At 67.2% G+C, this 112,033-nt stretch carries 106 protein-coding genes, 5 tRNA genes and 1 pseudogene (2 of these 112 only partly in view); 31 read left to right on the top strand and 81 right to left on the bottom strand.

Annotated features, from left to right (window positions below; translation table 11 throughout):
* The 5 genes from pstS to MKD38_RS17950 form a co-directional block, all read right to left on the bottom strand.
* On the bottom strand, positions 1 to 750 hold the 5' portion of the coding sequence (gene pstS, locus MKD38_RS17970) for a phosphate ABC transporter substrate-binding protein PstS (RefSeq protein ID WP_252678684.1). It extends 282 nt beyond the left edge of the window; only the first 750 of its 1,032 coding nucleotides appear in the window; its start codon is at positions 748 to 750; its stop codon lies beyond the left edge, outside the window.
* A 231-nt stretch (positions 751 to 981) separates the two neighbouring features.
* Positions 982 to 2,325: a phosphoglucosamine mutase gene (gene glmM, locus MKD38_RS17965; RefSeq protein ID WP_252678683.1), complete on the bottom strand. Its 1,344-nt coding sequence runs from the start codon at positions 2,323 to 2,325 to the stop codon at positions 982 to 984.
* A gap of 63 nt (positions 2,326 to 2,388) precedes the next feature.
* Positions 2,389 to 3,180, bottom strand: coding sequence for a dihydropteroate synthase (folP, locus tag MKD38_RS17960; RefSeq protein WP_252678759.1), 792 nt, complete (start codon positions 3,178 to 3,180; stop codon positions 2,389 to 2,391).
* A gap of 205 nt (positions 3,181 to 3,385) precedes the next feature.
* Positions 3,386 to 5,269, bottom strand: coding sequence for an ATP-dependent zinc metalloprotease FtsH (gene ftsH / locus MKD38_RS17955; protein ID WP_012353229.1), 1,884 nt, complete (start codon positions 5,267 to 5,269; stop codon positions 3,386 to 3,388).
* Between the two features lie 157 nt (positions 5,270 to 5,426).
* Positions 5,427 to 6,092, bottom strand: a complete 666-nt coding sequence (locus MKD38_RS17950; RefSeq protein WP_092309409.1) for an RlmE family RNA methyltransferase — start codon at positions 6,090 to 6,092, stop codon at positions 5,427 to 5,429.
* A gap of 262 nt (positions 6,093 to 6,354) precedes the next feature.
* Here MKD38_RS17950 and MKD38_RS17945 point away from each other — a divergent pair, with 262 nt between their 5' ends.
* Positions 6,355 to 6,858, top strand: coding sequence for a YhbY family RNA-binding protein (locus MKD38_RS17945; RefSeq protein ID WP_018007828.1), 504 nt, complete (start codon positions 6,355 to 6,357; stop codon positions 6,856 to 6,858).
* A gap of 90 nt (positions 6,859 to 6,948) precedes the next feature.
* Here MKD38_RS17945 and MKD38_RS17940 read toward each other — a convergent pair whose 3' ends face one another.
* The 15 genes from MKD38_RS17940 to gloB all read right to left on the bottom strand — a co-directional run bounded on the left by MKD38_RS17940 (position 6,949) and on the right by gloB (position 26,477).
* The gene (locus MKD38_RS17940; protein WP_252678682.1) at positions 6,949 to 7,452 is read right to left on the bottom strand and encodes a DUF4149 domain-containing protein; all 504 of its coding nucleotides are present in this window, start codon (positions 7,450 to 7,452) and stop codon (positions 6,949 to 6,951) included.
* 54 nt (positions 7,453 to 7,506) lie between these two features.
* Positions 7,507 to 7,983 carry a transcription elongation factor GreA gene (gene greA / locus MKD38_RS17935; protein WP_252678681.1) on the bottom strand — a complete coding sequence of 159 codons (477 nt, stop codon included), beginning with the start codon at positions 7,981 to 7,983 and terminating at the stop codon, positions 7,507 to 7,509.
* Positions 7,984 to 8,231: 248 nt separating this feature from the next.
* Positions 8,232 to 11,480 (bottom strand): carbamoyl-phosphate synthase large subunit, encoded by a 3,249-nt coding sequence (gene carB / locus MKD38_RS17930; protein WP_252678679.1) that lies wholly within the window; start codon positions 11,478 to 11,480, stop codon positions 8,232 to 8,234.
* Positions 11,481 to 11,568: 88 nt separating this feature from the next.
* Complete coding sequence (gene leuE / locus MKD38_RS17925) at positions 11,569 to 12,246, bottom strand: leucine efflux protein LeuE (protein WP_252678677.1); 678 nt, start codon at positions 12,244 to 12,246, stop codon at positions 11,569 to 11,571.
* Positions 12,247 to 12,281: 35 nt separating this feature from the next.
* Positions 12,282 to 13,418 (bottom strand): glutamine-hydrolyzing carbamoyl-phosphate synthase small subunit, encoded by a 1,137-nt coding sequence (gene carA / locus MKD38_RS17920; RefSeq protein ID WP_252678675.1) that lies wholly within the window; start codon positions 13,416 to 13,418, stop codon positions 12,282 to 12,284.
* A 357-nt stretch (positions 13,419 to 13,775) separates the two neighbouring features.
* Positions 13,776 to 14,186: a RidA family protein gene (locus MKD38_RS17915; RefSeq protein ID WP_116356842.1), complete on the bottom strand. Its 411-nt coding sequence runs from the start codon at positions 14,184 to 14,186 to the stop codon at positions 13,776 to 13,778.
* A 60-nt stretch (positions 14,187 to 14,246) separates the two neighbouring features.
* Positions 14,247 to 14,672 carry an acyl-CoA thioesterase gene (locus tag MKD38_RS17910; RefSeq protein WP_252678673.1) on the bottom strand — a complete coding sequence of 142 codons (426 nt, stop codon included), beginning with the start codon at positions 14,670 to 14,672 and terminating at the stop codon, positions 14,247 to 14,249.
* Positions 14,669 to 16,366, bottom strand: coding sequence for an AMP-binding protein (locus MKD38_RS17905; RefSeq protein WP_252678671.1), 1,698 nt, complete (start codon positions 16,364 to 16,366; stop codon positions 14,669 to 14,671). Before MKD38_RS17905 ends, MKD38_RS17910 begins: the two co-directional genes overlap by 4 nt.
* A 69-nt stretch (positions 16,367 to 16,435) precedes the next feature.
* A complete protein-coding gene (locus MKD38_RS17900; protein WP_252678669.1) occupies positions 16,436 to 17,605 on the bottom strand; it encodes an acyl-CoA dehydrogenase family protein in 1,170 nt (389 codons plus the stop codon).
* Between the two features lie 5 nt (positions 17,606 to 17,610).
* Positions 17,611 to 18,462: an enoyl-CoA hydratase family protein gene (locus MKD38_RS17895; protein ID WP_252678668.1), complete on the bottom strand. Its 852-nt coding sequence runs from the start codon at positions 18,460 to 18,462 to the stop codon at positions 17,611 to 17,613.
* Positions 18,463 to 18,496: 34 nt separating this feature from the next.
* The gene (locus MKD38_RS17890) at positions 18,497 to 19,300 is read right to left on the bottom strand and encodes an SDR family NAD(P)-dependent oxidoreductase (RefSeq protein WP_252678664.1); all 804 of its coding nucleotides are present in this window, start codon (positions 19,298 to 19,300) and stop codon (positions 18,497 to 18,499) included.
* The gene (locus tag MKD38_RS17885; protein ID WP_252678663.1) at positions 19,297 to 21,651 is read right to left on the bottom strand and encodes a bifunctional salicylyl-CoA 5-hydroxylase/oxidoreductase; all 2,355 of its coding nucleotides are present in this window, start codon (positions 21,649 to 21,651) and stop codon (positions 19,297 to 19,299) included. The genes MKD38_RS17890 and MKD38_RS17885 overlap by 4 nt, the downstream gene beginning before the upstream one ends.
* A gap of 173 nt (positions 21,652 to 21,824) precedes the next feature.
* A complete protein-coding gene (locus MKD38_RS17880) occupies positions 21,825 to 23,750 on the bottom strand; it encodes a propionate--CoA ligase (RefSeq protein ID WP_371925714.1) in 1,926 nt (641 codons plus the stop codon).
* Positions 23,751 to 23,893: 143 nt separating this feature from the next.
* A complete protein-coding gene (locus MKD38_RS17875) occupies positions 23,894 to 25,570 on the bottom strand; it encodes a transglycosylase SLT domain-containing protein (protein ID WP_252678656.1) in 1,677 nt (558 codons plus the stop codon).
* Between the two features lie 106 nt (positions 25,571 to 25,676).
* Complete coding sequence (gene gloB, locus MKD38_RS17870; RefSeq protein ID WP_252678654.1) at positions 25,677 to 26,477, bottom strand: hydroxyacylglutathione hydrolase; 801 nt, start codon at positions 26,475 to 26,477, stop codon at positions 25,677 to 25,679.
* A 12-nt stretch (positions 26,478 to 26,489) separates the two neighbouring features.
* Here gloB and MKD38_RS17865 point away from each other — a divergent pair, with 12 nt between their 5' ends.
* The 4 genes from MKD38_RS17865 (at position 26,490) to MKD38_RS17850 (ending at position 28,763) form a co-directional block, all read left to right on the top strand.
* Complete coding sequence (locus MKD38_RS17865) at positions 26,490 to 27,290, top strand: methyltransferase domain-containing protein (protein WP_115703810.1); 801 nt, start codon at positions 26,490 to 26,492, stop codon at positions 27,288 to 27,290.
* Between the two features lie 74 nt (positions 27,291 to 27,364).
* The gene (gene rnhA / locus MKD38_RS17860; RefSeq protein WP_018007845.1) at positions 27,365 to 27,802 is read left to right on the top strand and encodes a ribonuclease HI; all 438 of its coding nucleotides are present in this window, start codon (positions 27,365 to 27,367) and stop codon (positions 27,800 to 27,802) included.
* A 57-nt stretch (positions 27,803 to 27,859) separates the two neighbouring features.
* Positions 27,860 to 28,600 (top strand): DNA polymerase III subunit epsilon, encoded by a 741-nt coding sequence (gene dnaQ, locus MKD38_RS17855; RefSeq protein ID WP_252678649.1) that lies wholly within the window; start codon positions 27,860 to 27,862, stop codon positions 28,598 to 28,600.
* Between the two features lie 88 nt (positions 28,601 to 28,688).
* Positions 28,689 to 28,763 (top strand) — tRNA-Val (locus MKD38_RS17850).
* Positions 28,764 to 28,855: 92 nt separating this feature from the next.
* Here the strand turns inward: MKD38_RS17850 and MKD38_RS17845 are convergent.
* Positions 28,856 to 29,178 (bottom strand): annotated as a pseudogene (locus MKD38_RS17845) (isochorismatase family protein); the annotation flags it as partial.
* A gap of 134 nt (positions 29,179 to 29,312) precedes the next feature.
* Here MKD38_RS17845 and MKD38_RS17840 point away from each other — a divergent pair.
* Positions 29,313 to 31,310, top strand: a complete 1,998-nt coding sequence (locus MKD38_RS17840; protein ID WP_252678632.1) for a sensor domain-containing diguanylate cyclase — start codon at positions 29,313 to 29,315, stop codon at positions 31,308 to 31,310.
* A gap of 61 nt (positions 31,311 to 31,371) precedes the next feature.
* Here the strand turns inward: MKD38_RS17840 and MKD38_RS17835 are convergent, their stop codons facing one another.
* From MKD38_RS17835 to MKD38_RS17810, 6 genes are all read right to left on the bottom strand, one after another.
* Positions 31,372 to 33,111: an ABC transporter substrate-binding protein gene (locus MKD38_RS17835; RefSeq protein ID WP_256505302.1), complete on the bottom strand. Its 1,740-nt coding sequence runs from the start codon at positions 33,109 to 33,111 to the stop codon at positions 31,372 to 31,374.
* Positions 33,112 to 33,231: 120 nt separating this feature from the next.
* Positions 33,232 to 33,540, bottom strand: coding sequence for a DUF2160 domain-containing protein (locus MKD38_RS17830; protein WP_252678631.1), 309 nt, complete (start codon positions 33,538 to 33,540; stop codon positions 33,232 to 33,234).
* Between the two features lie 28 nt (positions 33,541 to 33,568).
* Positions 33,569 to 34,435, bottom strand: a complete 867-nt coding sequence (locus tag MKD38_RS17825) for a carbohydrate ABC transporter permease (RefSeq protein ID WP_252678630.1) — start codon at positions 34,433 to 34,435, stop codon at positions 33,569 to 33,571.
* Entirely contained in the window at positions 34,428 to 35,312 is an 885-nt protein-coding gene (locus tag MKD38_RS17820) for a carbohydrate ABC transporter permease (RefSeq protein WP_112774264.1), read from the bottom strand. Before MKD38_RS17820 ends, MKD38_RS17825 begins: the two co-directional genes overlap by 8 nt.
* Positions 35,309 to 36,415: an ABC transporter ATP-binding protein gene (locus tag MKD38_RS17815; protein WP_252678629.1), complete on the bottom strand. Its 1,107-nt coding sequence runs from the start codon at positions 36,413 to 36,415 to the stop codon at positions 35,309 to 35,311. The genes MKD38_RS17820 and MKD38_RS17815 overlap by 4 nt, the downstream gene beginning before the upstream one ends.
* Position 36,416: 1 nt before the next feature.
* Positions 36,417 to 37,556, bottom strand: coding sequence for an ABC transporter ATP-binding protein (locus tag MKD38_RS17810; protein WP_252678628.1), 1,140 nt, complete (start codon positions 37,554 to 37,556; stop codon positions 36,417 to 36,419).
* Between the two features lie 172 nt (positions 37,557 to 37,728).
* Between MKD38_RS17810 and MKD38_RS17805 the strand changes: the two genes are divergently transcribed.
* On the top strand, positions 37,729 to 38,499 hold the full coding sequence (locus MKD38_RS17805; protein WP_092309468.1) for a DeoR/GlpR family DNA-binding transcription regulator: 771 nt from the start codon (positions 37,729 to 37,731) through the stop codon (positions 38,497 to 38,499).
* A 154-nt stretch (positions 38,500 to 38,653) separates the two neighbouring features.
* Here the strand turns inward: MKD38_RS17805 and purU are convergent, their stop codons facing one another.
* Entirely contained in the window at positions 38,654 to 39,520 is an 867-nt protein-coding gene (gene purU, locus MKD38_RS17800; protein WP_116383098.1) for a formyltetrahydrofolate deformylase, read from the bottom strand.
* Between the two features lie 120 nt (positions 39,521 to 39,640).
* A complete protein-coding gene (locus tag MKD38_RS17795) occupies positions 39,641 to 40,516 on the bottom strand; it encodes an NUDIX hydrolase (RefSeq protein ID WP_252678627.1) in 876 nt (291 codons plus the stop codon).
* Positions 40,517 to 40,572: 56 nt separating this feature from the next.
* Here MKD38_RS17795 and glpK point away from each other — a divergent pair, with 56 nt between their 5' ends.
* The 4 genes from glpK to MKD38_RS17775 all read left to right on the top strand — a co-directional run bounded on the left by glpK (position 40,573) and on the right by MKD38_RS17775 (position 44,749).
* Positions 40,573 to 42,144 (top strand): glycerol kinase GlpK, encoded by a 1,572-nt coding sequence (glpK, locus tag MKD38_RS17790; RefSeq protein ID WP_252678625.1) that lies wholly within the window; start codon positions 40,573 to 40,575, stop codon positions 42,142 to 42,144.
* Positions 42,145 to 42,223: 79 nt separating this feature from the next.
* Positions 42,224 to 43,828, top strand: a complete 1,605-nt coding sequence (locus tag MKD38_RS17785; protein ID WP_252678624.1) for a glycerol-3-phosphate dehydrogenase/oxidase — start codon at positions 42,224 to 42,226, stop codon at positions 43,826 to 43,828.
* Between the two features lie 71 nt (positions 43,829 to 43,899).
* Positions 43,900 to 44,277 carry an MliC family protein gene (locus tag MKD38_RS17780; RefSeq protein WP_252678623.1) on the top strand — a complete coding sequence of 126 codons (378 nt, stop codon included), beginning with the start codon at positions 43,900 to 43,902 and terminating at the stop codon, positions 44,275 to 44,277.
* 91 nt (positions 44,278 to 44,368) lie between these two features.
* Positions 44,369 to 44,749, top strand: coding sequence for a hypothetical protein (locus MKD38_RS17775; RefSeq protein ID WP_012353264.1), 381 nt, complete (start codon positions 44,369 to 44,371; stop codon positions 44,747 to 44,749).
* A 43-nt stretch (positions 44,750 to 44,792) separates the two neighbouring features.
* On the opposite strand, the gene MKD38_RS17770 is transcribed toward MKD38_RS17775, so the two are convergent.
* From MKD38_RS17770 to MKD38_RS17745, 6 genes are all read right to left on the bottom strand, one after another.
* Complete coding sequence (locus tag MKD38_RS17770) at positions 44,793 to 45,077, bottom strand: hypothetical protein (protein ID WP_252678622.1); 285 nt, start codon at positions 45,075 to 45,077, stop codon at positions 44,793 to 44,795.
* A gap of 88 nt (positions 45,078 to 45,165) precedes the next feature.
* Complete coding sequence (locus MKD38_RS17765) at positions 45,166 to 45,390, bottom strand: hypothetical protein (protein ID WP_012353266.1); 225 nt, start codon at positions 45,388 to 45,390, stop codon at positions 45,166 to 45,168.
* Positions 45,391 to 45,508: 118 nt separating this feature from the next.
* Positions 45,509 to 45,940 carry a YXWGXW repeat-containing protein gene (locus MKD38_RS17760; protein WP_252678621.1) on the bottom strand — a complete coding sequence of 144 codons (432 nt, stop codon included), beginning with the start codon at positions 45,938 to 45,940 and terminating at the stop codon, positions 45,509 to 45,511.
* Between the two features lie 138 nt (positions 45,941 to 46,078).
* Positions 46,079 to 46,282, bottom strand: a complete 204-nt coding sequence (locus MKD38_RS17755; RefSeq protein ID WP_018007863.1) for a hypothetical protein — start codon at positions 46,280 to 46,282, stop codon at positions 46,079 to 46,081.
* Positions 46,283 to 46,349: 67 nt separating this feature from the next.
* Positions 46,350 to 46,757, bottom strand: a complete 408-nt coding sequence (locus MKD38_RS17750; RefSeq protein WP_252678620.1) for a lysozyme inhibitor LprI family protein — start codon at positions 46,755 to 46,757, stop codon at positions 46,350 to 46,352.
* A 61-nt stretch (positions 46,758 to 46,818) separates the two neighbouring features.
* Positions 46,819 to 47,280 carry a CopD family protein gene (locus MKD38_RS17745; RefSeq protein ID WP_252678619.1) on the bottom strand — a complete coding sequence of 154 codons (462 nt, stop codon included), beginning with the start codon at positions 47,278 to 47,280 and terminating at the stop codon, positions 46,819 to 46,821.
* Between the two features lie 262 nt (positions 47,281 to 47,542).
* Here MKD38_RS17745 and yfiR point away from each other — a divergent pair, with 262 nt between their 5' ends.
* Together yfiR and dgcN are read left to right on the top strand one after the other, a co-directional pair.
* Positions 47,543 to 48,136, top strand: coding sequence for a regulatory sequestration protein YfiR (gene yfiR / locus MKD38_RS17740; RefSeq protein WP_252678618.1), 594 nt, complete (start codon positions 47,543 to 47,545; stop codon positions 48,134 to 48,136).
* Positions 48,133 to 49,398, top strand: a complete 1,266-nt coding sequence (gene dgcN, locus MKD38_RS17735; RefSeq protein WP_252678617.1) for a diguanylate cyclase DgcN/YfiN — start codon at positions 48,133 to 48,135, stop codon at positions 49,396 to 49,398. The genes yfiR and dgcN overlap by 4 nt, the downstream gene beginning before the upstream one ends.
* A 64-nt stretch (positions 49,399 to 49,462) precedes the next feature.
* Here the strand turns inward: dgcN and MKD38_RS17730 are convergent, their stop codons facing one another.
* The 6 genes from MKD38_RS17730 to acs form a co-directional block, all read right to left on the bottom strand.
* Positions 49,463 to 49,735, bottom strand: a complete 273-nt coding sequence (locus tag MKD38_RS17730; protein WP_116346128.1) for a hypothetical protein — start codon at positions 49,733 to 49,735, stop codon at positions 49,463 to 49,465.
* A 61-nt stretch (positions 49,736 to 49,796) separates the two neighbouring features.
* A complete protein-coding gene (locus MKD38_RS17725) occupies positions 49,797 to 50,645 on the bottom strand; it encodes a D-amino acid aminotransferase (RefSeq protein ID WP_252678757.1) in 849 nt (282 codons plus the stop codon).
* Between the two features lie 104 nt (positions 50,646 to 50,749).
* On the bottom strand, positions 50,750 to 51,241 hold the full coding sequence (locus MKD38_RS17720; protein ID WP_252678615.1) for a GNAT family N-acetyltransferase: 492 nt from the start codon (positions 51,239 to 51,241) through the stop codon (positions 50,750 to 50,752).
* Positions 51,242 to 51,371: 130 nt separating this feature from the next.
* A tRNA-Ser gene (locus tag MKD38_RS17715) sits at positions 51,372 to 51,462 on the bottom strand.
* A gap of 61 nt (positions 51,463 to 51,523) precedes the next feature.
* Positions 51,524 to 53,575 carry a VC_2705 family sodium/solute symporter gene (locus tag MKD38_RS17710; protein ID WP_252678614.1) on the bottom strand — a complete coding sequence of 684 codons (2,052 nt, stop codon included), beginning with the start codon at positions 53,573 to 53,575 and terminating at the stop codon, positions 51,524 to 51,526.
* 108 nt (positions 53,576 to 53,683) lie between these two features.
* Positions 53,684 to 55,666 (bottom strand): acetate--CoA ligase, encoded by a 1,983-nt coding sequence (gene acs / locus MKD38_RS17705; protein ID WP_252678613.1) that lies wholly within the window; start codon positions 55,664 to 55,666, stop codon positions 53,684 to 53,686.
* A gap of 308 nt (positions 55,667 to 55,974) precedes the next feature.
* Between acs and MKD38_RS17700 the strand changes: the two genes are divergently transcribed.
* The 4 genes from MKD38_RS17700 (at position 55,975) to murI (ending at position 60,218) form a co-directional block, all read left to right on the top strand.
* Positions 55,975 to 56,934, top strand: coding sequence for a DMT family transporter (locus MKD38_RS17700; RefSeq protein WP_252678612.1), 960 nt, complete (start codon positions 55,975 to 55,977; stop codon positions 56,932 to 56,934).
* A 101-nt stretch (positions 56,935 to 57,035) separates the two neighbouring features.
* Positions 57,036 to 57,584 (top strand): TIGR00645 family protein, encoded by a 549-nt coding sequence (locus MKD38_RS17695; RefSeq protein ID WP_062800812.1) that lies wholly within the window; start codon positions 57,036 to 57,038, stop codon positions 57,582 to 57,584.
* Between the two features lie 200 nt (positions 57,585 to 57,784).
* Entirely contained in the window at positions 57,785 to 59,308 is a 1,524-nt protein-coding gene (locus tag MKD38_RS17690) for a fumarate hydratase (protein WP_252678611.1), read from the top strand.
* A 100-nt stretch (positions 59,309 to 59,408) separates the two neighbouring features.
* A complete protein-coding gene (gene murI, locus MKD38_RS17685) occupies positions 59,409 to 60,218 on the top strand; it encodes a glutamate racemase (protein WP_252678610.1) in 810 nt (269 codons plus the stop codon).
* 25 nt (positions 60,219 to 60,243) lie between these two features.
* On the opposite strand, the gene MKD38_RS17680 is transcribed toward murI, so the two are convergent.
* Positions 60,244 to 62,556, bottom strand: a complete 2,313-nt coding sequence (locus tag MKD38_RS17680; RefSeq protein ID WP_252678609.1) for an AAA family ATPase — start codon at positions 62,554 to 62,556, stop codon at positions 60,244 to 60,246.
* Between the two features lie 487 nt (positions 62,557 to 63,043).
* Here MKD38_RS17680 and MKD38_RS17675 point away from each other — a divergent pair, with 487 nt between their 5' ends.
* The 4 genes from MKD38_RS17675 to MKD38_RS17660 all read left to right on the top strand — a co-directional run bounded on the left by MKD38_RS17675 (position 63,044) and on the right by MKD38_RS17660 (position 65,510).
* Complete coding sequence (locus MKD38_RS17675; RefSeq protein WP_252678607.1) at positions 63,044 to 63,700, top strand: energy transducer TonB; 657 nt, start codon at positions 63,044 to 63,046, stop codon at positions 63,698 to 63,700.
* Between the two features lie 63 nt (positions 63,701 to 63,763).
* A complete protein-coding gene (locus tag MKD38_RS17670) occupies positions 63,764 to 64,492 on the top strand; it encodes a MotA/TolQ/ExbB proton channel family protein (protein WP_012353288.1) in 729 nt (242 codons plus the stop codon).
* Positions 64,493 to 64,513: 21 nt separating this feature from the next.
* Positions 64,514 to 64,927, top strand: a complete 414-nt coding sequence (locus MKD38_RS17665) for an ExbD/TolR family protein (RefSeq protein WP_112773983.1) — start codon at positions 64,514 to 64,516, stop codon at positions 64,925 to 64,927.
* Between the two features lie 253 nt (positions 64,928 to 65,180).
* Positions 65,181 to 65,510, top strand: coding sequence for a hemin uptake protein HemP (locus MKD38_RS17660; protein ID WP_252678605.1), 330 nt, complete (start codon positions 65,181 to 65,183; stop codon positions 65,508 to 65,510).
* 268 nt (positions 65,511 to 65,778) lie between these two features.
* On the opposite strand, the gene MKD38_RS17655 is transcribed toward MKD38_RS17660, so the two are convergent.
* From MKD38_RS17655 to MKD38_RS17640, 4 genes are all read right to left on the bottom strand, one after another.
* Complete coding sequence (locus MKD38_RS17655; RefSeq protein WP_062800826.1) at positions 65,779 to 66,186, bottom strand: heme-binding protein; 408 nt, start codon at positions 66,184 to 66,186, stop codon at positions 65,779 to 65,781.
* 161 nt (positions 66,187 to 66,347) lie between these two features.
* On the bottom strand, positions 66,348 to 66,605 hold the full coding sequence (locus MKD38_RS17650; protein WP_252678603.1) for a hypothetical protein: 258 nt from the start codon (positions 66,603 to 66,605) through the stop codon (positions 66,348 to 66,350).
* A gap of 265 nt (positions 66,606 to 66,870) precedes the next feature.
* Entirely contained in the window at positions 66,871 to 67,227 is a 357-nt protein-coding gene (locus MKD38_RS17645; RefSeq protein WP_252678601.1) for a hypothetical protein, read from the bottom strand.
* A 716-nt stretch (positions 67,228 to 67,943) separates the two neighbouring features.
* Positions 67,944 to 69,050 carry a YeiH family protein gene (locus MKD38_RS17640; protein ID WP_252678600.1) on the bottom strand — a complete coding sequence of 369 codons (1,107 nt, stop codon included), beginning with the start codon at positions 69,048 to 69,050 and terminating at the stop codon, positions 67,944 to 67,946.
* A gap of 99 nt (positions 69,051 to 69,149) precedes the next feature.
* Here MKD38_RS17640 and MKD38_RS17635 point away from each other — a divergent pair, with 99 nt between their 5' ends.
* A complete protein-coding gene (locus MKD38_RS17635; RefSeq protein ID WP_116309388.1) occupies positions 69,150 to 70,091 on the top strand; it encodes a LysR family transcriptional regulator in 942 nt (313 codons plus the stop codon).
* Between the two features lie 22 nt (positions 70,092 to 70,113).
* Here MKD38_RS17635 and MKD38_RS17630 read toward each other — a convergent pair whose 3' ends face one another.
* The 6 genes from MKD38_RS17630 to uvrC all read right to left on the bottom strand — a co-directional run bounded on the left by MKD38_RS17630 (position 70,114) and on the right by uvrC (position 75,008).
* Positions 70,114 to 71,346 (bottom strand): cation:proton antiporter domain-containing protein, encoded by a 1,233-nt coding sequence (locus tag MKD38_RS17630; protein ID WP_252678599.1) that lies wholly within the window; start codon positions 71,344 to 71,346, stop codon positions 70,114 to 70,116.
* Positions 71,347 to 71,706: 360 nt separating this feature from the next.
* Positions 71,707 to 71,780 (bottom strand) — tRNA-Cys (locus MKD38_RS17625).
* A gap of 99 nt (positions 71,781 to 71,879) precedes the next feature.
* Positions 71,880 to 71,955, bottom strand: a tRNA-Gly gene (locus tag MKD38_RS17620).
* Between the two features lie 60 nt (positions 71,956 to 72,015).
* A tRNA-Gly gene (locus MKD38_RS17615) sits at positions 72,016 to 72,091 on the bottom strand.
* 171 nt (positions 72,092 to 72,262) lie between these two features.
* Positions 72,263 to 72,862: a CDP-diacylglycerol--glycerol-3-phosphate 3-phosphatidyltransferase gene (gene pgsA, locus MKD38_RS17610; RefSeq protein WP_252678598.1), complete on the bottom strand. Its 600-nt coding sequence runs from the start codon at positions 72,860 to 72,862 to the stop codon at positions 72,263 to 72,265.
* Between the two features lie 115 nt (positions 72,863 to 72,977).
* Entirely contained in the window at positions 72,978 to 75,008 is a 2,031-nt protein-coding gene (uvrC, locus tag MKD38_RS17605) for an excinuclease ABC subunit UvrC (protein WP_252678756.1), read from the bottom strand.
* 172 nt (positions 75,009 to 75,180) lie between these two features.
* Here uvrC and earP point away from each other — a divergent pair, with 172 nt between their 5' ends.
* Together earP and efp are read left to right on the top strand one after the other, a co-directional pair.
* On the top strand, positions 75,181 to 76,344 hold the full coding sequence (earP, locus tag MKD38_RS17600) for an elongation factor P maturation arginine rhamnosyltransferase EarP (protein ID WP_252678597.1): 1,164 nt from the start codon (positions 75,181 to 75,183) through the stop codon (positions 76,342 to 76,344).
* A 204-nt stretch (positions 76,345 to 76,548) separates the two neighbouring features.
* The gene (gene efp, locus MKD38_RS17595) at positions 76,549 to 77,109 is read left to right on the top strand and encodes an elongation factor P (RefSeq protein ID WP_133095544.1); all 561 of its coding nucleotides are present in this window, start codon (positions 76,549 to 76,551) and stop codon (positions 77,107 to 77,109) included.
* An 88-nt stretch (positions 77,110 to 77,197) separates the two neighbouring features.
* Here the strand turns inward: efp and nagZ are convergent, their stop codons facing one another.
* From nagZ to MKD38_RS17480, 23 genes are all read right to left on the bottom strand, one after another.
* Entirely contained in the window at positions 77,198 to 78,247 is a 1,050-nt protein-coding gene (gene nagZ / locus MKD38_RS17590) for a beta-N-acetylhexosaminidase (RefSeq protein ID WP_252678596.1), read from the bottom strand.
* 14 nt (positions 78,248 to 78,261) lie between these two features.
* On the bottom strand, positions 78,262 to 78,684 hold the full coding sequence (gene acpS / locus MKD38_RS17585) for a holo-ACP synthase (protein WP_111517564.1): 423 nt from the start codon (positions 78,682 to 78,684) through the stop codon (positions 78,262 to 78,264).
* Positions 78,681 to 79,463, bottom strand: a complete 783-nt coding sequence (pdxJ, locus tag MKD38_RS17580; RefSeq protein WP_252678595.1) for a pyridoxine 5'-phosphate synthase — start codon at positions 79,461 to 79,463, stop codon at positions 78,681 to 78,683. The genes acpS and pdxJ overlap by 4 nt, the downstream gene beginning before the upstream one ends.
* 38 nt (positions 79,464 to 79,501) lie before the next feature.
* A complete protein-coding gene (gene recO / locus MKD38_RS17575; protein WP_252678593.1) occupies positions 79,502 to 80,389 on the bottom strand; it encodes a DNA repair protein RecO in 888 nt (295 codons plus the stop codon).
* Positions 80,390 to 80,443: 54 nt separating this feature from the next.
* Complete coding sequence (gene era, locus MKD38_RS17570) at positions 80,444 to 81,379, bottom strand: GTPase Era (protein WP_252678591.1); 936 nt, start codon at positions 81,377 to 81,379, stop codon at positions 80,444 to 80,446.
* Entirely contained in the window at positions 81,376 to 82,146 is a 771-nt protein-coding gene (gene rnc, locus MKD38_RS17565) for a ribonuclease III (RefSeq protein ID WP_012353305.1), read from the bottom strand. Before rnc ends, era begins: the two co-directional genes overlap by 4 nt.
* A 1-nt stretch (position 82,147) precedes the next feature.
* The gene (locus MKD38_RS17560; RefSeq protein WP_252678589.1) at positions 82,148 to 82,543 is read right to left on the bottom strand and encodes a DUF4845 domain-containing protein; all 396 of its coding nucleotides are present in this window, start codon (positions 82,541 to 82,543) and stop codon (positions 82,148 to 82,150) included.
* A gap of 46 nt (positions 82,544 to 82,589) precedes the next feature.
* Positions 82,590 to 83,489, bottom strand: a complete 900-nt coding sequence (gene lepB, locus MKD38_RS17555; RefSeq protein WP_252678587.1) for a signal peptidase I — start codon at positions 83,487 to 83,489, stop codon at positions 82,590 to 82,592.
* 99 nt (positions 83,490 to 83,588) lie between these two features.
* Positions 83,589 to 85,382 carry a translation elongation factor 4 gene (gene lepA, locus MKD38_RS17550; protein WP_252678585.1) on the bottom strand — a complete coding sequence of 598 codons (1,794 nt, stop codon included), beginning with the start codon at positions 85,380 to 85,382 and terminating at the stop codon, positions 83,589 to 83,591.
* Positions 85,383 to 85,575: 193 nt separating this feature from the next.
* The gene (locus MKD38_RS17545) at positions 85,576 to 85,881 is read right to left on the bottom strand and encodes a glutaredoxin family protein (protein WP_252678583.1); all 306 of its coding nucleotides are present in this window, start codon (positions 85,879 to 85,881) and stop codon (positions 85,576 to 85,578) included.
* A 12-nt stretch (positions 85,882 to 85,893) separates the two neighbouring features.
* Positions 85,894 to 87,381: a DegQ family serine endoprotease gene (locus MKD38_RS17540; RefSeq protein WP_252678581.1), complete on the bottom strand. Its 1,488-nt coding sequence runs from the start codon at positions 87,379 to 87,381 to the stop codon at positions 85,894 to 85,896.
* 130 nt (positions 87,382 to 87,511) lie between these two features.
* Complete coding sequence (locus MKD38_RS17535) at positions 87,512 to 88,591, bottom strand: MucB/RseB C-terminal domain-containing protein (protein ID WP_252678579.1); 1,080 nt, start codon at positions 88,589 to 88,591, stop codon at positions 87,512 to 87,514.
* 8 nt (positions 88,592 to 88,599) lie between these two features.
* The gene (locus MKD38_RS17530) at positions 88,600 to 89,229 is read right to left on the bottom strand and encodes a sigma-E factor negative regulatory protein (protein ID WP_252678755.1); all 630 of its coding nucleotides are present in this window, start codon (positions 89,227 to 89,229) and stop codon (positions 88,600 to 88,602) included.
* 120 nt (positions 89,230 to 89,349) lie between these two features.
* Positions 89,350 to 89,949 carry an RNA polymerase sigma factor RpoE gene (gene rpoE, locus MKD38_RS17525; RefSeq protein WP_012353313.1) on the bottom strand — a complete coding sequence of 200 codons (600 nt, stop codon included), beginning with the start codon at positions 89,947 to 89,949 and terminating at the stop codon, positions 89,350 to 89,352.
* A 56-nt stretch (positions 89,950 to 90,005) separates the two neighbouring features.
* Positions 90,006 to 90,626, bottom strand: a complete 621-nt coding sequence (locus MKD38_RS17520; protein WP_252678577.1) for a hypothetical protein — start codon at positions 90,624 to 90,626, stop codon at positions 90,006 to 90,008.
* Positions 90,607 to 91,839, bottom strand: a complete 1,233-nt coding sequence (gene fabF / locus MKD38_RS17515; protein ID WP_115703905.1) for a beta-ketoacyl-ACP synthase II — start codon at positions 91,837 to 91,839, stop codon at positions 90,607 to 90,609. The genes MKD38_RS17520 and fabF overlap by 20 nt, the downstream gene beginning before the upstream one ends.
* A 190-nt stretch (positions 91,840 to 92,029) precedes the next feature.
* Complete coding sequence (acpP, locus tag MKD38_RS17510) at positions 92,030 to 92,269, bottom strand: acyl carrier protein (RefSeq protein ID WP_008644813.1); 240 nt, start codon at positions 92,267 to 92,269, stop codon at positions 92,030 to 92,032.
* A gap of 169 nt (positions 92,270 to 92,438) precedes the next feature.
* Positions 92,439 to 93,188, bottom strand: coding sequence for a 3-oxoacyl-ACP reductase FabG (gene fabG, locus MKD38_RS17505; RefSeq protein WP_092309615.1), 750 nt, complete (start codon positions 93,186 to 93,188; stop codon positions 92,439 to 92,441).
* A 16-nt stretch (positions 93,189 to 93,204) separates the two neighbouring features.
* A complete protein-coding gene (gene fabD, locus MKD38_RS17500) occupies positions 93,205 to 94,134 on the bottom strand; it encodes an ACP S-malonyltransferase (protein ID WP_252678575.1) in 930 nt (309 codons plus the stop codon).
* A gap of 83 nt (positions 94,135 to 94,217) precedes the next feature.
* The gene (locus MKD38_RS17495; protein WP_252678573.1) at positions 94,218 to 95,198 is read right to left on the bottom strand and encodes a beta-ketoacyl-ACP synthase III; all 981 of its coding nucleotides are present in this window, start codon (positions 95,196 to 95,198) and stop codon (positions 94,218 to 94,220) included.
* 52 nt (positions 95,199 to 95,250) lie between these two features.
* Positions 95,251 to 96,330 (bottom strand): phosphate acyltransferase PlsX, encoded by a 1,080-nt coding sequence (gene plsX / locus MKD38_RS17490; RefSeq protein WP_252678572.1) that lies wholly within the window; start codon positions 96,328 to 96,330, stop codon positions 95,251 to 95,253.
* A 165-nt stretch (positions 96,331 to 96,495) separates the two neighbouring features.
* On the bottom strand, positions 96,496 to 96,675 hold the full coding sequence (gene rpmF / locus MKD38_RS17485; RefSeq protein ID WP_010814675.1) for a 50S ribosomal protein L32: 180 nt from the start codon (positions 96,673 to 96,675) through the stop codon (positions 96,496 to 96,498).
* Positions 96,676 to 96,794: 119 nt separating this feature from the next.
* Complete coding sequence (locus MKD38_RS17480) at positions 96,795 to 97,385, bottom strand: DUF177 domain-containing protein (RefSeq protein WP_252678571.1); 591 nt, start codon at positions 97,383 to 97,385, stop codon at positions 96,795 to 96,797.
* A 194-nt stretch (positions 97,386 to 97,579) separates the two neighbouring features.
* Between MKD38_RS17480 and MKD38_RS17475 the strand changes: the two genes are divergently transcribed.
* Together MKD38_RS17475 and MKD38_RS17470 are read left to right on the top strand one after the other, a co-directional pair.
* Positions 97,580 to 98,179, top strand: coding sequence for a Maf-like protein (locus MKD38_RS17475; RefSeq protein ID WP_252678570.1), 600 nt, complete (start codon positions 97,580 to 97,582; stop codon positions 98,177 to 98,179).
* Positions 98,180 to 98,204: 25 nt separating this feature from the next.
* The gene (locus MKD38_RS17470) at positions 98,205 to 98,936 is read left to right on the top strand and encodes an SAM-dependent methyltransferase (protein ID WP_252678569.1); all 732 of its coding nucleotides are present in this window, start codon (positions 98,205 to 98,207) and stop codon (positions 98,934 to 98,936) included.
* Positions 98,937 to 99,010: 74 nt separating this feature from the next.
* On the opposite strand, the gene MKD38_RS17465 is transcribed toward MKD38_RS17470, so the two are convergent.
* From MKD38_RS17465 to MKD38_RS17450, 4 genes are read right to left on the bottom strand one after another with little or no spacing between them, the layout of a single operon-like run.
* Positions 99,011 to 100,219, bottom strand: a complete 1,209-nt coding sequence (locus tag MKD38_RS17465) for a S49 family peptidase (protein ID WP_252678568.1) — start codon at positions 100,217 to 100,219, stop codon at positions 99,011 to 99,013.
* A gap of 23 nt (positions 100,220 to 100,242) precedes the next feature.
* Entirely contained in the window at positions 100,243 to 100,641 is a 399-nt protein-coding gene (locus MKD38_RS17460) for a Rieske (2Fe-2S) protein (RefSeq protein ID WP_252678567.1), read from the bottom strand.
* Complete coding sequence (locus tag MKD38_RS17455) at positions 100,634 to 101,293, bottom strand: HAD-IA family hydrolase (RefSeq protein ID WP_252678566.1); 660 nt, start codon at positions 101,291 to 101,293, stop codon at positions 100,634 to 100,636. Before MKD38_RS17455 ends, MKD38_RS17460 begins: the two co-directional genes overlap by 8 nt.
* Positions 101,294 to 101,323: 30 nt before the next feature.
* Positions 101,324 to 102,325 carry an RluA family pseudouridine synthase gene (locus tag MKD38_RS17450; RefSeq protein WP_252678754.1) on the bottom strand — a complete coding sequence of 334 codons (1,002 nt, stop codon included), beginning with the start codon at positions 102,323 to 102,325 and terminating at the stop codon, positions 101,324 to 101,326.
* Positions 102,326 to 103,119: 794 nt separating this feature from the next.
* On the opposite strand from MKD38_RS17450, the gene MKD38_RS17445 reads away from it, so the two are divergent.
* From MKD38_RS17445 to MKD38_RS17425, 5 genes are all read left to right on the top strand, one after another.
* Positions 103,120 to 106,269: an Rne/Rng family ribonuclease gene (locus MKD38_RS17445; protein ID WP_252678565.1), complete on the top strand. Its 3,150-nt coding sequence runs from the start codon at positions 103,120 to 103,122 to the stop codon at positions 106,267 to 106,269.
* Between the two features lie 226 nt (positions 106,270 to 106,495).
* Entirely contained in the window at positions 106,496 to 107,620 is a 1,125-nt protein-coding gene (gene moaA / locus MKD38_RS17440) for a GTP 3',8-cyclase MoaA (RefSeq protein WP_026164074.1), read from the top strand.
* 20 nt (positions 107,621 to 107,640) lie between these two features.
* Positions 107,641 to 108,240, top strand: a complete 600-nt coding sequence (gene mobA, locus MKD38_RS17435; RefSeq protein WP_252678563.1) for a molybdenum cofactor guanylyltransferase MobA — start codon at positions 107,641 to 107,643, stop codon at positions 108,238 to 108,240.
* Between the two features lie 36 nt (positions 108,241 to 108,276).
* A complete protein-coding gene (gene moeA / locus MKD38_RS17430) occupies positions 108,277 to 109,575 on the top strand; it encodes a molybdopterin molybdotransferase MoeA (protein WP_252678562.1) in 1,299 nt (432 codons plus the stop codon).
* Between the two features lie 193 nt (positions 109,576 to 109,768).
* Positions 109,769 to 110,050, top strand: coding sequence for a hypothetical protein (locus MKD38_RS17425; RefSeq protein ID WP_018005172.1), 282 nt, complete (start codon positions 109,769 to 109,771; stop codon positions 110,048 to 110,050).
* Between the two features lie 29 nt (positions 110,051 to 110,079).
* Here MKD38_RS17425 and MKD38_RS17420 read toward each other — a convergent pair whose 3' ends face one another.
* On the bottom strand, positions 110,080 to 111,579 hold the full coding sequence (locus MKD38_RS17420; protein WP_252678561.1) for a DNA recombination protein RmuC: 1,500 nt from the start codon (positions 111,577 to 111,579) through the stop codon (positions 110,080 to 110,082).
* Positions 111,580 to 111,588: 9 nt separating this feature from the next.
* Positions 111,589 to 112,033 carry the end of a 2-hydroxyacid dehydrogenase gene (locus MKD38_RS17415; RefSeq protein WP_252678560.1) on the bottom strand. 551 nt of this gene lie beyond the right edge of the window, so 445 of the gene's 996 nt are visible here — the last part of the coding sequence; the start codon falls outside the window, past its right edge; the stop codon is at positions 111,589 to 111,591.

The following is a 112,033-nucleotide window of genomic DNA, read 5'->3' as shown; positions in this document are numbered from 1 at the left end:
GGCGGCGGCCTTGAAGGCGTCGTCACCCGGCTTGACCACGGCACCCGACGCGTTCTTCATGTTCACGTGGGTCATCTTGTTCTGCTTGGCGTAGGCGTACTCGACATAGCCGATGGCGCCATTCAGGCGCTGCACGAAGGCGGCCACGCCCTCGTTGCCCTTGCCGCCGGTGCCGCCGCCCGGCCAGTTGACCGTGGTGCCCTCGCCGACCGTGCCCTTCCAGTCAGCGCTGACCTTGGAAAGGTAGTTGGTGAAGATGAAGGTGGTGCCCGAACCGTCGGCACGGCGCACCGGCAGGATGTCCTGGGTCGGCAGCTTGGCTTGCGGGTTCAGCGCCTTGATGGCGGGGTCGTCCCACTTCTTGATCTTGCCGAGGTAGATATTGGCCAGCACCTCGCCGGTGATGGTCAATTCGCCCGGCTTCACGCCCTGCAGGTTGATCACCGGCACCACGCCGCCGATCACGGTCGGGAACTGGACCAGACCCTGCTTGTTCAGGTCCTCGTCCTTCAGCGGCGCGTCCGAGGCGCCGAAATCGACCGTCTTGGCACCGATCTGCTTGATGCCGCCCGACGAGCCGATGGATTGATAGTTGACCTTGTTGCCCGTTGCTTTGTTATATGCGTCGGCCCACTTGGAATACACGGGCGCCGGGAAGGAAGCGCCTGCACCGGTAATTTCCGCCGCGAACGCAGTACCCGCTACCACCATCGAAACGATGCCTGCCACGGCAGTCTTGACCAGCTTCATATGTCCTCCAGAGAACATTGGTTGGGAATGACAAATTTTTGACAAGACGAACTTTATGCTGCCTGTATGACAATTCCGTGACATCTTCAAATCTTCTTGAAACTGGCCTGCAGCAAGGTAATGACGGGATGGTCCCGCCTCGCCATGCGCCGAATATGACGGCGGTTAATTGCGCAATCGAGCAAAAAAACGCCGGGGCGAGCCCGGCGTTCGTTTCTCGGATGGGCGCTATCAGGCACCCAGCGCGTCTGCCAGCTTCCTTGCCGCGCGCTCGGCCATTTCGGCCTGCTCCGCCTCGACCATCACGCGCACCACGGGCTCGGTGCCCGAGGCACGGATCAGCACCCGGCCGCGGCCCCCCAGTTCCGGTTCCACCGCGGCACGCGCCGCCTGCAGGCCGGCATGGGTCTGCCAGTCGAAACCTTTCTGCACGCGCACATTGATCAGCGTCTGCGGGAACAGCGTCACGCCCTCGAGCAGTTGCGCCAGGGTCTTGCCGCTGCGGCGCAGTGCGCCCAGCACCTGCAGCGCCGACACGATGCCGTCGCCCGTGCTGTGGCGATCCAGGCACAGCAGGTGGCCGGAGCCCTCGCCGCCCAGCGTCCACTTGCGCTTGTTCAGCTCCTCCAGCACATAGCGGTCGCCCACCTTGGCGCGCACGAAATCGACGCCCTCGCGCTTGAGCGCCAGTTCCACCGCCATATTGGTCATCAGCGTGCCGACCGCGCCGGGAACCGCCTGCCCGGCGGCCAGGCGGTCGCGCACGATCAGATACAGCAGCTCGTCGCCGTTGTAGAGCCGGCCATCCGCATCCACCACCTGCAGCCGATCCGCGTCGCCATCGAAGGCCAGGCCCAAGTCGGCGCCGTTGGCCTTGACCGCCTCGATCAGCTTCTCCGGCGCGGTGGCGCCGTAGCCGGCGTTGATATTGCGGCCGTTCGGCTGGTTGCCGATGGCGACCACGTCGGCGCCCAGTTCATGGAACACCGGCGGCGCGATGTGATAGGCCGCGCCATGGGCGCAGTCGACCACCAGCTTCAGGCCATGCAGGTCCTGCTCGTACGGGAAGGTGCTCTTGCAGAATTCGATATAGCGGCCGGCGGCATCGTCGATGCGGCGGGCGCGCCCCAGGTCGTCGGACGGGGCGCACACCATGGGCTCGTCGAGGGCCGCTTCGATCGCCGCCTCGACCGCGTCGGGCAGCTTGTCGCCGCTGGCCGAGAAAAACTTGATGCCGTTGTCGTAGTAGGGGTTGTGGCTGGCCGAGATCACCACGCCGGCCGACAGCCGCAGCGCCCGCGTCAGGTAGGCGATGCCGGGGGTCGGCAGCGGGCCGGTCAACAGCACATGCACGCCCGCCGAGGTAAAGCCGGCCTCCAGCGCTGCTTCCAGCATATAGCCCGAAATGCGCGTGTCCTTGCCGATCAGCACGGTGGGCTTGCCCTGCCCGGTCCTGGCGCCGTGCGCCAGCACCTTGCCCGCGGCATGGCCCAGCCGCATCACGAAGTCAGGCGTGATCGGCGCATCACCGACCTTGCCCCGCACGCCGTCGGTCCCGAAATACTTGCGTGTCATTCTTTGTTTCCCTTTCTCTTCTGTGTTCTGTCTTGGTGGCACTGACCGGCGTCGGCGCCCGGCTCAGCCCGCGCTAACGGATTCGTTGCGCACGGCCCACCAGGTCTTCACGGCATCGACGGTCTGCTGCACATCATGCACCCGCACGATCAACGCACCGCGCTCCACCGCACAGACCGCCGCGGCAATGCTGGCGGCGATGCGCTGCTGCGGCGGCCGGCCGCCCAGGATGACGCCCAGGGTGGACTTGCGCGAGATGCCCGCCAGCACCGGCAGGCCCTCGAGCGCCAGCTTCGGCAACTGCCCGAGCAGGCGCAAATTATGATCCGGTGTCTTGCCGAAGCCAAATCCCGGATCGAGGCAGATCCGGGCATCGTCGATCCCGGCGGCGCGCAGCACGGCGACGCGCCCGGCCAGGAACTGCGCGACTTCGGCGACCACATCGTCGTAGTGCGGGTCTTCCTGCATGGTCTGCGGATCGCGCTGCATATGCATCACGCACAGGCCCGCCTGTCCGCCGGCCACCGCCTCGACCGCCCCCGGCATGCGCAAGCCCCAGATATCGTTGATGAGATCGGCTCCGGCCGCAAGCGCGGCGCGCATGACTTCGGGCTTGTAGGTGTCGATCGACAGCGGCTTGCCGCAATCGCGCAGCGCTTCGACCACGGGGATCACGCGTGCCAGTTCCTCCGCCAGCGGCAGCGCCGCCGAACCGGGCCGGCTGGATTCCCCGCCGATGTCGATGATGTCGACGCCCTCGGCAATCATCTGCTCGGCATGGCGCAGCGCCGCGTCGCGGCTGGCGTGCTGGCCGCCGTCGGAAAAGGAGTCGGGCGTGACGTTGAGGATGCCCATCACCAGCGGACGCTGGTCCAGGGCAAAACGGAAACGGCCGCACTGGAAGTGCCGGGTCTGAGTGGTCTGCTGCAAGGTAGGAAGGCTCTGGCGATGCGCGCGGCTGGGCCGCTCAAAAAGGAAAAGCCGGTGCACCCGGCACCGGCTTCAGGGGGAGGCACTACACAGCCATCGCTACAGCGTCGTCAGCGGGACGAGCGCCGGGTCAGGCCGTGGCGGGCGCGTTGGTCGGCGCCACCGGCGAGCCGCCCGAAGGCGTGCTGCCGCCACCGTTCGGGCCCGACGCGCTGCGCGGCGGACGCGGCGGCTTGCCGGCCATGATGTCGTTGACCTGGTCGGCGTCGATGGTTTCCCATTCCATCAGCGCGTTGGTCATGGCTTCGACCTTGTCGCGGTTCTCTTCGAGCAGGCGCTTGGCCAGCGCGTATTGCTCGTCGATGATGCGGCGGATCTCGGCGTCGACCTTCTGCTGCGTGGCTTCCGACACGGTCTTCGACGACAGCTTGCCGAACATGCCGTCCTGCTCGGTATCGACGTAGACCATGGCGCCGAGCGAATCGCTCATGCCGAAGCGGGTCACCATGTCGCGGGCGATCTTGGTGGCGCGCTCGAAGTCATTGGAAGCGCCGGTGCTCATGGCGTTGAGGAAGACCTCTTCCGCCGCGCGGCCGCCGAACAGGATGGCGACCTCTTCCAGCATGCTGTCCTTGTACTTCGAATACTTGTCATGCTCGGGCAGTTGCCAGGTCACGCCCAGCGCCCAGCCGCGCGGCATGATGGTGACCTTGTGCACCGGATCCGCCTTGGGCAGCAGCTTGGCCACCACCGCATGGCCGGATTCGTGGTAAGCCGTGGCACGACGCTCTTCCTCGCGCATGACCGTCGACTTGCGCTCCGGACCCATGTAGATCTTGTCCTTGGCGTCCTCGAAGTCCTGCATGTCGACCACGCGCTTGTTGCGGCGGGCGGCAAACAGGGCGGCCTCGTTGACCAGGTTGGCCAGGTCGGCACCCGAGAAGCCCGGGGTACCGCGCGCGATCACCGAAGCGTCGACGTCGTTGCCGATCGGCACCTTGCGCATATGGACCTTCAGGATCTGCTCGCGGCCGCGGATGTCCGGCAGGCCCACGTAGACCTGGCGGTCGAAACGGCCCGGACGCAGCAGCGCCTTGTCGAGCACGTCGGCACGGTTGGTCGCGGCGATCACGATCACGCCCGAGTTGGCCTCGAAGCCGTCCATCTCGACCAGCATCTGGTTCAGGGTCTGCTCGCGCTCGTCGTTGCCGCCGCCCATGCCGGCCCCACGATGGCGGCCGACGGCGTCGATTTCATCGATGAACACGATGCAGGGGGCCTGCTTCTTGGCGTTCTCGAACATGTCGCGCACACGCGCCGCGCCCACGCCGACGAACATTTCAACGAAGTCGGAACCGGAGATGCTGAAGAACGGCACCTTGGCTTCGCCGGCGATGGCACGCGCGAGCAGCGTCTTGCCGGTACCCGGAGGACCGACCAGCAGCACGCCGCGCGGGATGCGGCCGCCCAGCTTCTGGAATTTCTGCGGATCCTTGAGGAAGTCGACCAGCTCGACCACTTCTTCCTTGGACTCGTCGCAGCCGGCCACGTCCTGGAACGTGACGGCGTTCTGGTTCTCGTCGATCAGCCGCGCGCGCGACTTGCCGAATGAGAATGCGCCGCCTTTTCCACCACCCTGCATCTGACGCATCATGTAGAACCAGAACACGATGATCAGCAGGGTCGGCCCGAGGTAATACAGGGCCTGGACCAGCACGTTGGGTTCGTCGTCCGCCTTGCCGGTGACCTGCACGCCGTACTTCATCAGGTCGCCGACCATCCAGATGTCGCCCGGCGAGATGATGGTGTACTTGGCCCCTTCCTTGGGCGAGACTACCAGGTTGCGGCCCTGCACGTCGACGCGCGACACCTTGCCGTTCTTGGCGTCATCCATGAACTGCGAATAGGTGACGCTGTCCTGCGCACGGGGCTTGTCGAACTGCTTGAAGACGGTAAACAACACCAGCGCGATCACGAGCCAGATTGCCGCCTTTTGAAACAGGTTGTTATTCAAGGCCGAACTCCTTTGCAATTGCCTTGCCAACGGATAGCTGCATTGTAATGCAGCCCCCGCCCTCGAGGGGAAACAGAGAAACTATGATGCCGATAGCACCGGGTGAGGGTATTTCCCTCTACATTTCTTATTCCGCCCTGGCTTGTATCGAGATCGGTCAATCCACTGCCTTGAGGTAGCGCCCAAGGATAAAGGTTTCGGAAGACTTGTCGCGCGACGCCTTGGGCTTGCGCTTCGCGACCACTTTGAACTGCCGTTTGAACTTTTCCACGATCTGGCTGTAGCCGCTCCCGTGGAAACACTTTACCAGCAATGCCCCCTCCGGCTTAAGGTGGGCCTGCGCGAATTCAAGCGCCAGGTCGCACAGGTACTCGATCCGGGCGGCGTCGGCGGAGGCCACACCGGACAAGTTGGGGGCCATGTCGGACAAAACAAGGTCGATCTTGTTACCGCCGGAGGCGTCCAGCACCACACTTTCGAGTTCGCGAAAGACCGACTCCTCACGGAAATCGCCCTGGATGAAAGTGACGTCGGCGACAGGCTCCATGGGCAGCAGGTCGATCGCCACGACCGCGCCGTCAATCCGGCCATCCTTGGCCCGCGGGGAGTCCGCCAGCTTGTTGCGGGCGTACTGGCTCCAGCTGCCCGGCGCCGCGCCCAGGTCGACGATGACCTGGCCCGGGCGGATCAGCTTGTCCTGCTCGTCGATCTCCTTGAGCTTGTAAGCCGCGCGGGCACGGTAGCCTTCGCGCTGCGCCATTTTGACGTACGGATCGTTGATGTGGTCGTGCAGCCACGAATGGTTGAACTTGTTCTTTGCCATGCCAAATACCAGCCTGTTCCCTGCCCGCGCACGCCGGTGGTGCCGGCGGCGCAGGTTTTCCTACTGTTTTGATGATTTTGCTGCCCGACAGTGCCGGATTGACGGATAATACGCGCCAATCCGCATCCCGGCTTGCCGCCAACCGGTGGCCGCCGGCAGCCTGTTCCCGTGCGCCGTGTCACGACCGGCGCGGGCGGCAGCGCCCGATTACCAGCGCCAAGCGCTCTATCACTATTTCAAGCGCCTTATCCAGCGCCAACCTATGCCCGCTCTACAACTAGTCCCCGCCCAGCGCTCCGACCTGCGCTCCCGTGCCCATGCCCTGAACCCGGTGGTGATGGTCGGCGCCGAAGGCCTGACCCGCGCCGTGCTGGCCGAGATCGACCGCAGCCTGGCGGCCCACGACCTGATCAAGATCCGCGTGTTCGGTGACGACCGCGAAGCGCGCATCGCCATCTACGAAGAAATCTGCGACCAGCTCAGCGCCGCACCGATCCAGCATATCGGCAAGCTGCTGGTGGTCTGGCGTCCGGGCGAAGCCCGCCTGAAGGAAAACCAGGCCGAAGATCTCGGCCGGCACACGCCCGCGCGCCGCGGCGGCGCCGCCCCGCGCACGGTGACGGTGAAGAAGCCCAGCGCCGCACCCAACCGCCGCCCGACCCGCAAGGAAGTCACGGTGCTTGGCAACGAGCGCGTCACCGCCGGCGGCAATGTGAAGCGCTCGCGCGCCCGCCCGACCAGCCAGAAGAAGAAGGCGCTGGGCTGAAGCCCCGGCAGCCATAAACAAGCGGGCGCCGCCAGACGCCCCGATGCCGGCACGCCGCACCAGCGGCCGTGCCCGGCCTCACTCCCGGGCTCACTCCCCGGCCGAACGCGGCGCCGAAGCGCGCCACACCAGTACCAGCGCCAGCAGGCTTTGCAGCAGGTAAAAGGCGCTCGACACGCCGTGCAGCATGCCGAATTGCGCCTGGTACGGCGATTCCGACACCCCCACGCCCAGCGCCAGCGCCTTTTCCTTCAGGCTGCCCATGAACGGCTGGGTACCGAAGTAACCGACCAGCACGCAGCACAGCATGCCCAGCACCAGCCAGCGCAGACCGCGATAGCGCTGGGCGCCGCGCCGGATCATGACGTTGCACAGCACCAGCTGCAGCACGCCGATGGTCACACCGACGATGGCTTCGGTATGGAACAGGTGCCCGGCGATCATGCCCGCCATCTCGCGGCTGGGCAGCACTGAAAACAGCGTCGGCGCCACCATGTAGCCGACGGTCCACAGGCTGCCTGCCCACACCACCGTCAGCAACAGGAAGATGCGGTGCGGCAGCGGCGGCAGGTTGTTATAGGAACTGGAGAACACAAGCCGGCCTTTCCGGTGGCCAGCACAGGCGCAAGCCCGCCGGCCGGGCCGGCATCAGATGTAGCGAACGGTAATGACTTCGTACTCGCGCTCGCCGCCCGGGGCCAGCACGGTGGCGACGTCGCCTTCGAACTTGCCGATCAGCGCGCGCGCGATCGGCGAACTGACCGAGATCTTGCCAGTATCGAGGTCGGCCTCGTCGTCGCCCACGATCTGGTAGCTGACCGGCTTGCCGGACTCCAGGTCTTCCAGGTCGACGGTGGCGCCGAAGACGATGCGGCCGTCCGTATCCAGCTGGGTCGGGTCGATAACCTGCGCGGTCGACAGCTTCGACTCTACTTCGAGGATGCGGCCTTCGATAAAAGCCTGCTTTTCCTTGGCGGCGTCGTATTCGGCGTTTTCGGACAGGTCGCCCTGGGCGCGTGCTTCGGAGATGGCATTGATCACCGCCGGACGCTCGACAGCCTTGAGGCGCTGCAGCTCTTCCTTGAGCAGCTCGGCGCCACGCTTGGTAATCGGAATGGTGCTCATGTCTTCGTTCAACAAAAAAATGAGCCGCAGCGGAGCTGGAGCCATCCCCGGCAAACCCCGCCAGGGCACTTCCGCTCAACCGCGGCTTTCAGACAGGATCGAACGCGGGCACGCCGGTTCGATCGACGAATTTGACGTAGTTTAGGCCAGGAAGCCCGCCGGCAGCAACTCCGGCGGGCTTCCTGGGGCGGGGCCGCCGCAATGCGGCCGGCCCTTATGCGATGTGTTGCTTCCTTACCTTGACGGCATCAGGCCAGCGAGGCATGCAGGCCCTGCAGGTCGTACACCTCCAGGCTCTGCATGTGCTTCAGGCCCTCTACCGCGGCGCGCGCGCCGGCGATGGTGGTGTAGTAAGGAATGCGGTGTGCCAGCGCCGAGATACGGATCGAGCGCGAATCAGCGATCGCGCCGCGGGTTTCGTCCACGGTGGTGAACACCAGCGCCAGTTCGCCGTTCTTGATCATGTCCACGATATGCGGACGGCCGTCCTTGACCTTGTTGACCACCTTGACCGGGATGCCGGCTGCCTCGATCGCCGAGGCGGTGCCGCGCGTGGCGACGATCGGGTAGCCCATGTCGTGCAGCATGCGGGCCACGGCCACGGCGCGCGGCTTGTCGCTGTCCTTCACTGTGATCAGCACGGCGCCCTTCTCCGGCAGGCGCGAGCCCGCGGCCAGCTGGCTCTTGAACAGGGCCTCGCCGAAGCTCTTGCCCACGCCCATCACTTCGCCGGTCGAGCGCATTTCAGGTCCGAGGACCGGATCCACGCCCGGGAACTTGTTGAACGGGAACACCGCTTCCTTGACGCTGTAGTACGGCGGGATGACCTCGTCAGCAATCCCCTGCTCGTCGAGCGACTGGCCGGCCATGCAGCGCGCGGCGATCTTGGCCAGTTGCATGCCGGTGGCCTTGGACACGTATGGCACGGTACGCGAGGCACGCGGGTTCACTTCCAGCACGTAGACGGTGTCGACACCGTTGTTCTGCTGGATCGCGAACTGCACGTTCATCAGGCCGACCACGTTCAGGGCCTTGGCCATGGCCTCGGTCTGGCGCTTCAGTTCGGCCACGGTCTCGGCCGACAGCGAGTACGGCGGCAGCGAGCAGGCGGAGTCGCCCGAGTGCACGCCGGCCTGCTCGATGTGCTCCATCACGCCACCGATAAAGACGCGCTTGCCGTCGCACAGGGCGTCGACATCGCACTCGATGGCGTCGTTCAGGAAGCGGTCGAGCAGCACCGGCGAATCGTGCGAGACCTTGACGGCCTCGCGCATGTAGCGCTCGAGGTCGCGCGGCTCGTGCACGATTTCCATGGCGCGGCCGCCCAGCACGTACGACGGGCGCACCACCAGCGGGTAGCCGATTTCCTCGGCCAGGCGCAGCGCCTCGTCCTCGGCACGCGCGGTGCGGTTGGGCGGCTGGCGCAGGCCCAGGTCCTGCAGCAGCTTCTGGAAGCGCTCGCGGTCTTCGGCCGCGTCGATCATGTCGGGGCTGGTGCCGATGATGGGCACGCCGTTGGCTTCCAGGTCCAGCGCCAGCTTCAGCGGGGTCTGGCCGCCGTACTGCACGATCACGCCGACCGGCTTCTCGATCGCGACGATCTCCAGCACGTCTTCCAGCGTCACCGGCTCGAAATACAGCCGGTCCGAGGTGTCATAGTCGGTCGACACGGTTTCCGGGTTGCAGTTGACCATGATGGTCTCGTACCCGTCCTCGCGCAGCGCCAGCGCGGCGTGCACGCAGCAGTAGTCGAACTCGATGCCCTGGCCGATCCGGTTCGGGCCGCCGCCCAGCACCATGATCTTCTTCTTGTCGGTCGGCGCCGCCTCGCACTCGCCATGCTCGGCCTCGTAGGTCGAGTACATGTAGGCGGTGTTGGTGGCGAATTCGGCCGCGCAGGTATCGACGCGCTTGTAGACCGGGCGCACGTTCTGGGCGATGCGCGCCTCGCGCACGGCCTTGGCGTCGGTTTTCAGCAGCCGCGCCAGGCGGCGGTCGGAGAAGCCCTTCTGCTTCAGGAAGCGCAGTTCGGCGGTCGACAGGCTGTCAAGCGTGCGCGACTTGACCAGGCCTTCGGTGCGGACGATGTCCTCGATCTGGGCCAGGAACCACGGATCGATGGCGGTCTCGTGATAGACCTCTTCCAGCGACATGCCCAGGCGGAACGCGTCGCCCACGTACCAGATGCGGTCCGGGCCCGGCTCGCCGATCTCCTCGACGATCTCGTCGCGATCGGTGGACTTCTCGTCCAGGCCGTCGACGCCCACTTCCAGCCCGCGCAGGGCCTTCTGGAACGATTCCTGGAAGGTGCGGCCCATCGCCATCACCTCGCCCACCGACTTCATCTGGGTGGTCAGGTGGCTGTCGGCCTGCGGGAATTTCTCGAAGGCGAAGCGCGGCACCTTGGTGACGACGTAGTCGATCGAGGGCTCGAACGAGGCCGGGGTGGCACCGCCGGTGATCTCGTTCTTCAGCTCGTCGAGCGTGTAGCCGACCGCCAGCTTGGCCGCGACCTTGGCGATCGGGAAGCCGGTGGCCTTGGAGGCCAGCGCCGACGAACGCGACACGCGCGGGTTCATCTCGATGACGATCATGCGACCGTCCTTCGGGTTGATCGAGAACTGCACGTTGGATCCGCCGGTATCGACGCCGATCTCGCGCAGCACTGCCAGCGAGGCGTTGCGCAGGATCTGGTATTCCTTGTCGGTCAGGGTCTGCGCCGGCGCGACGGTGATCGAGTCGCCGGTGTGGATGCCCATCGGGTCCAGGTTCTCGATCGAGCAGATGATGATGCAGTTGTCCTGCTTGTCGCGGACCACTTCCATCTCGTACTCTTTCCAGCCCAGCAGCGATTCCTCGATCAGCAGCTCGCGCGTGGGCGACAGGTCCAGGCCGCGCTTGCAGATCTCTTCGAACTCTTCGCGGTTGTAGGCGATGCCGCCGCCGGTGCCGCCCAGCGTGAACGACGGGCGGATCACGATCGGGTAGCCGCTGGTGCCGGTCTCCTGGGCGATGTGGGCCTGCACGGCCACGGCCTCGTCCATCGAGTGGGCGATGCCGGACTTGGCCGAGCCCAGGCCGATCTTGGTCATCGCGTCCTTGAACTTCTGGCGGTCCTCGGCCTTGTCGATGGCTTCGGGCGACGCGCCGATCAGCTCCACCTTGTACTTGTCCAGCACGCCATGGCGATGCAGGTCCAGCGCGCAGTTCAGCGCGGTCTGGCCGCCCATGGTCGGCAGGATCGCATCCGGGCGCTCCTTCTCGATGATGCGTTCGACCACTTCCCAGGTGATCGGCTCGATGTAGGTCACGTCGGCCGTGGCGGGATCGGTCATGATGGTCGCCGGGTTGGAGTTGACCAGGATGACCTTGAAGCCTTCCTCGCGCAGGGCCTTGCAGGCCTGGGCGCCGGAATAGTCGAACTCGCACGCCTGGCCGATGATGATGGGGCCCGCGCCGATGATCAGGATGCTCTTGATGTCTGTGCGTTTTGGCATTGCACGCTCTCTTTATGGGCCGGCCCGCCTTGCCTGCGGACCGCGCCGGTAATCAGGGAATCCGTCCGGATTCGAAAATGTGTCTGGCTCAGTTCATCGTGGCCGTGGCCAGCTTGGCGCCGAAGCCGATGAACATCGCCCCTACCCCGCTGGCCATGCCGGCCGACAGCCGGCGGCGGCGCCGGAACGCCTCGGCCAGCTTCGCGCCCACGAAGATGATCGTGGTCAGGTAGGCAAAGCTGCAGATCTGGCACACCAGCCCCAGCACGCCGAACGACAGCACCGGGTAAGCAAAGGCCGGGTCGACGAACTGGATGAAGAACGAGATGAAGAACAGGATCGCCTTCGGGTTCAGCAGGCTGATCAGCAACGCCTTGCGGAACGGGTCGGACTGGTCCGGCGATGCCGCCGGCACTGCCGCCGCGCCGGCGGCATCGCCGCGCGCGGCCCAGCTGCGCAGCGCGCCGCGCAGCATGTTGAAGCCGATCCACGCCAGGTAGGCCGCGCCGATGTACTTCACCACGTAGAACAGCGCCGGGCTGGCCTTGAGCAGCGAGGCCACGCCCGCCGCCGACAGCACCATCAGCACGAAATCGCCCAGGAACACCCCGCACGCGCCTTTGTAGCCGGCGCGCACGCCGCGCTGCGCCGCCACCGACAGCACGTACATCGAGTTCGGCCCCGGCAGCAGCACGATGAAGATCGTGCCCAGCACATAGGTCCAGAAATCGGTGATGCCGAAAGCGGTATGCATGAAGGCGTTCATGGGATGTCCCGGTGTCTCTCGCTGTTCCCGGGCGCTTACTTGCGCGCGTCGGTCATCAGCTGGATGAAGCGGTCGAACAGGTAAGCCACGTCGTTCGGGCCGGGCGAGGCTTCCGGGTGGCCCTGGAAGCAGAACGCCGGCTTGTCGGTCAGCGCGAAACCCTGCAGCGAGCCGTCGAACAGCGACTTGTGCGTGACGCGCACGTTCGCCGGCAGCGTGTCGGCGTCGACCGCGAAGCCGTGGTTCTGCGACGTGATCACCACGCGGCCGTCGTCCAGGTCCTTGACCGGGTGGTTGGCGCCGTGGTGGCCGAACTTCATCTTCAGCGTCTTGGCGCCGACCGCAAGGGCCATGATCTGGTGCCCCAGGCAGATGCCGAAGGTCGGGACGCCGCGCTCGATGAACTCGCGCGTGGCGGCGATGGCGTAGTCGCACGGCTCGGGATCGCCAGGGCCGTTGGACAGGAACACGCCGTCCGGATTCAGCGCCAGCGCGTCGGCCGCGCTCGCCTGGGCCGGCAGCACCGTGACCTTGCAGCCGCGCTCGGCCAGCATGCGCAGGATGTTGTACTTGACGCCGTAGTCATAGGCGACCACGTGGAACTGCGGCTGCTGCTGCTTGCCGTAGCCTTCGCCCAGTTTCCATTCGGACTGGGTCCAGTCGTACGGTTCCTTGACCGAGACCACCTTGGCCAGGTCCATGCCGGCCAGGCCAGGGAACGAGCGGGCCAGGTCGATGGCCTTCTGGACGTTGTCCTCGCCGGCCAGGATGCAGCCGTTCTGGGCGCCCTTATCGCGCAGGATACGCGTCAGCTTGCGCGTATCGATGCCAGCGATCGCCACCACCTTTTCCTGCTTCAGGTAGTGGGCCAGGGTGTGTTCCTTGCGGAAGTTGGAGGCCAGGATCGGCAGATCCTTGATGATCAGGCCGGCGGCATGGACTTTCGTGGCTTCGACATCCTCAGGATTGACACCGTAGTTGCCGATATGCGGATACGTCAGCGTGACGATCTGCCGCGAATAGCTCGGGTCGGTGAGGATTTCCTGGTAACCGGTGATGGCGGTGTTGAACACCACTTCGCCGATGGTATGGCCGGACGCGCCAATGGAATAGCCACGAAAGACCGTGCCGTCTGCTAGCGCGAGAATGGCGGACGGAAAAGACGGTAACACGGGTAGGCTCCTGCTGGACTCACCCCGTGACCGACCAATCGACGCCTCGTGCCTCCCAGGCTGGATCCGTGACGGCGGCAGCGGCATTGCGCCGATGCGGTCGGATCCGGTCGCGACATGCTCATCCCGTCACATTTGGTGCAGACGGCGATGGCGGCGCGGATGGGGGCGGCGGAAGGTGGAAAGCGGTAGGCGCTAGGGTGAAGGGTTCTGAAAGCGAAACTTTCGAATTATATCCCGCGCCACCCAATTTCTCAAGTTTTCAAGGACTTGCGCGCGGCAGGCGGCAATCCTGCCGCGCCGGCGCCCGCCGCTCCGTCCGTCCTCGCATTCCCGGTTGCACCTGCCGCCGCAGGATTACCGCGGCGGTGGTACCACCGCCGTGACCTCGATTTCCACCTTGGCGCGCGGCTCGACCAGGTCGGCGACCTCGACCGCCGTCATCGCCGGGAAGTGGCGGCCGATGATGGCGCGGTAATGCTCGCCGATCGCCCCATAGGCGCCGACATATTCGGCCTTGTCCTTCACATACCAGGTCATGCGCGCGATATGTTCCGGCCGCGCCTCGCCGGCCGCCAGCACCGCGACCACGTTGCGCAGCGCCTGCGCCACCTGCAGGCCGAAGTCGTCGGTCTCGAATTCGCACTGGCTGTTCCAGCCGATCTGGCCGCTGATGAACAGCAGCCGGCTGCCGGCCTGCATCTCGGTCATCATGCCATTGGCGTAGCCGCGCGGCGGCGCCCAGTCGGGCGGCTGCAGGATCTTCATGTCGTTTCCCTGTGGTTGCTTGTATGGGTGAATGGAATATGGGTCAATGGGAATCCGGGTTCAGGCCGCGGCGACCAGGTAGCGCGCCATGGCTTCGCGCACGGATTCGGGCAGCGGCTGCGGCGCGATCGCGCCGGTATCGACGCAGACCAGCCGTTGCGTCACTTCCATGCGGGTATCGTCGTGCGGGCCGGCAAAGCGAACCGCCAGCGTAAAGCTGGACTGGCCCAGCTTCAGCACCCGCAATTCGCGCGTCAGCACCTCGCCCAGCCGGCTGGGGGCGAGGAAGCGGCACTCCAGCTCGGCCGTCGGCACGCCGGCGCGGCCCTCGCCATGCATGGCATCGAACGGCCAGCCCAGCGCCTCGCCGAACCAGTCCTCGATCAGGTCGTTGAGCATCTCGAAGTAGCGCGGATAGAACACGATGCCGGCGGCATCGCAGTGCTTAAAGCGCACCAGCACGGTATTGCGGAACACGTCGCTCATGGCTGCCCCTGGTTCGGCTTGCCGCCATTGCCTGCAGCCGGCCCCTGCTCCGCCATCTGGCGCAGCCGGAAGCGCTGCAGCTTGCCGGTCTCGGTACGCGGCAGCGCCGGCACGAACTCGATGCGGCGCGGGTACTTGTACGGAGCGATCTGGCGCTTGACGTGGTCCTGCAGCGCGGTGCGGGTGGCGTCGTCGGCGGCCACGCCCTCGCGCAGCACCACGTAGGCCATCACCACCTGGCCACGGCCGTCGTCGGGCGCGCCGACCACGCCGCATTCGGCCACCGCCTCGTGCTGCATCAGTGCGCTCTCCACCTCCGGCCCGGCGATGTTGTAGCCGGCCGAGATGATCATGTCGTCGGAGCGCGCCTGGTAGAAGTAGTAGCCGTCCGCGTCGGCGACGAAGGTATCGCCCGGCAGATTCCAGCCGGCCTTCACATAGTTGGCCTGGCGCGGGTCGTCCAGGTAGCGGCAGCCGGTCGGGCCCTGCACCGCGAGCTTGCCGACCTGGCCCAGCGGCAGCGGCCGCATCTCCTCGTCGACGATCTGCGCCACGTAGCCGGGCACCACCTTGCCGATCGCGCCCGGCCTGACCTCGGCCCCGGCGCTCGAGATAAAGATGTGCATCATCTCGGTGCCGCCGATGCCATCGGTCATCTCGATGCCAGTGGCGGCCTTCCAGCTCTGCCGCGTGGCGTCGGGCAGCGCCTCGCCGGCCGACACACTGTGCCGCAGGCTGGAGATATCGAAGCGCGGCGCCAGCGTCGCCATCTGCCGGTAGAAGGTGGGCGCGGTGAAGACGATGGTGGCGCGGAAGTCGTGGATCAGCTCAAGCAGCGTTTCGGGCGTGAGCTTCTCCGCCAGGACCGTGCTGGCGCCGATGCGCAACGGGAAGCACAGCATGCCGCCGAGCCCGAAGGTGAAGGCGATCGGCGGCGTACCGCAGAAGATGTCGTCAGGCGCGGAGCGCAGCACATGGCGCGGGAACAGGTCGCACATGGCCAGCACGTCGCGGTGGAAATGCATGGTGCCCTTGGGCTGGCCGGTGGTGCCGCTGGTAAAGGCGATCAGGCAGACATCGTCGCTGGCGGTGTCGCAGGCGTCGAAGGTGTCCGGCTTGCCCGCCAGCGCCGCTTCCAGCGAGCCCTCGCCTTCGCCGTTGAAATGCAGCGTTTGGGCCAGGCTCGGGCAATGGCAGTCGCCGCCGGCCTGCTGGTTGGCGTCGAGCTCGTCGCGCAGCCGCACATCGCACAGCGCCGCGGTCACCTGCGCCTTGTCGATGATCTGCTTGAGCTCCCTGGCGCGCAGCAGCGGCATGGTCGGCACCGCCACCAGGCCCGCCTTCAGCGTGGCCAGCCAGCTGGCCGCCATCATCAGGTTGTTGGGGCCGCGCAGCAGCACGCGGTTGCCGGGCACCAGCCGCATGTCCTCGACCAGCACATGGGCGATGCGGTTCACCAGCGCGGCGAGCTGTGCATAGGTCACGGTCTCGATGCGGCCGTCGCGGCCGTCGCGACGATAGCGGATGGCGATGCGCTCGCCGCGTCCCTCGCGCACGTGGCGGTCGACCAGCTCCACCGCGGCATTGATGCGCTCAGGGTAGTCGGTATCGGCATTGAAGCGGAACACCGGCCACTGGTCCTGCGGCGGCAGGCGGTCGCGCGCGAAGGTGTCGAGGTGGGCTGTGGTCGCCATGGCTTGTCTCCTGTCTGCTCTGTATCGGTACGGCAGTTCGCGGGTGGCGCGGGGGCGCACGGTCCGGGCTCAGGCCTGCTGTCCGGCCAGCGTCTCGCGCGCGATGATCAGCTTCTGCACTTCGGTCGCGCCTTCATAGATCCGCAGCGAGCGGATCTCGCGGTACAGGCTTTCCACGCGCGTGCCGACCTTGACGCCGAGGCCGCCGAACATCTGCACCGCGCGGTCGATCACCTGCTGCGCGTTCTCGGTGGCGACCATCTTGGCCATGGCCGCTTCGCGCGTGGTGCGCTGCCCCTTCACATCGCGCAGCCAGGCCGCACGGTAGGTCAGCAGCGCCGCGGTGTCGATGGCGGTGGCCATGTCGCCGATCGCGGCCTGGGTCAGCTGCAGGTCGGCCAGCACCCCCCCGAACATCGGCCGCGTGCGGGCACGCGCCAGCGCATCGTCCAGCGCGGCGCGGCCGAAGCCCAGCGCCGCCGCCGCCACCGACGCGCGGAAGATATCGAGCGTCATCATCGCCACCTTGAAGCCCTGCCCCGCCTCGCCCAGCCGGTTGCCCACCGGCACGCGGCACTGGTCGAAGCGCAGCGTCGCCAGCGGATGCGGCGCGATTACGTCGATGCGCTCGGCGATGGTCAGGCCCGGGGTGTCGGCGTCGATCACCAGCGCGGTGATGCCGCGCGCGCCGGGGGCCTCGCCGGTGCGCACGAACACGCAGTAGAAGTCGGCGATGCCGCCGTTCGAGATCCAGGTCTTGGCGCCATCGACCACATAGTGGCTGCCGTCTTCCGACAGCCGCGCGCTGCATTGCATCGCGGCGACATCCGAGCCGGCATCGGGTTCCGACAGCGCGAACGCCGCGATCGCCTCGCCGCGCGCCACGCGCGGCAGGTAGCGCGCGCGCAGCGCGTCGCTGCCCGCCAGCGAGATCGCCCCGGAGCCCAGCCCCTGCATGGCAAAGGCAAAATCGGCCAGGCCGTCATGGCGCGCGAGCGTCTCGCGCAGCAGGCACAGCGAGCGCGAATCCAGCGCCGGCAGCGCGCCGCCATGCGTGGCCGGCACGCAATAGCGCAGCCAGCCGGCCTCGCCCAGTTGCCGCACCAGCGCGCGGCACGCGGCGTCGGTATCGCTGTGGTCGACCCGCAGGTGTTGCCCGCACCATGCGTCGAGTTCGCGCTCCAGCGCGCGGTGGGCGTCGTCGAACAGCGGCAGATCGAGGAAGGTCTTGTCGGACATGGCGCTCAGTCCCCTTCGAACACCGGCCTGGTCTTGGCGACGAAGGCCTCGTAGGCGCGACGGAAATCGCGCGTCTGCATGCAGATCGCCTGCGCCTCGGCCTCGGCCTCGATGGCCTCGTCCAGGCCCATGTTCCATTCCTGGTGCAGCAGCTTCTTGGTCACGCCGTGGGCGAAGGTGGGGCCGGCGGCCAGTTGCGCGGCGAGCGCCTGCGCCTGCGCCAGCACCGCTTCGGACGGATGCAGCGCGTTGAAGAAGCCCCACTGCAGCCCTTCCTCGGCGCTCATCGAGCGGCCGGTGTAGAGCAGCTCGCTGGCACGGCCCTGCCCTATCACCCGCGGCAGCAGCGTGCACGCGCCCATGTCGGCACCGGCCAGGCCGACGCGCGTGAACAGGAATGCGGTCTTGGCCTGCGCCGTGCCCAGGCGCATGTCGGAAGCCAGCGCCATCATCGCGCCGGCGCCGGCGCAGATGCCGTCGACCGCGCTCACCACCGGCTGCGGGCACGCGCGCATCGCCTTGACCAGGTCGCCGGTCATGCGCGTGAAGTCGAGCAACTCGGGCATCGACATGCGCGTCAGCGGGCCGATGATCTCGTGCACGTCACCGCCCGAGCAATAGTTGCCGCCGGCGCCGGTCACCACCACCGCCTTGATGTCGCTGGCGTAGCACAGGCCGCGGAACAGGTCGCGCAGCTCGGCGTAGGAATCGAAGGTCAGCGGGTTCTTGCGTTCGGGCCGGTTCAGCGTCACGGTGCCGACCTTGCCGTCGGCGGACACCGACCACAGGAAATGCTCGGCCTGGTAGCCGGCAAAGCTGCGCTTGTGGTGGCGCATGTCGAGTGCGATCTCTGTCATGGGTTCTCTCGTTGTCTGCTGCAGTCAGTGTGCTTCAGCCCGCCATCACTTCGCCGCCGGCGACGGGGATCGCCTGGCCGGTGATTGCCGCGGCGGACGGCTGGCACAGCCAGGCCACCGCGTCGGCCACTTCGTCGGGCTGCACCAGCCGGCGCTGCGGATTGCGCGCGGCCAGTTCGGCGCGCGCCTGTTCCTCCGTGCGGCCGGTCTTGCCGACGATATTGGCGACCGCGTCGCGCACGATGTCGGTTTCGGTATAGCCCGGGCATACCGCGTTGACGGTCACGCCCCTGGCCGCGGTTTCCAGCGCGAGCGCGCGGGTCAGGCCGATCACGCCGTGCTTGGCGGCGCAGTAGGCGCTGACGTAGCCATAGCCGATCAGCCCCGCGGTGCTGGCCACGTTGACGATGCGGCCCCAGCCTGCGTCGAGCATCGCCGGCAGCGCCGCCTGCGTGCACAGGAAGGTGCCGGTCAGGTTGACGTCGAGCATGCGCTGCCACAGCGCGGCATCGGTCTTCAGGAATGGTGCGCTGTGCGCCTGCCCGGCGTTGTTGACCAGCATCGCGATCCTGCCGGCCTGTTCCGTGGCCGTGGCAAAGGCACGCGCAACGCTGTCGGCATCGGCAATATCGGCCGTGACATACGAAACCGCGGCGCCTGCCGGGGCCTGCCCGCGCAGCGCCTGCACCGTTGCCTGCAGCGTGCCGGCATCGCGCCCCAGCAGCGTGACGCTGGCGCCATCGGCCAGCAGCCGCCGCGCGATCGCCGCGCCGATACCGCGCCCGCCGCCGGTGACCAGCGCGTGCCGGCCGGCCAGGGTTGCCGTGTTGCCGCTCATGCCTGCTTCTCCTGCGCCGCGGCGCGTTGGAGATTGGTTTCCAGTTGTCGCTTGCCCGCCAGATATTGCTTGGGCCAGGCGATATCCCGGTAGCCGATGCGCGCCGCTTCCTGCAGCGTCCACGCCGGGTTGGCCAGGTGCGGCCGCGCGATCGCGCACAGGTCGGCGCGGCCGGCGGCGATGATCGAGTCGACGTGGTCCGCCTCAAAGATGGCGCCCACCGCGATGGTGGCGATGCCGGCCTCGTTGCGGATGCGGTCGGCGAACGGGGTCTGGTACATGCGGCCGTAGACCGGCGCCTGGTCGGGGCTGACCTGGCCCGACGAGCAGTCGATCATGTCGGCGCCCGCGGCCTTGAAGGCGCGCGCGATCTCGACCGCATCATCGGGCGTAATGCCGCCCTCGACCCAGTCATGCGCGGAGATGCGTACCGACATCGGCTTGTCCTGCGGCCACACCGCGCGCACCGCGGCAAACACCTCGAGCGGATAGCGCAGCCGCGCGGCCAGCGAACCGCCGTATTCGTCGTCACGCGTATTGGTCAGCGGCGAGATAAAACTCGACAGCAGGTAGCCGTGCGCGCAGTGCAGCTCGAGCCAGTCGAAGCCGGCCTCGGCCGCGCGCCGCGCGCTGGCGACGAAATCGTCGCGCACACGGTCCATGTCGGCGCGCGTCATCGCGCGCGGCGTCTGCGATTCGCCTGGCAGGTACGGCAGCGGAGAGGCCGAAATCACCGGCCAGTTGCCCTGCGGCAGAGGATGGTCCATCGCTTCCCAGCCGAGCTGCGTCGAGCCCTTGCGGCCGGAGTGGCCGATCTGCATGGCGATGCGGGCATCGCTGCTGGCATGGACGAAATCGACGATGCGCTTCCATGCGTCACGCTGTTCATCGTTCCACAAGCCCGGGCAGCCCGGCGTGATGCGCGCATCGGGCGAGACGCAGGTCATTTCCGCCACCACCATGCCGGCGCCGCCGAGCGCGCGCGACCCCAGGTGGACCAAATGGAAGTCGCCCGGCACGCCGTCGGTGCAGGAATACATCGCCATCGGTGACACCACCACGCGGTTCTTGAGCGTGACGCCGCGCAGCCGGAACGGCGTGAACATCGGCGGCCACGGCTGGTGCGCCCGCAATTGCAGGCTCTCTGCCGGCACGCCGGCCTGCTGCGCCAGCCAGTGCTCGAACTGCGCCACATAGCCGGCATCGCGCACGCGCAGGTTCTCGTGCGAGATCCGTTGCGAGCGCGTCAGCAGCGAATAGGCGAACTGTTCCGGCGGCAGGCTGCCGGCATAACGCTCGACGTTCTCGAACCACTCGGTCGAGTTGCGCGCCGCGTTCTGGATCTTCAGCACTTCCACGCCGCGCGTGGCTTCGTAGCGCGCCAGCGCATCGGGCAGGCCGTCGTGGCCGCTGCCGCGGATCTCTTCGGCCAGGTCGATGGCATCCTCGAGCGCCAGCTTGGTGCCGGAGCCGATCGAGAAATGCGCGGTGTGCGCGGCATCGCCCATCAGCACCACGGGCACGCGGCGGCCGTCAGGCAACGTGTTCCAGTGCACCCACTGCCGGCAGATCACGCGCGGGAAGCGGATCCAGATCGCCGAGCCGCGCAGGTGCGACGCATTGGTGATCAGCTTGTTGCCGTCGAGGTGGCGCGCGAACAGTTTCTCGCAGTACGCCACGCCCTCTTCCTGGCTCATCGCGTCGATGCCGGCGGCTTGCCACACCGATTCGGGCGTCTCGACGATAAAGGTCGAGGTGTTGTCGTCGAAGCGGTAGGCATGCGCCTGGAACCAGCCGTGCTCGGTCTTCTCGAAGGCAAAGGTGAAGGCATCGAACAGTTTGTGCGTGCCCAGCCAGACAAAGCGGCACTGGCGCGTATCGATATCCGGCCGGAAGGTGTCGGCATAGCGCGTGCGGATACGGCTGTTCAGGCCGTCCGACGCGACCACCAGGTCGGCCTGGTATTGCATCGCCAGCGCCTGGTCGTCGGACACATCGGTCTCGAACACCAGCTTCACCCCGAGCGCTTCGCAACGCGCCTGCAGGATGTTCAGCAGGCGCTTGCGGCCGATGCCGATAAAGCCGTGGCCGCCCGAGCGGATGGTGCGCCCGCCGATATGGATGTCGATATCGTCCCAGTGGTTGAAGGCGGCGTTGATCTCGCTGGCGCTGGCCGGGTCGGCTTGCTTCAGGTTGTCCATGGTGGCGTCCGAAAACACCACGCCCCAGCCGAAGGTGTCGTAGGGCCGGTTGCGCTCGACCACGATGACCTCGTTGGCCGGATCCTGCAGCTTCATCAGCAGGCCGAAGTACAGGCCGGCGGGGCCTCCGCCAATACAAAGCACGCGCATCTGTTGCCTCCTGCCGGCTGTGCCGGGCGCGCCGCATATCGCGCACCGTCCCGGACTACACCGCCATCTAGATCAAGATTAAATATTTTATGCTTCAAATATTAGACTGCATCACGACCGATGGCAAGGCGGCAATGCGGTGTGCCGTGCGCGGCACCCCATCGCCCTGCCCGCTAGCCTTTCAACGCGGCCTGCAGCTGTTCCAGCGCGCCCGGATCCTCGATGGTGGTCAGGTCGCCCGGGTCGCGACCTTCGGCCACGGCCTGCATGGCGCGCCGCAGCAGCTTGCCGGAACGCGTCTTCGGCAGCGCATTGACGAACAACACGCGCGCCGGGCGCGCCACCGCGCCCAGTTGTTGCTCGACCGTCTTCATCAGTTCGCCCTCCAGCGCCAGCCGCGCCTCCGGCGTGGCCGTGCGCGCCGGATCGCGGGCGATGCAGAACGCCATCGCCACCTGCCCCTTGAGCGTGTCCTGCACGCCCACCACGGCCACCTCGGCCACGGCGGCGCTGGACGACAGGCTTTCCTCGATCTCGCGCGTGCCCAGCCGGTGGCCGGCGACGTTGATCACGTCGTCGGTGCGCCCCAGGATAAAGACGTAGCCGTCGGCATCGCGCACGCCCCAGTCGAAGGTCGAATAGCACAGTCGGTTCGGCACCGCCTGCCAATAGGTGCGCACGAAGCGGTCATCGTCGCCCCACACCGTGCTCATGCACCCAGGCGGCAGCGGGCCGTCGATGGCGACCACGCCCTTCTGCCCGGGCGGGCATTCGGCGCCGGTGTTCTCGTCGACGATCTTCAGGTCATAGCCGTAGGCCGGCACGCCGGGCGAGCCGAGCTTGGGCGGCAGCGCCTCGAGGCCGCGCTGGATCGCGATGATGGGCCAGCCGGATTCGGTCTGCCAGTAGTTGTCGACCACCGGCTTGCCCAGGCCATCCTGGATCCAGCGCGCGGTCGGCTCGTCGAGCGGCTCGCCGGCCAGGAACAGCAGGCGCAGGCTGGACAGGTCGTAGCGCGTCAGCCATGCCGGGTCCTGCTTCTTCAGCACGCGGATCGCGGTCGGGGCGCTGAACATCAGGTTGACCCGGTATTGCTCGACCAGGCGCCACAGGATGCCGCCGTCGGGCCGGATCGGCGTGCCCTCATACATCAGCGTGGCCATGCCGGCCAGCAGCGGGCCATAGACGATATAGCTGTGCCCCACCACCCAGCCGATGTCCGACGCGGTGAACATGGTGTCGCCGGCCTTGCCGCAGAAGATGTATTCCATCGACGTGGCCAGTGCGACCGCATAGCCGCCGGTATCGCGCTGCACGCCCTTGGGCTTGCCGGTGGTGCCCGAGGTATAGAGCACATAGGACGGTTCGCCCGACTCCAGCCACACGCACGGCACCTGCACGCCGGCGACGCGCTCGCGCCACGCCGCGTAGTCTTCGTCGCGACCGGCGGTGCGAGGCATGTCCGCCAGCTGCCGGTCCACCAGCAACACCTTCTCGGGCTGGTGCGACGACAGCCGGAGAGCCTCATCCAGCAGCGGCTTGTACGGCACCACCTTGCCCGCGCGCGAACCGGCGTCGGCGCTGACCACCACGCGCGGCCGGGCATCCTCGATGCGCGCGGCCAGGCTGACCGAAGCGAAGCCGCCGAACACCACCGAATGGATCGCGCCGATGCGCGCGCACGCCAGCATGGCGAAGGCGGCTTCGGGGATCATTGGCATGTAGATCAGCACCCGGTCGCCCCGCTGCACGCCCAGTTGCTGCAGGATCGCCGCCATGCGGCTGACCTCGTCGTGCAGCTCGGCGTAGGTAAGGCTGCGGGCCTGGTCGGTCTCGGTCGAGACCCAGTGCAGCGCCGGCTGGCTGGCACGGGCCGGCAGGTGGCGGTCGACCGCGTTGTGGCACAGGTTGGTGCGCCCGCCGACGAACCAGCGCGTGAAGGGTGCGCGGCTGTTGTCGAGCACCTGGCTGAACGGGGTTTCCCAGTCGATGCGTGCCGCCTGTTCGGCCCAGAACCCCTCGGGGTCGGCCAGCGAACGGGCATGCACGGCATGGCTTGCCGTCATGTCTGTCTCCTCCGCGTCTGCGGTCGTTGGTATCTGCCCGTAGTTTGCCACCGGCCCGGGCGCTCGTGGCCACGGTTTCCGCGCGCTGCCGCACGGGGCGGCGCCGGCACATGAAAAAAGGGGCGTGCCGACGGCATCGCCCCTGTTGCTGTCCCGGCGTCGCGCCGGCGATTATGTCAGCGCGCCTTGGCGCCCTTGGCGCTGGCCTTGGTGGTGGGCTTGGCCGACACCTTGGCAACGGCCGGCGCCTTGCCAGCGCGTCGCGGCGTGGCCTCGACCACCACGCGCTGGCGCGCCTCGCCCTTGCCCTTGGCGGAGACCCGCTCCACCCTGGCGCCCTTGCCGGCCTTGCCCGACGGTTCCTTGCGGCTGGCCTGTTCGCTGCGCTCGGCCCGCTCGGCCCGGTCCGCGCGTTCGGCACGGGCCGCGCGCACCGCGCCGGCGCCACGCACCGGCACCATCAGCACCAGGCTCTGCCCGGCCACCAGCTTGGTGCCGGAGAGCTTGTTCCACGACTGCACCTGCCCCGCCGAGACGCCATAGCGACGCGCCACCGAGGTCACGGTATCGCGCCGGCCGGCGCGCACCACCACGCGGCGCGCATCGGGCAGGTCCGGCTCCATCGCCAGCATGGCGCTGTCGGCGAGGGTGGCGCTGATGTCCTGGTCATGCCGGCCCGAGCGCGGGATCATCACGGTAGAGCCCGCCTTCAGGCGCATGCCCTTGGGGATGCTGTTGATCTCGCGCAGCGTGTCGGCATCGACATTCAGCCGCGCCGCCAGCGATTCGACGCGCTCGCGGCTGTCCACCGTCACCGCGGCCCAGCTCGACAGGCCGCCGCGATAGGTATTCAGGTTGTACTGGAAGCGCTCGGCGTTATCGAACGGCAGCAGGATCTGCGGGTTCGACGCGCCCAGGATCACCGGCCGGTTGAACGACGGGTTCAGCGCCTTGAATTCCTCCACCGACATGTCGGCCAGCTTGGCGGCCAGGTTCACGTCGATGTCGCGCGAGGTGGTCACCGTGACGAAGTACGGGTGGTCCGGGATCTCGGGCAGCTTGACGCCGTACGCGGCCGGGTTGGCGATGATGTTCTTGACCGCCTGCAGCTTGGGCACGTAGTAGCGCGTCTCGTTGGGCATCGGCAGGCTGGCATAGTCGGTCGGCAGCCCGCGCGCCTGATTGCGCGCAATCGCGCGCGACACCGCGCCCTCGCCCCAGTTGTAAGCCGCCAGCGCCAGGTGCCAGTCGCCGAACATGTCGTAGAGCCGCGCCAGGTAGTCGAGCGCGGCGTCGGTCGAGGCCAGCACGTCGCGGCGCTCGTCGCGGAACATGTTCTGCTTCAGGTTATAGAACTTGCCCGTGCTCGGAATGAATTGCCACATCCCGGCCGCCTTGGCGGTGGACTGCGCCTGCGGGTTGAAGGCGCTCTCGACGAACGGCAGGAGCGCCAGCTCGGTCGGCATCTTGCGCTGTTCCAGCTCCTCGACGATGTGATAGAGGTAGCGGCTCGAGCGCCCGACCATCCGTTCCATGTACTCCGGCCGCTGCGCATACCACTGGGTGCGATCGTCGACCAGCGTGCCCTCCAGGTCGGTCATGGCAAAGCCGCCCCGGATCCGGTCCCAGATATCGTTGGACGGGCCGCGCAGCCAGTCCAGGCCGCCCTGGTCGACATTGATGGTGGAAGTGGAAGAGAGCGCGGACTTGTCGCTGAGGGTGTTGAGCGGGTCCCGCTTGGCAGTCTGGGCGGTCGCGGCACCGTCGGCGCCTTCAGGCGGCGTGGGGGTGCTGGCGCACGCTGCAAGCAGCGCGGCGCACGCGACCACCGCCAGTAATCGACCAATTTTCATTAAGTTCTCAAATCGTGACGCTAAAAGGTTGCGTGATGCTAAAAAAAACCGCGTATCGCGTCAATCAGATTTTCCACATAGCCACTATCCGCACCCCGGCCGGGCCTCAGCGGAAATTGTCCTTCCAGCCGCGCAGCGCGCCGAACGCCTGCGCATCGCCCGCGGTGGCGCCGCCATGGGCCGACACCGCGGCGCGCACCGCCGGTTCGCGCGAGCGCAGGAAGGGGTTGACCTGGCGCTCGTGGGCGATGGTGGTCGGCAGCGTCGGCCGGTCCGCGGCGCGCAGCGCCTCGACGCGCTGCTCCCACGCCTCGAGCGCGGCGTTGCCGGGCTCCACCGCGCGCGCGAAGCGCACATTGCTGCGCGTGTATTCGTGCGCGCAATAGACGCGGGTGTCGCCGGGCAGTGCCGCCAGCTTGTCCAGCGACGCCAGCATCTGCGCCGGCGTGCCTTCGAACAGGCGCCCGCAGCCGCTGGCGAACAGGGTATCGCCGCAGAACACCGCCGGGCCGGCTTCGCCCAGGTCGGCGACGTAGGCGATATGGCCGGCGGTGTGGCCGGGCACGTCCAGCACCCGCAGCGTCAGCGCCGGCGCCTCGAGCGTCGCCATGTCGCCCTCGCGCAGCGCCCGGGTGCGCCCGCCGATACGCTCGCCCGCCGGCCCCAGCACCGGCAGCGGGTCACCCGAGGGCGCGCGCGGATGCGCCGCCAGCAGCTCGGCCACGCCGCCCTGGTGATCGCCGTGGTGATGGGTGATTACAATAGCGCCCAGAGCCAGACCGCTTTGCGCCAGGAAGCGCTCCACCGGCGCGGCCTCGCCAGGATCGACCACCGCGGCGCAGTGCCCGTCGTGGATGGCCCAGATATAGTTATCCTGGAACGCCGGGATCGGCTCAACCTTCAACATGCGCATGCTCCTATGTCCAATCGTCCCAATCACCCGATTGTAAGCTGGGAAGACTGGCTGGCCTCGCCGCCCGGCGAGTACATGCTGCGCTGGGAGGCGCAGCAGTACGACCGGACCGTGACCGACATCTTCGGCTACCACGCGGTCCAGCTGGGCCTGCCCTATATCGACACCCTGCGCGAGAACCGGATGCCGTTCTCGGCGCTGGCGCTGGATCCGTCCAGCGGCCCGCACGGGCCCCGTGCCGCACATCCGGATGCGCGCCAGCTGCTGTGCCGATTCGACGAACTGCCGTTCGATACCCAAAGCATCGACCTGGTCACCCTGCCCCATATCCTGGAGTTCGCCGAAGACCCGCATGAAGTGCTGCGCGAAGTCTCGCGGGTGCTGATGCCCGAAGGCCGCGTGGTCGTCACCTGCTTCAACCCGATGAGCCTGTGGGGCGCACGCCAGGGCATGAACCGGCTCGGCGCCACGCCGTTCCTGCCGACCGACGCCCAGCAGATCGGCTTCGTGCGCATCAAGGACTGGCTCAAGCTGCTCGGCTTCGATATCATCCGCGGCCGCTTCGGCTGCTATTGCCCGCCGTACCGCACCGACCGCTGGCTGCAGCGCGCCGCCTTCATGGAAAAGGCCGGCGACCGCTGGTGGCCGATCTTCGGCGCGGTCTATATGATTTCGGCGATCAAGCGCGTGCGCAATATCCGGCTGGTCGGACCGGCCTGGAAGACCAAGCCGGCGCTGGCACCGGTGTCGGCACCGGTGGCCACACCCACCGGCACGCATGGCAAGACCCCGGGCAGGGAACGCTGACGCGGTGCGGCCGCGCGCGCTCCGCCCTGCCCTCAATGCGCCGCCCGATCCGCGGGCGGCCACCACGGAATCACATGCAAGAAGTCACGATTTACTCCGACGGCGCCTGCAAGGGCAATCCCGGCCGCGGCGGCTGGGGCGCAGTGCTGGTCGCCGGCACCAGCGAAAAAGAACTGTTCGGCGGCGAGCCGAACACCACCAACAACCGCATGGAAATGACGGCCGTGATCGAAGCGCTGCGCGCGCTCAAGCGGCCCTGCGTGGTGCGCGTCTATACCGACTCCCAGTACGTGCAGAAAGGCATCAGCGAATGGCTGCCCGGCTGGAAAGCGCGCGGCTGGAAGACCGCCGACAAGAAGCCGGTCAAGAACGCCGACCTGTGGCAGGCGCTGGACACCCTGGCGCAACCGCACCAGATCTCGTGGCACTGGGTGCGCGGCCATAACGGCCACCCCGGCAACGAGCGCGCCGACGCGCTGGCCAACCGCGGCGTCGAATCGATCGGCCGCTGACCGGATCTCGCAGCACCACCGACAACAAGCGCGGAACGCCCGCACCGCTCCGCTAGAATGCCCGCCATGCGACAAATCGTTCTCGATACCGAAACCACCGGCCTGAGTGCCGCCACCGGCGACCGCCTGATCGAAATCGGCTGCGTCGAGCTGATGAACCGCCGGCTGACGGGGCGCCACCTGCACTTCTACGTCAATCCCGAGCGCGATATCGACGAGGGCGCGATCGCGGTCCACGGCATCACCGTCGAGTTCCTGGCCGACAAGCCGCGCTTTGCCGAGGTTGTCCACGATATCCGCGAGTTCGTGCAGGACGCCGAGCTGATCATCCACAACGCGCAGTTCGACTTGGGCTTCCTCGACATGGAATTCCAGCTGCTCGGCCTGCCGCCGTTCCGCCAGTATGTCGGCAACGTGATCGATACCTTGCGCGAAGCGCGGCAGATGTTCCCGGGCAAGCGCAACTCGCTCGATGCGCTGTGCGAGCGCCTCGGCATCAGCAATGCCCACCGCACGCTGCACGGCGCGCTGCTGGACGCTGAGCTGCTGGCCGAGGTCTACCTTGCCATGACGCGCGGCCAGGATTCGCTGGTGATCGACACGCTCGACAGCGCCAGCGGCCAGGGCGGCGTGGTCACCACCGCCGACCTGTCCCGACTGGTCCTGCCGGTACTGCGCGCGACGGACGACGAGCAGCAGGCCCATCTGGCCCTGCTGAAGGGACTGGACAAGGCCAGCGGCGGCAAGACGGTATGGCAGGAAGATCCTGCCGAAGCCCCCGGAACGCTGGCCGCCTAAGAAAATTCTAAAAAGGGCTTTACAAGATACAAGAACCTCTGCATAATCTCATTTCTCTGCTGCACGACGGCAACGACGACGCAGACAGGGGTGGTTAGCTCAGCGGTAGAGCACTGCCTTCACACGGCAGGGGTCACAGGTTCAATCCCTGTACCACCCACCAGTTTCAAAAAGCCAGCCCTCGCGCTGGCTTTTTTCATTTCAGCACTCATTTCATTTGCCGGCACTCGATACGGGAACCGGCCCACCCTGCCGTCAGGGCCGCCAGGCACCTGCATCGGCAACCACCGTGGCAAACCGGTCGTTCAGCGCAGCGAGCGTGCTGCGGTGCAAAGCTGCCGCCGGCACCGCCGGGCCACCCAGCGGATCCGGCAGGTCGCGCGTGGCGCAAGGCCGCGGCAACGACGGTGCTGCGAAAACCGTGGTCGAGCGCGGCCCGCACCGTGGCGCTGATGCACATATGGGACCCTTGATGACCGTGATCTCGCCACCTTCCGGCCCCACCCTTCGATAAAGGCCGCGTACGGGCCGGTCGGATCTAAGGCCAGGCTGCCCGGACGGCCATGGTGCGCCACATGCCGCGCTGATTTATGTTGCAAACAGTTTCGAAATCCCGCTTGACTTCTGCTAACCTTCCTATCACGCCATCGCGAGTCCTGATCGGCCAGCGCGAACGCGAAACGGGTCGGTGCGCACAAGAAAGAAGTCAATCATGCAGCACTCTTTGAAGTATCGGATGGCGTTGGCCACGGCGGGGGTGGTGACGCTGATCATCGTGCTGCGCGCGCTCTACGCCCAGTATTACGCCTATGACAGCCTGAAGAACCTGCTGCAGACGCAGCAGGACACGCTGGTCGAGATGGTCGCCGAGCAGCTCGATCAAAAGCTGCAGGGCCGCGCCGCCGTGCTGCACCGGCTGGCGCGCCAGTTTGCCGCCATGCCCACGGCCAGGCCGGCGGACTTGCGCCGGGCGGCGCAAGACCTGATCGACATTCCCGACACCTTCAACGCCGTTTTCCTGGCCTCGCCGGACGGCGAACTGACGTTCAGCACCGCCGTGCCGGATGGCGTGCATCTGCGCCTCAACGACCGCGATTATTTCCGCGATGTCCTGCACGGCCAGTCGTTCGCGGTGTCGGACCTGATCCAGGGCAAGCAGACCAATGCACCGGGCGTGGTGCTGGCGGTGCCGATGCTGGGCCCCTCCGGCGAACTGCGTGGCGTGGTCGGCGGCGTGCTGAACCTGGCGGACAGCAACTTCCTGCGCGAGCTGTCGCATAGCCGGGTCGGCACTACCGGCAGCTTCTGCCTGGTGTCTGCCGGCCCCAATCCCCGCTATGCGATGCATCCGGACGTGTCGCGTCTGCTGGCACCGGCGCGCGCCATCGGCGAAGCCTGCGGCGCCGAGCAGCCGCCCGCGCTGCTGGAGATCCTGACGCCGACCCAGCCGATCGTCGCACGCTACCTGCTGGCCGCCAACGGCTGGGAGGTGGTCGCGGTGCTGCCCGCGGCCGAAGCCTATGCGCCGCTGCTCACGGTGCGCAAGCGCACGCTGGTGATGGGGGCCATCACCATGGTGATCGCGGCCGGACTGATGTGGCTGGTGATGTGGCGGCTGCTGGCGCCGCTGCAGCGGCTGCACCGCGCGGTGCGCCAGCTCGGCACCCACCCGGCAGCGGTGGCGGACCTGCCGGTTGGCCGCGCCGACGAGATCGGCGAACTGGCGTCGAGCTTCGCCGAGGTCGTGGCGCAGCTGTCGGAGCGCGAGGCCGCGCTGCAGGCCGCCAAGGACCGCGCCGCCGCCAGCGAGAAGCGCATCGAGGCGATTGCCAACCATGTGCCGGACTTTATCTCCTTCATCGACATGCAGCAGCGCTACGTCTTCGTCAACGAGGCGTATGCACGTCGCTACGGCGTGCCGGCGCAGCAGATCGTGGGCCTGTCGCTGCGCGAGCTGTGGGGCACGCAGGAATACCTGGCCTGCCAGGCCTACCTGCAGCAAGCCGGCACCGGCCAGGCCGTGACCTTTACCCGCGAAAGCGCGGACGGTACCGAATGCATCGAAATCACTTGCCAGCCGGCGTGGAACGATGCCCAGGACACCGTGGTCGGCCTGCACATGTTCGGGCGCAACGTCACGCACGAGCGCGAGAAGCTGCGCAGCCTGGAAGCGCAGACCGTCTCCGACTACCTGACCGGCCTGCTCAACCGCAAGGGCTTCGACCGGCGCCTGGCCGAAGCCATGACACGCGCCGGCGCCAGCGCCTGCCCGCTGGCGCTGCTGCTGGTGGACCTGGACGACTTCAAGGCGGTCAACGACAACCACGGCCATCCCATCGGCGACCAGCTGCTGGTGGCATTCGCGCAACGCCTGCGCGCCTGCGTGCGCAAGGGCGATGCGGTCGCGCGCATCGGTGGCGACGAATTCGCGGTGATCCTTGACGGCATTGCCGACCGCCATGCCATGGCGTCGGTGGCCAACACCATCGTGCAGGCCGCGCGCATGCCCTTCGTGATCGACGGCCATACGCTGGCGGCATCGGCCAGCGTCGGCGCGGCCCTGCGCGATGCGCGGCACGCCATGACCGTGAGCGAGCTGTTCCTGCACGCCGACATGGCGCTGTATCAAGCCAAGCGGCACGGCAAGGCGCGCTATGCCTCGCAGTCGACGGCGGCGCCGGCGGCCGAAAGCTCCGGCCTCACGACATAGGATCGGACCGGGCGAGGCGGGCGTTCCGAGCAATCCGGCACGCCCGCCTCGCCCGGGTGCCTCAGCGCACCTGCCCCTCCTTCCACGCCTGCAGCAGCTTGTCGTACGGAATGGTCTCGCCCTTGGGCTTCTCGTTGGCGAGCTTCTTCCACGGCGCGTGGTCGTTCGACAGCCACTTGCCCGGATCGCCCTTCGTGTTCAGCTTGGGCGCGCAATGGCTCATGCCCGCGCGCTGCAGCCGTGCCATGACCTGGTCCATCTCTTCGGCCAGCGTGTCCATCGCGGCTTGCGGCGTCTTCTCGCCGGTCACCGCGGTGGCCACGTTCTTCCACCACAGCTGGGCCAGCTTCGGATAATCCGGCACGTTGGTGCCGGTCGGGGTCCACGCCACGCGCGCGGGGCTGCGGTAGAACTCGACCAGGCCGCCATACTTGGCCGCGTTCTTGGTCAGGTAGTCGTGATGGATGTCGCTGTCGCGGATAAAGGTGAGTCCGGTCAGCGACTTTTTCAGCGATACCGTCTTCGAGGTCACGAACTGCGCGTACAGCCAGGCGCCGGCCAGCTTGTTGGGATCGGTGTTCTTGAAGAAGGTCCATGAACCCACGTCCTGGTAGCCGTTCTGCATGCCCTGCTTCCAGTACGGGCCATACGGCGACGGCGCCATGCGCCACTTGGGCGAGCCGTCGGCGTTGACAACCGGCAGGCCCTTCTTGGTCATGTCGGCGGTAAAGGCCGTGTACCAGAAGATCTGCTGCGCCACCTGGCCCTGCGCGGGCACCGGGCCGGCCTCGGAGAAGGTCATGCCCATCGCCTGCGGCGGCGCGTACTTCTTCATCCAGTCGATGTACTTGGTCAGCGCATAGACCGCCGCCGGGCTGTTGGTGGCGCCGCCGCGCGCCACCGAGGCGCCGACCGGCGTGCACTTGTCCTCGGCCACGCGGATGCCCCACTCGTCCACCGGCATGCCGTTGGGCAGGCCCTTGTCGGCGGTGCCGGCCATCGACAGCCAGGCGTCGGTGAAGCGCCAGCCCAGCGACGGGTCCTTCTTGCCGTAGTCCATGTGGCCGTAGACCTTCTTGCCGTCGATCTCCTTGACGTCGTTGGTGAAGAAGTTGGCGATGTCCTCATAGGCGGACCAGTTGGTCGGCACGCCCAGGTCGTAGCCGTACTTGGCCTTGAACTTTTCCTGCAGGTCCTTGCGCGCGAACCAGTCGGCGCGGAACCAGTACAGGTTGGCGAACTGCTGGTCGGGCAGTTGGTACAGCTTGCCATCCGGCGCGGTGGTGAACTTGGTGCCGATGAAGTCCTTCACATCCAGCCCGGGATTGGTCCACTCCTTGCCGGCGCCGTTCATATAGTCGGTCAGCGGCAGGATAGAGCCATAGCGGTAGTGCGTGCCGATCAGGTCGGAGTCGGAGATCCAGCCGTCGTAGATCGACTTGCCGGACTGCATCGAGGTCTGCAGCTTCTCGACCACATCGCCTTCCTGGATCAGGTCATGGTTGACCTTGATGCCGGTGATCTCCTCGAACGCCTTGGCCAAGGTCTTGGATTCGTACTCGTGCGTGGTGATGGTCTCCGACACCACGTTGATCTGCGTAACGCCCTTGGCCTTCAGTTTGGCGGCGGCATCGATGAACCACTTCATTTCCGCGGCCTGCTTGTCCCTGGACAGCGACGAGGGCTGGAACTCGTTGTCGATCCACTTCTTCGCTTCCGCTTCGCCCGCCCAGGCGGAACCGCAAGCCAGCGCGGCCGCGCAGGCAAGGGCTGACATCCCCAACGTCACGTGCACTTTCATCGGCGTCTCCTCAAGAATCCCCTGCCCCGGTCTTGGTCTGGGTGGCGGCCCCGGGGTGGGGACAAGCCGCGTTTCCCGTTATTGCTTGTCTGTGCTTGCCAATGCCGGCCGGCTGTGCCGCTAGCCCTTGCGCAGGATCAGCGCCAGCACCAGCATCGAAGCCACGAAGCTGATCCACACCGACGGCTCTTCCGGCAGCGCCAGCCATGCGGCGACCTTCTCGCCCAGCCCCACCCACGCCAGGTTGATCCACGCCGCGCACATCAGCCCGATGAAGAGCCGGTCGCCGCGGGTGGTGGCGATCGGCAGGAAGCCCTTGCGCAGCACCGAGGGCGAGCGGATTTCCAGGATCGTCATGCCGACCAGCATCACCACGATGCAGCCAAAAAACACCGCCACCGGTGTGGTCCATACCATCCAGTTCAGCATTGGCGCCGTCTCCTTGCGAAGCGCTGCGTTAAACGCGGCCCATCGCGAAGCCCTTCGCGATGTAGTGCCGCACGAACCAGATCACGATGCCGCCGGGCACGATGGTCAGCACGCCGGCCGCGGCCAGCACGCCCCAGTCCATGCCCGAAGCCGACACCGTGCGCGTCATGGTGGCGACGATGGGCTTGGCGTTGACCGAGGTCAGCGTGCGCGCCAGCAGCAGCTCGACCCAGCTGAACATGAAGCAGAAGAAGGCGGCCACGCCCACCCCGGCCTTGATCAGCGGCAGGAAGATGGTCAGGAAGAAACGCGGGAACGAGTAGCCGTCGACATAGGCGGTCTCGTCGATCTCGCGCGGCACGCCCGACATGAAGCCCTCGAGGATCCACACCGCCAGCGGCACGTTGAAGACCAGGTGCGCCAGCGCCACGCCCAGGTGCGTATCCATCAGCCCGATGGTGCTGTAGAGCTGGAAGAACGGCAGCAGGAATACCGCCGGCGGCGTCATGCGGTTGGTCAGCAGCCAGAAGAACACGTGCTTGTCGCCGATGAACTGGTAGCGCGAAAAGGCGTAGGCGGCCGGCAGCGCCACGCCGATCGAGATCACGGTGTTCATCGCCACGTAGATCATCGAGTTGAGGTAGCCCGAATACCACGACGGATCGGTGAAGATGGTCTTGTAGTGCTCGAGCGTGAACTGGCCCGGCCACAGCGACAGCGTCGAGACAATCTCCTCGTTGGTCTTGAACGACATGTTGACCATCCAGTAGATCGGCACGATCGCGAACACCAGGTAGGCCAGCAGGAAGCCGGCTCGCCACCAGGCGGCGCGGCTGGCCTGCGCGGGGATCGCGGCGGGGACCACCGCAGGGACTGCCGAAGAGATCTCAGCCATGGGGCATGTCCTCGCTGCCGGCGGTGCCCGCGCGCTGCATCCAGTTGTAGAGGATGAAACACATGAGCAGGATGATCAGGAAGTAGACGATCGAAAACGCCGCCGCCGGACCCAGGTCGAACTGGCCGACCGCCTTCTGCGTCAGGTATTGCGACAGGAAGGTGGTGGCGTTGCCGGGTCCGCCGCCGGTCAGCACGAATGGCTCGGTGTAGATCATGAAGCTGTCCATGAAGCGCAGCAGCACCGCGATCATCAGCACGCCGCGCAGCTTGGGCAGCTGGATATAGCGGAACACCGCCAGGCGCGAGGCGCCGTCGATCTGCGCAGCCTGGTAGTAGGCGTCGGGGATCGCGCGCAGGCCGGCGTAGCACAGCAGCGCCACCAGCGGCGTCCAGTGCCAGACGTCCATCACCAGCACCGTGATCCAGGCGTCGAAGGCGCTGCCGGTGTAGTTGTAGTCGAAGCCGAGCCCGGCCAGCGCGGCGCCAAGCAGGCCGATGTCGGTGCGTCCGAAGATCTGCCAGATGGTGCCGACCACGTTCCACGGGATCAGCAGCGACAGCGCGATGATCACCAGCACTGCCGACGCCTTCCAGCCCCGCGCCGGCATCGACAACGCCAGCAGGATGCCGAGCGGGATCTCCACCAGCAGCACCGCCAGCGAGAAGCCCAGCTGGCGCAGCAGCGCGTCGTGCAGCTCACCGTCGCGCAGCACGGTGCGGAACCATTCGGTGCCGACGAACACGCGCCGCTCGGGCGAGATGATGTCCTGCACCGAGTAGTTGACGATGGTCATCAGCGGCAGGATGGCGGAGAACGCCACGCACGCCACCACCGGCAGCACCAGCAGCCAGGCCTTCTGGTTGACCGGTTTCATGGCACCAGCTCCTCGTTGACGTAGTAGCAGGTATGCCGGTTGAACACCGACAGCCACGCGGTGTCGCCCGCGCGCAGGCCGGCGGCCTCGGCGCCCAGGCGCGCGCGCAGCGTGCCGGCCTGCGCACCCGCCTCCTGCACCGCGCCGGTCAGCAGCCAGTAGGTGCCGATGTCCTGCGCGCGCTGCACCTGCACCGGCACCGCCTGCGTGTCGCGCTCGGGCGCCAGTTGCAGGTATTCGGGGCGCACCCCGATGCGGAAGCTGCCGGCCGCGCGCAGCGCCGCTTCCACCGGCGGCGACAGCGGCGGCATATAGCGCCGCCCGGCCACGTCGATGGCGCCGTCGCGCCATTGCCCGGACAGGAAGTTCATGCCCGGCGAGCCGATAAAGTGCCCGACGAAGGTGTGCGCGGGCCGCTCGAACAGCGCGTCGGCCGGCCCGACCTGCACCGCCTTGCCGCGCGACATCACCACCACCTGGTCGGCAAAGGTCAGCGCCTCGGTCTGGTCATGGGTGACGTAGATCAGCGTCAGGCGAAACTCATGGTGGATTTCCTTGAGCTTGCGCCGCAGCTGCCATTTGAGCTGCGGATCGATCACCGTGAGCGGCTCGTCGAACAGGATGGCCGACACGTCCTGGCGCACCAGCCCGCGTCCGAGCGAGATCTTCTGCTTGGCATCGGCGGCCAGGCCGCTGGCGCGGCGCCCGAGCGTCGCCGACAGGTCCAGCATCTCGGCGACGCGCCCGACCCGCTCGCGCACCTGCGCCTCGGGCACGCCGCGGTTGCGCAGCGGGAAGGCCAGGTTCTCGCCGACGGTCATGGTGTCGTAGATCACCGGGAACTGGAACACCTGGGCGATATTGCGCGCCTGCGGCGTGGCGCCGGTGACATCGCGGCCATCGAAGGCGATGGTGCCGTGCGACGGGCGCAGCAGCCCGGAAATGCAGTTCAGCAGCGTGGTCTTGCCGCAGCCCGACGGGCCCAGCAGCGCATAGGCGCCGCCGTCTTCAAAGGTGAAGCGCAGCGGCAGCAGCGCATAGTCGTCGTCGGTGCGCGGATCGGGCACATACGAGTGCGCCAGGTCCAGGTCGATGCGCGCCATCTCAGCCTCCTGCCGCTGCCGCTGGCGTTGCCGTTGTGGCGCCGCCCGGCACCTCGGCCGCGAGCCCGCCGGGCCGGCGCGGCGCATGAAGGCGGCGGCCGTCGGCGTCGAACAGGTAGAGCTGTTCGGGCAGCAGGTGCAGCGTCACCGGCGCGCCCAGCTGCAGGTCGAGCACGCCCGCGAACTGCGCCACCAGGCTGCCGACCGGAGTATCGGCGTGGACAAAGGTGTCGGATCCGGACAACTCGGCCAGCGCCACGCGGCCCGGCACCGCGACCGCGCCGGTCTCGCTCGCCAGGCGCAACGCGGAGGCGCGCACGCCCAGCGTTACCGGTCCGTCCTGCGCCGCAACGCCGGGCACGGGCACTTCGATCCCTCCCGGCAGCACCACCTTGCCGCCCGCCAGCCGGCCTTCGACCAGGTTCATCGGCGGATCGTTGAAGGCGCGCGCCACGCGCAGCGAATCGGGATAGTGGAAGACCTGCGGCGTCGGGCCGTACTGCAGCAGCTCGCCGGCATCGAGCACCGCGGTGTGCCCGCCCAGCAGCAGCGCCTCGCCGGGCTCGGTGGTGGCGTAGATCACGGTGGCGTCGCCGTGCGCGAACAGCTGGGTCAGCTCTTCGCGCAGCTCCTCGCGCAGCTTGTAGTCCAGGTTGACCAGCGGCTCGTCCAGCAGCATCAGCGGGGCTTCCTTGGCCAGCGCGCGGGCCAGCGCCACGCGTTGCTGCTGGCCGCCGGAGAGCTCGGCCGGATAACGCTCCAGCAGGTGGTCGATATGCAGCCGCGCCGCCAGCTCGCGCACGCGCGCGGCGATCTCGCCAGCCGCGGCCTTGCGCCGCAGCCGCAGCGGCGACGCGATGTTGTCGAAGACCCTGAGCGACGGGTAGTTGATGAACTGCTGGTAGACCATCGACACATTGCGCTCGCGCACCGGCATGCCGGTGACGTCGTCGCCGTCGACCAGCACGCGCCCCGCGCTGGGCCGGTCGAGCCCCGCCATGACCCGCATCAGCGAAGTCTTGCCCGCCTGCGTTGCGCCCAGCAGGATGGTGACCGCGCCGGGAACCGGGGCCAGCGTCATCGGATAGAGATACGCCTGCGAACCTGCCTGCTGTGCGACGCCTTCCAAACGTAGCTGCATCCGGTCTCCATGTTCGATATGCTGCCGGCCGATGACGCTGCCGACATACGGCTTGCGTTCGCTGCAGGCGCACCAATCTTGGCTTCACGCTCGTTTTAGCAACAAAACGAACAGAAAACAATAGTGCACCGCATCATTTTGTTTTCGTTTGTGTTTGAACTAGAATCTCCGCATGACCCTCAATCCCCGCCAGACGGCCCTGCTCGAAGAAGTCCGCACCCAGGGCTTTGCCTCCATCGACGAACTTGCGCGCAAGTTCGGCGTCACGCTCCAGACGGTGCGCCGCGATGTCAACATGCTGGCCGAGAACGGCATGCTGGCGCGCTTCCATGGCGGGGTGCGGGTGGAAGACTCCACCACCGAGAACATCGCCTACCGGCAGCGACAGGTGCTCAACGCCGAGGGCAAGGCGCGCATCGCGCGCGCGGTGGCGGCGGCGGTGCCCGAGGGCTGCTCGCTGATCCTGAACATCGGCACCACGGTGGAAGAGATCGCGCGCGGGCTGGTGCACCATCGCGGCCTGCGCGTGATCACCAACAACCTGAACGTGGCCAATATCCTCGCCGACAACCCCGATTGCGAAGTCATCGTCGCCGGCGGCGTGCTGCGCTCGCGCGACCGCGGCATCGTCGGCGAGGCCACGGTGGAGTTCATCCGCCAGTTCAAGGTCGATATCGGGCTGATCGGCATCTCGGGGATCGAGGCCGACGGCACGCTGCGCGACTACGACTTCCGCGAGGTCAAGGTGGCGCGGACCATCATCGAGCATTCACGCGAGGTCTGGCTGGCGGCGGACGCCAGCAAGTTCAACCGCCAGGCCATGGTCGAGCTGGCGCATGTGTCGCAGGTGGACCGGCTGTTTACCGACGCGCCGCTGGCGGCGCCGTTCGACCAGATCCTGGCCGACAGTGGGGTGAAGTGTGTGGTGGCGGAACGGGAGTAAGCGCGCGACAAGCCCTGCTGCTGCCGTGTCGGCAGTGGCGCGGCTGCGCGTGCCGGCAGTGCCTGGCGCGTTAGTTCTGGCGCAGGCCTGCCCTCTCCCCCGGCCCCTCTCCCACATGCGGGCGAGGGGAGCAAGCCCGGGGTGGGGAGAAGAATTACTTGAACACCACGGTCTTGTGGCCGTTCAGCAGGATGCGGTGTTCGGCATGCCACTTGACCGCGCGCGCCAGCGCCACGCATTCGACGTCACGGCCGACGGCGGTGAGCTGGTCGGGGTCCATGCTGTGGTCCACGCGCTCGATCTCCTGCTCGATGATCGGGCCTTCGTCGAGGTCGGCGGTGACGTAGTGCGCGGTGGCGCCGATCAGCTTCACGCCGCGGTCGTGCGCCTGGTAGTACGGCTTGGCGCCCTTGAAGCTGGGCAGGAACGAATGGTGGATATTGATCGCGCGGCCGGCCAGCTTGCGGCACAGGTCGTTGGACAGCACCTGCATGTAGCGCGCCAGCACCACCAGGTCGATCTTCTGCTCCTGCACCACGTCGAACACGCGCGCTTCCTGCGCGGCCTTCTGCTCGGCCGACGCGTTCATCAGCGGCAGGTGGAAGAACGGCACGTCGTACGACGCCGCCAGCTGGTAGAAGTCGCGGTGGTTCGAGACGATGGCCGCGATCTCCACCGGCAGCCCGCCCGCCTTGGCACGGAACAGCAGGTCGTTCAGGCAATGGCCGATCTTCGACACCATGATCATCACGCGCGGCTTCACCGTGGCATCGTTCAGCTCCCACTGCATGCCGAACTGGTCGCCCACCGGCGCGAACGCGGCCTTCAGCGTGGCGAGGTCGGGACCACCGGCGGCCGGGGTGAAATGCACGCGCATGAAGAAGCGGCCGGCGAACTCGTCCCCGTACTGGTCGGAATCGACAATATTGCAGCCGTGCTGGAACAGCAGGCCCGAGACAGCGTGGACGATGCCCGGCTGGTCAGGGCACGAGAGGGTCAGGATGAATCCGGTGTTGCTCATGGTGTGTGGTTCTGTCGGGGTGGCGCGGCGCAGGGCCGGGAAAGTCAGGGGGGCTCGGTCAGTGCAATGGTCAATACGGCGGGCAATACCGGGGCAAGCAGCGATGGACCCTGCGGCGGCTCAGTCGTGAGCGCCGGCATCGAGCCAGCCACGCCGTCCAAGGGCATCCAGCGTCACCAGTGTCGCATCGACCGTCATGGCGCCGGCCGACATGATAGCAAGCAATGGCGCCAGCTCGACGCGCCGGTGCTCGCTGACCTCGCCGTCCTGGTTGTGCGGAATGAAGTCCGGCGGCAGCAGCAGGTCGTAGACATAGACCTGCTCCCACTGCACGCCTTCGGGCAGGTCGCGCAGCACCTCGATCATGCCGTGCGCCTGCACGCCCCGCGCCAGTTCGGGCGGGATGCCGGACTCTTCCTCGCACTCGCGCACCAGCGTCGCCAGCGGGTCGCTGCCGTGGGGCATGCCGCCCGCCACGAGGTTGTCCCACATGCCGGGGTCGACGGCCTTGGCCGGGCTGCGGCGCGAGACCCACAGGGCGGGCGGGCCGCCCGCGGCACCGTCGACAATGCCGTTCATGTGCGAGGCAAAGGTCAGCAGCCCGAGGAAGCGCGCCGCGGCGCGCTCCACCACCGCGACCGCGGGCGCATCCAGCGCGGCGGTGACCGCGAACAGCTCGTCGCGCCAGCCGCGCACATGGCCGGCGTCGGCCAGCTGGCGCGCCAGCGCCTGCAGCGCGGCACTGCGCGCATCGAAATCGTCGCGGCCGGGCAGCAAGACCACCGCCACGGAGCCGTCGCCGAGCGGCTGCTCCGGGCCCAGCACGGCGCCGAAGCCACGCAGGATGCCGGCATGCGTGCGCGGCAGCCAGCCGACCTGCCGGCCGTCGGCCATCAGGCGCAGCTTGGCGGCGGCATCGAAGCCGCTGCGCGCTGCCAGCGAGGCGGCGATCCGTGCCGTGGCCTCGGCGGCCGGCAAAGAAGAGGTTTCAGCCATCAGGATTCCATGCACCGGCCACGCCGGCGCGCCTTGTCATTGTCAGGATCGAACGCATGAACCAGCCCGCCGCGCAGGCGCAGCGCCTTGCCCCGTCCCAGCTTCCCGCCGAGCCGCAATACGTGCTGGCGCTTGACCAGGGCACCAGCAGCTCGCGCGCCATCCTGTTCGACCATGCCGGCAATGTGGTGCGGCTGGCGCAGCGCGAGTTCCGCCAATATTACCCACATCCCGGCCACGTCGAGCACGATCCCTACGAGATCTGGCAATCGCAGCTGGCGGTGGCGCACACGGTGCTGGCCGACGCCGGCATCGGCGCCTCGCAGGTGCGCGCCATCGGCATCACCAACCAGCGCGAGACCACGGTGCTGTGGGACCGCAAGACCGGCGAGCCGGTCGGCCGCGCGCTGGTCTGGCAGGACCGCCGCACCGCGCCGATGTGCGAGGCGCTGCAGGCGGCCGGCCACGGCGAGCTGTTCCGCGAGAAGACCGGCCTGGTCATCGATGCCTATTTTTCCGGCACCAAGCTGCGCTGGATGCTCGACAACATCGAAGGCGCGCGGGCGCGCGCGCAGCGCGGCGAACTCGCCTTCGGCACCGTCGACAGCTGGCTGATCTGGCAGCTGACCGACGGCGCGCGCCATGTCACCGACGTCTCCAATGCCTCGCGCACGATGCTGTTCAACATCCACAGCTTCGAGTGGGACGACGCGCTGCTGGCACTGCTCGACATCCCGCACGCGCTGCTGCCCGAGGTGGTGCCGTCCAGCGGCGAGGTCGCGCGCACCTCGGCGCGGCTGTTCGGCATGCCGATCCCGATCGCCGGCATCGCCGGCGACCAGCAGGCGGCCACCTTCGGCCAGGCCTGCCTGGTGCCGGGCATGGCCAAGAACACCTACGGCACCGGCTGCTTCCTGCTGATGAATACCGGCGCGCAGCCGGTCACGTCGCGCAACCGGCTGCTGACCACCATCGGCTGGCAGTACCGCGGCCAAACCCAGTATTGCCTGGAGGGCGGCGTGTTCATGGGCGGCGCCACCATCCAGTGGCTGCGCGACGGCCTCAAGATCATCCAGAGCGCGCCCGAGGCCGAGGCGCTGGCGCGCCAGTGCGACGACAGCGGCGGCGTGGTGCTGGTGCCGGCCTTTGCCGGGCTGGGCGCGCCGCACTGGGACGCCTTTGCGCGCGGCACGCTGGTCGGCATGACGCGCGGCACCGGCAGGCCGCAGATCGCGCGCGCGGCGCTGGAATCGATCGCGCTGCAAAGCGTGGACGTGCTCGAGGCCATGCAGAAGGACGCCGGCATCGCGCTGGCCGAGTTGCGCGTGGACGGCGGCGCGTCGCGCAGCGACCTGCTGATGCAGATGCAGGCCGACCTGCTCGGCACCCCGGTGGTACGGCCGCGCGTGACCGAGACCACCGCGCTGGGCGCCGCCTACCTGGCGGGCCTGGCCACCGGCTACTGGAGCGACCCGGTGCAGATCGCGCAGCAATGGCAGGTGGAGCGGCGCTTCGAGCCCAACCTGTCGGCCGACGCGCGCGGCCATCGGCTCGCGCGCTGGCACCGCGCAGTCGAGCGCGCACGCGACTGGGCGCGCGAGGACGACGCCAACGGCGGCCACGGCTGACGCCGGCGCGTCAAACCCGTCCCGTGCACCGCGCGGGCAACCTGAACACCTTAGGCAGCACAAACCAGACACCAGCGTCATGCACAGTCTTCCCACCCCGATCCAGCCGCCCGGCCGCGCCGCCCTGCTCGCCACCCTGGAGCGCGAGCCGCGCTGGGACGTGATCGTCATCGGCGGCGGCGCCACCGGCCTTGGCACGGCAGTCGATGCCGCCGCGCGCGGCTACCGCACGCTGCTGGTCGAAGCCGCCGACTTTGCCAAGGGCACCTCGAGCAAGGCGACCAAGCTGGTGCATGGCGGCGTGCGCTACCTGGCGCAAGGCAATATCAGCCTGGTGCGCGAGGCCTTGCACGAGCGCGGCCTGCTGGCGCGCAACGCGCCGCACCTGGTGTGGCCGCTGGGCTTCGTGGTGCCGGCCTACCAGATGTTCGACCAGCCCTTCTACGGCATCGGCCTCAAGCTCTACGACATGCTGGCCGGCAACCTCAACCTGTCGGGCAGCCGCTGGCTGAACCACCGCGAGGTGCTGGCGGCCGCGCCCAACCTGGCCGAACACGTAGGCGGGCGGCCGCTGCGCGGCGGCAACCTTTACTTCGACGGCCAGTTCGACGACGCGCGACTGGCGGTGGCGCTGATGCGGACGCTGTTCGACGTCGGCGGCACCGCGCTCAACTACATGCGCGCGACCGGGCTGAGCCAGCAAGGCGGCGTGATCAGCGGCGTGACGGTGCAGGACGTGCTCGGCGGCGCCACCTTCCGGCTGCGCGCCGACTGCGTGATCAATGCCACCGGCGTCTGGGTCGATGCCGTCCGCCAGATGGAAGACGGGCATGCCCGCACCATGGTCGCGCCCAGCCAGGGCGTGCACCTGACCCTGCCGCGCAGCTTCCTGCCGGGCGACCGCGCCATCCTGATCCCCAAGACCGACGACGGGCGGGTGCTGTTCGTGGTGCCGTGGAACGGGCACACCATCGTCGGCACCACCGACACGCCGCGCCGCGACCTGCCGCTGGAGCCCGACGCCGGCGCCGACGATGTCGATTTCATCCTGGAAACGGCGTCGCGCTACCTGGCCAAGGACCCCACCCGCACCGACGTCACCAGCGTCTGGGCCGGCCTGCGGCCGCTGGTGCGGGCCACCGGCGAAGCCTCCACCGCGTCGCTGTCGCGCGAGCATACGATCCTGGTGTCCAGGGCCGGGCTGATTACCGTCACCGGCGGCAAATGGACCACCTACCGCAAGATGGCCGAAGACGTGATCGAGACCGCGATCCAGCGCCAGATGGTGCGCGCGGCGCCGTGCGTGACCGCGGAGCTGCCGCTGCATGGCGCCGCCGGCTTGCCGGCCGACCTGCCGCCGCCGGATTCGGGCTCACCGGACCGCTACTACGGCAACGAGCTGGGCCTGCTGCGCGCGCTGCCCGGAAAAGACCGGATGCTCGCCGGCGCGTCGGGGCTGACCGAAGCCCATGTGCGCTTTGCCGCCCGGCATGAGCTGGCGCGGCGGGTCGAGGACGTGCTGGCGCGCCGCAATCGCGCGCTGTTCCTGGACGCCCGCGCGGCCGTCGAGGCGGCACCGGCGGTGGCCGCGATCCTGGCCGAAGAACTTGGCGAGGATGAAGCCTGGCAGGCCCGCGAGGTGGAAAGCTTCCGCACGCTCGCGGCCGGCTACATGCTTGGCTGATTGCCTGGCGCAGCGGGGCGGCCTCGATCCGGCTCCGTCAACCCGACACCAACTTGCAACCGGACCAAGCCATGCCCGATCGCCTGATACTTTCCCGCACCCGCATCGTCGCCCTGCTGACCTTCCTCTGCGCCAGCGCCACGGCCCAGGCCGCCCGCGCGCCCGGCATCGACGGCGTGCGCTTTCCCGAAGTGCGCACCATGCGCTACCAGTGCGACGGCGGCAAGACGCTGACGGTGCGCTATTTCAACAGCCAGGACAACCAGGCCGCGGTGTTCCGCATCGAGGGCAAGCCGGTGCTGGCGGTCAGCACGGTGGCGGCGTCCGGCGCGCGCTATGTGGGCGGCCGCTACGAATGGTGGACCAAGGGCGAGTCAGGCACGCTGCGCGACCTGATGCAGGCGGAAAACGCCGCACCGGTGCTCGCCAACTGCCACGCAGGGTCGTAACGGGCACGGCGGCGGCACGGCGGTGCCGCGCCACCTTTTGAAGCTGCGGCGTTCCGGGCGATAATGCGGGGATTGAATCAGGGAGAACACCATGGACGAGATTGAAGATCTGTCCGATCTGCCGATGCCCCGCTTTATCTGGGGCTTCGCCGTGATCGCAGGCAAGGGCGGCGAGGTCATGCACGATGAATTCGAGTACCTGACCCACACCCGCAGCCCGCGCTTCACCTGCCGCGTGGTCGAGCTTGAAGACATGCCCGCCGAAAGCGAAGAAGACGCCATCGACGGCCGCATCGTCCACGATGACGACCCGAGCCGCATGTTCTACATCACCGATGCCGGCATGGCGCTGGTCAATTTCCAGCTGTTCGACAAGATGCCGGACAAGCAGAAATTCAAGCGCATCTGCGACGAGGCCATCGCCAACTGGATGCTGCGCCGCGAGTTCCTCGACGACGAGGAAGAGGACTGAGGCGAAACCCTGGGCCAGCGGCGGCGTGACCGCCGCGCTACGCTCAGGCCTGGCCCGGTTCCGGCGGCAGCGCGCCGGCCAGCACTTCATTGAGCAACCCGGTCATGCCGCCCGGATGATCGGCGGCCAGCGCCTGCAGGCGCTTCACCAGCGTGCCGTCGAGCTTGCACGCGAACGGCACCAGGCCTTGCTCCTGGTCCAGCCGGCGCTGCTCGCGCCGGTCCGGACGCGCCGCGGCGCCGGGAATGCCGCCCCGCCCCGCCGCCGCCTGCTTCAGGCTGTTGGCGATCTTCAGGCCCTTGTTTTTTTCCAGGTCCGTTTTCTTCACGGCAATATCCGAAAGTCTGTAGAGGGCGGTATTGTACGCACCCGCGTGACCCGCCGGCCGGCGCTACGGTGGCGGGGTCCGTTGCTGTTTATTCGTCGCTGACTTCGATCAGCTCGGCTGCCACCCGCTGGATTTCCGCATAGACCGGTATCGCGTCCATCGGACCGGTGCAGCCCACCGCCGTCGCCTGGCTGGCATCGGCGCCGGGCGGCAGGAACACAAAGGCCATGCCCGGTTGCCAGCCGGGATGCTTGCGCAGGCTGTCGTTGAGGATGTCGAGATACTGCGCGCGCGTGAAGACGTGCCTTGCCATCGCTACCTCCGGAATCCGCTGCCGATGCGCCGCGCGGGCGCGGGTGTCATGGCGGGGATCGTAGCATGGCAGGGGCGGCCGGCGTCACCGTGCGGCCCCGGCCAGCGGGCTGGCCTGGTCAGCACTCGCCCTTCTTGGCCTGGCCGGGCGGGCAATGGTTGCCCTTGTTGTTGCCCTTATTGCTGTTGCCCTTGTCCTTGCCCTTGTCCTTGTACCCGCCCTGGTCCCAGCGGCCCGGCACCATCACCCAGCCGTCGCGCGACTGGATCCAGCGCGGCGACTCATAGACATAACCCGGGCGCTCATGCTCCCAGCGGCCCTTCTTCCAGGCGTGCTTGCGGTGGTGATCGTCCCAGTCCCAGTAGCCTGGCATCCAGACATAGCCGGCGCGCGGCGCGGGCACGGCCTCGTAGATCGGCGCCGGCGGCGGCACGCCAATGGCAATGTTGACCGAGACCTGGGCCAGCGACCCCGCACTGAGGGTCAGGCCCGAACCGAGCAACGCGGCCAGCAGCAAGGCCCTGGCCGGGCGAAGCGCGCAATCCGTCATGGGAGGCCTTTCTTGTGGAGGAACATGCCCATAGTCTAGTGCGCCGTGAGCCGCCGGCAAGCCAAGAATCGATATCGGCCAGCCATGGATGCCGGCGCGCAACACGCCAGTGCAAGCCCCGCTGGCGCGCACTCGGGGCTAGTGATCCTCGGCCATCGCCTTGAGCTGGGCCTCGCCGGCAACGCGCGCGGCATCGGAGGTGGTGAAGGTATCGTCGGACACGATCGCGCGCCTGACCTGCTGCGCGCTGAAGTCCACCAGCGCGATGACCCACACATAGCGCCCCGACTGGGGTGCGGTCTGCACGAAAGCCTTCAGGTTGTGGCGCGATTCGGTTGCCATGATCCATCTCCGGTTGAGACGTGCCGCAGCACAGGGGTCAGGCAACTCTAGCACAAGGCCTGCAAGCTCACCGGCCGGCGGCCTCGGTGGCGAACGCGCGCAATTCGCGCACGCGCGCGGCGGTCATCTCCAGCCGGCAGGACGCGCCCGCCACGCGCGCCGCGCTGCCACCGGCCGGGTTGGAGACATAAGCGCAATTGGCCTGGCGGTACTCGAGCCAGGCCCGCTGCGCCACCCGCAACTGCCCGGTGCGCGGCGCCTCCAGCCGCCGCAGCAGCGACTGGTAAGCGCTGTTCAACGCCGTATCCTGGACCCGCGACTCCAGCGCGGCGCAGCTGAGCATGTCGGCGGTCGATACGGCCTTGCCCACGCAGCGCTCATAGTCGGCGCTCAGGCCGCCATTTGCCGCCGCGGCGGCGGGGGGGATGGCCGCCACCGCCAGACCGACGACGGCAACACATGCGAGGACGTGCATAGCAGCTCTCCGTTTTCGTGGTTGTGACACGACGAGCCAGGCCTGGCGCTGCGCGGCGCGCTCAGGCCAGCCAGCGGCCCAGGGTGGCCACGGCGATATTGACCAGCCCCAGCACGAGGTTGGTTCCTACCGCCTGCCGGATGCGGTTCAGGGCGGCACCGGCGGCTGGCCAGTCCTGCGCATCCACGGCCCGGCCCAGCACCCGGTAGGGGCCGAACCAGACGTAGCAGAAGATGCCGGCCATGACGACGCCGATGCCCAGCATCAGATGCCAGTTGCGTGGTGCGCCCGCCATGCCCGTTGCCGCCATCATCGCGCCACCGCTCAGCAGGATCGCCACCACCGAGGCCCACACCCATGGAAAGAACCGGGCAAACACGCCGCGCCACAGGCGCAGGCGCGGCGGCGGCTCCAGCAGGCTGCCGGCCACCGGCCGCAGGCACAGGTAGGCGAAGAACATGCCGCCGACCCAGACGGCGACGCCGGTCAGGTGCAGCAGGCGGAGAAGCGGATCGGCGATCATGGCGGCAGGGGGCAGTTGGACGAGTTGGGGCGATGGCCACATTCTAAGTGTTGTGTCCGCCACGGCGAAGCCTGGCATGCGCGCAACAGCGGTCACGGCGGGGTTCAGGAAAACAACAGCGGGGCCGATAAACATTTCGTATCACGCCCGATCCACCGCAAGGCCGGTCGCTTGACCGCCCGGAAGCCGGCCCCAGACAATACGCGCGGCCAGACCACAACACCGCAACCGGCCGCTCCGCCCGCCCCCTTCGCTTCAGACCATGGCGCCTGCCCCAGCCAGCCCCCCGCCGACCCCGCCCGCACGACCGCTGCTGCGCCGCGCCCTGACCGTGCTGCTGCTGGCCGTGACGCTGGCGGTGCTGCCGGCCATGCTGCCGCCCGCGGTCACCGCGCAGCCTGCCCCGCAGCGGGCCGACCTGGTCGCGCGCGTGGTCATCAGCCTGCTCGGCTACGCGCGCTGGCCGGTGGAGCGCGATCCCGTGCGGCTGTGCGTCGATCACGCCAGCCGCTATGCGGCCCGGTTGAAGGAAGGCGGCACGCTCGCCAATGGCCGCACCGTGCAGACCCGCCAGGTCGACGTGCTGGCCGACATGCTGCATCCGGCGTGCGATGCGCTGTACGTGGGCACCATGAATGAGCCGCGCCGCAAGCGCCTGTCGGCCGAGCTGACCGGGCGCCCGGTGCTGGTGATCGCCGAGGAAGACTTCGAGTGCGAGGTGGGCAGCATGTTCTGCCTCAACATCCGCGACAACCAGGTCTCGTTCCGCGTCAACCTCGATACCCTCGCCCGCAGCGGCGTGCATATGCACCCCGGCGTGCTGCAGCTCGGCCGCCGCAAGGGAGCGCCGTCATGAGCCAGCGCCAGCCGGTGCGCGGGCAAGGCGCGCGCCCTACCCTCTACAGCGTGCTGCGCCGCATCCACCTGGGCGTGGCGCTGATCGCGGTTTGCACCGCGGGCCTGGCGCTGACCGCGATCGGCGTCACCGCGCTGCGCGTCTACGCCGACCACAACGTGCGGCTGGTGGCCCGCTCGATCGCCTACACGCTGGAAGCGCCGGTGGTGTTCCGCGACCAGGCGGCCACCGCCGAAACGCTGGCCGCGATCGCGGCCTCGGAAGACATCGCCCGCGCCACTGTCTATGACCGCGACCGCCACGTGCTGGCGGTGTGGCAGCGCCCCGGCCAGGCCCCGCTGACCGGCCTGCGCCACGCGCTGATCGAATGGCTGGGTACCGATGCGGTCGAGCAGCCCATCCTGCACCAGGCGCAGCAGGTCGGCATGCTGCGCGTCAGCGGCGACCCGCGCAACCTGCTGCACTTCCTGCTGCAGGGCGCGCTGGGGCTGCTGGCCTGCCTGCTGCTGACCGCGGTCGGCGCGCACTACCTGGCCAGCCGGCTGCTGGTGCAGATCATCGAGCCGTTGCGCAACCTGATGCGGGTGGCCCATGCGGTGCGTTCGCAGCGCGATTTCGCGCAGCGCACGCCGCCGGCCAGCATCGCCGAGCTCAATGCCCTCAGCGAGGACTTCAACGGCCTGCTCGACGAGCTGCAGACCTGGCAGAACCAGATGCAGCACGAAAACCGCTCGCTCGCCCACCGCGCCAACCACGATGCCCTGACCGGGCTGCTGAACCGCGCCGCCTTCGTCGAAGCGCTGGAGCATGCGGTGCGCCACGCCGCCGCCAACGACGAATATGCCGCGGTGCTGTATCTGGACAGCGACGATTTCAAGCACGTCAACGACCGCCACGGCCATGCCGCCGGCGACGCGGTGCTGGTCGCGGTGGCCCAGCGCATCCGCGCCAGCCTGCGCGGCCGCGACACCGTGGCGCGCATTGGCGGCGACGAATTCGCGGTGCTGGCCACCGCGCTGCGCGCGCCGGCCGATGCCATCCAGATCGCCGAACATGTCCTGCAGGCGATGGCTCGCCCGATCGACCTGCCCGACGGCAGCTCGGTGCAGGCCTCGCTCAGCATCGGGCTGGCGGTCTTCCCGGTCCACGCGCAAGGCAGCCAGGCCCTGCTGCATGCCGCCGACGCCGCCATGTACGGCGCCAAGCGGCGCTCCGGCGGCATCTGGCAAAGTGCCGAGCCGCGCCTGGACGTTACGCAGTGAGAACCTTCATGCTGGCAAGCCGTCCCCTGACCGATCACAGATTCCGGTGGACTAGCGCGCCGGCTCAGTCACCGAAGGGATTGGGCGCGCGATTCTCCAGCGCCTCGTTCAGGTCGAACTCGTCGCGCACCTTGTCGACTACCGCGCGCACACTGGCGGCATAGCCGTGCAGATTGTCGAAGGCCATGTCCCAGTTGCGGCCGCGCGCGTCGCGCGGATGGGGCTGCGGGGCCGGCACGCGGATCCGGGCACCGTCTTCGCCGATTTCATCGATCTGCTGGATACGCCGGCTGACCTCGTCCTGCAAGGCACGCCGGCCGCGCTCACGCTTGGCCATGACTGACTCCTGGCTGAATCCCAACGCATGCTAGCACGCGTCGGGGAAGCCCTGCAGGCACTTACAATGCCGCCTTGGCCGCCTGGTAAGCCGCGTACAGGCGCGCGAACACCGGTCCCGGCACGCCCTTGCCGATCGGACGGCCATCGATGCTGACCACCGGCAGCAACTCCTTGCTGGCCGACGACAGCAGCACCTCGTCGGCGGCAAACACCTCGTCCCTGGCGATCCGGCGCGACTCCAGTGCAATCCCCATCGCCTCGCAGATTTCCTCCATGAAGCCGTAGCGGATGCCCTCCAGGATCAGGTTATCCTTGGGCGGGGCCGACACGCGGCCATCGCGCACCACCCACACATTGGACGCCGACGCCTCGGTCAGCCAGCCGTCGCGGAACTGGATCGCCTCGGTCACGCCCTGCTCCACCGCGTGCTGCGCCGCCAGCACGTTGCCGAGCAGCGAGGTCGACTTGATCTGGCAATTCAGCCAGCGCCGGTCCTCCATGGTCACGCACGCGACCCCCTGCTCGATCATCTGCGCCGACGGCAGCGCCATCGGATTGGTCATGATCAGCACCGTCGGCAGCATTTCCTTCGGAAAGGCATGGGTGCGCTTGGCCACGCCACGGGTTACCTGGATATAGACCAGCTGATCCGACAGGCCATTGGCCTTGACCACCTCGCCGACACGCTCCAGCCACTGCGCCGCACTGTACGGATCGGGAATGCCGATGCCCTCCAGGCTCCGGTGCAGCCGCGCCAGGTGCTGCGCGCCGCGGAAAGGCTTGCCGTGGTAGTACGGGATCACCTCATAGATGCCGTCGCCGAAGATAAAGCCGCGATCCAGCACGGGGATGCGGGCCTCGGAGAGCGGGGTCAGGGTGCCGTTGAGGTGGACGATGGGCTCGGACATGGGATGCATGGGGCAGTTCAAAAGAGATGCCCGATTCTTTCACGGGCGGCCCGGCAAGTTCATGCAATCTACGCATGAAGACGGCAAGGCGCCCGTCGCTTTTTTCAGACTGGCGCCAGCGCTTTGGACAGCAGCACGGTGGTAAAGCCGCTATCCCAGCTCTCATCGGGATAGAAATCGATCTCGGCATAGCCCTGGCGTCGATAGAAGGCGCGACTCTGCTGGTTGAACGTATCCGTCTCCAGCCTCGCCTCGCGATGCCCGGCGCGGGCAATCTCGGCTTCCGCATGCGCCAGCAGCGCCGCGCCCAATCCCATCCGCTGCCATGCCCGGCCGACATGCAGCGCCCAGATGAAATTGTTTTCCCAATCCACCATGGCGGCCGGCACGCCGCTCACGCAGGCAACATGGAATTCCTGCAAACGTACTTCAACGTAACTGCGGGTCTTGCCTTGCTGCTCGAAGGCGGCGGCGGCGCCCGGCGTCAGTTGCGGCTTCCAGGTGCCGAGGTAAGTGTCGACGAGGATAGCTTCCACGGCTTGCGCGTCCGAGGGCAAGGCGGGGCGAATTTCGAAATGGGGGGTGAGTTCGGTCATGGGCCGAGAGCATAACCGGGACGGGATGAATCGGCAGCCCTTGCGCAGACTGGCTCGAAGCCGCTGACCGACCGGAAACGAAAAAGCCGCCCGTAAAACGGGCGGCTTTGCATGGTCTTGCGCAGTGTTCTGGCGGAGAGAGGGGGATTCGAACCCCCGATGGGCTATTAACCCATACACGCTTTCCAGGCGTGCGACTTAAACCACTCATCCATCTCTCCGGGAAGTCCGCGATTATAGCAGAGTTGCCCGTCGAATCCAGTACCTCGTCACCGCCCTCCCCTACCCCTTGCGCAGGTAGGTCACCAGCCGGTCGATCACCGGCGCGTTGCGCGGCGTCAGCAGGCTGACCACGATCGCGACCGCGAAGCCGGCCGGGACCCCGAAGGCGCCGGAGGCGATGGGGTCGACGCCGAACCAGCGGTTGCCGAAGATGCCGGTCATGCGGGTGAAGAAGGGATAGTTGACGAAGATGTAGTACACCGCCACGCCGAGCCCGGCGACCATGCCGGCGAAGGCGCCGGCGGCGGTGGTGCGGCGCCAGAAGATGCCGAGGATCAAGACCGGGAAGAAGCTGGAGGCCGCCAGCGAGAAGGCGGCTCCGACCAGGAACAGGATATTGCCGGGGCGCAGCGATGTGACGTACGAGGCGAACAGTGCGACGGCCAGCAGCACGATCTTGGCGGTGGTGACGCGCCGCTGGTGGCTCGCCTGGCGGTCGACCATGTGATAGAAAACGTCGTGCGAGAGCGCGTTGGCGATGGTCAGCAGCAGGCCGTCGGCGGTCGACAGTGCGGCGGCCAGTGCGCCGGCGGCGATCAGCCCCGAGATGACGTACGGCAGGCCGGCGATTTCCGGGGCGGCCAGCACGATCATGTCGGGTTGCAGCAGGATTTCGGCCCATTGCACGATGCCATCGCCGTTGACGTCGCGAATGCCGAACACCGGTGGATCGACCTTGCGCCATTGCACCACCCACTGCGGCAGTTCGGCATACGGGGTGCCGACCAGGTGCTCGAAGAACTCGTATTTCACCAGCGCCGCGAGCGTGGGTGCCGAGACATAGAGCAAGGCGATGCAGAACACGGCCCACGCTACGGAATTGCGCGTTTCCCTGACCGAAGGCGTGGTGTAGAGCCGCGTCAGGATGTGCGGCAGGCTGGCGGTGCCCACCATCAGGCAGAACACCAGCAGCACGAAATTGAGCCGCTTGGTCTTGCGCTCCTGCTCGGATGCCGCGGGATACGGTTCGGTGGACGACATCGAATGGCGGCTGCGCGCCAGCGCGTCTTCGCGTTGCTGGTGCCACTGCTGCTGCGCGGCGGCGGCGTCGCGCGGGAACTCGAGCCGTTCACGCTCGAGCGCCTTGATCTCGCGCAGCGGCGCATTGCGCGTGCGCAGGTCCTGCAGGCGCGCGTCGAGCGCGTCGCGTTCCTGCGCGAAGGACTCGGGCAGGCGGGCGATGCGTTCCTGCAGCAGGATGGCCTGCTGCCGGTAGTAGTCGCGCACCGCCTGTTCGGCGGGCTCGCGCTCCAGCTGCTGTTCCCGGGCATCCAGCTGCGTCAGCAGCGTGCCGTAGCTCAGTTGCGGCAGCGGTTCCTGGTGGTGCTTCCACGCGATCATCGACACCGTGACCAGGAACGCCACGATCATCATGATGTACTGCGCCACCTGCGTCCACGTGACCGCGCGCATGCCGCCCAGGAACGAGCAGACCAGGATGCCCGCCAGCCCGAAGAAGATGCCGACGGCAAACTCGACGCCGATGAAGCGCGTCACCACCAGCCCCACGCCCTGGATCTGCGCCACCAGGTAGACGAACGAGCAAAGCGAGGCAGCCAGCACCGCGATCGCGCGCACCGGCAGGTTGCCGCCGGGCTTGCCGTTGCCGTAGCGCGCGGCGAGGAAGTCGGGGATGGTGTAGCCGCCGTACTTGCGCAGGTACGGCGCCAGCAGGAAGGCGACCAGGCAATAGCCGCCGGTCCACCCCATCACATAGGCCAGCCCTTCGTAGCCAGAGGAAAACAGGATGCCGGCCAGGCCGATGAACGATGCCGCGCTCATCCAGTCGGCCGCAATCGCCATGCCATTGAACATCGCCGGCACGCGCCGCGACGCGACGTAGTATTCGTTGAGGTCCGAGGTGCGGCAGATCAGGCCGATGCAGGCGTAGATCGCGATGGTGATGAACAGGAAGACGTAGCCCAGCCACAGCGCATCGGCATTGGAGCGTTCCAGCAATCCCATCATCCCCACGAAGCCGAACAGCCCCAGCGTGAACAGGCCGTAGTAGAGCAGCAACCGTCGGCGAAAGCGCGACTGGGCTTCGGGCATGAGGGGACAGTCCGTGTCGGTGGGAAGCTATCGTAACAAACCCGCCGGCGCGCGGGTGCGCGGCGGCGGGTTCAGGTTTCGGCTCCGGCTTGCCGGATCACCAGCGGGTTACTGCGCCTGCTTGAGCTGCTCGAGGATGGCGGGGTTCTCAAGCGTCGAGGTGTCCTGCGTAATCTCCTCGCCCTTGGCCAGTGACCGCAGCAGGCGGCGCATGATCTTGCCCGAGCGCGTCTTGGGCAGGTTGTCGCCAAAGCGGATGTCCTTGGGCTTGGCGATCGGACCGATCTCCTTGCCGACCCAGTTGCGCAGTTCGGTCGCGATCTTCACGGCCTCGTCGCCGCTCGGGCGCGCGCGCTTGAGCACGACGAAGGCGCAGATCGCTTCGCCGGTCATGTCGTCCGGGCGGCCCACCACCGCGGCTTCGGCCACCAGCGGGTTGGCCACCAGCGCCGACTCGATCTCCATCGTGCCCATGCGGTGGCCCGACACGTTCAGCACGTCGTCGATGCGGCCCATGATGGTGAAGTAGCCGGTGTCCTTGTCGCGGATCGAGCCGTCTCCGGCCAGGTAGAGCTTGCCGCCCAGCTCTTCAGGGAAGTAGCTCTTCTTGAAGCGCTCCGGATCGCCCCAGATGGTGCGGATCATCGCCGGCCACGGGCGCTTGACCACCAGGATGCCGCCGCTGCCGTTGGGCACGTCGTGTCCGGTCTCGTCGACGATGGCGGCCATGATGCCGGGCAGCGGCAGCGTGCACGAGCCCGGCACCAGCGGCGTCGCGCCCGGCAGCGGCGTGATCATGTGGCCGCCGGTCTCGGTCTGCCAGAAGGTGTCGACAATCGGGCAGTTCTCATTGCCGATGTTCTTGTAGTACCACATCCACGCCTCGGGGTTGATCGGCTCGCCCACCGTACCCAGCAGGCGCAGGCTGGACAGGTCGTACTGCTTCGGGTGGATCTTCTCGTCCGCCTCGGCGGCCTTGATCAGCGAGCGGATCGCGGTCGGCGCGGTGTAGAAGATGCTGACCTTGTGACGCGCGATCATGTCCCAGAAGCGGCCGGCGTTCGGGTAGGTCGGCACGCCCTCGAACACCACCTGGGTCGCGCCGGCGGCCAGCGGGCCGTAGGCGATATAGGTGTGGCCGGTGACCCAGCCGATGTCGGCGGTACACCAGAACAGGTCCTCGGGCTTGATGTCGAACGACCATTTCATCGTCATCAGCGCCCACAGCAGGTAGCCGCCGGTGCTGTGCTGCACGCCCTTGGGCTTGCCGGTGGAGCCCGAGGTGTAGAGCACGAACAGCGGATGCTCGGCGCCGACCGGCTCGGCTTCGCAGGTATCGGGCTGGTTGGCGCAGACGTCGTCGAGCCAGCGGTCGCGGCCCTCGGTCCAGCCGACATTGCCGCCGGTGCGGCGGTAGACGATCACGTTTTTGACCGCCTCGCAGCCGCCCAGCGCCAGCGCGTCATCGGCGATGGCCTTCAGCGGCAGCGCCTTGCCGCCGCGCATCTGCTCGTCGGCGGTGATCAGCGCCACCGCGCCCACGTCGACCAGCCGCTCCTGCAGCGACTTGGCGGAGAAGCCGCCGAATACCACCGAGTGCGTCGCGCCAAGGCGCGCGCAGGCCTGCATCGCCACAACGCCCTCGACCGACATCGGCATGTAGATCACCACGCGGTCGCCCTTCTTGATGCCGAGCGACTTCAGGCCGTTGGCGAAGCGGCACACCTTGGCATGCAGATCGCGGTAGGTGACGCGGCTGACGGTGCCGTCGTCGGCCTCGAACACGATCGCCACCTTGTCGGCATTGCCGTTCTGCAGGTTGCGGTCCAGGCAGTTGTACGAGGCGTTGAGCTCACCGTCCTCGAACCACTTGTAGAACGGCGCGTTGCTCTCGTCCAGCACCTTGGTGAAGGGCTTGTTCCAGTGCAGCAGCTCGCGCGCGTGGCGGGCCCAGAAGCCCTCGTAGTCGCGCTCGGCCTCGTCGCAGAGCGCGCGGTAGGCGTCCATGCTGGGGATGGCTGCCTGGCTGGCAAAGGCCTCGGGCGGGTTGAACACGCGATGCTCCTGCATCACCGATTCGATGGCGGACATGGACTGGTCTCCTGATTTTGGACTGGCTTTGGCTGCCACGTTACGCCCGACGGCTTACTTAAACCTGACGATAAATCCCTGCAGCCGGCAGGATCAGGCGCTGCAACGTGTTGCATTGCAGCGGGAAGAATCGGGGGGCGCGCCGCGAAAGTGCAGCCTTCTCCATTAGGCTAGCACAGCTATAATGCCCCGAGCCTGATACCTGAATGCGACGCCGGCCCTTGCCGCGCGGCGCCGCACCGCCCAGCGCGGACACGTGCCCGTGCACCCCGCCGGCCTGTCGACCGGAATCCCCAAGGCAAGTACCCGTGCCCGCCAACGCTCCTGTCTTCGCTCCCGTCTACGTGCTGTTCCTGATCGCCTCGATGGCGCTGGTCGGCAGCAACGTCGGACTCGGCAAGTCGATCATCGCGCATGTACCGGTGCTGCTGTTCGCGCTGCTGCGCTTTGTCATCGCCATCGTCTGCCTGGCACCGTGGTACCGCCCCGCCCGCATGCGCCGGGTCTCGCGCGGCGAATGGCTCAACCTGTTCCTGCAGGCGTTCTTTGGCACCTTCCTGTTTACGCTGCTGATGCTCAACGGCGTGCGCCTGACCAGCGCCATGGCCGCGGGCGTGATCACCAGCACCATCCCGGCCACCGTGGCGCTGCTGTCCTGGCTGCTGCTGCGCGAACGGCTGTCGCGGCGCACGATGGTGTCGGTGCTGCTGGCGGTGGCCGGCATCGCCGTGCTCAACATCGCGCGCGGCGGTGCCCACGGCGCCGGCGCAGGCAGCCAGGCGTGGCTGGGCAACCTGATGATCATGGGCGCGGTGGTGTGCGAATCGATCTACGTGATCCTGTCGCGCCGGCTCACGCAGACACTGGCCGCGATCGAGATCTGCGCCTACACGCACCTGATCGGCGGGCTGCTGATGCTGCCGCTGGGACTGGTGCCGCTGCTGAACTTCGACGCCGCCGCGGTGCCGGCCCAGACCTGGCTGATGGTGCTGTGGTACGCGCTGTCGGCCAGCGTGTTCTCGTTCTGGCTGTGGATGAAGGGCATCCGCCATGTACCGGCGCAGCTGGCCGGGGTCTTTACCTCGGTGCTGCCGGTGGCCGCGGCCACCTACGGCATCGTCTTCCTGGGCGAGCAGCCGGGCTGGCCGCACGGCGTGGCGCTGGCGTGCGTGCTGGCCGGGATCGTGCTGGCCAGCTGGCCGGGCCGGATCACGCGTGGCGCGTGGCGCGGCAAGACGGCCGGCGCCGAGCCGGGGGCGCGGGCCTGAGCGCTGCGGCGTGGCAGCGGTTACCGCTGGTAACACAGCGTTGCCATGGTCGCTTGGTACAATCCACGCCGATTTTCAACTCCGCCGACCCCCGCCCCGCCATGGCTTCCAACCCGATTCCCGAGCAGCAGCCCCAAACCCTGCGGCCGATCCCGAGCATCATCTTCGCGTCGCGCTGGCTGCAACTGCCGCTGTACCTGGGCCTGATCGTGGCCCAGGGCGTCTACGTCTACCATTTCCTGATCGAGGTCTGGCATCTGCTCGCCCATGTGACCGAGTTCGACGAGAACAAGATCATGCTGGTGGTGCTCGGGCTGATCGACGTGGTGATGATCTCCAACCTGCTGATCATGGTGATCGTGGGCGGCTACGAGACCTTCGTCTCGCGGCTTGGCATCGACAACCATCCCGACGAGCCCGAATGGCTCGACCACGTCAACGCGGGCGTGCTGAAGGTCAAATTGTCGATGGCGCTGATCGGGATCTCGTCCATCCACCTGCTCAAGACCTTTATCGACGCAGAACAGCGCTCGACCCATACCATCATGTGGCAGGTGGCGATCCACCTGGCGTTCCTGCTGTCGGCAGTGGCGATGGCATGGGTGGACCGGATGGTCACTCACCCTGCCGGCGCGCACGCCAAGCATTGAAAGCGGCCCGCAGGGCCGACCTGCTTGCTTCGCCAACGACCGCGGCCATGTGCCGCGGTTTTTGCTTTTGGGCGGGCGCGGTCGCCGGCAGCGGCTTTTGCTGCACATTACCGGCTGTGGACGGATGTATGCAGACGGGCAGAGCGGCGCCGCTCAGTGTATGATTTCGGGCTGTGTTTCACCGCTGCCCACCCCACAAAATGACCGTCATCAAGCAAGAAGACCTCATCCAGAGCGTCGCCGACTCCCTGCAGTACATCAGCTACTACCACCCGATGGACTACATCACCAGCCTGGGCCGCGCCTATGAGCTGGAGCAGAGCCCGGCGGCCAAGGACGCGATCGCGCAGATCCTGACCAACAGCCGCATGTGCGCGGAGGGCAAGCGCCCGATCTGCCAGGACACCGGCATCGTCACGGTCTTCGTCAAGGTGGGCATGGACGTGCGCTGGGACGGTGCCACCATGGGCCTGACCGACATGATCAACGAGGGTGTGCGCCGCGGCTACACGCACCCCGACAACGTGCTGCGCGCCTCGATCGTCAGCCCGCCCGAAGGCGGCCGCAAGAACACCAAGGACAACACCCCGGCGGTGATCCACTATGAAGTGGTGCCGGGCAACACCGTCGATATCCAGGTCGCGGCCAAGGGCGGCGGCTCGGAGAACAAGTCCAAGTTCGTGATGCTGAACCCGTCGGACTCGATCGTCGACTGGGTGCTGAAGACCGTGCCGACCATGGGCGCCGGCTGGTGCCCGCCGGGCATGCTGGGCATCGGCATCGGCGGCACCGCCGAAAAGGCAATGGTGATGGCCAAGGAATCGCTGATGGAATCCATCGACATCCAGGACATCATCGCGCGCGGCCCGAAGGACTGGGTTGAGGAACTGCGCGTCGAGCTGTACGAGAAGGTCAACGCGCTCGGTATCGGCGCGCAGGGCCTGGGCGGCCTGGCCACCGTGCTGGACGTCAAGATCATGGCCTGCCCGACGCACGCCGCGTCCAAGCCGGTGGCGATGATCCCCAACTGTGCCGCCACCCGTCACGTGCACTTCACGCTGGACGGCAGCGGCCCGGCCAGGCTGGAAGCGCCGGACCTGTCGCAATGGCCGAAGGTCGAGTGGGCGCCGAACACCGAGACCTCCAAGCGCGTCGACCTGAACACGCTGACGCCGGAAGAAGTTGCCTCGTGGAAGCCGGGCCAGACCCTGCTGCTCAACGGCAAGATGCTGACCGGCCGCGACGCCGCGCACAAGCGCATTGCCGACATGCTGGCCAAGGGCGAGAAGCTGCCGGTGGACTTCAAGAACCGCGTGATCTACTACGTCGGTCCGGTCGATCCGGTGCGCGACGAGGCGGTCGGCCCGGCCGGCCCCACCACCGCCACGCGCATGGACAAGTTCACCGAGATGATGCTGGTCGAGACCGGCCTGATCTCGATGATCGGCAAGGCCGAGCGCGGCCCGGTGGCGATCGAGGCCATCAAGAAGCACAAGTCGGCCTACCTGATGGCCGTGGGCGGCGCCGCCTACCTGGTGGCCAAGGCGATCAAGGAAGCCAGGGTGGTCGGTTTCGAAGACCTGGGCATGGAAGCAATCTACGAGTTCGACGTCAAGGACATGCCGGTGACGGTGGCCGTGGACAGCGAAGGCACTTCGGTGCACAAGACCGGCCCGGCGGAATGGCAGGCCAAGATCGGCAAGATTCCGGTTGCCGCGCTGTAAGCAGCCACGCGCCGAGACGGTAGAATCTGCCGTCGCACTCGAAAAGCCGGGTTCCGACCCGGCTTTTTTCTGCACTGTTTCCTGTCATCCTGGCATCCCCGTGAACCCCGCACCCATCGGCGTCTTCGATTCCGGCCTCGGCGGCCTGTCGGTGCTGCGCGAGATCCGCGCCCTGCTGCCGCACGAGCCACTGCTGTACCTTGCCGACTCGAAATACGCGCCCTACGGCGAAAAGCCCGAACGTTTTGTCGAAGCGCGCACGCTGCAGGCCTGCGAGTGGATGATCGGCCAGGGCTGCAAGGCGCTGGTGATCGCCTGCAACACGGCTACGGGCCATGCCGTGGCGTTGCTGCGCGAGCGGTTGCCGGTGCCGATCATCGGCGTCGAACCCGGCCTGAAGCCCGCCGCCGCGGCCAGCCGCAGCAAGGTGGTCGGCGTGCTGGCGACCGCGAATACGCTCAAGAGCGCGAAGTTCGCGCGGCTGCTGGCATCGCTGGACGGTGAAAGCCGCTTCCTGTGCCAGGCGGGGCTGGGCTTGGTGACGCTGGTCGAGCAAGGCCAGACCGACGGGCCCGCCGTGCGCGAGCGCCTGGAGGCCTACCTCGCGCCGATGCTTGACGCCGGCGCCGATACCCTGGTGCTGGGCTGCACCCACTACCCCTTCCTGGCAGGCGCGATCCGCGCCACCGCCGGCGATCAGCTGGCGCTGGTCGATACCGGCAGCGCGGTCGCGCGCCAGCTGGCGCGCAAGCTCGACGAGCATGCGCTGGCCGCGCCGCCCGATGCCGCGGGGCGTGACCGCTTTCTCTCCACCAAGGACGCCGCGCACCTGCGCGCGATGGTGGCCGCGCTGCTGCAGTTGCAAGCCGATGCGGAGACCGTGGTGATCGAGCCGGCGCCGGCGTTCTGACCGGCGCCCTCGGTTACCCCTTCGGTCAGCGCAGGAAGCCCAGCGGCCGGTGCTCGCGCACCTCGGGCTTGATCGCATGCTCCTGGCGCAGCTGCGCCAGGAATTCGTCGGGCGTCAGCGCCTCGCCCAGCAGCACGCATTGGCGCTTGACCGTGGCAAAGTCGCCGGGCGTCAGGCAGTCCATCGCATCCAGGTCCGCGCGCATGACGTTGGTCAGGCCGGCGGCCTCGCCCTCGAGCGCCTCGTCGACAAACATCGCCACGCGTTGCGCGGGCTTCAGCGCCAGGAAGCGGATCTTGAACGAGAAGCGACGCAGCGCGGCCTCGTCGATGCGGTCGAACAGGTTGGTGGTGCAGATGAAGATGCCGTTGAAGCGCTCCATGCCCTGCAGCATCTCGTTGACCTCGGAGATCTCGTAGTTGCGCACCGCCTGCTGGCGGCTCTGCATGAAGCTGTCGGCCTCGTCCAGCAGCAGCACCGCGCCGTCCTCTTCCGCGCGCGCGAACATCGCGGCGATCTGCTGCTCGGTCTCGCCCACGTACTTGCTCATCAGGTCCGAGGCGCGCCGGATCATCAGCGGCAGGTCCAGCCCGGCCGCGATATGCTCGGCCAGCGCGGTCTTGCCCGTGCCGGGCGGGCCATAGAAGCACAACGTGCCGCGCTGGCGCACGCGCAGCGCGTCGACGATCTTGACCACGTCGTAGCGGGTCTCGAGGTGCAGGTTCTCGAGCCGGTAGTGCGTCACCACCGGGCGCGCCTCGGCCTCGGGGCGCAGGCCCATGGCGCGGTCGGCATGTTCGAGCTGGCGCAGGATCAGCGCCTCCACCGGTTCTTCCACCGGGTCTTCCAGATTCGGCCGCGCCAGTTCGACAAAGCGCGCCGCCGACTGCACCTGCGCCGGCGTCAGTGTCTTGCGCGCGGCCAGCCCGGCGATAAAGGCATCGCTAACGTCGAGCCCGCCCAGGTGCTTGCGGATGATGTTCTCGCGCACCAGTGGCGGCGGGATCTTCAGCTCCAGGTGGAACTGGAAGCGGCGCAGGTAGGCCGGGTCGATCTGCCGGATCGAATTGGAAATCCAGATCACCGGCACCGGGTTCTGCTCCAGCGTCTGGTTGACCCAGGCCTTGCCGTTGACCGAGGCGCGCGTGTCCTCCTGGCCGAAGAGGCTCATCAGCTCGCGCGCGCTGCCCGGGAACACGTCTTCGACTTCATCGAACAGCAGCGCGGTATGGGCACGCCCGCGCAGGAACGCCTGCGACACCTGCAGCGAGCGGTAGCGGTCCTTGCCCGACAGGCTGTTGCCGTCGCGATCGAGGCAATCGACCTCATACAGTTCGCAGCCGGCCTCGCGCGCCAGCAGCCGCGCGAATTCGGTCTTGCCGGTGCCGGGCGGGCCGTAGATCAGCACGTTGACGCCGCTGGCGTGCTGGCGCGTGGCATTGGCCAGCATGGCGCGCAGGTAGCGCGCGTCGGTCTCCACATGCGGATAGTCGGCGGTGGTCAGCGTGGGCGGCGCGGCCGGGCGGGTGAAGACCGCCATCATCTCGGCCTCGTTGGCGTAGTTGCCGAGCAGCACATGCAGCAGCCGGTCCGACAGCCGCATCAGGTCGCCCAGGTCGGTCACGCTGTTTTCCGGCAGCGGCTGCTCGATCAGGTTCAGCGTTTCCAGCCGCGAGCCGGGCCGCAGCGACGCCGCCACGTCGGCCGCGCCGGCGCCGGTCAGGCCGGCGAGGATCTGGAACGCCTCCTGGCTGTGCGCCACCTTGCAGTCGACCATCACCGCGCGCAGGTCGCGCTTGTACTTGGCCAGCGCGGCATACAGCAGCAGCTTGCGCTCGTGGTCGGGCAGGTCCAGCACGTGGCTGAGCATGTCGATATTGCGCACCAGCAGCACGCGCTCGCCCTCGAGCCGCTGGGCGATCGCCGCGGCCGATGCGTCGAACACCGCGAACATGTCCTTGGCGTGGTGCTTGACGTACTCGTCGAGGTAATAAAACAGCGCGCTTTCGTCGAAGGCGCTGTTCCACTGGCCGTGGCGGTCGAGGAATTCTTCAGGGGTCAGGCGTGCCGTGCCCTTCCAGGCGGGCATGTCGGCGCAGCGCGCGGCCAGGAAGCGCTGCACGCGCAGCACCACGCCGTACGGCCACACCATCTCCTGCGCGCTGACGGTCAGGACATCGTTGATATTGCTGCGCAGGTTGAAGCGCGGCCCCAGCGCGCAGACCACGCGCAAGGCAAACTGCGCGCACATCCAGTCCAGCGCCGAACTGGACGAGGCGCCGGGCATGGAGCGCAGCAGCGTCGATCGGTCATCTTCAGCAAAACGTGTGAAGTCCATGGACGGGTCCCCGAGCGCGCGATGCGCAATGGCGGGCCGCGACAGGCGCACCGCCACGTCTGCAGTGTCTTTCTATGCTAGCGCGCTTTCCCGCCCTGCGGGCGCGCCCGTGCGCGGTCGGCGCCGGCCATGGTGGCCTGGGGCACCGAAACGCGGCGCGGTGCGATGGCGTGCCAGCGCGCATGATTCAACCGTATTGCCCCCTTCCGATTTGCCGCCGGGACTTGCCGGTATAACGCGCGCAGGGAGAAAATTCCAGTTGCGGCGCACAAATCACAACAAATAAGAATCATTATCGTTTATACTCAGCAGCTGACACGCTGCCCCAGAGTGGCGCTCCCACGGCAACCCAGTTGAAGGAGCGTTTATCATGGAATTGCTGCTTAGCCTGCTGGTCGGTTGCGGCATCTCGCTGATCCTGTTCTACCGCAAGTGACGGCGCACGGCCGCCGAGGTGCCGCCGCCGGCAGACTTTTGTTGTTGACACATGTTCGACCAACGCTTCTTGAAGATTACGCTCGCCGTCCTGCTGTTCCACGTCGGCCTGCTTTACCTGATCCAGAGCGGCCTGGGCCGCAAGCTCACCGAGGCCGTGATCGCGCCGGAAATCATTGCGCGCATCATTCCGCTCGAACCGCCCAAGCAGGAGGCCCCGCCGGAGCCGCCCAAGCCGAAGCCCAAGCAGGAAACACCGCCCAAGCAGGTCAAGGTGACCACGCCCAAGCCGACGCCGCCGCAGCCCAAGCCGGCACCGCAGCCGGTCGCCGACCTGCCGCCGACGCCTTCGGCGCCTGAAGCGCCGCCCGCCCCGCCGGCGCCCCCGGCACCGCCCGAGCCCGCCCCGGCACCGGTTTCGGCCGCGCCGCGTGCTGTCGGCATCGGCGAGATCCAGTGCACGCCGCCGCAACCGAAGTATCCTTCCCAGTCGCGCCGCATGGGCGAGACCGGCAAGACCGTGGTGCGGCTGACCACCGATGAAAGCGGCAAGGTCGTCAAGACCGCCGTGGTGTCGTCGAGCGGCTCGTCGCGCCTTGACCAGGCCGCGGTGGAAGCCGTGCAGGCCATGCGCTGCAAGCCCTATATGGACAACGGCCGCGCCGTCGCCGTCACGGCGCAACAGCCGATCGGCTTCGAGCTGAACTGAACACCCCAGATTTCCGATCTCTGATCTGACCTAAACCCAGCGAACTCACCAGGAAACCAACACATGCAGGACCTCGGACTCACCCACCTCTGGTCGCAAGGCGACTTCGTCATGCGTGCGACCGCCATCATTCTGCTGATCATGTCGCTCGCCTCATGGATCGTGATCCTGACCAAGGCGTGGGATCTGGTGCGCCTGAAGAAGATGGCGCAAGGCGCGGAAAAGCGCTTCTGGCACTCGGACGACTTCGACCACGCGCTGGAAACCCTGGGCGCCGGCGATTCGAACCCGTTCCGCACGCTGGCCATCGCCGGCAAGGAAGCTGCCCAGCACCATCGCGCCAGCCAGCCGCAACTGCACGACGTGATGGATATCTCCGACTGGCTGACCCGCTCGCTGAAGAGCTCCATCGATGAATCGGTGGCGCGGATGCAGTCGGGCCTGGCCGTGCTGGCATCGGTGGGCTCGACCGCGCCGTTCGTCGGCCTGTTCGGCACCGTGTGGGGCATCTACCACGCGCTGATCGGCATCGGCGCCTCGGGCGTCCCGACCATCGACAAGGTTGCCGGCCCGGTGGGCGAGGCGCTGATCATGACCGCCTTCGGCCTGGCCGTGGCAATCCCTGCCGTGCTGGGCTATAACGCCCTCACCCGCGGCAACAAGTCGGTGATCTCGAAGCTCAACCGCTTTGCCCACGACCTGCACGCCTACTTCGTCACCGGTGCGCGCGTGCGCCCCACCGGCGCCCGCGCCGAGGACGGCACCGTGCGCCTGGCCACGGCACAGCGCTAAACCGCTAGCAAGGAAGTCATCATGGCATTCGGCACTCTCGAAGGGGACGACGACGAGGTGATGAGCGAAATCAACATGACGCCGCTGGTCGACGTCATGCTGGTGCTGCTGATCATCTTCATCATCACCATCCCCGTGATCAACCACGCGGTGAAGATCGACCTGCCGCGCGCCACCAACTCGCCGAACGACCCGAAGCCGCAGAACATCAACGTCTCGATCGACGCTAGCGGCAAGGTCTTCTGGAACCAGGTGGAAGTGGACCAGGCCACGCTGGAAAGCAATATCGCGCTGGCCGCGCAGCAGCAGCCGCAGCCTGAGCTGCATCTGCGCGCCGACCGCGAGGTGCGCTACGAGCGCGTGGCCGAAGTCATGGCCGCCGCTCAGCATGGCGGCCTGGGCAAGATCGGCTTCATCACCGAACCCAAGCAGTAAGCCGGCGCCTGCCGGCGCCTTCTAACGACAAAGGGCACCTTCGGGTGCCCTTTTGTCATGGTGCCGACAGCTTGCTCGCAGTTGCCGCTGGTGCCGCGACACCAGCGGTAGCTATTGCCCGAATCTTAGCGAGAGGCTATTGTAATGATAACAATTCTCATTTAATATTCTTTCATTGACTGCGACGGGCGCGGCACGACTGCCCCCTGATTGCACTCCCCTTACTCTCCTATCGCAGAACCGGAGCCAGATGATGAGCACACTATCCCTGCCGCTGTCGCAACCCCGTGAAGTCACCCGCCGCCGCTTGTCGCTGCGCCGCGTCGACGTGGTCGCGCAGCCGCGCCGGGATGCCGGCGCCAAGACCGCCCCGTCGGCGATCGCCTCGGTCAAATCCGCGGTGGCCGCCCTGCCCGCGCGCCTGGAAGCGCTGGTGCGCGACAGCCTGAGCTCGGCGCCCGTCGGCGAGCCGGTGGCGCTGGAAGCCATCATGCGCGGTGCCAGCACGCTGCCGATCCTGCACAACGGCGAGGTCTACACGCTGCGCGTGACGCGCTATGGGAAGCTGATCCTGACCAAATGATGCAGCTCCACGGCGATTCCGCAGGAAGACAGCCAGGGAAGCCATTCGAAACCCGCGCCAGGCGCGGACGCCACGAACGTGGCAGCAAAGACTTTTGTGGGGACCACCTCGGAACGAGGTGTTGGGCAGTAGCCAGGTATGCGTGCCGCGGGCGGGAGTCAGACCCCACGCCAGGCCGGCCCTACCCAGCCATGCCCTCTTTTATGCCGCCCCGCAGGCCTTGCCTGCGGGGCTTTTTCATGCGCCGGCGCCAGCGCCGGCGCGTGCCTTACAGGCCCAGCGCGGCGATGCCGGCACGCGCGACCTGCGCGTCCTCGGTCGACTTCACGCCCGACACGCCGACCGCGCCTACCACCTGCTCGTTGCAGACGATGGGCACGCCGCCCTCCAGCATGCCCTGCAGCACCGGCGCCGTCATGAACGAGTAGCGGCCGTTGTTGATCATGTCTTCGTAGACCTTCGACTCACGCCGGCCCAGCGCCGAGGTACGGGCCTTTTCGCCGGCGATATAGGCCGAGATCGGCGCGGCGCCGTCCAGGCGCTGCATGGCCAGCATATGGCCGCCGTCGTCGACCACGACGATCGACACGGCCCAGTGATGGTTCTTTGCCTCGGTTTCCGCTGCGGCCATGATCTTCTTCACATCGTCTGCCGTCAGAACCGTCTTTTGCTGCATGCCACTCTCCTGGTCATTGATTTGGATAGAGGCCGAAGTATAGCGCCGCACCTGCGCCACCGTCATGGCAGCCGGCCTGCGCCCTGCCCGCCCACCGTGCGCACCACGGCAAAATGGCCCGCGAGCGGGCCATTGGTCATGCGAGCACTGCAGCGGCGCGGTCAGGCGCCGTCGGTGAACGGATCGGGCTTGCCCAGCCTGGCGCCGTCGGTGTACGGGTCGGTCTTGCCGACACGCGCGCCATCGGTGAACGGATCCGGCTTGCCGATCTTGGCGCCATCGGTGTACGGGTCGACTGCGCCGACCTTGGCGCCGTCGAGATACGGGTCGACCTTGCCGACCGCAGCGAACGAGGCGGTGGACGCAGTGCCCAGGAACGCCAGTGCGGCGGCGGCAATCACGGCTTGTTTGATCTTCATGAGATTCCCCTTGCTTCTTGGTTGGTCACGGCATCGCACGCCAGATGAACCAGCGTCATCGCGATGTCACATAAGTAGTTTAGGGAAAACCCTTATTCTGATGCAGGTGATGCTTTGAGCAGTCCGTTCAAATATTTTGACCTCGATCAAATTGCGTCAGTCATCCTGGAACCAGCCCGGCACCGTTATGTCGCAATGCAGCGCCCAAAAGGAAAGGGCCCGCAATCGGGCCCTGTCTTCAGGACAAGTGGATCGTAGACCGCGCTTAATCGCGCCACCTGCCGTGACCGTGACCATGCCCGTGGCGATGGCCGCGGTGATAGCCCGGCGGGCCATAGTAGCCGCGATGACCGCCGTAATAGCGGGGCGGACCGTAATAGCCAGGACCGTAGTAGACCGGACGCGGCCGAACCACCACGGGCGGCGGACCATAATAGACCGGAGCCGGCGCCACCACGACGGGCGGCGGGCCATAGTAGGCCGGAGCGGGCGGATAATACGCCGGCGCACCGATCACCACGCCCGGAACGCCGACGGACACGCCAACGCTCACATGGGCCATGGCTGCGCCAGACGCCAACCCGGCGGCAATACCAAATGCTGCAAGCCACCAACGTTTCATATCCGCCTCTCAAAAGTGGGATTTCTCGTAACTGATATTGTAGGGGTTCGGAAATTTCCAGGTGCAACGGCGCACACGACATTGTTACCAGCCGTAACAGTGTCGTCACTTTTCGCTCAAGGCTGGTCTGAGGTGTCGGCGCGCTCGCGACCTGCCCTTTCGTCTTAGCCGCAGCTTGCATCCGGGATGCGGAGCCACCACAATATCGGGCTTGCCGCGCGCTGGCAGCAACCGGAGCCCGTCTGGCGCCAAACCGGAAACTGACACAGCGCTCGCGCCCGAGTGGTGAAATCGGTAGACACAAGGGACTTGAAAATTTGAGCCTTCGGGGGGAAACGCCCGAAGTGACGCCCGTCAAAGTCGGCGAACGCCCTGGATGCATGGCATCCGAGCCAACGCCGAGCCAAGCCCGATCGCATGGTCGGGAAGGTGTAGAGAGCAGACGGCGGGCACCTACGGCCGCAAGGCTATGGTGAAGGCGTGCTCCAGACCACGAACAGCGTCCGCGCTGGCGGCGAAAGCCGAAGTGGGAAGAAAATCCCTCGCCGCAAGGCGTGCCGGTTCGATTCCGGCCTCGGGCACCAATCCACAGTGGCCGCCATTTCCGTGGCGGCGACATGCTGCGGATCGCTGGTCACTACTGGCGGCCGCAAGAACTCGCAGCAAAACAAAAAAGGGGCCTTCGCCCCTTTTTTGCCTGACTCCGGACGGCGCCGTCACGCCATCGCGTAGCACATCAGCGCCCCCACCCCCATCAGGAACACAAACAGCACCCCGGCCAGTGCCAGCGGCTTGCGGCCGGCGCGCACCAGGTCGCCGATGCGGGTGTGCAGGCCGATCGCCAGCATCGCGCAGGCCAGCAGCCAGTTGTCCAGCGCGATCAGCGGCGCCTTCCAGGCAGCGGGCACGGCCCCGGCCGAGTTGACCGCCATCACCGCGACAAAGCCCACCGCGAACCACGGCACCGACTTCATGATGCCGCGCAGGCGTCCGGCCCCGGCGCCGGACTGGGCCGCTTGCGACCCACCCTGCGGCCACAGCGCCATCACCAGCAGCAGCGGGCCCAGGGCCAGCACGCGCACCATCTTGGCCACCACGGCGGCGTCGGCGGTCGGCTCGCTGATCATCTTGCCGGCGGCGATCACCTGCGCCACCTCGTGCAGCGTCGCCCCGGTGAAGATGCCGAACATGCGCTCGGTCACGGCCCAGTGCCAGTGGCCGGTGGCCAGTTCGTACAGGTAGGGATAGAGCAGCATGCCGACGGTACCGAACAGCACCACCGTCGCCACCGCCACGGCAGTCTGCTTGTCGTCGGTGCGCACCACCGACGACACCGCGATGGCCGCGGCCGCGCCGCAGATGGCGCTGCCGGAACTGACCAGGATCGCCTCGCGGCGGCTCAGGCCGAAGAAGGCCGTGCCGACCCAGGTGCCGAACAGCAGCGTGGCGACCAGCATGGTCAGCGGCACGGCGATGCCCGGCAGGCCCAGCGCGACGATCGAGGCGAAGGTCAGGCGCAGCCCGTACAGCGCCACGCCCAGCCGCAGCAGGTAGTGCCGCGCCACCTGCATGCCGGGAGCCAGCGGCGCCAGCCAATGGCGCGGCAGCGTATTGGCCGCAACCATGCCGGCGCACATGGCCAGCGTCAGCGCGCTGAGCCCGTAGCGCGATACCGCCGGATGCTCGGCCAGCGCAATCGCCAGCCACGCAATGCCGCCCAGCGGCAGCAGCGTCAGCAAGCGCTGGGACCAGGGCGGCGGCAGGGCCGGCGCGGCGACTGGCGCGGCGGTCGGAGTGGTGCGGGGGCTGGAGACGGAAGACATGGCAGGCTCGGGTTGGTGTGCTTTAGTGACTCAAGCGTAATGGCGCCCACCTAACCCGTAAAACGGGTAATATCGTTATGCGTTATTGATATTTTCGATATGGACCTACACCCTCACCCGCCTGCCGCGCCGCGGCCGGAGCAGCGCCCGCTGCGGCTGACGCTGCGCCAGTTGTCCGTCTTCGTGGCGGTGGCCCAGCACGGCAGCACCATGGCGGCGGCCCAGGCGCTGGCGATGTCGCAGTCCGCCGTCAGCGCCTCGCTGGCGGAGCTGGAGCGCGCGCTGGACAGCCCGTTGTTCGACCGCATCGCGCGCCGTCTCAGCATCAATGAGACCGGTCGGCAGTTTTTCCCGCGCGCGCTGTCGCTGCTTGACCAGGCGCAAGAGCTGGAGCGCTTTGCCGGCCAGACCGGGGTCCAGTTGCGCATCGCCGCCAGCAACACCATCGGCAGCTATATGCTGCCGCCGCTGCTGGCGGGTTTCCGCCACTCGCGCAGCGGGCCATGCACGCTCGACCTGCGCATCGGCAACACCCGCGAGGTGCTGCAGTCGCTGTTGCAGTTCGAAGCCGATATCGGCCTGGTCGAGGGCGCCAGCCATGAACGCGACCTGCGCAGCGTGCGCTGGTGCGACGACGAGATGGTGGTGATCGTCGGCCCCTCGCATCCGCTGGCCGCGGCGCCCCATGACCTGGTGGCCTTGCGCGATGCCGAGTGGATCGTGCGCGAGCCCGGCTCGGGCACGCGCGAGGTGATCGAGGAACGGCTGGTGCCGCTGCTGGGCGAACTGCGCTTCGCGCTGGAACTGGGCAATGCCGAGGCCATCAAGCGCGCGGTGATGAGCGGCTTTGGCGTCAGCTGCCTGTCGCTGCACGTAGTGCGCGACGAACTCGAGCGCGGCACGCTGGTGGCGATCCGCGACGGCCTGCCACGCATCGTCCGGCCCCTGCAACTGGTGGTGCACCAGGACAAGTTCCCGACCCAGGGTCTGCTGGCGTTCACCGAATACCTGCGCACCATGGCGCCGCGCATCGGCGCCTGAAGGAAGCCGCTCAGGAAGCCCCTCAGGCCGGCTGGGGATCCGCGCCCCGGCCGCGGCGCGCGGTGTACAGGTCGAGCATGTGGAACAGCACGGGATTGAGCATGATCGATAGCAGCGCGCCGGCCAGAATCAGCGCCTGGCCGCGCTCCGGCAGGATCTTCAGATAGACGCCCAGGCTGGCGAGGATGAACGAAAACTCGCCGATCTGCGCCAGGCTGACGGCAATGGTCATGCCGGTCTGCCCCGAATGCCCGAAGGCGCGCACGATGCCCAGCGCCGCCAGCGACTTGCCGACCACGATGATAAACACCGTCGCCAGCACGCCCCAGGGGTCGTTCACCAGCACCATCGGGTCGAACAGCATGCCCACGGAAACGAAGAACAGCACCGCGAAGGCGTCACGCAGCGGCAGCGATTCCTCGGCCGCGCGATGGCTGAATTCGGATTCCGCCAGCACCATGCCCGCGAAGAAGGCGCCCAGCGCAAACGACACGCCGAACAGCGCATAGGCGCCATAGGCCACGCCCAGCGCCGTCGCCAGCACCCCCAGACGGAACATCTCGCGGTTGCCGGTCCAGACGATGCGCTCGAGCATCCACGGGATAAAGCGGCGGCCGATCACCAGCATCACCGCGACGAACGCCGCCACCTTGCCCAGCGTGGCGAAGATCGCCAGCACCACCTCGCCCGTGCCCGGGCCGGCGTCGCCGGAAGCCGTGCCCGCGCCGGCCAGCAGCCCCGCCATCGCCGGCAGCAGCACCAGCGCCAGCACCATCGCCAGGTCTTCGACGATCAGCCAGCCTACGGCGATGCGTCCCTGCGGCGATTCCACCAGGTCGCGCTCCTGCAAGGCCTTGAGCAGCACCACGGTGCTGGCCACCGATAGCGCCAGCCCGTACACCAGCCCCTGCCCCCACGACCAGCCGAAGCCCCACGACACCAGCATGCCCATCAGCGTGGCGATGCCGATCTGCACCACCGCGCCCGGGATTGCGATGCGCTTGACTGCCATCAGGTCCTTGATCGAGAAATGCAGGCCCACGCCGAACATCAGCAGGATCACGCCCAGCTCGGCCAGTTCCGGCGCCAGGGCCTGGTCGGCGGTGTAGCCGGGGGTATGCGGCCCTACCACGATGCCCGCGCACAGGTAGCCGATCAACGGCGGCAGGCGCAGCCGGCTGGCGACCGCGCCAAGGATAAAGGCCAGGACGATACCGCCGACGATGGTACTGATAAGCGGGGTGGCGTGATGCATGCGTGCGGGATTCCTCGTGTCAGGGGCTGAACGGCTAACCCGCTCCCTTGCCCTGGCAAGTGGCACAGCGCATCCGGCGCGCACCGGCGGTCAGCGCGGGACAATCGCCGCAACCATCGGCAGCAGCATCGGAACGGGGAAGAACGGGAAATGCCGCAGCGGCCCCGGACACGCCGGCGGCGCGTCACGGATCGGGGATGGCGATTGACATGCTGCCCCGCGACCAAGCCGCGGAGCCCCCCGAAAAGCGTACGACGGAAGTAATGTAACATGCCCGCCACGTCCGGGCGGTGCAGCCGGTTCATGAAAGCGGCCCGGGGAAACAAAAACGGCGCCCAAAGGCGCCGTTCTGCTTGCAACTGGAGGCGGAGGTCGGAATCGAACCGGCGTACACGGCTTTGCAGGCCGCTGCATAACCACTCTGCCACCCCGCCAGGTGACGTGCTGCTGGATTGTATCCGCATTCAGCCGCGGCTGCCGCAGTGCGGCGATCAACCCAAACAAAAAGGGAAGCGTGGCTTCCCTTTGGGGATTGGAGCGGGAGACGAGTCTCGAACTCGCGACCTCAACCTTGGCAAGGTTGCGCTCTACCAACTGAGCTACTCCCGCATACAACTTTGACTGCCAGCCCCGCACCGCGATGACCACGCTGCCGGACCTGACTTGACCTGGAGCGGGAGACGAGTCTCGAACTCGCGACCTCAACCTTGGCAAGGTTGCGCTCTACCAACTGAGCTACTCCCGCAGGGCACTACTAAAATCGAATCAAGGCGTTTTATGCCGCAAAACGCAGATATCTCACAACATCTTGCGCTAAACCCACCTTATCTCGCTGCTTTCGCTTGCGTCGTCAGCAACGAGAATGAGATTATGCAAAGAACTGCCCTCCCCGTCAACCACTTTTTCGATTTTCTTTTCATTTCGGCGCGCCTGCGCGCGCCACCATGTTGCTGCGTTCGCGGATCTGCGGCCACGCCAGCTTCATGTAGTAGATCATCGACCACAACGTCAGCACCGCCGCCACGTAAATCATCCAGGTGCCGAGCAGATGGGCATCGAAGCCGAACAGGCGGTCGCTGAACAACAGCAGCGGAATCGCCACCATCTGCGCCGTGGTCTTGAGCTTGCCGAGGAAATTCACCGCGACGCTCTTGGAGGCGCCGATCTGCGCCATCCACTCGCGCAGCGCCGAAATCGTGATCTCGCGCCCGATGATGACCAGCGCGATCAGATCGGTGACGCGGTCCAGCGCCAGCAGCGACAGCAGCGCCGCGGTCACCATCAGCTTGTCGGCAACCGGGTCCAGGAATGCGCCGAACGACGAGGTCTGGTTCCAGCGCCGCGCGAGGAAGCCGTCCAGCCAGTCCGTCACCGCCGCGATGATGAAGAACGCCGCCGCAGTCAGGTTCTTGGTGTGCATCGGCAGCCAGGCGTCGGGCAGGTAGAAGACCCCCACCACCAGTGGAATCATGGCGACGCGAAGCCAGGTCAGCAGGATCGGGATATTGAAGGGCATGGAACTCGGACGGCGGGGGGACGGTAACCAATCCTGCGATTGTCGCCGATTTCGGGGCAATCGAGCATTTCCGGCGATTGGCGTGCCGGCCCGCCGCCGGTCACGGCGGGCGCGGTCAGTGCAGCTGCCGGTAGATTTCCTCGGCAAGGCCGCGCGAAATGCCCTCGACGCTGGCCAGTTCGTCGATGCTCGCGGCCATCACGCCGCGCAGGCCACCGAAGCGGGTCAGAAGCTTCTGACGCCGGCGCGCGCCGATGCCCTCGATCTCTTCCAGCCGCGAGGTAGTACGCGTTTTGGCGCGGCGCGCGCGCATGCCGGTGATGGCAAAGCGGTGCGCCTCGTCGCGGATCTGCGCCACCAGCATCAGTGCGGCACTGCCCTGGCCCAGTTCCAGCGCGGGGCGGCCATCGGCAAACACCAGCGTTTCCAGGCCCACCTTGCGGCCCTCGCCCTTGGCGACGCCGACCAGCAGGCCGATGTCCAGACCCAGCTCCTCGAACACCTGCCGCGCCACCTCGACCTGGCCCTTGCCGCCGTCGATCAACACGATCTGCGGCACCAGCGCCGCGACTTCGCTGCCGCCTTCCATGCCACCTTCCGTGCCGCCGTCTTCCTGGATCTGTTCGACCAGCTTCTGGTAGCGCCGCGTCAGCACCTGTCGCATCGCCGCGTAGTCGTCGCCCGGGATGATGTCCTGGATGTTATAGCGACGGTATTCGCTGTTCTGCATGTCGTGGTGGTGGTAGACCACGCACGACGCCTGCGTGGCCTCGCCGGCGGTATGGCTGATGTCGAAGCATTCGACGCGCAGCAGCGCCAGGTCTTCCAGGTCCAGCCCGATGGTTTCCGCCAGCGCGCGCGTACGCGCTTCCTGGCTGCCCTGTTCGGCCAGGCGGCGCGACAGCGCCAGCGCCGCGCCCTGCTGCGCCATTTCCAGCCAGATCTTGCGCTGGCCCTGCGGCTGCCGCACCAGCGCGACCTTGCGCCCGGCGTGCAGCGCCAGCGCCTCGAGCACCGCGCCATCGTCCGGCACATGGCTGACCACGACGATGGGCGGCGCCGGCTGCTCCAGGTAGTGCTGCACCATGAAGGCCGACAGCACGCGCGTGGCAATGCGGTCCACCGTCAGCGGCAGTGTTGCGTCCGGGGCGCCGGACTCGTCGGTGTTCTCCTCGGCGCGCTCGTCGGCATCCTCGACGATCATCGCCGCCTCGTCCGCATGGGCCGGGAAGTAGGCCTTGTCGCCCAGGTGGCGCCCGCCGCGCACCATCGCCAGGTTGACGCAGGCGCGGCCACCCTCGACCGCAACCGCCAGCACGTCGATGTCGCGCGCCTGACCGCCCACCTCTTCCACCGCCTGGCGCTTGAGCACGGTCGACAGCGCCGCGATCTGGTCGCGCACCGCCGCCGCCTGCTCGAATTCCAGGCGCTCGGCGTGCTGCTCCATCTTGCCCTGCAGGCCTTCCAGCACCTCGCTCTGGCGCCCTTGCAGGAAGCGCGCCGCGTTGGCGACATCGCGCGCGTAGTCGTCCTCGCTGATGGCGTTGACGCACGGCCCGGTACAGCGGTGGATCTGGTGCAGCAGGCACGGCCGCGTGCGGTTGTTGAAGACGGTGTCCTCGCAGGTGCGCAGCTGGAACACCTTCTGCAGGATCTGCATGCTCTCGCGCACCGCGTAGGCACTAGGGAACGGGCCGAAATACTGGTGCTTGCGGTCGGTCGCGCCGCGGTAGTAAGCCATGCGCGGGAAGCGGTGCCCGGTCAGCTTCAGGAACGGGTACGACTTGTCGTCGCGGAACAGGATGTTGTAGCGCGGCGCCAGCGCCTTGATCAGGTTGTTCTCGAGCAGCAGCGCCTCGGCCTCGGTGCGCACCACCGTGGTCTCGATGCGCGTGATGCGCGACACCATCATCGCGATGCGCGGCGACAGCTGGGTCTTGTTGAAGTAGCTCGACACCCGCTTCTTCAGGTCGCGCGCCTTGCCCACATAGAGCACGTTGCCGTTCGCGTCGAAATAGCGGTAGACGCCGGGCAGGCCGGGCAGGCGCGAGATGACCGGGCGGGCGTCAAAGGGCTCGGCCGGAGCCTCGGCCAGGGCTTCAGCCGGCGCTTCAGCCTGCGTTTCGGCTGGCGCAGCGGAAGGCATCTCGGCGTGCGTCTCGGCCGGTACCTCGTCGGCGGGTTTCTGAGAATCGGGTTGCTGGTCTGACATGTGGGGACGATGACCGCTGCGGACCGGCGCACGTCAATGCCGCGCGGCCTCTAAAATCGCAAGTTTAGAGCAATTCAACCGCGCGCCCCGCTGCCCTCCACCTCTCATGCCTATCCGCTCCTGGGACATCTTCTGCACCGTGATCGACAACTTCGGCGACATCGGCGTCTGCTGGCGGCTGGCCCGCCAGCTGGCGCAGGAGCACGGGCACGCGGTGCGGCTGTGGGTCGACGACCTGGCCAGCTTCACCCGGCTGGCGCCGGAGCTGGACACCGCCGCGGCGGTCCAGCACCTTGCCGGCGTGGAAATTCGGCCCTGGCATCCGGCCGCCGCGGCCGGCGAAGCCGACGGCACCGCCGAGGCCGTCCCGAACGATGCCGTCATCGAAGCCTTCGCCTGCCACCTGCCGCCGGCGTTCCTCGAGCGCATGGCGGCGCGCGCGTCCAAACCCGCATGGATCAACCTGGAGTACCTGAGCGCCGAAGCGTGGGTGCGCGAACATCACGCGATGCCCTCGCCCCACCCACGCCTGCCACTGGTCAAGCACTTCTTCTTCCCCGGCTTCGAGCCCGGCACCGGCGGGCTGCTGCGTGAATCGATGCTGGGCGCGCAACGCGCCTCGTTCCTCGACGGCGCGGCGGCACAGGCATCACTATGGCACCGACTGGGCGCGACGCCGCTGACCGACGCGCTGCGCGTCAGCCTGTTCGCCTACCGCAACCCCGCGCTGCCGGCGCTGCTGGAGCAATGGCGCGACGGCAGCGAGGCCGTCCATTGCCTGGTGCCGGCCGGCCTGGCGGCAGGCCAGGTGGCAGAGTGGCTGGGAGCCCCGCTGGAGCCGGGCCGACCGGTCGCGCGCGGCAGTCTGTGCGTGCAGGCCATCCCGTTCGTGCGGCAGGAACACTATGACGAACTGCTGTGGGCCTGCGACCTCAATTTCGTGCGCGGCGAAGACTCCTTCGTGCGCGCGCAGTGGGCGGCGCGGCCGCTGATCTGGCACATTTATCCGCAGGACGACGAGGCCCACCGGGTCAAGCTCGATGCCTGGCTGGGGCTCTTCTCGAAGAGCGGCGTGGCGCCGGCAGCCGCCGCCGCGCTGGCCGATTTCTGGCACGCCTGGAACGGCTACGGCAATGCGCCCGACTGGCCGCGGCTGAGGGCGCAGCTGCCGGCACTTGCGGGGATCGCGCCGCGCTGGGAGCGACGTTTGCAGCATCCCGGCGACCTTGCCGCCAACCTGGTGGCGTTTTGCGAAAATCAGGTAAAATAACCGGTTGATCCAAATGGCGACCGGGCCGGAGAACCAGGGTCTTGCCGGGCGTGAACCACCACGCGGGGCAATGACCTAAAGCAAGCTGGGCACGGGGTCGCGAGCGCGTGGATCCGGGCTCTCGCGGGCTTACCGCGGGCACGCCGGCAGCGCGCCTTCGCCATTCCAAATTCCTAGACTTTATTTTTCAGGAAATCAGTTCAGATGAAAATCGCACAGGAACTCCGCGTCGGTAACGTGTTCATGATCGGCGGCGATCCGATGGTCGTGCAGAAGGCCGAGTACAACAAGTCGGGCCGCAACGCCGCTGTGGTCAAGATGAAGTACAAGAACCTGCTGACGGACGCACCGGGCGAGTCGGTGTTCAAGGCCGACGACAAGTTCGAAGTGGTGGTGCTCGAGCGCCGCGAATGCACCTACTCGTACTTCGCTGACCCGATGTACGTGTTCATGGACGCCGACTACAACCAGTACGAAGTCGAGCAGGACAGCATGGGTGACTCGCTGAACTACCTCGAGGACGGCATGAACGTTGAAGTCGTGTTCTACAACGACAAGGCCATCTCGGTCGAAATGCCGACCACGCTGGTCCGCGAGATCGTCTACACCGAGCCGGCCGTCAAGGGCGACACCTCGTCGGGCAAGGTGCTCAAGGGCGCCAAGATCAACACCGGCTTCGAACTGCAAGTGCCGCTGTTCTGCAACATCGGCGACAAGATCGAAATCGACACCCGCACCGGCGAATACCGCAGCCGCGCCAACTAAGGCGCTGGTCTGGCCCCGCTTCAACGCGGGGCGGGCAAACAAAAATGGCAGCCGAGGCTGCCATTTTTGTTTGCGCACTTCACGCCGTTCAGGCGATCAGCTCGTGTTCCTTCAGCGTGCGCAGCGCGGCGCGGTACTCACCTTCCTGCTGCAGCTTGTTCCAGTCGAGCGGCTTGCGGCGCGCGAACAGCTTGCGGATGCGGCGCTGCGAGGCCTTGCCGATCTCGACGTCGAGCTCGCTCAGCAACTGGTCGGCGCGGTCCGGGTGGTTGCAGATCAGCACCATGTCGCAGCCCGCGCCCAGCGCGGCGCGCGCGGCCTCGGTGACGGTGCCGGCGACGCTGGCGCCTTCCATGCTGAGGTCGTCGCTGAAGATCACGCCCTCGAAGCCCAGCTGCGCGCGCAGCACGTCCTGCAGCCAGTAGCGCGAGAAGCCGGCCGGGCTGGGGTCGACCTTGGGGTAGATCACGTGCGCCGGCATCACCGATGACAGCGACAGGCCCAGCCATTCATACGGGCGCGCGTCCTGGCCCAGGATCTGGTCCAGCGTGCGTTCGTCGACCGGGATCGCCACGTGCGAATCCGCCTCGACGTAGCCGTGGCCGGGAAAATGCTTGCCGCAGTTGCTCATGCCCGCCAGCAGCAGGCCGTGGTTCAGGTGGCCGGCCAGCATCGACACCACGCGCGGGTCGGCGTGGAAGGCGCGGTCGCCGATCACGGCGCTGCGGCCGTAGTCGAGGTCCAGCACCGGGGTGAAGCTCAGGTCGATATCGCAGGCGCGCAGCTCGGCGGCCAGCACGTAGCCGCAGGCGACCGCGGCCTTGGTCGCGGCCAGCACATCGCGTTCCCATAGTTCGCCCAGGCGGTGCATCGCCGGCAGGTGGGTAAAGCCGTCGGTCTTGCAGCGCTGCACGCGGCCGCCTTCATGGTCGATGCAGATCAGCACGTCGTCGCGCACCGCGCGGATCGCGCGCGTCAGCGCCTGCAGTTGGGCGCGCGATTCGAAATTGCGCGCGAACAGGATCACGCCGCCGGTGAGCGGATGCGCGATGCGGCGCGCGTCTTCCGCGTCGACCTGCTTGCCGACGACATCGAGGACCACCGGGCCCGGCCGCTTGCCGGAATTCTTCTTGGACATGGAAGGGGTTGGGTTCACAAGGCTGTAGGTTGAGACGCCGCCGCGCCGCTGCGCTCGGCAATGGCGAAGGCGACTGCATAATCATGTTCGTCACTGACACTGACCCGCACGACCAGCCCGCGTTCCGCCAGCCACGCAGCCAGCTCGCCATGGCACACCGCGGTGGGCTCGCCGGAAGGCAGGTTCATCAGTTCCATCGCGCGCCACGTCATCGGCCAGCGCATGCCCAGGCCGATCGCCTTGGAGAACGCCTCCTTGGCCGCGAAGCGCGTCGCCAGGAATGCCAGGCCGCGCTTTTCCGAACGCGCCTTGCGGGCGTGGTACTTGGCCAGCTCGTCGGGGCCCAGCACCTTTTCGGCGAAACGGCCGTTGGTGCGCGTCATCACGCCCTGCACGCGCGCGATCTGGATGATGTCGGTGCCGATGCCGTAAATCACGCCGGGGTGCCCCCGGCCGGATATTGCGTGCCCAGGCGCGCGGCCACCATGATCGCCTTCATCTCGCGCACGGCGTTCTCCCAGCCCGCGAATACCGCGTGCGCGACGATGGCATGGCCGATGTTCAGCTCCTTGATGCCCGGCAGCGCCGCAATCGGCTGCACGTTGGTGTAGTGCAGCCCGTGTCCGGCATTGACCACCAAGCCATGCTTCTGGCCGGCATCGGCGCCGTCGGCGATGCGGCGGAACTCGGTCGCCTGTTCGTCAGGCGCATGCGCGTCGGCATAGCGGCCGGTATGCAGCTCGATCACCGGTGCACCGCAGGCCGCGGCCGCGGCGATCTGGTCCACGTCGGGATCGATGAACAGCGACACGCGGATGCCGGCACCGGCCAGCTGCGCGCACGCAGCCTTGACCTGCTCGAAGCGGCCGGCCACGTCCAGCCCGCCCTCGGTGGTCACCTCTTCGCGGCGCTCCGGCACCAGGCACACGTCCTGCGGGCGGATCTCGCAGGCGATGTCGAGCATCTCCTGCGTGATCGCGCACTCCAGGTTCATGCGCGTGGCCAGTTGCGGGCGCAGCGCGCGCACGTCGGCATCGCGGATATGGCGGCGGTCTTCGCGCAGGTGCAGCGTGATCAGGTCGGCGCCGGCCTGCTCCGCCAGCAGCGCGGCGCGAATGGGATCGGGGTACACCGTGCCGCGCGCGTTGCGCAGCGTGGCCACGTGGTCGATATTGACGCCAAGGTCGATGACGCCCGGATTTGCGTGGAAGATCATGCGAGCAGGTGCAGGAGTAAGTCGGAGGTTTTTGTCGGTCAGAGATACTGCAGGTCGATCAGTATCTGGCGCGTCTTCAGCGGCGCGCCTTGCAGATAATAATGCAGCAGGAACCGCATCAGCGCGCGGCTTTGCGCGGCGGTCTGGGCGCGGCTGTAGTCGTCCTGCGCCATGTCCAGCAGGGTCTGGCCCGAGACCACCGGCCACGTCGACGGATCGCTCGGCTGGGCGCGGCGCACGCCGCGCTCGGGCTGGTAGACATAGTCGAGGCCCGGCAGCACCCGCTCGCCGGTGCTCAGGCACTGATCGAACGCCCCCGCAAAACCGGTTTCCTGCAGCAGCACGCGCTCGAAGCTGCGCAGCACCAGGCCGGCAGGCTCGCCATGCGCCAGTCGCGTCAGCGTCGACAGGTAATGGCGGAACAGCACCGGATGCGCGTCCTCGCGCGGGCAGAAGCGCATCAGCAGTTCGTTCAGGTAGAACGCCGACAGCAGCGCGTCGCCGGCCAGCGGCGGCATGCCGCCGACCCACTCTGCCTTGGTCAGGGTCTTGACCTCGCCGCGGCCGCTCCATGACACCGAGACCGGATGGAAGTGCTGCAGCACCGCGCGCAGCGCCGAGTGCGGGCGCTTGGCGCCCTTGGCCACCATCGAGATGCGGCCGTAGTCGCGCGTGAACAGGTCCAGGATCAAGCTGGTCTCGCGGTACGGCCAGGCGTGCAGCACGAAGCCGGGCTGCTCGGCCACGCGCGATTCGGGCCGCGCCGGCACGATGCGCATGGCGCGATCCATCATCGCGCGCGCGGCGGCGTCGGCCATGCCGGGCAGCGCGCCGCTGTCGAGCAGTTCGGCGGCCTCGTCGACCACGGGGTCGGCGCGCCGGGCCTTGGGCGCGGGCGCGCGCGCGATGTCAGCGGTCTTGCTCACGGGGCGCTCGCTGGGGGCTCGCTGTCGGGTTGGGCGTCGGGATCGTTGCCAGGCTCACTCGTAGCCGTATGCGCGCAGGCCGGCTTCGTTGTCGGCCCAGCCGCTCTTCACCTTGATCCACATTTCCAGGTAGACCTTGCCGTCGAACAGCTTTTCCATGTCGAGGCGCGCCTCGGTCGAGATCTGCTTGAGCTTGCTGCCCTTGTTGCCGATGATCATGGCCTTGTGCGCATCGCGCTCGACCAGGATGGTGGCAAAAACCCGGCGCAGGCGGCCTTCGGTCTCGAACTTGTCGATGATTACGGTGCTGGTGTACGGCAGCTCGTCGCCGGTCCAGCGGAACACCTTCTCGCGGATGATTTCCGATGCCAGGAAGCGCTCGCTGCGATCGGTCATGGCGTCGGCGTCGTACATCGGCTCGCCTTCCGGCAGGTAAGGCCGGATGATCTCGAACAGCCGCGCGATATGGTCGCGGGTCTTGGCCGACATCGGCACCACTTCGCGGAACGGGAACAGCTGCCCCATCTTCTCCAGGAAGGGCATCATCACTTCCGAGCGGTTCTCGCCGATGCGGTCGAGCTTGTTGGTCACCAGCAGCACCGGCGTGTTCTTCGGCAGCAGCGACAGCACCTTCTCGTCGTCGGCGCCGTAGTAACCGGCCTCGACCACGAACAGCACCAGGTCCACCGACGACAGCGTGGACGTGACCGCCCGGTTCAGCGAACGGTTCAGCGCGCTGGCGTGGCGGGTCTGGAAGCCCGGCGTGTCGACGAACACGTACTGCGCGTCATCGGTGGTCTGGATGCCGACGATGCGATGCCGCGTGGTCTGCGCCTTGCGCGAGGTGATGCTGATCTTCTGGCCGACCAGCGCGTTCATCAGCGTGGACTTGCCCACGTTGGGGCGGCCGACGATGGCCACGGTGCCGCAGCGGAACGCCGCGGCCGGGGTATTCGCCGCGTCTTGCTGCGGATGGGTAGATTCGGTCATTCCTTCAACCTGAGAGACAGCTGCGGGTCCTGCGGCTGGGGTTGCTTGCGGGTCTTGCCGGTACGCTCGGCGCGGCTGCGCTTGAGCAGCTGCGGCACCAGCTTCTGGACTTCATCCAGCGCCAGCTTGGCGGCGGCCTGCTCGGCGGCGCGCCGCGACGCGCCGGTGCCGAACACCCGGACTTCCAGTTTAGGCACGGTGCACTCGACTTCAAACTGCTGGCTGTGCGCGGCACCGTGTGTGGCGATTACGTTATATTGCGGCAGGGCAATCTTGTGGCCCTGCAAATATTCCTGCAGCAGGGTCTTGGCGTCCTTGCCCAGCGTGCGCGGGTCCACCTGCTCCAGGATCGGGATATAGAGCTTGCGGATCAGCGCCCGCGCGGCATCGAAGCCGGCGTCGAGGAATACCGCGCCGACGATGGCTTCGAGCGCATCGGCCAGGATCGAGGGGCGGCGAAAACCGCCGCTCTTCAGCTCGCCCTCGCCCAGACGCAGGGTATCGGACAACTGCAGCATCTGGGCGATCTCGTACAGCGCCTGCTGCTTGACCAGGTTGGCCCGCACCCGCGACAGGTCGCCCTCGTCGAGCTTGCCGAACATGCCATAGAGCATGTCGGCCACGGCGCAGTTGAGCACCGAGTCGCCGAGGAACTCCAGGCGTTCATTGTGCTGGGCGCTGTGGCTGCGGTGCGTCAGCGCCTGTTGCAGCAATTCGGGCTTGCTGAATCGGTAGCCGAGTCGTTGCTGCAAGGCGTCGAGGTTCATATCAATGCTGCGTTCCTGAATAGGTAATCAACAGGCTCAGGGGTCCGTAGACAGGCACCTCGGTGCGGTACGAGAAATCGACCGACTGGATGGTGCCGTTATCGTCTTCCCGGATCAGCAGGTCTTCGCCCTTGACCGCGGTAATGCGGTCGATGGCGGCCTGCTTCTCGAAGAATTCGACCACTTCACGTTTATTGGCGGCGCGCTGCTTGGCATAGCCGGCGGCGCGCTTGACCGAAAAATATTCCACCAGGCTCGGGATCGCGCGCAGCGCCGGCAAGGCCACGCCGACCACGAACACCACGATCACCAGCAGCGTCCACACGGAAAACCCGCCGGCGCCAACCCGGCGCCGTGCCGGACGGTTCCCTGCCCCCACCTTCCCAAATCGACCCATCGCGCCTGCCCTCTTTTTGTTGAGTGTTCTTGCGCCGCGGAGATACTTATTTAAACGATCCCACGCGTCCGAAATTGCCCAGGTTCATCCAGATCACGAACGCCTTGCCGACAATGTTTTGGTCCGGCACGAAGCCCCAGTAACGGGAGTCGAGGCTGTTGTCGCGGTTGTCGCCCATGACGAAATAGTGACCTGCAGGTACCTTGCAAGTCACACCCTGTTGATTGTAGGTGCAGTTGTCGCGGTATGGAAAATCCGGATCCGCGCCGGCGATAAAGGCGGGCCGATCAGCGTCGTTCAGGATGCCATGATCGACGCCGCCCGGGAGCTTTTCGCGGAAATGCCGCGAATAGGCCAGGCGCTCCTCGTCGAGGAAGTCGGGCAACGTGGTGTACTCGGCCGGCTTGCCGTTGATGGTCAGCCGCTTGTTGGCGTACTGCACCACATCGCCGGGCACGCCGATCACGCGCTTGATGTAGTCGAGCGACGGGTCCTTCGGGTAGCGGAACACCATCACGTCGCCGCGCTGGGGCTCGCCCATGTCCATGACCTTCTTGTTCACCACCGGCAGGCGGATGCCGTACTCGTACTTGTTGACGAGGATGAAGTCGCCGATCAGCAGCGTCGGGATCATCGAGCCGGACGGGATCTTGAACGGCTCGACGACGAAGGAGCGCAGCACGAACACCGCCAGAATCACCGGGAAGAAACTGGCCGAATACTCCAGCCACCACGGCTGGCGCAGTTTTTCTTCGGCCAGGCGCTTGCGCGTGGCATCGGCATCTGCGGCGCCGAAGCTGCCTTGCAGACGGCCCTGCTGCGTATCAAACTCGGCCAGCGCGAGCCGCGCCGAAGAGCGGCGCTGCCGCTCGAACACGAGCTTGTCGGCCACCCACGCCACGCCCGTAATCACCACCAGCACAAAAAGGATCAGTGCAAAATTCATGACGGCTTCTGGTTCTTGGAAATCCTGGTACAGCCTGTTCTGTCACCACGCCAGCAAGGGTGCCGGACGTCGTCCTGCCACTGCCCTGGCCGCGGCAATTTACTTGTCGTCGACTTGCAGGATGGCCAGGAAGGCCTCTTGCGGAATCTCGACGGTACCGACCTGCTTCATCCGCTTCTTGCCTGCCTTCTGCTTTTCCAGCAGCTTCTTCTTGCGCGAGATATCGCCGCCGTAGCACTTGGCCAGCACGTTCTTGCGCAGCGCCTTGACGTTTTCGCGCGCGATGATGTTGGAGCCGATGGCGGCCTGGATCGCCACGTCATACATCTGGCGCGGAATGATCTCACGCATCTTCGCCGCGACTTCGCGCCCGCGGTATTGCGAATTGGAGCGGTGCACGATCACCGACAGCGCGTCGACCTTGTCGCTGTTGATCAGGATATCGACCTTGACCACGTCGGACGGCCGATATTCCTTGAACTCGTAGTCCATCGACGCATAGCCGCGCGACACCGACTTAAGGCGATCGAAGAAATCCATCACGATCTCCGCCATCGGGATCTCGTAGGTCAGCTGCACCTGCTTGCCGTGGTAGCTCATATTGATTTGCGAGCCGCGCTTTTGCGTGCAAAGCGTGATCACCGAGCCGACATATTCCTGCGGCATATACAGGTTAACGGTGACAATCGGCTCCAGGATCGCCTCGATCTTGCTCGGGTCGGGCATCTTCGCCGGATTTTCGACGGTCATCATGGTGCCGTCGCGCATCTCGACCTGGTACACCACCGTCGGCGCGGTCGTGATCAGGTCCATGTCGAACTCGCGCTCCAGGCGCTCCTGCACGATTTCCATGTGCAGCAGGCCAAGGAAGCCGCAGCGGAAGCCAAAGCCGAGCGCCTGCGACACCTCCGGCTCGAACATCAGCGAAGCGTCGTTCAGGCGCAGCTTTTCCAGCGATTCACGCAGCGCCTCGTATTGGTTGGCTTCCACCGGATACAGGCCGGCAAACACCTGCGGCTTGACTTCCTTGAAGCCCGGCAGCGGCGCTTCGGCCTTGCGCTGCACGGTGGTGATGGTGTCGCCGACCTTGGCCGCCTTCAGTTCCTTGATGCCGGCAATGACAAAGCCCACCTGCCCGGCGGTCAGCGCGTCGCGCTGGATCGACTTGGGCGTGAACACGCCCACCTGCTCGACCAGGTGCTGCGCGCCGGTAGCCATCAGCAGCACTTTGTCCTTGGTGCGCAGCGTGCCGTTGACCACGCGCACCAGCATTACCACGCCGACGTAGTTGTCGAACCACGAGTCGATGATCAGCGCCTGCAGCGGCGCGTCGGCATCGCCCTTGGGCGGCGGCACCTTGGCGATCAGCGCCTCGATCACGTCCTGCACGCCCTGCCCGGTCTTGGCCGAGCACGGCGTGGCATCCTGCGCGTCGATGCCGATGACGTCCTCGATCTCCTGGATCGCGTTGTCCGGGTCGGCCTGCGGCAGGTCGATCTTGTTCAGCACCGGCACCACTTCCACGCCCAGTTCGATCGCGGTGTAGCAGTTGGCGACGGTCTGCGCCTCAACCCCCTGCGAGGCGTCGACCACCAGCAGCGCGCCTTCGCAGGCGGACAGCGAGCGGCTGACTTCATAGCTGAAGTCGACGTGTCCCGGGGTGTCGATCAGGTTCAGGTTATAAATCTTGCCGTCGCGCGCCTTGTAGCTCAGCGCGGCGGTCTGCGCCTTGATGGTGATGCCGCGCTCTTTCTCGATATCCATCGAGTCGAGAACCTGCGCTTCCATCTCCCGATCCGACAGCCCTCCACAAAGCTGAATGATCCGGTCGGCCAGGGTGGACTTCCCATGGTCGATGTGGGCAATGATCGAGAAATTACGGATATGGTCCATCTAGTGTTCAGGAAGCGCCGGCTGAAAGCCCGGGCGGCAACAAGCGTGAGCGGCCGGGCGCCGCGCGCCGCAAGGCGTGCGCGGGCATACCGCGGGTTCGGGGGTGCAATTTTTGCGCCAATCCGCAATTTTACCGGATTTTCAATGACTTCCGGGTCGTCAAATGGTGACGTGGCACGGATGCCGGCGGCGCTCAGCGGTCGGTGCGCGCGGCGCCATGTGCGGCAAGCCATACCCTCGTCGCCGCCTCGTCCAGGAAATAGTGACAAAGCGGCTCGGCATTTGCCGACGAGTCTGCCGACAAGTCCGCCGGCGTGCCGGGCATCAGCACCGGTACCAGCTCGCCAAAGCGCGCCTCCAGCGCGACATCGGCGTCGACATCGACTTCATGAAGGATGAAAGAAAAATCGCGCCGGAGCGGCTCCAGCGCGACTTTCATGTCTTCGCAAAGGTGGCAGTACGCCCGGCCGTACAGCGTCAGCGCGGGCGTAGCGGCCATGGCGAGGCGAGATCAGCGCGCCGAGGCGGCGCCGGGGCGCAGCGTCAGCACCTGGGTGGCGTCGCCGCGCCGCACGAACACTGCGGCGATCCGACTCTTGTCCAGGCCGCGCACCAGCTCGTTGAACTGGCGCGCGTTGGCCACGTCGGTGTCGCCCAGGCGCAGGATGATGTCGCCCGGACGGATGCCGGCACGCAACGCCGGGCCGTCGGCCACTTCGACCTCGACGCCGGACTTGAGCTTGAGCTCTTTCAGGCGCGCCTCGGGCAGGTCGCTGACCACCAGGCCCAGCGCGTTGGGCTTGCCGGCCTGCGGCGCGCTGTCGTCCTTGGGCGCCGCCCCGCTGCGGGCGCGGGCCTTGCCGTCCGGCTCCAGCTCGGTGACGGTGATGCTGACCTCCCGGGTCGCGCCCTTGCGCCACAGCTGCAGCGGCACGCGCGTGCCGGGCTTGGTCTCGCCAACCATGCGCGGCAGGTCCGAGGCCCGCTCGATATCGCGGCCATTGAACTTCAGGATGATGTCGCCCGCCTCGATGCCCGCTTTCTCGGCGGGACCGCCCGGCTCGACGCTGCCGACCAGCGCACCGCGCGCGCGGCCCAGGCCCAGCGAATCGGCAACTTCCTTGGTGACGTCGCCGATTGCCACGGCAATGCGGCCGCGCGTCACGCGCCCGGAAGACTTGAGCTGCTCCGACACGCGCATGGCCTCGTCGATCGGGATCGCGAACGAAATCCCCATGTAGCCGCCGCTGCGGCTGTAGATCTGCGAGTTGATGCCGATCACTTCGCCGCGCAGGTTGATCAGCGGCCCGCCGGAATTGCCGGGATTGACCGCGACGTCGGTCTGGATGAACGGCAGGTAGTCGCCGGTGTCGCGGCCCTTGGCCGAGACGATGCCGGCGGTCACGCTGTTGTCCAGACCGAACGGCGAGCCGATCGCCAGCACCCACTCGCCGGCGCGGACCTTGTTGGAATCGCCCAGCGGCAGGCGCGGCAGCCCGCTGGCCTCGACCTTGAGCAGCGCCACGTCGGTGCGCTTGTCGGAACCGATGAGCTTGGCCTTGAACTCGCGCTTGTCCGGCAGCGTCACGTAGATGGTCTCGGCGTCGGCGACCACGTGCGCGTTGGTCATCACATAGCCATCCTGGCTGATGATGAAGCCCGAGCCCACGCCGCGGCTCTGCTCTTCCTGCTGCGGCGGCTGACCGCGGCGCGGCGGGGTGCCGGGCGCCGGGGCGCCGGGCATCGGCACGCCGAAGAAGCGGCGGAAGAATTCGGCCATCTCGTCGTCGCCGCCCGGCACGCCGCGCTGGCGCACCAGTTCGGTGGTGCGGATATTGACCACGGCCGGGCTGGCCTTCTCCACCAGGTCAGTGAAGTCGGGCAGGTTGTAATTGGAGGCAGCGGCCTGGGCGTGGCTGACTTCGGCAACGGTCGGGCCGAGCAGCACCATGGCAGCCATGACCACGGCCCGCGCCAGGGCTGGAGATCTGAACATCATCGACAACTCCCGGGATTCAGCGAAAAGAAGAAAAACCGACTGGATGTGATCCCGTGACGGGGGACCCCTGGGCAGGTTTCATGGGGCCGGCCCCGGACGAAATCCGGACGCCGGCTGCACCTGCTCACGCTCAGTGTACCGTCTTGGGCGGACGGTACTCTACGGCCGTCGCAAACTGGCGCACGGTGCTCGCCGGCACCTCGCCCACCACGGTGATCCAGAAATCGGCAACCCGGCGCACCACGACTTGGGTCGCGCCGAGCGCGGCCACGCCTTCGCGGCGCACGCGTTGCTCGGAAACCGGCTCAATAAAGACCGACAGGCCGGTCAGCCCGTCGCTGTAGACGACCTGCAGCACTTCGAACACCTGCCCGCGGGCATTGCCCGGGTTCGGCGCGCGCAACTCGCCGAGCGGGCGGCGAACCTCGCGGATCTTCTGGAACCCCTTGAGCGGCACCGCGATCGACCAACCCTCGTCGGCGATGTTGGTCGGCTGGTAGGTCACCTCATATTGATTCCAGCTGCTGGAATTCTTGATCGCGCCAAGGATGCGCTGTTTCTCGGACGGGACGCCGATCTGCACCTGCGAGAACGCCACCTGCTCCAGCACCTTGCCGCCGTCGCCGATGGTCTGCGCGCGCATCAGCAGGCCGGAGTTTTTCTCTGCCCACAGCCGCACCGCGTAGCGCGCGGCATCGTGCGGCTCCAGCGCGAAGACCTCGCACTCCATGCCGGCCACGCGCTCGGCGGGCATCTTGCGCATGTCGTACAGATCCAGCACATCGTTCTTGTTGGTGGCGAGCAGCGCCGGGAAGCGGTCCTTGGCTTCCTGCTTTTCCACCACCACCAGCTTGGCTTCAGGGATCAGGCTGTGGACCACGTCGTTTTGGCGCAGCACTTCGCGCGGCTTGCCGTCGAGGGTTTCCAGCCGCTCGTATTCGTTGTGAACGAGGTCGCTGTAATGCTGGATACGCGAGGCGTGCATGACGCTGCCGCGCTGATAGATCAGCGTGCCGACATAGTTCTCGCGCTGTGCGGCTTTATGGATCTTGTTGAGCCAGGCAGTGGCGTCGCGTCGGTTCAGCGTACTGTCCGAAGGCTGCGCGGTGGCCGCGGCAGCGCTCAGACACAAGGCCAGAAAAAAGGACCTACGCAGGGCCCTAATTCTCTGCGCGCCCGCTACGTAGGCGGACGAACCTCCTTTATGCATGTCCGGCATTATTCCTGCGTATTTTCCTGAGTGAAGTTTGCACCGTTGGCAACCGTGCGCATGGTCGGCACGAAAGCATCCGTTGCCACTGAAGTGCGATGCGCACGCAGGTATTCGTCCAGGCGCGGGTCGCGGATCATCTGCGGCGCGTCCGCGGCGACCGTGACGATGCCGGCGGCCTGGCCGGCGGCCGGCTGCTCGGCACGGGCCACCACGGCGTCAGGCGTTCCGAGCGTGGCCGGGCCGCGCATCTGCGGCACCACCACCCAGCTGACCGCGGCCACGGCGGCGGCGATGGCGGTGCCCGGCATCACGCGGCGCACCCACGACGGCCTGACCAGCAGGCGATGGCGGGCGCGGGCCTGCGCCACCGCCGGCACCAGCACGTGCGGCTCGGCTTCCAGGCGCGCGGAGAAACGCGAGAGGAAATCGGCGGTGGAGCCCGCCTGCGTCAGGTCTTCTGACCGCAGTGCGTCGCCGATCAACTGGTATGCGGTCCAGTCGGAAATGCCGGCCTCGCTCTTCGCGAGATCCAGCACGGCATCGACTTCGTGCGGCGCCAGTTCGCCATCCATAAATACGGAGATCTGCTCCGCTGCTTCCACTACATGAACCGACTGCTTATGAGCCTGACCCATTTCCCACCCCAAGACATTCCATTGAACACCGATAATCCCGTTACTGCTGTCGCTTATCGATGCAGGAATAGGCTGCAACGCTGGCCGCACGACATTCTTCTCTACCACCTGGACCGCCACTTACCACCGCTTGCCCTCTGCCGTTCCCAGCAGCGGGCGCAATCGTTCGGCAATCGCCTCGCGCGCACGGAAGATCCGCGAGCGCACCGTGCCGATCGGGCATCCCATCGCTTCCGCGATTTCCTCGTAGCTGAGGCCCTCGATCTCGCGCAGCGTGATGGCAGTCCGCAATTCTTCCGGAAGTGCTTCCATCGCGCGGTTCACCGTCTCGGCGACTTGCCGCGTGTGGAGCATCGACTCCGGCGTATTGATATCCCTTAGTTGTTCACCGTCCGCAAAAGTTTCAGCCTCTTCCGCATCGATATCGCTGGACGCTTCCGGGCGGCGGCCCTGGGTGGCCAGGTAGTTCTTGGCGGTGTTCACGGCGATCCGGTACAGCCACGTGTAGAAGGCCGACTCCCCGCGGAACTGAGGCAAGGCGCGGTATGCCTTGATGAAGGCATCCTGCGCCACATCCTCGACTTCAGCGGGATCCCTGACCAGGCGCGAAATCAGGCGAATGATCTTCCGATGGTATTTGGTCACCAGAAGTTCAAAGGCCCGCTTGTCGCCCTGCTGGACGCGTTCAACTAGGAGCTGATCGGCTTCGCGTTCGCTCACGTATGGCTCACCTGCAGTGTATCTCTTGGTTTGGTCGTCACGACAAACGTTGTATTTTACCTACGATTCTCAGCCCGCCCGGTGAAGCAACGCGCATCCTGTGACCGCAAGCTAACAAAATCGTTCCCTGTCCGGCCATCAGGTTGCACCCGCAGTGCAACTCGCGCGGACCGTCGCAGCCATCGCGCCAGTTCGGGGCCGGCGGCCTGCCAGGGGAGCAGAATGACAACGGGCATCGCAGGGCCGCCGGATGCAAGACACACCACCGTTGCGCCTCCGATCTGCCAGCACTGCCGCACGACGGCCTCGCGCCGCGCACCGCCTGGCGCTTCCAGCCAGACACGCAGGGGTCCTTCGGCGTCGGCGTCCTGCACGGCCGCACAGGTCCAGCGCAGGCCGCGCCACCATGCCGGCCACGCGCGCAGTGTCGCCGCGGCGGCCAGTGCGAGGCCCATGCCCGCGGCGAGGTGCCACCACAGGAATCCGGCCTGGTTGCCGGCGATGGCGTCGGCCAACGTCCGCGCCAGCAGCGCCAGCGCCAGCAATTCGCCGGCACAAAACACGAACAGGGTCCACCCCAGCGGGTGGACCCTGCCATGGCGCAGCCCCTTATGGAATCCCTTAAGAGACCCCTTAAGGGCCCGCCTCAACCACGGATCAGGCGCGGCGGAAAACAAGCGTGCCGTTGGTGCCGCCGAAACCGAAGTTGTTCTTCACCGCCACGTCGATCTTCATCTCGCGCGCCGTGTTGGCCACGTAGTCCAGGTCGCACTCGGGATCCTGGTTGTCGATGTTGATCGTCGGCGGCGAGACCTGATTGTGCAGCGCCAGCACGGTGAAGACCGATTCCAGACCACCGGCGCCGCCCAGCAGGTGGCCGGTCATCGACTTGGTTGAGTTCACCACCATCTTGTAGGCCTGGTCGCCGAACGCCGCCTTGATCGCATCGGACTCATTCTTGTCGCCCAGCGGCGTGGAAGTGCCGTGCGCGTTCAGGTAGTGCACCTGGTCGGTGTTGATGCCGGCATCCTTGAGCGCATTGACCATGCAGCGGCGCGGGCCGTCCATGTTCGGTGCGGTCATGTGGTAGGCGTCGCCGCTCATGCCGAAGCCGATCAGCTCGGCATAGATGCGGGCGCCGCGCGCCTTGGCCGACTCGTACTCTTCCAGCATCATCACGCCGGCGCCCTCGCCCAGCACGAAGCCGTCGCGGTCCTTGTCCCACGGACGCGAGGCCGCTGCCGGATCGTCGTTGCGGGTCGACAGCGCGCGCGCGGCGGCGAAGCCACCGATGCCCAGCGGCGACACGGTCGATTCGGCGCCGCCCGCCAGCATGGCGTCGGCATCGCCGGCCTGGATCAGGCGGGCGGCCAGGCCGATGCTGTGCAGGCCGGTCGTGCACGCCGTCACGGCGGCCAGGTTCGGGCCCTTGATGCCGTGGATGATCGACAGGTGGCCGGCGATCATGTTGATGATCGAGCCGGGCACGAAGAACGGCGAAATCCGACGCGGACCCCGCTCGCTCAGCACGGCGTGGGTATCCTCGATCATCGGCAGGCCACCGATGCCCGAGCCGACCAGCACGCCGATGCGCTCGGCATTGGCTTCGGTCACTTCCAGGCCGCTGTCCTTCAGCGCCTGGGTCCCGGCCGCGATGCCGTAATGGATAAACGTATCCATGTTGCGGGCTTCCTTGGCCGGGATGTAGTCCTCGGCATTGAAACCCTTCACCTCGCCGGCAAAGTGCACGGACAGCGCGGAGTGATCGAATTTGGTGATGGTGGCGATGCCGGACTTGCCGGCTACCAGGTTGGCCCAGCCTTCGGCAACCGTGTTTCCGACCGGAGACACAAGGCCAAGCCCAGTGACGACGACGCGACGACGGCTCACTATGTTTTCCTACGGGTGCGTGAAACGGGAACGGAACGCGGAGTTGTCCGCCGCCGGCCCTGTTGGCCGTGCGGCGAAGCTCATTCCATTCTGCTTCTTCGAACAGACGAAAGCCACAGAAAACAGCAAGGCGCGGCCGCAACGGCCCGCCCACCTGCCTTCTGTGGCTCGGAATGCAGAGACGACGGGCTTAGGCCTTGACGTGCGCGGTGGCGTAGTCGATAGCCTGTTGCACGGTCGTGATCTTTTCGGCTTCCTCATCAGGAATTTCCATGCCGAATTCATCTTCCAACGCCATCACGAGTTCAACCGTGTCCAGCGAGTCCGCACCGAGGTCGTTCACGAACGAGGATTCGTTCTTGATGTCTGCCTCGGCCACGCCAAGCTGTTCTGCCACGATTTTCTTGACGCGTTGTTCGATATTGTCCATGTAACCCTCCAGGGAAGTTCGACAAAAAGTGGGCGCATTTTAGCAGGTTTGGGACAACAGAAATGCTGCCTGCCAAGCTTTGCAAGAATCGCGCCCGATTGGTTCGGAAAACTACGACTTCCGGCAGCTTCTTCCGGCTTCCTGGCCGAAAAACCGCGCCGGAAAACCATTAATTCATGTACATGCCGCCGTTCACATGCAGCGTGGTGCCGGTGATGTAGGCGGCTTGCGGACCGGCCAGGAAAGCGACCGCGTTGGCGATATCCTCGGGCTGCCCCAGGCGGCCCAGCGGGATCTGCGTCTTGAGGGAAGCATGCTGCTCTTCCGACAGCGCCTTGGTCATGTCGGTATCGATAAAGCCCGGCGCGACGCAGTTGACGGTCACGTTGCGGCTGCCGATTTCGGCGGCCAGCGAGCGGGTCATGCCGGCCACGCCGGCCTTGGCCGCGGAGTAGTTCATCTGGCCGGGATTGCCGACCGAGCCCACCACCGACGTGATGTTGATGATGCGGCCCTGGCGCGCCTTCATCATCGGGCGCAGCACCGCGCGCGACAGGCGGAACACCGAAGTCAGGTTGGTCTGGATCACGGCCAGCCAGTCCTCGTCCTTCATGCGCATCGCCAGCTGGTCCTGGGTAATGCCGGCATTGTTGACCAGCACGCCGATGCCGCCGTGACTCTTGACGATCTCGTCGATGAGCGCGTCGCAGGCAGCGGCGTCGTTGACGTTGAGCACGGCGCCCTTGCCCTTCAGGCCTTCGGCGCCGAGGTAGTCGGTGATGCCGGCCGCGCCGGCTTCGCTGGTGGCGGTGCCGATCACGGTGGCGCCCTGCCGGGCCAGTTCCAGCGCGATGGCTCGGCCGATGCCGCGCGAGGCGCCGGTAACCAGCGCAACCTGGTTGTCGAGTAGTTTGGTCATGCGGATGTCCTGTTGCTTATTTCAGCAGTGCCAGCGTGTCCTGCAGCGAGGCCGGATCGAAGACCGCGCCACCGCTCAGGTTGCCGTCGATGCGCTTGGTCATGCCGGCCAGCACCTTGCCCGGACCGCATTCGATCACGTGGGTGATGCCTTCGGCGGCCATCTTCTGCACGCACTCGACCCAGCGCACCGGCGCGGCGGCCTGGCGCACCAGCGCATCCTTGATCGCCTCCGGATCGCTGACGATGGCGACGTCGACGTTGTTCACCAGCGGAATCGACGGAGTCGAAAAAGCCAGGCCGGCCATGCGCTCGCGCAGCCGGTCGGAAGCCGGCTTGAGCAGCGACGAGTGGAATGGCGCCGACACCGGCAGCGGCAGCGCGCGCTTGGCGCCCTTGGCCTTGGCGATTTCGCAGGCCTTCTCGACCGCGCCCTTGTGTCCGGCGATCACTACCTGCGACGGCGCGTTGAAGTTGACGGCCTCGACCACGCCCGCGGCCGACGCTTCGGCGCACGCGGCGCGCACGTCGTCATCCGACAGGCCAAGGATCGCGGCCATGCCGCCCTCGCCCACCGGCACGGCTTCCTGCATGGCCTGCGCGCGGAAACGCACCAGCGGTACGGCGTCGGCGAACGGAATCACTCCCGCGGCCACCAGCGCGGAGTACTCGCCCAGGCTGTGGCCGGCCACCAGCGCCGGCGCCGGGCCACCGGCATCGAGCCAGGCACGGTAGATCGCCACTGCGGCGGTCAGCATCACCGGCTGCGTATTGGTGGTCAGGTTCAGTTCTTCGGCAGGGCCTTCGGCAATCAGGCGGCCGAGATCCTGGCCGAGCGCGGCCGAGGCTTCTGCCACGGTGGCGCGCACCACGGCGTTGTCGGCGAAGGCATTGAGCATGCCGACCGACTGCGAACCCTGGCCGGGAAATACGAAAGCGAATTTCATCGGATGGAAACCCTAACAAGAAATCGGGGGCCGGCGCCGCGGCAGGTCGCGCCTGCGCGGCACGCCCGGGCGCCGGCCGCGTATCACATGCGCAGCAGCACCGCGCCCCAGGTGAAGCCGCCGCCCACGCCTTCCATCAGCACCGTGTGGCCCGGCCGGATGCGGCCGTCGCGCACGGCGACGTCGAGCGCCAGCGGGATCGAGGCGGCCGAGGTGTTGCCGTGCTCGTGCACGGTGGCGACCATGCGCTCGGCCGGCAGTCCCAGCTTCTTCGCCGTGCCCTGCATGATGCGGATATTGGCCTGGTGCGGAATCAGCCAGTCGACCTGGTCGGGCGACACGCTGGCGGCTTCCATGGCTTCGCGCGCCACCTTGTCGAGCACGTTGACGGCGAGCTTGAACACTGCCTGGCCATCCATGTGCAGGAACGGGTTGCCGGTGATATTGCCGCCGGCTACGTTGCCCGGCACGCACAGGATGTCGACCTGGCTGCCGTCCGAGTGCATGGCGCTGGACAGGATGCCCGGCTCGTCGGACGCCGACAGCACCACCGCACCGGCACCGTCGCCGAACAGCACGCAGGTGGTGCGGTCGTTGAAGTCGAGGATGCGCGAGAACACTTCGGTGCCGATCACCAGCACATTGCGGTGCGAGCCGCTGCGGATGAACTTGTCGGCGGTGGCCAGTGCGTACACAAAGCCGGAGCACACCGCCTGCAGGTCGAAGGCCGGGCAATGATTGGTGATGCCCAGCTTTTCCTGCACGATGCAGGCGGTGCTGGGGAACACGAAGTCCGGCGTCGAGGTAGCGACGATGATCAGGTCGATGTCCTGGCGGTCGATGCCGGCGGCCTCGATAGCCTGCTCGGCGGCCTTGACCGCCAGCGCGCTGCTGGTCACATCGGGCTCGGCCCAGTGGCGCGCCGAGATGCCGCTGCGGGAGACGATCCACTCGTCGCTGGTCTCGATGCCTTTCTCGGCAAGCTGCGCGGCCAGCTCATGGTTGGTCACGCGCCGCGGAGGCAGGTAGCTCCCGGTACCGATGATTTTTGCGTACTTGGTCATGTATTGTCGGATCGTATGGCCCGCCGGCACGCTCGACCGGCGCGCGTGGCGTTCAGGCGACGTGGGTGCTGGGATGCGCGCCAGGCGCCTCTGTCTCCGGGGCGGCCTGGGCACCGCCTGCGGCGATGGATTTATCGGCAAAGGCCCGGGTGATGCGGGCGATCACGCCATTCTTGGCGGCATCATACCCGCGTTTGATGGCCCACTCAAAAGAATGGGCATCGGCCGAGCCGTGGCTCTTGATCACCAGCCCGCGCAGGCCCAGCAGCGACGCGCCGTTGTAGCGCGCCGGGTCGAGCCGCTTGGCCAGGCGCGACAGCACCGGCATGGCGACCGCGGCCAGCAGCTTGGTAAACCACGAGCGGGTGAATTCTTCCTTGATCATGCTGCCGATCATCTTGGCCAGGCCCTCGGTGCTCTTGAGCGCCACATTGCCGACGAAGCCGTCGCAGACCACGATGTCGGTGGTGCCCTTGAAGATGTCGTTGCCTTCCACGTTGCCGTAGAAGTTCAGCTCCGAGGCGCGCAGCAGTTCGCCGGCGCGCTTGACCACCTCGTTGCCCTTGATGACTTCCTCGCCGATGTTCAGCAGGCCCACCGTAGGGTGTTCCTTGTGGTCGACGACGGCCACCATGGCCTCGGCCATGCGCGCGAACTGCAGCAGGTGCTCGGGCTCGCAGTCGGCGTTGGCGCCCAGGTCGAGCACCGTGGTGCCCCAGCCCTGTTGGTTGGGGATGGTGGTGGCGATGGCCGGCCGCTCGATGCCTTCGAGCGTCTTCAGCACGTAGCGCGATACCGCCATCAGCGCGCCGGTGTTGCCGGCCGAGATGCAGGCGCCGGCGAGGCCTTCCTTGACCTGGGCGACGGCAACGCGCATCGAGGAGTCGCGCTTCTTGCGCAGTGCCACTTCGACCGGGTCATCCATGGTGATGACTTCGGTGGCCTCGACGATGCTGACGCGCGGATGGTCCAGCGCGTGCAGCTTTTTCAGCTGCGCCCGGATGGCGTCGGGCAAGCCGACCAGCACCATCTCGGCATCGTCGTGGCGGGAAAGAAAACTGATCGCCGCGGGCACCGTCACGGACACTCCGTGATCGCCGCCCATGCAGTCGATAGCGATTTTGATCGTCATTGTTCCTGGTACGGATAGCGCGGCGGCGCACGCCACGCCCGGCGGGAATCCCGAGCGCCCAACAAAAAAGCGGCAACGATCTTGCCGCTTTTTTGTGTCTGACCGATTATTGTCCGACCCACAGGCATGCGCGAGCGAGACGCAACGTCACGCCTAGCGAAGCTATCAGTCGTTCTTGGTCTTGATGACCTTGCGGCCACGGTAGTAGCCGTTCGGGCTCACGTGGTGGCGCAGGTGGGTTTCGCCGGTGGTCGGCTCGACGGCCAGCGGCGCGGCCGACAGGTGGTCGTGCGAACGGTGCATGCCGCGCTTGGACGGCGACTTCTTGTTCTGTTGAACAGCCATGATGACTCCTTCGAGAATTTTGCAATATTAACACACGCATCCCGCCCAAGGCGTAGCCGGGGCCCGGCCGGATGCTTCAGATTCACCTGCAAGACCCTGCAGGCCGCGCGCTGGCGGCTTCAGTGCCGGGTCTTCAGGCCGGCCAGCGCCGCGAAGGGCGAAGGCCGCTTTTCTTCCTCAGGCTCAGCTTCAGGCTGGGCCTCGCCGTCCGATCCGGTCACGAGGCTTTCGTGCACGGCCGGGCAGACGTCATGCTTGGGTGCCACGGGCAACGCCAGCAGCACTTCATCTTCTATCAGTTCCAGCAGCGAAAACCGCTTCGAGCCGGCGATCACGTCGACTTCGTCGTCGTCCATCGGCGCGGCGTCGGCCGCTTCTTCGCTTTCCACCACCTCGAAACGCGTCGCCGTGTCGATCGGCTGGGCATAGGGCGTCAGGCAGCGCTGGCAATCCAGCCACATCCGGCCCTGCACCGTCACGTCGAGGAACAGCCGCTGCGCCACTGGGGCGCCGGGCTCGGCCGCCTCCTCGCGCATGAAGCCGGTGGCCGTATAGGCGAAGCTCTCATCGGGTGCCGAGGCTGGCGCTTGCGCGGCGGTCTCGGCTAAGATGCGCGGCAAATCCCGCACCGCCACGTCGCCGGCCAGGCTTTCACCCTTTCGGCACAAGGCGAAGAGGTCAAGCGCGCGCAGGTCGATCGGCTGGGTCATGTGCGTGGCTCCTGTCGCAAATCAATGACGGGTTCGCCACATGCCTCACCTGACGGATTGCGGGCCGCGCACATTGGCGGCACTGCGCCCGGGTGCGGATGCGGCTAAACGCGCGATTATACGGTGTAAACCTTCCCGAGGTCAAAGGCCTTGCTTCGGAAGCCACACGGCTTCGTGCCCTGATTCTATTACTTATGTCCCCAGACCCACGCCCCCGGCTGATCCTTGGCTCCGGCTCGCCCTACCGCCGCGAACTGCTGGAGCGGCTGCGCATTCCTTTCGAAGTCGCGGTGCCGGACATCGACGAAACCCCGCTGGCCGGTGAAGCGCCCGAGGCCACGGCGCTGCGGCTGTCGCAGCGCAAGGCCGAGGCCATCGCGGCGCGCCACCCCGGCGCCCTGGTGATCGGCTCCGACCAGGTGCTGACGCTGGACGGCGCCCAGATGGGCAAGCCTGGCACGCACGACAACGCGGTGGCGCAGCTACACCGCATGCGCGGGCGCACCGCCACCTTTCACTCGGCACTGTGCCTGCTGGATTCCCGCACAGGGACCGCGCAACTGGCCGACGTGCAAACCCGCGTGACGATGCGCGACCTCAGCGACGCCGAGATCGAGACCTACCTGCAGCTGGAGCGCCCCTACGACGTGGCCGGCAGCGCCAAGTCCGAGGGACTCGGCATCACGCTGCTGGCGCGGGTCGAGTCCGATGATCCCACCGCGCTGGTCGGCCTGCCGCTGATCGCGCTGACCGGCATGCTGCGCCAGGCCGGCTACCCTCTCCTTTCCGCATGAACCGCACCTACCGCACCCACCCACGATGAGCGGCACCCTCTACCTGATCCCCAATACCCTTGGCAAGCGCGACGAAGCCGATCCTCTGGCCGACGTGATCCCGGCCGGCGTGCAGCAGATCGCGGCCGGGCTGGACTACCTCGTCGCTGAGAACGCCAAGACCGCGCGCGCCTTCCTGAGGAAACTGGGCGAAACCACGCCGCTGGCGCGCCCGATCCAGCAGATCGAGATCCAGGAACTGAATGTCAATACGCGCACCGACGCCCTGGCCGCGCTGCTGGCGCCGCTGCAGGGCGGCCGCGACGGCGGCCTGCTGTCGGAGGCCGGCGTGCCGGCGGTGGCCGACCCGGGCGCCGACCTGGTGCGGCTGGCGCATGCGCGCGGCATCCGCGTGCGGCCGCTGGTGGGGCCCAGTTCGATCCTGCTGGCGGTGATGGGCTCGGGCCTGAACGGCCAGAGCTTTGCCTTCAACGGCTACCTGCCGGTGGATGCCAATGAGCGCGCGCAGCGGCTGCGTGAACTGGAGCAGCGCTCGCGCAAGGCCAGCCAGACCCAGGTCTTCATCGAAACGCCGTACCGCAACGGCGCGCTGCTGGAGGCCATGCGCCAGCACTGTGCCGGCACCACGCTGCTGTCCGTGGCGGTGGACCTAACCCTGCCCGGGGAGACCATCGTCACGCTGCCGTTGTCGGACTGGCGCCCCGAGCGGATCGCGCTGCACAAGCGCCCGGCGATCTTTTCGCTGCTCGCCCTCTAGGGGCTAAGCAGCGGGACAGAAAATGCAAAAGGGGCGCTCGCGCCCCCTTTTTTCGCTTGCTCCCGCGGCAGGCTTCAGCGCATGCCCTGCATGCCGGTGCTCCACAGCATCGTTTTCATCGCCGCGCTGCCCACGGCCGCGCCGAAGCGCTTGGCCACGCGTTCGGCGATGTTCTCCTTGACCGTGTAGTCGACGATGTCCTCGGCCTTGAACAGGTCGCGCGCGACGTACTCGGCACTTCCCAGCCCGTCGGCCAGCCCCAGCGCGACGCTGCGCTCGCCCGACCAGAACAGGCCGGAGAACAGCTCCGGGTCGTCCTTGAGCCGATCGCCGCGGCCTTCCTTGACCACGTCGATGAACTGCTGGTGGATCTGCTTGAGCATGGCTTCGGCAAAGGCTTTCTGCTTCGGCACCTGCGGCGAGAACGGATCGAGCATGCCCTTGTTGGCGCCCGAGGTGTAGAGCCGGCGCTCGACGCCCAGTTTGTCCATCAGTCCGGTAAAGCCAAAGCCGTCCATCAGCACGCCGATCGAGCCGACGATGCTGGCCTTGTCGACATAGATCTTGTCGGCCGCCGCCGCCACGTAATAGCCGCCGGAAGCACAGATTTCCTCGACCACCACATACAGCGGCTTGGACGGGTAGAGGCCGCGCAGCCGGTGGATCTCGTCGTTGATGATGCCTGCCTGCACGGGCGAGCCGCCGGGCGAATTGATCTTCAGGATCACCCCGGCAGCATTGCTGTCGGCAAAGGCCGCCTGCAGCGAGGCGTTGATCGCTTCGGCGCTTGCCGGCGTGCCGGCGGCGATTTCGCCCTCCAGCGTGACCATCGCGGTGTGGCGGCCCGAAGCGCTGATGGCGCCATCGCCCTTGAAGTCGAAGACGGCAAACAGGATCAGCGCCAGCAGGCCGAGGGTCACCAGGCGGAAGAAAATGCGCCAGCGCCGCGCCGCGCGTTGCTCGCGCAGCGAGGCGGTCAACACCTTTTCCAGCACATCCCGCTCCCAGCCGCCGCTCGCTTGTCCGCCCACCCGTCCACCGCTGGTGGCACCTTCCAGACGCGCCTTGCGCTCGCGCGCTTCGCGCCGCGCGGCGTCATCGCCCGCGCGGAGTTCATCCTCCAGCGGAAAATCGGCACGCGGCGCAGTCACCAGGCGCTCGGACTCGGGCACGGGGGCGGGCCCGGCGTCGCCGGCATCTCCGGCCTCGCCGGCGGGCTTGCGCGGGTCCGGCTGCCCCGGGTCGTTGGGTTCATCCGAGGGCGGCTTCTGTTGTTCTGTCATGCAAATCGCTCGTGGAAATCCATTCAGGCGCCGCCGGAAGGCTCGGGCGCGCGGTACGGGGCCTGCGGCAGCCAGTAGACCTGGCCATCGTGTTCCTCGACCTGCAGCTTGGCCAGCGCGGCCCCGCGGCAGGGACCGCCGACGCACTCGCCGCTATCCGGCGCGTACACCGCGCCATGAGTGGCGCACATCAAGTATAGGCCCGAGGCATCGAAGAACCGCCCCTCCTGCCAGTCCAGCTCCATCGGCACGTGCGCGCACCGGTTCAGGTAGGCATGAGCAACGCCGTCGAAACGCACCACAAAGGCGCCGATCTCGCGCTGGTCGAGCGCCACCGAGAAGCGCACGCCGAGCCCACCCTCCTGCAATGCATCGGCGGCGCACAGCCGCACCGGCGCCTGGCCGGAGGCCGCCTCAGGCATGGGCCAGCAGCCACTCGGTCAGGTCCGAAATCGAACTGGCGCAGTGCACCGGCGCCATGGCGCGCAGCGACTCGGCCGGATGCGCCCCGTAACAGACGCCCAGACCCTTGGCGCCGGCGTTGACCGCCATCTGCAGGTCATGGGTGGTGTCGCCGACCATCACCGTGCGCTCCACGTCCTGGCCCAGTTCGCGCGTCAGTTCGTGCAGCATGGCCGGGTGCGGCTTGGAGAAGGTCTCGTCGGCACAGCGGGTGGCGTCGAACAGCGCGGTCAGGCCGCTGGCTGCGAGCGCGCGCTGCAGGCCGACGCGGGTCTTGCCGGTGGCCACGCCGAGAAAATAGTGTTCCGCGCGCAGCGTCTCGAGCATTTCGCGCACACCGTCGAACAGCACGAGATCGGCGTCGCGGGTCAGGAAATGGTAGCGGTAGCGCTCGGCCAGCCGCGGATAGTCGGCGGGATCCAGCGTCGGCACCGCGTACGACAGCGCATCCTTCAGCCCGAGCCCGATCACGTGGCTGGCGGCGCTGTCGTCCGGCACCGGCAGGCCCAGGTCCCGGCTGGCGAGCTGGATGCACTTGGCGATGGTCGGGGTCGAGTCCATCAGCGTCCCGTCCCAGTCGAAAACGATCAGGTCAAATTGTTGCCTGGCCATGGAAGTCCTTGTGGCTTTTGAAGCACTACCCTACTCCGGGGCGTGCAGTTCACGCAATTGTTGCAGGAATCCGACGCATTCGTCGGGCAGGGGCGCCTCCACGGACAGCGGCTCGCCGGTGGCCGGGTGGATAAACACCAGCCGGTGCGCGTGCAGAAACATGCGCTTGATACCCGGCTTGGCGCCGGACCGCGCCAGCGACTTGTTCAGCGTGAAATCGCCGTATTTTTCGTCGCCGACGATGGGAAAACCGGAGTGCGCCAGGTGGACGCGGATCTGGTGCGTGCGGCCGGTCTTCAGTTCCGCTTCCAGCAGGGTGAAGCCCGGGAAGGCCTCGACCCGGTTGAATACGGTATGCGAGGCCAGTCCGTCGGCCTGGACCCGCACCCGGCGCTCCCCGTCCGGCGTGCTGTATTTATATAGCGGCAGCTTCACGTGCTGGCGGGCGTTCAGAAACTCGCCGGCGACGCAGGCGAAATAACGCTTGTCCATGGTGTTACCGCGAATCTGCTCATGCAGGTGGACCAGCGCCGAGCGCTTCTTCGCCAGCACCAGGATGCCGGAAGTCTCGCGGTCCAGCCGATGCACCAGCTCCAGGAACTTGGCCTGCGGCCGCGACCGGCGCAGCTGCTCGATCACTCCGAAGGCAACGCCCGAGCCGCCATGCACCGCGACGCCGGCCGGCTTGTTGATGACCAGCAGGTGGGCGTCCTCGAACAACACCGGGAATTCCCCGGCCGGCACGGGAGCCGCGCCGGATTGCGCCGCATTCGCCACACGCATCGGCGGGATGCGCACCACATCGCCGGACTGCAGCCGATAAGTGGCGTCGATACGCCCCTTATTGACCCGAACCTCGCCCGAACGGAGCACCCGGTAAATATGGCTCTTGGGTACCCCCTTGGCCACCTTCAACAGGAAGTTGTCGATGCGCTGACCTTCGGAGCCTTCGTCAATCGTGACATACGCCACCTGTGGGCTGGCCGGCGCAGCTTCGGCAGCCTTTTCAATTTGATGGCGTAACTCATTCATTTTCAATATAATTTCCTCGCTGTTCCGGCTCGTGGCCGGCAGCGTAAGACCTGTGTAAGCGATGGATCTTCGAGTTTTATTCGATTTTTCGCATTCTACACTTGGGGTTGCCGTCGACCCCGCCCGTCTCCCGCAATTCGCGTTACGCCAAGCGCCAGACGGGCAAATGGCAGCAAAAAGCAGCACGCACGGTGCCGCCGGCATGCAGGAAGTCGCCCAAAGGTGGCTTCGGCACGGGCAGGCGGTGACGTGGGAACTGAGTGTTCAGGTAAAACAGAATTTAAGGGCGGATGCCGCAGCCGGCATCCGTTTCGGTGAGAGAAGTCCCGCCCGCACCGGGAAACGGTGCCGGCCGGCAGGTTGACCTGCCGCCTGACTGGAAGTTACCGGCGCCCGGTCGCAGAACTCCAAGAAGTAGTAGGTGCGCCCGCCAGGAGAAGTCAGGCAGCAACGGCAACCATGCCGTGTCCGAAAAATTTGCTCTTTGACGCGTCTAGGCCTTCCGCGGCCGGCCGCGATGCCGTCGGCGCTGGTTGCGCCGGCGCCCAGCATCGCCTCCGGTATGGGAATGCGCCGGATGTCTGCGCAAGAGCAGCCTCCGGTGTTCTCTCCTGCCCTGCGGTCGTTACCCCGACGTCATCGCTCTCTTTCACCCGCGCCCAGCCGCTCGCATGTCTTGCGCAGCGGCGCTTTCCGGCAATTCTCGCGCCTCGCTCGCTCCCTCGCGTGCTCCATGGATCGCCGCGGACACCGCCCAGACGGTGCCACCCGCGACACTGGAGTGAGGTATTGCGATGAAACGCATGCTGTTCAACGCGACGCAACAGGAGGAATTGCGCGTCGCCATCGTCGACGGTCAGAAACTGATCGATATCGACATCGAGACTGCCGGGCGCGAACAGCGCAAGGGCAACATCTACAAGGGTGTCATCACCCGCATCGAACCCTCGCTGGAAGCCTGCTTCGTCAACTACGGCGAAGAGCGCCACGGCTTCCTGCCGTTCAAGGAAGTCGCGCGCGCCTTCTTCAAGGAAGGCATCGACGTGCGCAACGCGCGCATCCAGGACGCCCTGCATGAAGGCCAGGAACTGATCGTCCAGGTCGAGAAGGAAGAGCGCGGCAACAAGGGCGCGGCCCTGACCACCTTCATCTCGCTGGCCGGCCGCTACCTGGTGCTGATGCCGAACAACCCGCGCGGCGGCGGCGTGTCGCGCCGCATCGAAGGCGAAGACCGCCAGGAGCTGCGCGAGACCATGGCGCAGCTGGCCGTGCCGGAAGGCATGAGCATCATCGCCCGCACCGCCGGCATCGGCCGCTCGGCCGAGGAACTGCAGTGGGACCTGAACTACCTGCTGCAACTGTGGAAGGCCATCGACGGCGCCGCCGGCGACAACAAGGCACCGCTGCTGATCTACCTGGAATCGAGCCTGGTGATCCGCGCCATCCGCGACTACTTCCAGCCGGATATCGGTGAGATCCTGATCGACACCGACGAGATCTACGAACAGGCCCGCGCCTTCATGAGCGTGGTGATGCCTGACAACATGAACCGCGTGAAGAAGTACCGCGACGACGTACCGCTGTTCTCGCGCTTCCAGATCGAACACCAGATCGAATCGGCCTACTCGCGCATGGTGATGCTGCCGTCGGGCGGCGCCATCGTGATCGACCACACCGAGGCACTGGTCTCGGTCGACGTGAACTCGGCCCGCGCCACCAAGGGCGCCGACATCGAGGAAACCGCGCTGCGCACCAACCTCGAGGCCGCCGACGAGATCGCCCGCCAGCTGCGCCTGCGCGACCTGGGCGGCCTGATCGTGATCGACTTCATCGACATGGAGTCGGGCAAGGCCCAGAAGGACGTGGAAACGCGCCTGAAGGACGCGCTGCGCCACGACCGCGCGCGCGTGCAGATGGGCAAGATCAGCCGCTTCGGCCTGATGGAGCTGTCGCGCCAGCGCCTGCGCCCGTCGCTGTCCGAGGGCTCGCACATCACCTGCCCGCGCTGCAACGGCACCGGCCATATCCGCGATACCGAATCGTCCGCCCTGCAGGTGCTGCGCATCATCCAGGAAGAGGCGATGAAGGAAAACACCGCCGCCATCCACTGCCAGGTGCCGGTGGAAGTCGCCGCCTTCCTGCTGAACGAGAAGCGCCAGGAGATCAACCTGATCGAGCTGCGCTTCAAGGTCAACGTGCTGCTGATTCCCAACAAGCACCTGGAAACGCCGCACTACAAGCTGGAGCGCCTGCGCCACGACGACCCGCGCCTGGAAGACAGCACCGCCAGCTACAAGATGGCCGAGGCTGCCGCCAAGGAACTGGAAGCCGACACCAGCTACAGCAGCCGCCGCAAGGAAGAAGCCAAGCCGCGCCAGGAAGCCGCGGTCAAGGGCATTACGCCCGAGCAGCCCGCCCCGGTCTCGGTGCCGCGCCCCGAGCGCGCACCGCGCCCGGAAGCCGCTCCGGTGGCCCCGCCCGTGCCGGCCACCAAGCCGGTGGAAGCCGGCGGCTTTATCGCCTGGCTGAAGGGCCTGTTCGGTGCCCGCCCGGCCACCCCGCCGGTGGTGGAGCCGGCCAAGCCCGCCGCCGCCGCGGAAACCCGCAGCGCCGATGGCCGTCGTGAGCGCGGTCCGCGTGGCGAAGGCCGCGGCCAGCGTGGCGAGCGCGCCGAACGTGGTGAACGCAGCGAGCGTGGTGAACGCGCCGAGCGCGGCGAACGTGGCGAGCGCCAGGGCCGCGGCCAGCGCGGTGAACGGGGCGAGCGTGGTGAACGCGCCGAGCGCGGCGAACGCCAGGCCGCAGAGCGCGGCGAGCAGCGCGAAGGCCGCGGCGAACGCCAGGGCCGCCAGCCGCGCCAGCAAGGTGAAGGCCAGGCCACGCCGGCCGTGGCGCGCCAGGCCGAGGCCGTGCCCGCCGAGCGCACCCAGGGCGAACGCGCCGAGGCGCGCCAGGAAGGCCGCCGCGACCGCAACCAGGAACGCCGCGAGCGCCAGCGCGAACGCCAGCGCGAGCGCAGCGAACTGCGCGAAGCCGAAGCCGGTGAAGCGCCGCAGCCGGAAGCCATCGCTGCCGCCCAGGCCCTAGGCGTGCTGCCTCAGGCCGTGACTGAAGACACCCAGGCCCGCGCCGAACTGCAGGAAGGCGCCCAAGGTGTCGCCGAAGGTATCGCCGAAAGCGCGGAGACCGCCGAGGGCGAGGAACGCCGCCGCCGCAACCGCCGTGGCCGCAACCGCTATCGCCGCGAACGCGACGAGTCGGTGCAAGGCGTGGCGGGTGAAGGCGAAGGCGCCACCGCCGAAGACTTTGCCCCGGCCAGCGCCGAAGCCGGCGCGCCGGCCGTGGCCGCCCCGCAGGTGGCCGTGGCCGCGCAAGCCGCACCCGAAGCCGTTGAAGCCGTCCGCATCGCCGTGCCGGCAGACATGACGCCGGCCCCGGCGGCGGAAGCCACGCCGGCGGCCGAGCCAGGGGTCGCGCCAGCTGCCGAACCTGGAGAAGCTGTCACGCCGGTGACGGTGGCGGTGACGGAGGCCGTTGCCGCCGAAGCCGTCGCCGAGCCTGTCGTCAGCGCCGCGGTCGAAACCGCTGCCCCGGTCGTGCCGGCCGCTGCCCCCGCCGCGGCACCCGCACCGGAGCCCGTGCTGGCACCGGTCGCGCAAACCGCTCCGGCGGCCGAGCCGGTAGCCCAGGCACCGGCATCGACCGCGGTGGCCGCCGCAGCACCGGCGTCGCTGGAAAACCTGGAGCCGATGCTGGCTACCGCCGGCCTGCAATGGGTCCATACCGACAGCGACAAGCTGCGCTCGGCCCAGGAAGCCGCCGCCCGCATCGTGCCCGCCCCGCGCGTGCCGCGCGAGCGCAAGCCGCTGCCGCCGCTGCCCCAGGGCCCGATGATCCTGGTGGAAACCGGCAGCCGCGAAGTGCAGATGGCATCGCAGCAGTAAGCGACGCCGCTGCGCTGCAGCCAAAGCAAGAAGGGGACGGCCTGGCCGTCCCCTTTTTTTTGCGCGGCGCGCGCCGGGTGAATCCCCGTCATCACCGCGGGATGCGGATGCCCCGCCCCGGCCTCGGCTAGAATGGCAGCAGAATGCATCCGGTCCCCGAGCGCCCGCGCCACATCGCTTTTTGCGTTGCCGCCCCGCTCCCCGGAAGCCGTGCCACCCACAGGCCATGACCGAATCCGTCATCCCGATTTTCGACCTGCGCGACCATCGCTACCGTTCGATGACGCCCAGCATTCCCGGCAACCTGGTTGCGCCGACCGGCCTGGTGGCCGACCGCCGCGGCCGGCCGCTGCACGACCTGCGCATCTCGGTGACGGACCGCTGCAACTTCCGCTGCGTCTACTGCATGCCGAAGGAAGTGTTCGACAAGGACTACACCTTCCTGCCGCATTCCGAGCTGCTGAGCTTCGAGGAGATCGAGCGCACCGCGCGCCTGTTCGTTGCCCACGGCGTCGAGAAGATTCGCCTGACCGGCGGCGAGCCGCTGCTGCGCAAGAACATCGAGCACCTGGTCGAGATGCTGGCGAAGATCGAGACCGTGTCGGGCAAGCCGCTGGACCTGACCCTGACTACCAACGCCTCGCTGCTGGCGCGCAAGGCGCGCGCGCTGCGCGACGCGGGCCTGACGCGGGTCAGCGTCAGCCTGGACGCGATCGACGATGCCACCTTCCGCCGCATGAATGACGTCGACTTCGCCGTCGCCGACGTGCTGCGCGGCATCGAGACCGCGCAGGCCGTGGGGCTGGCGCCGATCAAGGTCAACATGGTGGTCAAGCGCGGCACCAACGACCAGGAAATCGTGCCGATGGCGCGCCACTTCCGCCACAGCGGCATCATCCTGCGCTTCATCGAGTTCATGGACGTCGGCGCCAGTAACCACTGGCAGATGGACGAAGTGCTGCCGTCGGCCGAAGTGGTGAAGCGCATCGACGCCGAATTCCCGCTCGAGCCGGTGCAGGCCAACTATGCCGGCGAAACCGCCGAGCGCTGGCGCTACCGCGACGGCGCCGGCGAGGTCGGCGTGATCTCCAGCGTCACCCACGCCTTCTGCGGCGACTGCAGCCGTATCCGGCTCTCCACCGAAGGCCGGCTTTACCTGTGCCTGTTCGCCACCGAAGGCTTCGACCTGCGCGCGCTGCTGCGCGGCGGCTACAGCGACCTGGAAATCTCCAACGCGATCGCGCAGGTCTGGCAGGGCCGCACCGACAACTATTCCGAGCAGCGCAGCGACCCGGCAGTGCGCGCCAGGCGCGCCGAGCGCAAGATCGAGATGTCCTATATCGGCGGCTGAACCCGCCGCACCACGACTCCATGATTGCACGCGACGACATCACCGGCCTGATCCTCGCAGGCGGCAGGGGCACCCGCATGGGCGGCACCGACAAGGGCCTGCAGCCGCTGCAGGGCACGCCGATGGCCATGCACACCATGATGCGGCTGACGCCCCAGGTGGGCGGGCTGATGATCAATGCCAACCGCAACCTGGCCGCCTATGAGTCTTTCGGCGTGCCGGTCTATACCGACAGCGTGCCCGACTTCGCCGGCCCGCTGGCCGGGATGCTGGCCGGCCTGGAACAATGCGCGACCCCCTGGATGGTGACGGCACCGTGCGATTCGCCGTTCCTGCCGACCGACCTGGTGGCGCGCCTGGCACAGGCGATCGAAGCCGAGGGCGCCGAGCTGGCGATTCCGGTCACGCTGGACCAGGACGGCCGGCGCCAGACCCAACCGGTGTTCTGCCTGATGCCGGTCAGTGCGCTCGACAGCCTGGTGGCTTATCTTTCCGGGGGCGGCCGCAAGATCGAGACCTGGGCCGCCTCGCACCGGCTGGCCGAAGTGCTGTTCGACGACGCCGCAGCCTTTGCCAATATCAACACCCTGGACGAACTGCGCGCGCACGAAACGCGCTGAATTCCTGCCCCAGCCACCGCTGACCGCCGAGCCGCCATGCCATCGCTGCAATCCGTTATTTCCTGCCTGTCCGACTACGATCCCACCGCGCTGCCGGTGGACCACGCCAACCGCATCATCGGCGAGGTGGTCGAGCCGGTGCGCGGCATCGAGCAGCTGCCGATCCGCAGCGCGCTGGACCGGGTGCTGGCCGAGGACATCGTCTCGACCATCGACGTGCCCGCGCATGACAACTCGGCGATGGACGGCTATGCCTTCCAGGGCGCGGCCCTGGCCGCGGCGCAGACCGCCACGGTCGAGCTCGAGGTGATCGGCAGCGCGCTGGCCGGCGGCGCCGGCGCGCTGGCCCCCACCGCGGTGCAGGCGGTGCGCATTATGACCGGCGCGGTGATGCCGGCAGGCTGCGATACCGTGGTGCCGCAGGAGTTCGTCGAAACCGTCGCCGACGGCGCGCGCATCCGCTTTGCCGCGGACTGCGTCCGCATCGGCGACAACCGGCGCCTGCGCGGCGAGGACCTGGCCCGCGGCCAGGCGGCGCTGCAGGCCGGGCGCATCCTGCAGCCGGCCGACCTCGGCCTGCTGGCGTCGCTGGGCGTGGCCGAGGTGCGCGTGCGCAGGCGCCTGCGCGTGGCGTTCTTCTCCACCGGCGACGAACTGCGCTCGATCGGCGAGCCGCTCGAGCCGGGCTGTGTCTACGACTCCAACCGCTACACGCTGCACGGCATGCTGCGCCGGATGAACGTGGACCTGCTCGACATGGGCGTGGTGCGCGACGATCCCGACTCGCTCGAAGCCGCTTTCCGCACCGCCTGCGAAAGCGCCGACGCGGTCATCACCTCGGGCGGGGTCTCGGTCGGCGAGGCCGACTACACCAAGCAGATCATGGCGCGCCTGGGCGATGTCACGTTCTGGAAGATCGCCATGCGCCCGGGTCGGCCGATGGCCTTCGGGCGCATCCAGGCCGACGGCGCGGGCGCGCACTCGGCCCTGCTGTTCGGCCTGCCCGGCAATCCGGTGGCGGTGATGGTCACCTTCTACCATTTCGTGCGCGCGGCGCTGCACCGGCTGATGGGCGCGACGGTGCCGCCGCTGCCGCTGCTGCGCGTGCGCAGCGCGCAGTCGATCCGCAAGAAGCCAGGGCGCACCGAGTACCAGCGCGGCATCCTGGCGCGCGCCGGCGACGGCGAGTGGGAAGTGCGCATCACCGGCCAGCAGGGCTCGGGCGTGCTGCGCTCGATGAGCGAGGCCAACTGCTTTATCGTGCTCGGCCACGAGCAGGACTCGGTCAAGACCGGCGACGCGGTCGAGGTTATGCTGTTCGACGGGCTGGTTTGACCGGCACGGCGGGGGCTGCGCGCAACCATTCGCTACACGACCGTAGCAATGTGTCGTTTTTGTGCTGCACATTTGCCACCGCGGCACCGCTGTCGCGGGGCTTTCGGCTGCCCCGCGGCTGCCGGGCTATGCTTGGCATCGGCCAATCGCTACACTTGGCGCACGATTCAGAAACATTCGAGTATCCCCCGTCATGAATCAGGAGATTGCGTACCTCCACCCCGTCAAGACCGCCCGCGCGCTGGTGCTGGTCTACCTGTGCTTCTCCCTGCCGATCGTGTCGCTGGGACTGTTCGTCACCTTCGTCCGCTATGGTGACCTGCCGGCGATCACGGTCTTCAGCGCGATCATCCTCAATGCGCTGATCGGCTTCGGCCTGCTGTGGCTGGCCTGCAAGGCCTACAACTGGGTCGCTGCCCGCTTTGGCGGCATCGAAGTCCACGTGCGCGAGCTGTCTCCCGAAGAAGACCGCTGAACGGCGCACCGCCATCTCCGGCCGGGCGCTCAGGCCCGGCTGTTTTCCGCGTTATTGGTAGTTTCCGGCGTGCCATCCGCTGCCGCATCCAGCCCGAGGCCTAGCAGCTGCTGCGCTGCCTCACCCGGCAGCGCTTCCACCGAGCGCAGCTTGCGCGCCATCTGCCGCGTGCGCACCTCCGCCTGCTCGATATTGCGCGCGGCACGCTCGAGCGTATCGCGGGTCTTGGCCAGCACGTCGCCGAACTTGCCGAATTCGGTCTTGACCGCGCCCAGCACCTCCCACACCTCGCTCGAGCGCTTTTCCAGCGCCAGCGTGCGGAAACCCATCTGCAGGCTGTTCAGCAGCGCGGTCAGCGTGGTCGGACCGGCCACGGTCACGCGATAGTCGCGCTGCAGCTGGTCGGTCAGGCCGGGACGGCGCAGCACTTCGGCATAAAGCCCTTCGGTCGGCAGGAACAGGATGGCAAAGTCGGTGGTCTGCGGCGGCGCCAGGTATTTTTCGGCGATGGTCTGGGCCTCGCGCCGCAGTGCTGTTTCCAGTTCGCGGCCGAACGCGAGCACGCCATCGGGATCGCCGCGCTCCTGCGCGTCGACCAGGCGCTCGTACTGTTCCTTGGGAAACTTGGCATCGACCGGCAGCCAGACCGGTGCAGGGTCCGCGCCCGCCGCCTTGCCGGGCAGGCGGATGGCAAACTCCACGCGCGCGCCCGAGTTGCGCACGGTCTCGACGTTCTTGCCGTACTGCTCCGGCGTCAGCATCTGCTCCAGCAGCATCTCCAGCTGCACCTCGCCCCAGGTGCCGCGCGACTTCACGTTGGTCAGCACCTTCTTCAGGTCACCCACGCCCTGCGCCAGCACCTGCATTTCGCCCAGGCCGCGATGCACCTGCTCGAGGCGGTCCGACACCAGCCGGAACGATTCGCCCAGGCGCTGCTCCAGCGTCGCGTGCAGCTTCTCGTCGACGGTGCGGCGCATTTCCTCGAGCTTGGCGGCGTTGTTGGCCTCGATGTCCTGCAGCTTCCGTTCCAGCGTGGCGCGAACCTCGGCCAGGCGCCGCTCGTTGGCCTCGGACAGTTGCGCCAGCTGCTGCTGCAGGCCGTCGCCGAAGCGGCGCAGCGTGCCGGCCTGCTCGTCGCGCGCCTGCTGCGACTGCAGCATCAGGTGCTGGCGCACCTGCTCCAGTTGCTGGGTGTTGGTCTCGGTCAGCTTGGCCAGCTGCTGCGCAAAGGTGTCGATCTGGTTGTTCTGCAGCGTGGCGATGCCGGTCAGCTGCGACGACAGCGCCTGCTGGAAGCGCAGCATCTGCTGCGCCGACTCGCCGCGGCTGCCGCGCGCGGCCTCGGCCACCTCGGTGCGCACTTCGCGCTCCAGCCGCTCCATGCCGCGTGCCTGCTCCAGCCGCATCTCGTCGAGCTGCCGCGCCATGCCGGCGCCGGATGACCCGGCCTGCTGGCGCAGCAACACGATCACCAGCAGCACGACCGCGAGCAGCGCCGCGGCCAGCGTCAGGAACGGAATCAGGGTCATGCGAAAACCTCAGCGGCGATGCGCCATCACTTCAGGGTTGATCACGGTGGGCGGATGGCCGGCCTGCGGGCCCTGGTCGAGCGCCGCGATCAGGTTGTCGGCCGCGAGCATGGCCATGGCGCGGCGGGTTTTCTCGGACGCGCTGGCGATATGCGGCGTCAGCACGACGTTGGGCACCCTCAGCAGGTCCGGATGGACGGCCGGCTCGCCCTCGAACACATCCAGGCCGGCGCCGAAGATGCGCTTATCGCGCAACGCCTGCGCCAGCGCGGCATCGTCGACGATGCCGCCGCGCGCCAGGTTCACCAGCGTCGCGGTGGGCTTCATCAGCGCCAGCTCGGCGGCGCCGATGGCGTGGTGGCTCTGCGGGCCGTACGGCAGCACCAGCAGCAGGTGGTCGGACTGGCGCAGCAGGCCTTCCTTGCTGACATAGCGGGCGTTGAGCGCGCGCTCG

Source organism: Cupriavidus sp. WGlv3, from assembly GCF_023952475.1.
In the GTDB taxonomy this organism is placed as follows: Bacteria; Pseudomonadota; Gammaproteobacteria; order Burkholderiales; family Burkholderiaceae; genus Cupriavidus; species Cupriavidus phytorum.
Note: the sequence above shows the minus strand (reverse complement) of the source record. Positions and strands in the feature narration are given on the sequence as shown.

What these genes read in the sequence shown, in the direction of transcription:
- glmM (WP_252678683.1), bottom strand. Translation starts at nt 2,325, where the DNA reads ATGACACGCAAGTATTTCGGGACCGACGGCGTGCGGGGCAAGGTCGGT.
- folP (WP_252678759.1), bottom strand. Translation starts at nt 3,180, where the DNA reads ATGGGCATCCTCAACGTCACGCCCGACTCCTTTTCCGACGGCGGCCAG.
- MKD38_RS17950 (WP_092309409.1), bottom strand. Translation starts at nt 6,092, where the DNA reads ATGGCAAAGAACAAGTTCAACCATTCGTGGCTGCACGACCACATCAAC.
- MKD38_RS17945 (WP_018007828.1), top strand. Translation starts at nt 6,355, where the DNA reads ATGCCCGCTCTACAACTAGTCCCCGCCCAGCGCTCCGACCTGCGCTCC.
- greA (WP_252678681.1), bottom strand. Translation starts at nt 7,983, where the DNA reads ATGAGCACCATTCCGATTACCAAGCGTGGCGCCGAGCTGCTCAAGGAA.
- carB (WP_252678679.1), bottom strand. Translation starts at nt 11,480, where the DNA reads ATGCCAAAACGCACAGACATCAAGAGCATCCTGATCATCGGCGCGGGC.
- leuE (WP_252678677.1), bottom strand. Translation starts at nt 12,246, where the DNA reads ATGAACGCCTTCATGCATACCGCTTTCGGCATCACCGATTTCTGGACC.
- MKD38_RS17915 (WP_116356842.1), bottom strand. Translation starts at nt 14,186, where the DNA reads ATGAAGATCCTGCAGCCGCCCGACTGGGCGCCGCCGCGCGGCTACGCC.
- MKD38_RS17910 (WP_252678673.1), bottom strand. Translation starts at nt 14,672, where the DNA reads ATGAGCGACGTGTTCCGCAATACCGTGCTGGTGCGCTTTAAGCACTGC.
- MKD38_RS17905 (WP_252678671.1), bottom strand. Translation starts at nt 16,366, where the DNA reads ATGGCGACCACAGCCCACCTCGACACCTTCGCGCGCGACCGCCTGCCG.
- MKD38_RS17900 (WP_252678669.1), bottom strand. Translation starts at nt 17,605, where the DNA reads ATGTCCGACAAGACCTTCCTCGATCTGCCGCTGTTCGACGACGCCCAC.
- MKD38_RS17895 (WP_252678668.1), bottom strand. Translation starts at nt 18,462, where the DNA reads ATGACAGAGATCGCACTCGACATGCGCCACCACAAGCGCAGCTTTGCC.
- MKD38_RS17890 (WP_252678664.1), bottom strand. Translation starts at nt 19,300, where the DNA reads ATGAGCGGCAACACGGCAACCCTGGCCGGCCGGCACGCGCTGGTCACC.
- MKD38_RS17885 (WP_252678663.1), bottom strand. Translation starts at nt 21,651, where the DNA reads ATGCGCGTGCTTTGTATTGGCGGAGGCCCCGCCGGCCTGTACTTCGGC.
- MKD38_RS17875 (WP_252678656.1), bottom strand. Translation starts at nt 25,570, where the DNA reads ATGAAAATTGGTCGATTACTGGCGGTGGTCGCGTGCGCCGCGCTGCTT.
- gloB (WP_252678654.1), bottom strand. Translation starts at nt 26,477, where the DNA reads ATGTTGAAGGTTGAGCCGATCCCGGCGTTCCAGGATAACTATATCTGG.
- MKD38_RS17865 (WP_115703810.1), top strand. Translation starts at nt 26,490, where the DNA reads ATGTCCAATCGTCCCAATCACCCGATTGTAAGCTGGGAAGACTGGCTG.
- rnhA (WP_018007845.1), top strand. Translation starts at nt 27,365, where the DNA reads ATGCAAGAAGTCACGATTTACTCCGACGGCGCCTGCAAGGGCAATCCC.
- dnaQ (WP_252678649.1), top strand. Translation starts at nt 27,860, where the DNA reads ATGCCCGCCATGCGACAAATCGTTCTCGATACCGAAACCACCGGCCTG.
- MKD38_RS17840 (WP_252678632.1), top strand. Translation starts at nt 29,313, where the DNA reads ATGCAGCACTCTTTGAAGTATCGGATGGCGTTGGCCACGGCGGGGGTG.
- MKD38_RS17835 (WP_256505302.1), bottom strand. Translation starts at nt 33,111, where the DNA reads ATGAAAGTGCACGTGACGTTGGGGATGTCAGCCCTTGCCTGCGCGGCC.
- MKD38_RS17830 (WP_252678631.1), bottom strand. Translation starts at nt 33,540, where the DNA reads ATGCTGAACTGGATGGTATGGACCACACCGGTGGCGGTGTTTTTTGGC.
- MKD38_RS17825 (WP_252678630.1), bottom strand. Translation starts at nt 34,435, where the DNA reads ATGGCTGAGATCTCTTCGGCAGTCCCTGCGGTGGTCCCCGCCGCGATC.
- MKD38_RS17820 (WP_112774264.1), bottom strand. Translation starts at nt 35,312, where the DNA reads ATGAAACCGGTCAACCAGAAGGCCTGGCTGCTGGTGCTGCCGGTGGTG.
- MKD38_RS17815 (WP_252678629.1), bottom strand. Translation starts at nt 36,415, where the DNA reads ATGGCGCGCATCGACCTGGACCTGGCGCACTCGTATGTGCCCGATCCG.
- MKD38_RS17810 (WP_252678628.1), bottom strand. Translation starts at nt 37,556, where the DNA reads ATGCAGCTACGTTTGGAAGGCGTCGCACAGCAGGCAGGTTCGCAGGCG.
- MKD38_RS17805 (WP_092309468.1), top strand. Translation starts at nt 37,729, where the DNA reads ATGACCCTCAATCCCCGCCAGACGGCCCTGCTCGAAGAAGTCCGCACC.
- purU (WP_116383098.1), bottom strand. Translation starts at nt 39,520, where the DNA reads ATGAGCAACACCGGATTCATCCTGACCCTCTCGTGCCCTGACCAGCCG.
- MKD38_RS17795 (WP_252678627.1), bottom strand. Translation starts at nt 40,516, where the DNA reads ATGGCTGAAACCTCTTCTTTGCCGGCCGCCGAGGCCACGGCACGGATC.
- glpK (WP_252678625.1), top strand. Translation starts at nt 40,573, where the DNA reads ATGAACCAGCCCGCCGCGCAGGCGCAGCGCCTTGCCCCGTCCCAGCTT.
- MKD38_RS17785 (WP_252678624.1), top strand. Translation starts at nt 42,224, where the DNA reads ATGCACAGTCTTCCCACCCCGATCCAGCCGCCCGGCCGCGCCGCCCTG.
- MKD38_RS17780 (WP_252678623.1), top strand. Translation starts at nt 43,900, where the DNA reads ATGCCCGATCGCCTGATACTTTCCCGCACCCGCATCGTCGCCCTGCTG.
- MKD38_RS17775 (WP_012353264.1), top strand. Translation starts at nt 44,369, where the DNA reads ATGGACGAGATTGAAGATCTGTCCGATCTGCCGATGCCCCGCTTTATC.
- MKD38_RS17765 (WP_012353266.1), bottom strand. Translation starts at nt 45,390, where the DNA reads ATGGCAAGGCACGTCTTCACGCGCGCGCAGTATCTCGACATCCTCAAC.
- MKD38_RS17760 (WP_252678621.1), bottom strand. Translation starts at nt 45,940, where the DNA reads ATGACGGATTGCGCGCTTCGCCCGGCCAGGGCCTTGCTGCTGGCCGCG.
- MKD38_RS17755 (WP_018007863.1), bottom strand. Translation starts at nt 46,282, where the DNA reads ATGGCAACCGAATCGCGCCACAACCTGAAGGCTTTCGTGCAGACCGCA.
- MKD38_RS17750 (WP_252678620.1), bottom strand. Translation starts at nt 46,757, where the DNA reads ATGCACGTCCTCGCATGTGTTGCCGTCGTCGGTCTGGCGGTGGCGGCC.
- MKD38_RS17745 (WP_252678619.1), bottom strand. Translation starts at nt 47,280, where the DNA reads ATGATCGCCGATCCGCTTCTCCGCCTGCTGCACCTGACCGGCGTCGCC.
- yfiR (WP_252678618.1), top strand. Translation starts at nt 47,543, where the DNA reads ATGGCGCCTGCCCCAGCCAGCCCCCCGCCGACCCCGCCCGCACGACCG.
- dgcN (WP_252678617.1), top strand. Translation starts at nt 48,133, where the DNA reads ATGAGCCAGCGCCAGCCGGTGCGCGGGCAAGGCGCGCGCCCTACCCTC.
- MKD38_RS17730 (WP_116346128.1), bottom strand. Translation starts at nt 49,735, where the DNA reads ATGGCCAAGCGTGAGCGCGGCCGGCGTGCCTTGCAGGACGAGGTCAGC.
- MKD38_RS17725 (WP_252678757.1), bottom strand. Translation starts at nt 50,645, where the DNA reads ATGTCCGAGCCCATCGTCCACCTCAACGGCACCCTGACCCCGCTCTCC.
- MKD38_RS17720 (WP_252678615.1), bottom strand. Translation starts at nt 51,241, where the DNA reads ATGACCGAACTCACCCCCCATTTCGAAATTCGCCCCGCCTTGCCCTCG.
- MKD38_RS17710 (WP_252678614.1), bottom strand. Translation starts at nt 53,575, where the DNA reads ATGCCCGAAGCCCAGTCGCGCTTTCGCCGACGGTTGCTGCTCTACTAC.
- acs (WP_252678613.1), bottom strand. Translation starts at nt 55,666, where the DNA reads ATGTCCGCCATCGAATCGGTGATGCAGGAGCATCGCGTGTTCAACCCG.
- MKD38_RS17695 (WP_062800812.1), top strand. Translation starts at nt 57,036, where the DNA reads ATGGCTTCCAACCCGATTCCCGAGCAGCAGCCCCAAACCCTGCGGCCG.
- MKD38_RS17690 (WP_252678611.1), top strand. Translation starts at nt 57,785, where the DNA reads ATGACCGTCATCAAGCAAGAAGACCTCATCCAGAGCGTCGCCGACTCC.
- MKD38_RS17680 (WP_252678609.1), bottom strand. Translation starts at nt 62,556, where the DNA reads ATGGACTTCACACGTTTTGCTGAAGATGACCGATCGACGCTGCTGCGC.
- MKD38_RS17675 (WP_252678607.1), top strand. Translation starts at nt 63,044, where the DNA reads ATGTTCGACCAACGCTTCTTGAAGATTACGCTCGCCGTCCTGCTGTTC.
- MKD38_RS17670 (WP_012353288.1), top strand. Translation starts at nt 63,764, where the DNA reads ATGCAGGACCTCGGACTCACCCACCTCTGGTCGCAAGGCGACTTCGTC.
- MKD38_RS17665 (WP_112773983.1), top strand. Translation starts at nt 64,514, where the DNA reads ATGGCATTCGGCACTCTCGAAGGGGACGACGACGAGGTGATGAGCGAA.
- MKD38_RS17660 (WP_252678605.1), top strand. Translation starts at nt 65,181, where the DNA reads ATGAGCACACTATCCCTGCCGCTGTCGCAACCCCGTGAAGTCACCCGC.
- MKD38_RS17655 (WP_062800826.1), bottom strand. Translation starts at nt 66,186, where the DNA reads ATGCAGCAAAAGACGGTTCTGACGGCAGACGATGTGAAGAAGATCATG.
- MKD38_RS17650 (WP_252678603.1), bottom strand. Translation starts at nt 66,605, where the DNA reads ATGAAGATCAAACAAGCCGTGATTGCCGCCGCCGCACTGGCGTTCCTG.
- MKD38_RS17645 (WP_252678601.1), bottom strand. Translation starts at nt 67,227, where the DNA reads ATGAAACGTTGGTGGCTTGCAGCATTTGGTATTGCCGCCGGGTTGGCG.
- MKD38_RS17640 (WP_252678600.1), bottom strand. Translation starts at nt 69,050, where the DNA reads ATGTCTTCCGTCTCCAGCCCCCGCACCACTCCGACCGCCGCGCCAGTC.
- MKD38_RS17635 (WP_116309388.1), top strand. Translation starts at nt 69,150, where the DNA reads ATGGACCTACACCCTCACCCGCCTGCCGCGCCGCGGCCGGAGCAGCGC.
- MKD38_RS17630 (WP_252678599.1), bottom strand. Translation starts at nt 71,346, where the DNA reads ATGCATCACGCCACCCCGCTTATCAGTACCATCGTCGGCGGTATCGTC.
- pgsA (WP_252678598.1), bottom strand. Translation starts at nt 72,862, where the DNA reads ATGCCCTTCAATATCCCGATCCTGCTGACCTGGCTTCGCGTCGCCATG.
- uvrC (WP_252678756.1), bottom strand. Translation starts at nt 75,008, where the DNA reads ATGCCTTCCGCTGCGCCAGCCGAAACGCAGGCTGAAGCGCCGGCTGAA.
- earP (WP_252678597.1), top strand. Translation starts at nt 75,181, where the DNA reads ATGCCTATCCGCTCCTGGGACATCTTCTGCACCGTGATCGACAACTTC.
- efp (WP_133095544.1), top strand. Translation starts at nt 76,549, where the DNA reads ATGAAAATCGCACAGGAACTCCGCGTCGGTAACGTGTTCATGATCGGC.
- nagZ (WP_252678596.1), bottom strand. Translation starts at nt 78,247, where the DNA reads ATGTCCAAGAAGAATTCCGGCAAGCGGCCGGGCCCGGTGGTCCTCGAT.
- pdxJ (WP_252678595.1), bottom strand. Translation starts at nt 79,463, where the DNA reads ATGATCTTCCACGCAAATCCGGGCGTCATCGACCTTGGCGTCAATATC.
- era (WP_252678591.1), bottom strand. Translation starts at nt 81,379, where the DNA reads ATGACCGAATCTACCCATCCGCAGCAAGACGCGGCGAATACCCCGGCC.
- rnc (WP_012353305.1), bottom strand. Translation starts at nt 82,146, where the DNA reads ATGAACCTCGACGCCTTGCAGCAACGACTCGGCTACCGATTCAGCAAG.
- MKD38_RS17560 (WP_252678589.1), bottom strand. Translation starts at nt 82,543, where the DNA reads ATGGGTCGATTTGGGAAGGTGGGGGCAGGGAACCGTCCGGCACGGCGC.
- lepB (WP_252678587.1), bottom strand. Translation starts at nt 83,489, where the DNA reads ATGAATTTTGCACTGATCCTTTTTGTGCTGGTGGTGATTACGGGCGTG.
- lepA (WP_252678585.1), bottom strand. Translation starts at nt 85,382, where the DNA reads ATGGACCATATCCGTAATTTCTCGATCATTGCCCACATCGACCATGGG.
- MKD38_RS17545 (WP_252678583.1), bottom strand. Translation starts at nt 85,881, where the DNA reads ATGGCCGCTACGCCCGCGCTGACGCTGTACGGCCGGGCGTACTGCCAC.
- MKD38_RS17540 (WP_252678581.1), bottom strand. Translation starts at nt 87,381, where the DNA reads ATGATGTTCAGATCTCCAGCCCTGGCGCGGGCCGTGGTCATGGCTGCC.
- MKD38_RS17535 (WP_252678579.1), bottom strand. Translation starts at nt 88,591, where the DNA reads ATGCATAAAGGAGGTTCGTCCGCCTACGTAGCGGGCGCGCAGAGAATT.
- MKD38_RS17530 (WP_252678755.1), bottom strand. Translation starts at nt 89,229, where the DNA reads ATGGGTCAGGCTCATAAGCAGTCGGTTCATGTAGTGGAAGCAGCGGAG.
- acpP (WP_008644813.1), bottom strand. Translation starts at nt 92,269, where the DNA reads ATGGACAATATCGAACAACGCGTCAAGAAAATCGTGGCAGAACAGCTT.
- fabG (WP_092309615.1), bottom strand. Translation starts at nt 93,188, where the DNA reads ATGACCAAACTACTCGACAACCAGGTTGCGCTGGTTACCGGCGCCTCG.
- fabD (WP_252678575.1), bottom strand. Translation starts at nt 94,134, where the DNA reads ATGAAATTCGCTTTCGTATTTCCCGGCCAGGGTTCGCAGTCGGTCGGC.
- MKD38_RS17495 (WP_252678573.1), bottom strand. Translation starts at nt 95,198, where the DNA reads ATGACCAAGTACGCAAAAATCATCGGTACCGGGAGCTACCTGCCTCCG.
- plsX (WP_252678572.1), bottom strand. Translation starts at nt 96,330, where the DNA reads ATGACGATCAAAATCGCTATCGACTGCATGGGCGGCGATCACGGAGTG.
- rpmF (WP_010814675.1), bottom strand. Translation starts at nt 96,675, where the DNA reads ATGGCTGTTCAACAGAACAAGAAGTCGCCGTCCAAGCGCGGCATGCAC.
- MKD38_RS17480 (WP_252678571.1), bottom strand. Translation starts at nt 97,385, where the DNA reads ATGACCCAGCCGATCGACCTGCGCGCGCTTGACCTCTTCGCCTTGTGC.
- MKD38_RS17475 (WP_252678570.1), top strand. Translation starts at nt 97,580, where the DNA reads ATGTCCCCAGACCCACGCCCCCGGCTGATCCTTGGCTCCGGCTCGCCC.
- MKD38_RS17470 (WP_252678569.1), top strand. Translation starts at nt 98,205, where the DNA reads ATGAGCGGCACCCTCTACCTGATCCCCAATACCCTTGGCAAGCGCGAC.
- MKD38_RS17465 (WP_252678568.1), bottom strand. Translation starts at nt 100,219, where the DNA reads ATGACAGAACAACAGAAGCCGCCCTCGGATGAACCCAACGACCCGGGG.
- MKD38_RS17460 (WP_252678567.1), bottom strand. Translation starts at nt 100,641, where the DNA reads ATGCCTGAGGCGGCCTCCGGCCAGGCGCCGGTGCGGCTGTGCGCCGCC.
- MKD38_RS17455 (WP_252678566.1), bottom strand. Translation starts at nt 101,293, where the DNA reads ATGGCCAGGCAACAATTTGACCTGATCGTTTTCGACTGGGACGGGACG.
- MKD38_RS17450 (WP_252678754.1), bottom strand. Translation starts at nt 102,325, where the DNA reads ATGAATGAGTTACGCCATCAAATTGAAAAGGCTGCCGAAGCTGCGCCG.
- MKD38_RS17445 (WP_252678565.1), top strand. Translation starts at nt 103,120, where the DNA reads ATGAAACGCATGCTGTTCAACGCGACGCAACAGGAGGAATTGCGCGTC.
- moaA (WP_026164074.1), top strand. Translation starts at nt 106,496, where the DNA reads ATGACCGAATCCGTCATCCCGATTTTCGACCTGCGCGACCATCGCTAC.
- mobA (WP_252678563.1), top strand. Translation starts at nt 107,641, where the DNA reads ATGATTGCACGCGACGACATCACCGGCCTGATCCTCGCAGGCGGCAGG.
- moeA (WP_252678562.1), top strand. Translation starts at nt 108,277, where the DNA reads ATGCCATCGCTGCAATCCGTTATTTCCTGCCTGTCCGACTACGATCCC.
- MKD38_RS17425 (WP_018005172.1), top strand. Translation starts at nt 109,769, where the DNA reads ATGAATCAGGAGATTGCGTACCTCCACCCCGTCAAGACCGCCCGCGCG.
- MKD38_RS17420 (WP_252678561.1), bottom strand. Translation starts at nt 111,579, where the DNA reads ATGACCCTGATTCCGTTCCTGACGCTGGCCGCGGCGCTGCTCGCGGTC.